General features: G+C 54.7%; 88 protein-coding genes, 2 pseudogenes and 1 riboswitch. Of the genes and pseudogenes, 35 read left to right on the forward strand and 55 right to left on the reverse strand.

Annotated elements, in window-relative coordinates; all coding sequences use genetic code 11:
• The 9 genes and pseudogenes from H6F46_RS19115 to H6F46_RS00040 form a co-directional block, all read right to left on the reverse strand.
• Positions 1-233, reverse strand: a pseudogene (locus H6F46_RS19115) (hypothetical protein); the annotation flags it as partial.
• On the reverse strand, positions 234-911 hold the full coding sequence (locus H6F46_RS00005; RefSeq protein ID WP_190354689.1) for a hypothetical protein: 678 nt from the start codon (positions 909-911) through the stop codon (positions 234-236).
• 100 nt (positions 912-1,011) lie between these two features.
• Complete coding sequence (locus H6F46_RS00010; protein ID WP_190354690.1) at positions 1,012-1,446, reverse strand: hypothetical protein; 435 nt, start codon at positions 1,444-1,446, stop codon at positions 1,012-1,014.
• The gene (metE, locus tag H6F46_RS00015; RefSeq protein WP_190354691.1) at positions 1,430-3,679 is read right to left on the reverse strand and encodes a 5-methyltetrahydropteroyltriglutamate--homocysteine S-methyltransferase; all 2,250 of its coding nucleotides are present in this window, start codon (positions 3,677-3,679) and stop codon (positions 1,430-1,432) included. Before metE ends, H6F46_RS00010 begins: the two co-directional genes overlap by 17 nt.
• Before the next feature lie 658 nt (positions 3,680-4,337).
• A riboswitch (cobalamin riboswitch) is annotated at positions 4,338-4,482 on the reverse strand.
• A gap of 82 nt (positions 4,483-4,564) precedes the next feature.
• Complete coding sequence (locus H6F46_RS00020) at positions 4,565-9,337, reverse strand: CHAT domain-containing protein (RefSeq protein ID WP_190354692.1); 4,773 nt, start codon at positions 9,335-9,337, stop codon at positions 4,565-4,567.
• 644 nt (positions 9,338-9,981) lie between these two features.
• On the reverse strand, positions 9,982-10,563 hold the full coding sequence (locus H6F46_RS00025) for a pentapeptide repeat-containing protein (RefSeq protein ID WP_190354693.1): 582 nt from the start codon (positions 10,561-10,563) through the stop codon (positions 9,982-9,984).
• Positions 10,564-10,793: 230 nt separating this feature from the next.
• Complete coding sequence (locus H6F46_RS00030) at positions 10,794-11,741, reverse strand: alpha/beta fold hydrolase (protein WP_190354694.1); 948 nt, start codon at positions 11,739-11,741, stop codon at positions 10,794-10,796.
• A 152-nt stretch (positions 11,742-11,893) separates the two neighbouring features.
• Positions 11,894-12,484, reverse strand: a complete 591-nt coding sequence (locus tag H6F46_RS00035; RefSeq protein WP_242027716.1) for a VOC family protein — start codon at positions 12,482-12,484, stop codon at positions 11,894-11,896.
• A 31-nt stretch (positions 12,485-12,515) separates the two neighbouring features.
• Positions 12,516-12,677 carry a hypothetical protein gene (locus tag H6F46_RS00040; protein ID WP_158234514.1) on the reverse strand — a complete coding sequence of 54 codons (162 nt, stop codon included), beginning with the start codon at positions 12,675-12,677 and terminating at the stop codon, positions 12,516-12,518.
• Between the two features lie 219 nt (positions 12,678-12,896).
• On the opposite strand from H6F46_RS00040, the gene H6F46_RS00045 reads away from it, so the two are divergent.
• From H6F46_RS00045 to H6F46_RS00055, 3 genes are all read left to right on the forward strand, one after another.
• Positions 12,897-13,364: a DUF3119 family protein gene (locus H6F46_RS00045; RefSeq protein WP_190354695.1), complete on the forward strand. Its 468-nt coding sequence runs from the start codon at positions 12,897-12,899 to the stop codon at positions 13,362-13,364.
• A gap of 218 nt (positions 13,365-13,582) precedes the next feature.
• The gene (locus tag H6F46_RS00050; protein ID WP_190354696.1) at positions 13,583-14,977 is read left to right on the forward strand and encodes a DUF3086 domain-containing protein; all 1,395 of its coding nucleotides are present in this window, start codon (positions 13,583-13,585) and stop codon (positions 14,975-14,977) included.
• A 246-nt stretch (positions 14,978-15,223) separates the two neighbouring features.
• A complete protein-coding gene (locus H6F46_RS00055; RefSeq protein ID WP_190354697.1) occupies positions 15,224-16,507 on the forward strand; it encodes a D-Ala-D-Ala carboxypeptidase family metallohydrolase in 1,284 nt (427 codons plus the stop codon).
• A gap of 301 nt (positions 16,508-16,808) precedes the next feature.
• Here the strand turns inward: H6F46_RS00055 and H6F46_RS00060 are convergent, their stop codons facing one another.
• The 3 genes from H6F46_RS00060 to prmC all read right to left on the reverse strand — a co-directional run bounded on the left by H6F46_RS00060 (position 16,809) and on the right by prmC (position 21,084).
• Positions 16,809-17,969 carry a histidinol-phosphate transaminase gene (locus H6F46_RS00060; RefSeq protein WP_099534619.1) on the reverse strand — a complete coding sequence of 387 codons (1,161 nt, stop codon included), beginning with the start codon at positions 17,967-17,969 and terminating at the stop codon, positions 16,809-16,811.
• 745 nt (positions 17,970-18,714) lie between these two features.
• Entirely contained in the window at positions 18,715-19,908 is a 1,194-nt protein-coding gene (gene purT / locus H6F46_RS00065) for a formate-dependent phosphoribosylglycinamide formyltransferase (RefSeq protein WP_190354698.1), read from the reverse strand.
• Between the two features lie 267 nt (positions 19,909-20,175).
• Positions 20,176-21,084: a peptide chain release factor N(5)-glutamine methyltransferase gene (prmC, locus tag H6F46_RS00070; protein ID WP_099534616.1), complete on the reverse strand. Its 909-nt coding sequence runs from the start codon at positions 21,082-21,084 to the stop codon at positions 20,176-20,178.
• 336 nt (positions 21,085-21,420) lie between these two features.
• Here prmC and H6F46_RS00075 point away from each other — a divergent pair, with 336 nt between their 5' ends.
• Positions 21,421-22,767, forward strand: a complete 1,347-nt coding sequence (locus H6F46_RS00075) for a DNA cytosine methyltransferase (protein WP_190354699.1) — start codon at positions 21,421-21,423, stop codon at positions 22,765-22,767.
• Position 22,768: 1 nt separating this feature from the next.
• On the opposite strand, the gene H6F46_RS00080 is transcribed toward H6F46_RS00075, so the two are convergent.
• On the reverse strand, positions 22,769-23,560 hold the full coding sequence (locus H6F46_RS00080; protein ID WP_190354700.1) for a hypothetical protein: 792 nt from the start codon (positions 23,558-23,560) through the stop codon (positions 22,769-22,771).
• 89 nt (positions 23,561-23,649) lie between these two features.
• On the reverse strand, positions 23,650-26,478 hold the full coding sequence (gene ileS, locus H6F46_RS00085) for an isoleucine--tRNA ligase (RefSeq protein WP_242027728.1): 2,829 nt from the start codon (positions 26,476-26,478) through the stop codon (positions 23,650-23,652).
• A 399-nt stretch (positions 26,479-26,877) separates the two neighbouring features.
• Between ileS and H6F46_RS00090 the strand changes: the two genes are divergently transcribed.
• A complete protein-coding gene (locus H6F46_RS00090; protein ID WP_190354702.1) occupies positions 26,878-27,654 on the forward strand; it encodes a hypothetical protein in 777 nt (258 codons plus the stop codon).
• An 86-nt stretch (positions 27,655-27,740) separates the two neighbouring features.
• On the opposite strand, the gene H6F46_RS00095 is transcribed toward H6F46_RS00090, so the two are convergent.
• From H6F46_RS00095 to H6F46_RS00135, 9 genes and pseudogenes are all read right to left on the reverse strand, one after another.
• Entirely contained in the window at positions 27,741-28,802 is a 1,062-nt protein-coding gene (locus tag H6F46_RS00095) for a ParA family protein (RefSeq protein WP_190354703.1), read from the reverse strand.
• A 261-nt stretch (positions 28,803-29,063) separates the two neighbouring features.
• Positions 29,064-29,672 (reverse strand): Uma2 family endonuclease, encoded by a 609-nt coding sequence (locus tag H6F46_RS00100; RefSeq protein ID WP_190354704.1) that lies wholly within the window; start codon positions 29,670-29,672, stop codon positions 29,064-29,066.
• A 76-nt stretch (positions 29,673-29,748) separates the two neighbouring features.
• Entirely contained in the window at positions 29,749-30,372 is a 624-nt protein-coding gene (locus H6F46_RS00105) for a type I restriction endonuclease (protein ID WP_190354705.1), read from the reverse strand.
• A gap of 141 nt (positions 30,373-30,513) precedes the next feature.
• Positions 30,514-30,879: a chemotaxis response regulator CheY gene (locus H6F46_RS00110; RefSeq protein ID WP_190354706.1), complete on the reverse strand. Its 366-nt coding sequence runs from the start codon at positions 30,877-30,879 to the stop codon at positions 30,514-30,516.
• Between the two features lie 409 nt (positions 30,880-31,288).
• A pseudogene (gene yidD / locus H6F46_RS19165) lies at positions 31,289-31,510 on the reverse strand (membrane protein insertion efficiency factor YidD); the annotation flags it as partial.
• Between the two features lie 83 nt (positions 31,511-31,593).
• Positions 31,594-31,863: a YciI family protein gene (locus H6F46_RS00120; RefSeq protein WP_099534605.1), complete on the reverse strand. Its 270-nt coding sequence runs from the start codon at positions 31,861-31,863 to the stop codon at positions 31,594-31,596.
• A 117-nt stretch (positions 31,864-31,980) separates the two neighbouring features.
• Positions 31,981-33,474, reverse strand: coding sequence for a carotenoid oxygenase family protein (locus tag H6F46_RS00125; protein WP_190354708.1), 1,494 nt, complete (start codon positions 33,472-33,474; stop codon positions 31,981-31,983).
• A gap of 265 nt (positions 33,475-33,739) precedes the next feature.
• On the reverse strand, positions 33,740-34,021 hold the full coding sequence (locus tag H6F46_RS00130) for a LuxR C-terminal-related transcriptional regulator (RefSeq protein ID WP_099534603.1): 282 nt from the start codon (positions 34,019-34,021) through the stop codon (positions 33,740-33,742).
• Positions 34,022-34,204: 183 nt separating this feature from the next.
• Positions 34,205-35,023, reverse strand: a complete 819-nt coding sequence (locus H6F46_RS00135) for a YdcF family protein (protein ID WP_190354834.1) — start codon at positions 35,021-35,023, stop codon at positions 34,205-34,207.
• 565 nt (positions 35,024-35,588) lie between these two features.
• Here H6F46_RS00135 and H6F46_RS00140 point away from each other — a divergent pair.
• From H6F46_RS00140 to H6F46_RS00155, 4 genes are all read left to right on the forward strand, one after another.
• Positions 35,589-36,176 carry a hypothetical protein gene (locus H6F46_RS00140; protein ID WP_190354709.1) on the forward strand — a complete coding sequence of 196 codons (588 nt, stop codon included), beginning with the start codon at positions 35,589-35,591 and terminating at the stop codon, positions 36,174-36,176.
• Positions 36,177-36,947: 771 nt separating this feature from the next.
• Positions 36,948-38,708: a glycosyltransferase family 39 protein gene (locus H6F46_RS00145; protein WP_190354710.1), complete on the forward strand. Its 1,761-nt coding sequence runs from the start codon at positions 36,948-36,950 to the stop codon at positions 38,706-38,708.
• Positions 38,709-39,598: 890 nt separating this feature from the next.
• Positions 39,599-43,561: a PAS domain-containing protein gene (locus tag H6F46_RS00150; protein ID WP_190354711.1), complete on the forward strand. Its 3,963-nt coding sequence runs from the start codon at positions 39,599-39,601 to the stop codon at positions 43,559-43,561.
• A 257-nt stretch (positions 43,562-43,818) separates the two neighbouring features.
• Positions 43,819-45,021 carry a glutathione S-transferase family protein gene (locus H6F46_RS00155; protein ID WP_190354712.1) on the forward strand — a complete coding sequence of 401 codons (1,203 nt, stop codon included), beginning with the start codon at positions 43,819-43,821 and terminating at the stop codon, positions 45,019-45,021.
• A gap of 28 nt (positions 45,022-45,049) precedes the next feature.
• Here H6F46_RS00155 and dacB read toward each other — a convergent pair whose 3' ends face one another.
• Positions 45,050-46,624: a D-alanyl-D-alanine carboxypeptidase/D-alanyl-D-alanine-endopeptidase gene (gene dacB / locus H6F46_RS00160; protein ID WP_190354713.1), complete on the reverse strand. Its 1,575-nt coding sequence runs from the start codon at positions 46,622-46,624 to the stop codon at positions 45,050-45,052.
• Between the two features lie 354 nt (positions 46,625-46,978).
• On the opposite strand from dacB, the gene hrcA reads away from it, so the two are divergent.
• The 7 genes from hrcA to H6F46_RS00195 all read left to right on the forward strand — a co-directional run bounded on the left by hrcA (position 46,979) and on the right by H6F46_RS00195 (position 56,719).
• Positions 46,979-48,109 carry a heat-inducible transcriptional repressor HrcA gene (hrcA, locus tag H6F46_RS00165; protein ID WP_099534280.1) on the forward strand — a complete coding sequence of 377 codons (1,131 nt, stop codon included), beginning with the start codon at positions 46,979-46,981 and terminating at the stop codon, positions 48,107-48,109.
• A 145-nt stretch (positions 48,110-48,254) separates the two neighbouring features.
• The gene (locus tag H6F46_RS00170; RefSeq protein ID WP_190354714.1) at positions 48,255-49,208 is read left to right on the forward strand and encodes a ribonuclease Z; all 954 of its coding nucleotides are present in this window, start codon (positions 48,255-48,257) and stop codon (positions 49,206-49,208) included.
• A 320-nt stretch (positions 49,209-49,528) separates the two neighbouring features.
• Positions 49,529-50,356, forward strand: coding sequence for a sulfotransferase (locus tag H6F46_RS00175; RefSeq protein ID WP_242027718.1), 828 nt, complete (start codon positions 49,529-49,531; stop codon positions 50,354-50,356).
• A gap of 90 nt (positions 50,357-50,446) precedes the next feature.
• Positions 50,447-54,157 carry a Calx-beta domain-containing protein gene (locus tag H6F46_RS00180; protein ID WP_190354716.1) on the forward strand — a complete coding sequence of 1,237 codons (3,711 nt, stop codon included), beginning with the start codon at positions 50,447-50,449 and terminating at the stop codon, positions 54,155-54,157.
• Between the two features lie 35 nt (positions 54,158-54,192).
• Positions 54,193-54,345 carry a hypothetical protein gene (locus tag H6F46_RS00185; RefSeq protein WP_190354717.1) on the forward strand — a complete coding sequence of 51 codons (153 nt, stop codon included), beginning with the start codon at positions 54,193-54,195 and terminating at the stop codon, positions 54,343-54,345.
• A gap of 79 nt (positions 54,346-54,424) precedes the next feature.
• Positions 54,425-55,849 (forward strand): NADP-dependent isocitrate dehydrogenase, encoded by a 1,425-nt coding sequence (locus H6F46_RS00190; RefSeq protein WP_190354718.1) that lies wholly within the window; start codon positions 54,425-54,427, stop codon positions 55,847-55,849.
• Positions 55,850-56,386: 537 nt separating this feature from the next.
• Complete coding sequence (locus H6F46_RS00195; protein ID WP_190354719.1) at positions 56,387-56,719, forward strand: rhodanese-like domain-containing protein; 333 nt, start codon at positions 56,387-56,389, stop codon at positions 56,717-56,719.
• A 211-nt stretch (positions 56,720-56,930) separates the two neighbouring features.
• Here H6F46_RS00195 and H6F46_RS00200 read toward each other — a convergent pair whose 3' ends face one another.
• The 3 genes from H6F46_RS00200 to H6F46_RS00210 form a co-directional block, all read right to left on the reverse strand.
• Positions 56,931-58,928, reverse strand: a complete 1,998-nt coding sequence (locus H6F46_RS00200; protein ID WP_099534283.1) for a diguanylate cyclase domain-containing protein — start codon at positions 58,926-58,928, stop codon at positions 56,931-56,933.
• 1,103 nt (positions 58,929-60,031) lie between these two features.
• Positions 60,032-60,472, reverse strand: coding sequence for a response regulator (locus H6F46_RS00205; protein ID WP_099534284.1), 441 nt, complete (start codon positions 60,470-60,472; stop codon positions 60,032-60,034).
• Positions 60,473-60,872: 400 nt separating this feature from the next.
• Entirely contained in the window at positions 60,873-64,709 is a 3,837-nt protein-coding gene (locus H6F46_RS00210; RefSeq protein WP_190354720.1) for a PAS domain-containing protein, read from the reverse strand.
• 260 nt (positions 64,710-64,969) lie between these two features.
• On the opposite strand from H6F46_RS00210, the gene H6F46_RS00215 reads away from it, so the two are divergent.
• On the forward strand, positions 64,970-65,176 hold the full coding sequence (locus H6F46_RS00215) for a hypothetical protein (RefSeq protein ID WP_099534287.1): 207 nt from the start codon (positions 64,970-64,972) through the stop codon (positions 65,174-65,176).
• 106 nt (positions 65,177-65,282) lie between these two features.
• Here H6F46_RS00215 and H6F46_RS19120 read toward each other — a convergent pair whose 3' ends face one another.
• The 3 genes from H6F46_RS19120 to H6F46_RS00225 all read right to left on the reverse strand — a co-directional run bounded on the left by H6F46_RS19120 (position 65,283) and on the right by H6F46_RS00225 (position 66,448).
• The gene (locus tag H6F46_RS19120) at positions 65,283-65,591 is read right to left on the reverse strand and encodes a hypothetical protein (protein ID WP_190354721.1); all 309 of its coding nucleotides are present in this window, start codon (positions 65,589-65,591) and stop codon (positions 65,283-65,285) included.
• A 229-nt stretch (positions 65,592-65,820) separates the two neighbouring features.
• Positions 65,821-66,021 carry a hypothetical protein gene (locus tag H6F46_RS00220; RefSeq protein WP_099534289.1) on the reverse strand — a complete coding sequence of 67 codons (201 nt, stop codon included), beginning with the start codon at positions 66,019-66,021 and terminating at the stop codon, positions 65,821-65,823.
• 262 nt (positions 66,022-66,283) lie between these two features.
• Positions 66,284-66,448 carry a hypothetical protein gene (locus tag H6F46_RS00225; protein ID WP_190354722.1) on the reverse strand — a complete coding sequence of 55 codons (165 nt, stop codon included), beginning with the start codon at positions 66,446-66,448 and terminating at the stop codon, positions 66,284-66,286.
• A gap of 319 nt (positions 66,449-66,767) precedes the next feature.
• Here H6F46_RS00225 and H6F46_RS00230 point away from each other — a divergent pair, with 319 nt between their 5' ends.
• Positions 66,768-68,201 (forward strand): circularly permuted type 2 ATP-grasp protein, encoded by a 1,434-nt coding sequence (locus H6F46_RS00230; protein ID WP_190354835.1) that lies wholly within the window; start codon positions 66,768-66,770, stop codon positions 68,199-68,201.
• Between the two features lie 144 nt (positions 68,202-68,345).
• Here the strand turns inward: H6F46_RS00230 and rpsD are convergent, their stop codons facing one another.
• Positions 68,346-68,954 (reverse strand): 30S ribosomal protein S4, encoded by a 609-nt coding sequence (gene rpsD, locus H6F46_RS00235; RefSeq protein WP_099534291.1) that lies wholly within the window; start codon positions 68,952-68,954, stop codon positions 68,346-68,348.
• A gap of 267 nt (positions 68,955-69,221) precedes the next feature.
• Here rpsD and H6F46_RS00240 point away from each other — a divergent pair, with 267 nt between their 5' ends.
• Together H6F46_RS00240 and H6F46_RS00245 are read left to right on the forward strand one after the other, a co-directional pair.
• Positions 69,222-69,464 (forward strand): hypothetical protein, encoded by a 243-nt coding sequence (locus tag H6F46_RS00240; RefSeq protein ID WP_190354723.1) that lies wholly within the window; start codon positions 69,222-69,224, stop codon positions 69,462-69,464.
• A 19-nt stretch (positions 69,465-69,483) separates the two neighbouring features.
• Positions 69,484-69,855: a DUF6464 family protein gene (locus tag H6F46_RS00245; RefSeq protein WP_099534293.1), complete on the forward strand. Its 372-nt coding sequence runs from the start codon at positions 69,484-69,486 to the stop codon at positions 69,853-69,855.
• A 180-nt stretch (positions 69,856-70,035) separates the two neighbouring features.
• Here the strand turns inward: H6F46_RS00245 and H6F46_RS00250 are convergent, their stop codons facing one another.
• The 5 genes from H6F46_RS00250 to psbE all read right to left on the reverse strand — a co-directional run bounded on the left by H6F46_RS00250 (position 70,036) and on the right by psbE (position 72,094).
• Positions 70,036-70,710, reverse strand: coding sequence for a DUF3318 domain-containing protein (locus H6F46_RS00250; protein ID WP_099534294.1), 675 nt, complete (start codon positions 70,708-70,710; stop codon positions 70,036-70,038).
• A gap of 510 nt (positions 70,711-71,220) precedes the next feature.
• Positions 71,221-71,340, reverse strand: a complete 120-nt coding sequence (locus H6F46_RS00255; RefSeq protein WP_099534295.1) for a photosystem II reaction center protein J — start codon at positions 71,338-71,340, stop codon at positions 71,221-71,223.
• A gap of 213 nt (positions 71,341-71,553) precedes the next feature.
• Positions 71,554-71,673, reverse strand: coding sequence for a photosystem II reaction center protein L (locus tag H6F46_RS00260; protein ID WP_099534296.1), 120 nt, complete (start codon positions 71,671-71,673; stop codon positions 71,554-71,556).
• Between the two features lie 12 nt (positions 71,674-71,685).
• Positions 71,686-71,820 carry a cytochrome b559 subunit beta gene (gene psbF / locus H6F46_RS00265; RefSeq protein ID WP_099534297.1) on the reverse strand — a complete coding sequence of 45 codons (135 nt, stop codon included), beginning with the start codon at positions 71,818-71,820 and terminating at the stop codon, positions 71,686-71,688.
• A gap of 22 nt (positions 71,821-71,842) precedes the next feature.
• Positions 71,843-72,094, reverse strand: coding sequence for a cytochrome b559 subunit alpha (gene psbE, locus H6F46_RS00270; RefSeq protein WP_099534298.1), 252 nt, complete (start codon positions 72,092-72,094; stop codon positions 71,843-71,845).
• 82 nt (positions 72,095-72,176) lie between these two features.
• Here psbE and H6F46_RS00275 point away from each other — a divergent pair, with 82 nt between their 5' ends.
• Positions 72,177-72,449: a hypothetical protein gene (locus H6F46_RS00275; RefSeq protein ID WP_190354724.1), complete on the forward strand. Its 273-nt coding sequence runs from the start codon at positions 72,177-72,179 to the stop codon at positions 72,447-72,449.
• On the opposite strand, the gene H6F46_RS00280 is transcribed toward H6F46_RS00275, so the two are convergent.
• Both H6F46_RS00280 and H6F46_RS00285 read right to left on the reverse strand, forming a co-directional pair.
• On the reverse strand, positions 72,446-73,477 hold the full coding sequence (locus H6F46_RS00280) for a photosynthesis system II assembly factor Ycf48 (protein ID WP_190354725.1): 1,032 nt from the start codon (positions 73,475-73,477) through the stop codon (positions 72,446-72,448). The two genes, H6F46_RS00275 and H6F46_RS00280, sit on opposite strands and share 4 nt — an antisense overlap.
• A 95-nt stretch (positions 73,478-73,572) precedes the next feature.
• Entirely contained in the window at positions 73,573-73,977 is a 405-nt protein-coding gene (locus H6F46_RS00285; RefSeq protein WP_099534301.1) for a rubredoxin, read from the reverse strand.
• 437 nt (positions 73,978-74,414) lie between these two features.
• Between H6F46_RS00285 and ndhC the strand changes: the two genes are divergently transcribed.
• From ndhC to H6F46_RS00300, 3 genes are read left to right on the forward strand one after another with little or no spacing between them, the layout of a single operon-like run.
• Positions 74,415-74,777 carry a photosynthetic/respiratory NAD(P)H-quinone oxidoreductase subunit C gene (gene ndhC / locus H6F46_RS00290; RefSeq protein ID WP_099534302.1) on the forward strand — a complete coding sequence of 121 codons (363 nt, stop codon included), beginning with the start codon at positions 74,415-74,417 and terminating at the stop codon, positions 74,775-74,777.
• Positions 74,768-75,475, forward strand: a complete 708-nt coding sequence (locus H6F46_RS00295; protein WP_099534303.1) for an NADH dehydrogenase subunit K — start codon at positions 74,768-74,770, stop codon at positions 75,473-75,475. Before ndhC ends, H6F46_RS00295 begins: the two co-directional genes overlap by 10 nt.
• A gap of 12 nt (positions 75,476-75,487) precedes the next feature.
• Positions 75,488-76,021, forward strand: a complete 534-nt coding sequence (locus H6F46_RS00300; protein ID WP_099534304.1) for an NAD(P)H-quinone oxidoreductase subunit J — start codon at positions 75,488-75,490, stop codon at positions 76,019-76,021.
• Positions 76,022-76,190: 169 nt separating this feature from the next.
• Here the strand turns inward: H6F46_RS00300 and H6F46_RS19670 are convergent, their stop codons facing one another.
• The 3 genes from H6F46_RS19670 to H6F46_RS00315 form a co-directional block, all read right to left on the reverse strand.
• Positions 76,191-77,408, reverse strand: coding sequence for a helix-turn-helix domain-containing protein (locus H6F46_RS19670; protein ID WP_190404958.1), 1,218 nt, complete (start codon positions 77,406-77,408; stop codon positions 76,191-76,193).
• A 339-nt stretch (positions 77,409-77,747) separates the two neighbouring features.
• Positions 77,748-78,536, reverse strand: coding sequence for a pseudouridine synthase (locus H6F46_RS00310; RefSeq protein WP_099534308.1), 789 nt, complete (start codon positions 78,534-78,536; stop codon positions 77,748-77,750).
• A gap of 92 nt (positions 78,537-78,628) precedes the next feature.
• Positions 78,629-78,961: a hypothetical protein gene (locus tag H6F46_RS00315; protein WP_190354727.1), complete on the reverse strand. Its 333-nt coding sequence runs from the start codon at positions 78,959-78,961 to the stop codon at positions 78,629-78,631.
• Between the two features lie 341 nt (positions 78,962-79,302).
• Between H6F46_RS00315 and prfC the strand changes: the two genes are divergently transcribed.
• From prfC to H6F46_RS00350, 7 genes are all read left to right on the forward strand, one after another.
• Positions 79,303-80,913 carry a peptide chain release factor 3 gene (prfC, locus tag H6F46_RS00320; protein WP_190354728.1) on the forward strand — a complete coding sequence of 537 codons (1,611 nt, stop codon included), beginning with the start codon at positions 79,303-79,305 and terminating at the stop codon, positions 80,911-80,913.
• Positions 80,913-81,539 carry a class I SAM-dependent methyltransferase gene (locus H6F46_RS00325; protein WP_190354729.1) on the forward strand — a complete coding sequence of 209 codons (627 nt, stop codon included), beginning with the start codon at positions 80,913-80,915 and terminating at the stop codon, positions 81,537-81,539. Before prfC ends, H6F46_RS00325 begins: the two co-directional genes overlap by 1 nt.
• Before the next feature lie 260 nt (positions 81,540-81,799).
• Positions 81,800-82,096: a hypothetical protein gene (locus H6F46_RS00330; protein ID WP_143473083.1), complete on the forward strand. Its 297-nt coding sequence runs from the start codon at positions 81,800-81,802 to the stop codon at positions 82,094-82,096.
• Positions 82,097-82,396: 300 nt separating this feature from the next.
• Positions 82,397-85,069, forward strand: coding sequence for an endonuclease MutS2 (locus tag H6F46_RS00335; protein ID WP_199291317.1), 2,673 nt, complete (start codon positions 82,397-82,399; stop codon positions 85,067-85,069).
• A 20-nt stretch (positions 85,070-85,089) separates the two neighbouring features.
• Entirely contained in the window at positions 85,090-87,015 is a 1,926-nt protein-coding gene (locus H6F46_RS00340; protein ID WP_190354730.1) for a hypothetical protein, read from the forward strand.
• Entirely contained in the window at positions 87,012-87,449 is a 438-nt protein-coding gene (locus tag H6F46_RS00345; protein ID WP_099534165.1) for an NUDIX hydrolase, read from the forward strand. Before H6F46_RS00340 ends, H6F46_RS00345 begins: the two co-directional genes overlap by 4 nt.
• Before the next feature lie 144 nt (positions 87,450-87,593).
• Complete coding sequence (locus H6F46_RS00350) at positions 87,594-87,983, forward strand: RidA family protein (protein WP_190354731.1); 390 nt, start codon at positions 87,594-87,596, stop codon at positions 87,981-87,983.
• Positions 87,984-88,115: 132 nt separating this feature from the next.
• Here the strand turns inward: H6F46_RS00350 and H6F46_RS00355 are convergent, their stop codons facing one another.
• Together H6F46_RS00355 and H6F46_RS00360 are read right to left on the reverse strand one after the other, a co-directional pair.
• Positions 88,116-91,139, reverse strand: a complete 3,024-nt coding sequence (locus H6F46_RS00355; RefSeq protein WP_190354732.1) for a glycerol-3-phosphate acyltransferase — start codon at positions 91,137-91,139, stop codon at positions 88,116-88,118.
• Positions 91,140-91,163: 24 nt separating this feature from the next.
• Positions 91,164-91,829 (reverse strand): SHOCT domain-containing protein, encoded by a 666-nt coding sequence (locus tag H6F46_RS00360; RefSeq protein ID WP_190354733.1) that lies wholly within the window; start codon positions 91,827-91,829, stop codon positions 91,164-91,166.
• 310 nt (positions 91,830-92,139) lie between these two features.
• Between H6F46_RS00360 and H6F46_RS00365 the strand changes: the two genes are divergently transcribed.
• Entirely contained in the window at positions 92,140-92,937 is a 798-nt protein-coding gene (locus H6F46_RS00365; RefSeq protein ID WP_199291328.1) for an ABC-2 family transporter protein, read from the forward strand.
• Between the two features lie 84 nt (positions 92,938-93,021).
• On the opposite strand, the gene H6F46_RS00370 is transcribed toward H6F46_RS00365, so the two are convergent.
• The gene (locus H6F46_RS00370; RefSeq protein ID WP_099534169.1) at positions 93,022-95,286 is read right to left on the reverse strand and encodes a bifunctional (p)ppGpp synthetase/guanosine-3',5'-bis(diphosphate) 3'-pyrophosphohydrolase; all 2,265 of its coding nucleotides are present in this window, start codon (positions 95,284-95,286) and stop codon (positions 93,022-93,024) included.
• An 823-nt stretch (positions 95,287-96,109) separates the two neighbouring features.
• Between H6F46_RS00370 and patD the strand changes: the two genes are divergently transcribed.
• Complete coding sequence (gene patD / locus H6F46_RS00375; protein ID WP_190354734.1) at positions 96,110-96,400, forward strand: heterocyst frequency control protein PatD; 291 nt, start codon at positions 96,110-96,112, stop codon at positions 96,398-96,400.
• A 48-nt stretch (positions 96,401-96,448) separates the two neighbouring features.
• On the opposite strand, the gene H6F46_RS00380 is transcribed toward patD, so the two are convergent.
• The 3 genes from H6F46_RS00380 to H6F46_RS00390 all read right to left on the reverse strand — a co-directional run bounded on the left by H6F46_RS00380 (position 96,449) and on the right by H6F46_RS00390 (position 102,552).
• Entirely contained in the window at positions 96,449-97,885 is a 1,437-nt protein-coding gene (locus H6F46_RS00380; protein WP_190354735.1) for an SPOR domain-containing protein, read from the reverse strand.
• 171 nt (positions 97,886-98,056) lie between these two features.
• Positions 98,057-99,949, reverse strand: a complete 1,893-nt coding sequence (locus H6F46_RS00385) for an ATP-binding protein (protein ID WP_143473085.1) — start codon at positions 99,947-99,949, stop codon at positions 98,057-98,059.
• Between the two features lie 656 nt (positions 99,950-100,605).
• On the reverse strand, positions 100,606-102,552 hold the full coding sequence (locus tag H6F46_RS00390) for a CHAT domain-containing tetratricopeptide repeat protein (protein ID WP_190354736.1): 1,947 nt from the start codon (positions 102,550-102,552) through the stop codon (positions 100,606-100,608).
• Between the two features lie 106 nt (positions 102,553-102,658).
• Between H6F46_RS00390 and H6F46_RS00395 the strand changes: the two genes are divergently transcribed.
• Positions 102,659-104,194 carry a DEAD/DEAH box helicase gene (locus H6F46_RS00395; RefSeq protein ID WP_190354737.1) on the forward strand — a complete coding sequence of 512 codons (1,536 nt, stop codon included), beginning with the start codon at positions 102,659-102,661 and terminating at the stop codon, positions 104,192-104,194.
• 122 nt (positions 104,195-104,316) lie between these two features.
• On the opposite strand, the gene H6F46_RS00400 is transcribed toward H6F46_RS00395, so the two are convergent.
• The 5 genes from H6F46_RS00400 to H6F46_RS00420 form a co-directional block, all read right to left on the reverse strand.
• On the reverse strand, positions 104,317-105,735 hold the full coding sequence (locus H6F46_RS00400) for a tetratricopeptide repeat protein (protein WP_190354738.1): 1,419 nt from the start codon (positions 105,733-105,735) through the stop codon (positions 104,317-104,319).
• A 20-nt stretch (positions 105,736-105,755) separates the two neighbouring features.
• The gene (locus H6F46_RS00405; RefSeq protein ID WP_099534564.1) at positions 105,756-106,214 is read right to left on the reverse strand and encodes a YbjN domain-containing protein; all 459 of its coding nucleotides are present in this window, start codon (positions 106,212-106,214) and stop codon (positions 105,756-105,758) included.
• A 350-nt stretch (positions 106,215-106,564) separates the two neighbouring features.
• Positions 106,565-108,010, reverse strand: a complete 1,446-nt coding sequence (locus tag H6F46_RS00410; RefSeq protein ID WP_190354739.1) for a YdiU family protein — start codon at positions 108,008-108,010, stop codon at positions 106,565-106,567.
• A gap of 431 nt (positions 108,011-108,441) precedes the next feature.
• On the reverse strand, positions 108,442-108,885 hold the full coding sequence (locus H6F46_RS00415; RefSeq protein WP_099532115.1) for an Rrf2 family transcriptional regulator: 444 nt from the start codon (positions 108,883-108,885) through the stop codon (positions 108,442-108,444).
• A gap of 317 nt (positions 108,886-109,202) precedes the next feature.
• Entirely contained in the window at positions 109,203-109,451 is a 249-nt protein-coding gene (locus H6F46_RS00420) for a hypothetical protein (RefSeq protein ID WP_190354740.1), read from the reverse strand.
• 39 nt (positions 109,452-109,490) lie between these two features.
• Here H6F46_RS00420 and H6F46_RS00425 point away from each other — a divergent pair, with 39 nt between their 5' ends.
• Positions 109,491-109,874 (forward strand): AbrB family transcriptional regulator, encoded by a 384-nt coding sequence (locus H6F46_RS00425; protein ID WP_099532113.1) that lies wholly within the window; start codon positions 109,491-109,493, stop codon positions 109,872-109,874.
• Between the two features lie 304 nt (positions 109,875-110,178).
• Here H6F46_RS00425 and H6F46_RS00430 read toward each other — a convergent pair whose 3' ends face one another.
• The 3 genes from H6F46_RS00430 to H6F46_RS00440 form a co-directional block, all read right to left on the reverse strand.
• A complete protein-coding gene (locus tag H6F46_RS00430) occupies positions 110,179-111,969 on the reverse strand; it encodes a hypothetical protein (protein ID WP_190354741.1) in 1,791 nt (596 codons plus the stop codon).
• Positions 111,970-112,221: 252 nt separating this feature from the next.
• Positions 112,222-113,805, reverse strand: a complete 1,584-nt coding sequence (locus H6F46_RS00435) for an NAD(P)H-quinone oxidoreductase subunit N (protein ID WP_099532111.1) — start codon at positions 113,803-113,805, stop codon at positions 112,222-112,224.
• A gap of 363 nt (positions 113,806-114,168) precedes the next feature.
• A complete protein-coding gene (locus H6F46_RS00440; protein WP_099532109.1) occupies positions 114,169-115,311 on the reverse strand; it encodes a PP2C family protein-serine/threonine phosphatase in 1,143 nt (380 codons plus the stop codon).
• Positions 115,312-115,343 lie beyond the last annotated feature (32 nt).

Genomic DNA, 115,343 nt, shown 5'->3' on the forward strand with positions numbered 1-115,343 from the left:
TTGAGCTTGAAAAATAGGTCTCTCATGCTCATCAAACCTTGATCAAGAATGAAGGTCAACCAGATCTCAAAAAATCTCCGACTGCTGAGCACTGGGTAATCATGCTCAGGTAAGCTTTTGAGAATAGGTTTGACGATTTGAGAGAATGAGCGTAACATTGGTGTATTACTTTTTGATTGTTTGGGGTAAGAATTACATCTTCTTACCCCTTTTTTATAACCTGAATCTGTCATTCAACACTTCTGCTTCATACCATGCTCGAAAGCATCAGGAATATCCTCAATGCAGCACATTCCCAAGTTGACATGCTGCAGCAAACAGGTTCCCCGTGACGGCAAGAAGATTTCATTGCAAACATTGCCATACAGCAAATTTCCCGCAGCATCAGTCCGAGCTTTAGAGAGCCACAAACTGCCGGATTGCATTTGCTCCATGATGTCATTCAGGTATGGCAATTGCAGCAAATCATCATGGACAATTAGCGTGCGTTTAGCCCAAGGCAGGCGATCAATTGGAATATTAATAAAGTCCTGAGCATCGGGGTGATGACTATCCAGATGCAAATTGACCGCTCCGTTTTTAAATCGGCCGCCCCGGCGGATCGTCTCATTCAGAACACTGTAAATGCGGGCAAAAGATGTGGGGCCAGAGGCCGTGACATTCGGCGAAACCGTACCAGCGGGCCGCAGCGCTGACAAGTTGATCGCGACACCGGCCCCATAGCGGAGGGCCTGGCTCGTGAAATGCCAACTGTCTTCGATGCCATCCGGGCCATCCATTCGATCCTGCACAGCCAGAACCGTGCAGCTCACGGGCAATCGCCCCGCAGGATCATGTAGCCAATGATCCACTCGCCCTGTCACTGCCACGGTGGGATGGTCTGCCAATGCCAAAATTGACTGCTTATTCATAAATGAAAGAGGACACAATGAACTAGCTCATTCATCGAGCTGATAGGCCGAATCAATCATCAACCTTGAAATTTTTGGTGTTAATTCAGCTCCTATCGAGTTAAGAAGCCAAATTAAACTCTGACCAGCGATCGCACACTTGGCGATAACACTCAGAAGGCGCAATTGCTAGGTTTTGCAGCCAGTCAATCTCAACCTCTTGACCGTGCTTGACCAAAATCAAAATTTCTCGATCGGGTGCATAGGTTTTGATCGTGTTCAACAAGCGATCGATTGAACTAACAGGCACAAGGCAGAGGTCAAGGTATAAAGCAGCAAGGTCAAACGGAATATATTGCACAGACCTTGCTGTTACATTCTCAATCCAGCCCAAGCGAGTAGTCACCGTTTCTTTCGCCACACAAGCCACGATTCCTCGTCCATGTTTGAGGTAGCCCTGCCATGCAACATAGCCGATATACAGGAAGTTTTCCTGAATAAAAGTAGGTGACTCAACAGTCAGGTCAGGCAACCTTGAACTAGTGGGATGAATCATGAATTTCTTCCCGTAGCTTTTGCGTGGCGAGCACCATATTTTTGAGCGCAGGAAGCACTTCTTCCCACTGGCGAGTTTTTAGCCCGCAGTCAGGATTAATCCAGGTTTGCTGAACAGGCAAAAGATCAGCACCAGTGCGCAACTGTTGGAGAATTTGCTCCACACTAGGAACGCTTGGGCTGTGGACATCATAGACCCCGTTCCCAACTTGATACTGATATCCAGCATCCGTAATTTCAAAGAGCGTTGCGTTGTTGCTGCGGCTATTTTCAATGGATAGAACATCAGCATCTAGGCGCTCAATGTGCTCAATAATGTCTCCAAACTCGGAATAGCACATGTGCGTGTGAATCTGGGTTTCAGCCTTCGCACCACCGGTGGCTAATCGGAACGAATCCACAGCCCAACTGAGGTACTCATTCCACCGGGCAGATTTCAAGGGCAACCCTTCCCGGAGAGCCGGTTCATCCACTTGCACCATGGCAGCTCCGGCGGCTTCCAAATCGGCAACCTCATCGCGTAAAGCCAGCGCAATCTGCATGGCCTGTTCACGGCGCGGGAGGTCAGCTCGGGGAAATGACCAATTGATCATTGTGACCGGGCCAGTGAGCATTCCCTTCACTGGCTTGTTTGTCAACGATTGTGCAACTCGGAATTCCCGAACGGTCATGGGTTGCAAGCGGGACACATCACCATAAATGATGGGTGGGCGCACACAACGACTGCCATAACTCTGCACCCATCCATCCGTTGTGAAGGCAAAGCCCTGGAGTTGCTGTCCAAAATACTCCACCATGTCAGTCCGCTCAAATTCACCGTGGACTAGCACATCTAGCCCAACTTCCTCTTGGCGCTTGATGCACTCTGCAATCTTGATATCGATCGCCTGGTGATAGTCTGTTTGGGAAATTTCTCCCTTTTTGTATCGGAGCCGCAGTTGTCGGATGTCTTGGGTTTGAGGAAAAGAACCGATCGTGGTGGTGGGCAAGGGGGGGAGTTTGGGCTGTCGATTCAGTCGTTGTTCATAGGGAAGGGAACGCTGAAAATCCTCTACTTTTAGGGTTTGCAACACGTCGCGCACCACCGGATTGGGCAAGTTAAAGCGCTTGAATGCCTGCCAACGCAACTCGATCGCCGCTTGCTCATGGGCAATGTCTTGTCCGTTGAGGCCCTTGGCCAGCAACACCACTTCCGTTAACTTTTGCTCCGCAAAGCTGAGGACATCGCGCAAGGGTTGGGGGAGTTGAGTTTCGCAGGTTGCATCATGGGGAACGAACTGGAGCGACGCAGAGGGCTGAACGCGCAAATTTGGCGTGATTGCCTGCAATTCCTGAAGCAGTTCCAGCAGGCCCTTGGGTCCAATTGCCCAAACGCTCCGCCCGTCCACAACACCAGCCCCAAGCACTTTGTCGCGAGGAATGCCATGGGCTTTCACTAAAGACAGATTGTTGCCTCGCGTGAAATCGAGGCTAACTCCAGCTACCGGGAGCTGCATCACCCAGCTATAGGCATCCCCCAGATCATCAAAGTAGGTCACCAGTTGAATCGGCAGCCCCGCAGTTGCTAGCTGATGGTAGGTATGTTTAATGGCAGTTTCTAAATCGCCGGCATGACTGGTCACCAAGGCTGGCTCATGGAATTGCACCTCGGTGATTCCCAGAGATTTCAACTGCCCCAGCAGGTCAAGGTAGAGAGGCAGCAACCGATCCAAATCTGAGTAGAGATCGTTGGAGCGCCGACTGAGGGTGAGCAGCGTGACCGGACTGAGGATCACGGGAGTCGCCCGATCGCGGAGAATGAGCTGTGCTCGCTTGACCGTTGCCAGAAAATCATCGAAATTGGCCGCGGGAGCAAGATCAGACTCAATTTCGGGCACGAGATAGTGATAGTTGGTATCAAACCATTTCGTCATTTCGAGAGCAGGAATCCCGTCTTTGCCCCTGGCCATAGCAAAGTACTGATCAATGCCTGTGAACTGCCGAAACCGAGCGGGAATTAACCCCAGACGCACCGACCAATCTAGAACGTGGTCGTAAAGAGTTTGGTCTCCGACGGCAATTCGATCGACCCCAGCCTTTAACTGGGTTGTCCAAGCGTGGGTTTCCACGGCTTCTACGACCGATCGCAAGGCGCTGATCTCACACTTGCCATGCCAAAAAGACTCTAGGGCCTTTTTGACTTCACGATTTTTACCCATGCGGGCATAGCCCAAGGTGGCGGTTTGAATAACCATGGGAATCGAGGCTCCTGAAATTTTGTGAAATTTTGTGAAATGTTGAGTGACGATGACACCGCCATTGAGGGGTGCTCTGTTCGATCGAACACCCGCTGATCGGCTAGGCAAGTCCGCGCGATGTCAAGGAATGAATGTTGAAACCAAGTCCTGAGCGACAAACAGACCTAATCCAGCCAAGATGCAGCGAGTGTGGGCATTACTCTGAGGTTGCCTAAGTCTCGCTTTGGGGGCTAGGTTCGCAAGATTGGCGGTTGTGCCCCTGTGCTGGAGTTTGTCACTGGTGAGAGCGACGAAGGTTGAGTTTATCGGTCTTTTTAGTCCCGCTGACACCAAGTCCCGCTGATTTTGACGGGGCGATCAGATTTCTCACAATCTGAAGAAATTCCAAATTGCAACTACCGATCGGGTAACCTGATAGTCAGTCCCCGGTCATCGTGGTTGGCCCTTGCCATTGGGTAGAAACTGAATTGCCCTAGCGATCAGCTCTTTGAGGGGATTAGGATCCACACCCGCCTGGACTTAGCAATTTGTCGGACAGGAAGGCACGGTCAAGGTGCTGAGCTGAAATGTTGCGCCGTAAGAGTTTGACGACCCAATTTTCTGGGGGTCGTCCGCAAAATGCTGTAGGTTCATCTGTACCTCGCAGATGTGTGGTGCTTTGTAGGATTGAATCGGCGGGCATTCTGACTCGGAGAAACGCTTCTCCTTCACAGCTGCGGGACAGTGCCGGATTTACACCGAACTTTCCCCGTTACCTCTAGCGGCTGCTCCCCGCTAGAACCGACTCGGTGCAGTATAGCATCGTTTCCCCAACTTTCAGCGCTGGTGAGATGGGAATTCATCAATGCTCACCTTCTGGGCAGGAGTCTATTGGAGACTGAACTATCGGGTGTCGCCAATCAGGGTGAAGGCGGCCCAGTCGATCGGGTCGGGATATTCCTGAATGGTTCTTAGGGTGGCTTGGCGCAGGGCCGCCGCCTTGTCCATTCCTTGCCCCAGGAATTGATAGAACTGGGTCATCAGGAAGGCGGTGGGTGCGTCGGGCACGGCCCATTGGGTAACGATCGCGCTGGGGGTTCCGGCCGCCAGGAGCGATCGGGATAGGCCCACAATCCCATCACCGGAAATTGCCCCCTGGCCAGTGTTGCAGGCGCTGAGAACGACTAACTGCGCCTTCAAGTCCAGGTTCAGCAGTTCTCGGGCGGTCAGCCAACCATCATCCCCTGGGCTGTTGCTGGGGGCCAGGGCGATCGCGCTGTCTAGGCCATGTTTCGCATCCAAAATTCCATGGGTGGCCAAGTGGATCAGGCTGGCTTGCTCCATTTGCCCGAGGACGGCGGCTTTGGTGGCTTGGGATCCCAACAGGGGCCGAGCGTTCAACATGTGGGCGATCGATTGGGCTTCGATTTCCGCATTGGGCAGCGGGGCCAATTGCGATCGGGTGTTGGTTCGGCTGCTGGGTAGGCGCGGCATGGTTGGATTACCCACGATCAAGGGGCGATCGGTCAGGGCTGTTCCTCCCTGGCGCAGGCGCTGGGCCTGGCGTTGGGTGCGATCAAGCACTTGAATTGAAGGAGCCATGGCCAAACTGTGGCGCTCGATGAGATATCGGCCTTGATCATCTTGCAGGGCAGAAAAGGGCACCAGGAACAGATCCTGCTGAGGCATCACAATCAATCGATCGCCCGGTTGGGTGGGTAACCATTCGGCGATCGGCTCAATCAACAGGCGATGGAGCTGGCGCAAACCGGGGGTGATCGATCGCCGGTTGCCGTTCACCGTGGACTGGGCCGATCGGCTGGCGGTGCGTGTTCCCAAAAACAACCGCAGCAGGGGAATTTGATCGCGTAGGGTTTGGCTGTTGGGCAAGGGCACTTGGCGAAAATGCACCTGTCCCGAAGGTTGCACCACCCAAATATTGATGGCTAAGTCGAGGAGCTGGCGTTGGCCCTCGTGGTCTCGGGTATCCCGCTCGATCGCGTAGGAAATCAGAGTGGCGGACTGCTCGCGGGCCACCCGCTGGATTTGCCCTAGGTCGATCGAGTCCGTCAATTCCGATGGATTGGGAGCTGGGGCCGATCGTGCGGTGGATCGATCGCCCCATTGGCTTTCTTCCGCCAGCAGTTTCAAGAGGGCTTGGGCCCGACCCCGTTCATTGGCCAGCAGGGCTTGTTCCGGTTTTTGGGCCGCAATCAACACCGTTTGCAAGGTGCTGTAGGTGGTTTCTTGGGTTTCAAAAATCGCCAGCCGGGCCCCATCGCTGGTCAGGTTTTCGCGCACCTGTTCCCAAGAGGCGATCGCCCGTTGCAGATAATCCGTGGCCGCGTCAAAGTCTTGGAGTCGATAGTATGTATCTCCCAGGTTAGACAGGGCTCGCGCCGTACCGTGGCGATCGCCCAAGGCCTGGGACAGGGACAGGGCCCTTTGTTGAACCGTGGCCGCAGTTCCATAGTCCCCTTGGGCATAGTAGGCCAAGCCCAAATTATCGAGGGTGCGGGCGATCGCCGGTTGATCGTTCGCCTGTTCCGCCAGGGCCAAACTGGCCTGATGGGCTTTCACGGCCGCCTCGTAGCGCGTGGCTTGGTAATCCAGCAGGCCAATTTGGGTGAGGGCGCGGGCTTGGTTGCTCAGATCCTGATGCTGCTGGGCGATCGCCAAGGACTGTGCAAAATAGGTGCGGGCTTGCTCCAGGTTTTGTTGATTGGTCGCCATTAGGCCCAAGTTATTCAGGATATTGCTCTCCAACGTGGGCGCAGGGTTCGATCGCAACAGGGCCAAGGCCTGCTCATAATGGGCGATCGCCTCTGGATATTGACCCAAAGCCCCATAACTACTGCCCAGGTCACTTTCCGCGATCGCGGCCAACAGGGGCTGATCCGTTGCCAAATCACGACTTTCACGATGGGCCAAAATCGCATCGCCATATTCACCCGCTTGGTAGTGGGCCCGACCCAACCGCTGCAAGGCCACCACGATCGCCTTGCGATCGCCACTGTTGCGGGCCCGCTCAAGGTCTTTGCGTTGGCAATCTAACCAAACGGTGTTGTCGCAAAGGGCCGCTTGCAGGGTTTCGGCCCGCAAGGCTTGCAGATTCAACACTTGCCCTGGATCGGTTACTGGGCCGTTGGCAGGGATTCCCGAGGAATTTGTGCTCTCCAAACCGGGCGATCGAGACCCCAGCAAAGCCGTTTGGTTAATCGCCTGGTTGGTTTGGGAATTCACCATGCCGGCCGAATGCGCCAGGTTCGAGCCACCCTCTCCAATTGCACCACTGTTGGGTAAGGGGTTACTACCCACCGGTAGCCCCGTTGCCAAGGTTCCCACCATCGAGTTGTTGGCCGCATCCGTTACCCCCGAGGGCGGAACCAAAGGTGCTGCATTAGGGGACTGGCCGGAAGAAGGCGCGATCGACAAATTCGTGGATGTGGGAACTGCACTGGTCACAGGGGCCGCATTGCCAGCAACACCGTTCACCGATGCCGGGTTCGCCGCAAAGGCAGCGGAGGACAGATTAGCCCGCTGCACGATCGAATCGGAACTAATGACCGCGCTTAGGTTATTGCCAATCAGGTTCGTATTCCCAGCATTGGCAGTTCCCGCCACTGGGCTACTCCCCCCCGCGCTCACCGGTTGTTCAGTGGTGTTGGCCAAGGTGGACTGCACTAACCCATCCACATTGGCAGCCCAAGGGGCCGAAATGGGTGCCTTGCCGGTAGAGAAATGGATTCCTTGATTGGTTGGTGTCAATAAGCCACCAAAGTTTGCTCCGTCAAGGCTGATGTTGACCGTAGCCACCGTGAATGAAGGGCCAGTGTTCCCGGTATTAGCGGTGTTGGAATTGTTGTTCACCACGATCGGCTTCACAGGCAAGAAAGCAGATCGATCGTCCTCATCCTCTGAATTGGTGGAATTGGTTGTGGTTGAGTCCACAGGGGCGATCGGGATCAAGCTAAAGGAAGTGTTCAGGCCGCTAACGGTGGTGTTGGTGGTGCTGGAATTGGAGCCAGTTTGCATGGGAGCCACCGGAATCAGCGACACTGAACTGCTCAGGGTTGGATTGGTACTGGGGGGATCGTTGGTTGTGCCGGGAATCAGGGTAATGGATCCGGGGTTGATCGTGCCTGTTGTCCCTGTGCTCGTGCCCGTTGTCCCCGTGCCCGTGGGGTTCAAAGGAACGACAGGGCGTAGGGTTGTGGAGCCAGTGCTGGTGCTGATGGAACTGGTGCTGCTGGGTGAGGGCGTAGTGGGTCTGGTGGTGGTGGTAGCAACCACGGGCGAGGAAATGAAGGGAGCGCGGTTGATGCGGGCGGGTGTGGAGCCGAAGGCGAGGGTGGTTTGACCATCGCGATCGCTGAAGATCGGTTCAAAGACCGTGCGAAACAGCACCCGATCGCCCGTCGGTTGCGTCACAAACAATTGACCACCCGTGCGCAGGGGCAAATTCCCGGCGATCGCCCCTGAACTCACTAAAAAAAGATTGTGATCACTGATGATGCTGCTGTCGGGGTGGTGCAAGCCGTATAGATCCACCTGCCGATCGCCCCAGAGGGTCAACTGTCCCCCGGCGCTCAACCGCAAAGGATTCGTGGGATTGTCACGCCCGATCGCCGCTTGTCCCGCCAGTAAATGTAAATCGCCCGTGGTGCTGAGCTGACTAGACAGCAGCAGCAAGTTATGGGCCGCCGACAGGGTGGCCGTTCCGGCCGTGGCTGACTGCACCGCCACATCACCCGCCGTCAAGAGGCCCTCAGAATGGCCGATCGAAACCGTGCCATCGGGCCGCACCGTCAAGGCATTGGCCGTGACCGGTTGCCCCGCCAGCAGTTCCGGAATTGTTTGCGGGGCGATCGGGCCCAACGCCAAATCCGCACCGGGCCGCCCCCCGATCGGCAAATCCAACGCCAGCACCGACCCTTCCGGCGTGAACCGCACAAAGCGATCGCCCGGAACCGCCGCCACCATCAACCGCCCCCCCGGAGCCGACAGGGTTCCCACGCTCAACACCGTGCCCCCCACCAAACTCAAGCTTTGGCCCGTTGGCACGGCCAGGGCCGCCCGGTTCAAAATTCCCGCCGGTTGCGACAGGGCAAACGCCAGCCCCGTTGGATCGCCCAACAAATTCGCGTATTGATTGGCTCCTGTCGCTTGGAACCAAAATTCCCCAGACTCACCAAAGCTCACACCCGTGGCCGTGGTGGCCGTGAAGGAAGCGGGCACATTCAGCCGAGCATTGGGCCCAAACACCAAACCCGCCGGATTCACCAAAAACAGATTGGGGTTACCACCGCTGACCTGAATGAGTCCATCAATTCGCGATGGATCGCCCCCCACCACACGCCCCAGAATGTTGCGCAAGTCCGGCGTGGCCAGGAAATTCGCAATTTCCTGGGTGTTGAGATTAAACCGTTCAAAGCTGTGGAACAGGTTGGCCCCATCGCTCGATCGACTACCACCGCTGATATCTAGGCGATCGCCCTGGGGAGTCACCACCGTGCCCGTGCCGTCGGCCGCCGGGGCGATCGACTGGGCCCAAACCGCCCCCGAGTCAGCACCCAGGCTCCCGATCGTCAAGAAACCCGCAATTCCCGCAATTAAACAGCCCCCAACACCTGCCCCCACGAAGGAGCAGCCACCTAAGTTCCGCAAGACATGCATGGTAAGGACAACAAGCAGTGAGTAGGAGTCAGATCCAGCGAGATCAAGACGCAAGCAAAATCAAGATGCCATCAAATCGCTGAAGTTTCTGGAGAGCTGCTCAACAAGCAACATACCCATTTTTCGCAAGAATTTGATCCCAGACGCTCCCTGGCCAGTCTAGAACATTCGTTTATGAAATTTAGAAACGATGCAGGCTGTTCAAGATCCGGTTCTGAATCCATTCAAAAACTGATGAAACCGTCAATTAAATTACTGACCAAGTTCTATTATTGATTTTTCTCATTACAGACAAAAACGCCGAATTTTTCATTCGTAATTCTTTAGCACAATGAATATCAGAACTAATGAAGATCAAGCGAATATCAGAATTAGACTTGAAACTTAGCCTCAAGTAACTGTGTGATCTTGTTGTGACTTTGCAATCAATTCTCAAATAAAAAAGATAAACCCTGATGACTGTCAGACTTTCTTGAGCATCCAAATAGGCATGGTGTCCAAAATTTCTGCCATTTTTGCAATTACTCGCAGCGCCAGAAATGATTGATCAATGCCATCGATCCTTTGGATTACAAGTTTATGGCCTGCTTTTTTCACTGATGTACAGAGCGAAAACCACACTCCCAAAAATCAGTCAAGCGCCTTTAGGCCGTTTCAGCACTCGTATCAGCGCTATGAATTCGATGGCGCTGATGTTGACGTAGTTTCAACATTAAATCGGGAGGCAACTTGGCAGACTTCCAATAGGCATCCTGGAAATTGGACTCGGCTAACTTTGCCATATGCAGGTCGGCCCCGGCAAAATTGGCTCCCAAAATATTTGCTTCTTGTAAGTTCACTCCCACCAACGATGCGCCCACAAAATCAGCTCCCAAAGCGCAGAGTCGATGAAGATTAGCGCCATCAAAGGTTGCCCCGGTGAAGACTGCCTCGATCGAGTTAGTCGCTGATAAGTTGGCTCCGGTAAAGTTGGCCCCGATCGCCCTGACCCAAGTGAGGCTAGCTCGACTGAGATTCACCCCAATCAAATCCACCCCAATCAAGTTTGCGCCGTTCAAATTGGCTTCACTCAAGTTGGCACGGGTTAGGTTAGCCAACACCAAATTGGCTTCGCTCAAATTAATTCCCGGTAGCTCAGCCGCAATCAGATTAACTTCACTGAGATCTGCGCCGCGAAAATTTCGTTCTCCTAAGCGATAGCGCCCCAACAGTTCATCTGCATCCATGACGTTATTCACCCCATTTACTTCAATTGGCTTGGGAATGAGCCAAATCGATCGCCCCTTGTCGTCACAAAGGGCTGTTACTGCTCAATATGACTGAATTATGACGAAGTATTGTCATCAATTCTGGGCAATCGACAATCTCACTGCTTCCCTCTATTCTGTTCAGAATAACGATGAGTAGAAACGAGTTGGCTTAATTATCGATTGATTTAGTTTTTATTCCCTTCCAGTCAATCTATCTTTACAAGCAATTTGAGGGTGAATTCTGAAACCGCATGGGTGAAAGCTGCGGTGGATTCATAGGGCAAAACATTCCGTCCTGGAAGTTTGTAGCCTTCACCTTGGGGAAGGTTTTCAAGGTAAAGATTGAGACGCTGATCGGGGCTTTCCTGCTTGCCGCTTTTGCTGATGCTAGAAGCGGTTTCCCCAAATAAGGCTAAGGTTGGGTAGGGGATTTTGCGAATTTTTTCGGCATAGCCCTTCTGCCAAAACCGAGCCAGAAACGCAAAAACCGCATGGCGACTGGCCGGATCCGCAGCCCCTTGATCCAGCATGGAAAGCCATTCTTCGTCAATGTCTGGCAAGGCAGCAAAAAGCTGTTTTGCCGAAAAAGAACTCAAAAATTGCCGCCGCTTCGCATATTGAAAAAAAGCAGCCCCGATCCAAGAGTCAAACAGCCCATTCCAGAGCAATTTCTGTTGCCACTTTGGCGCAGCTTCGGCCATCACTTGCCAAGCAGGCGGCCCCGAGAGAATCAGGCCGCGAATGTCGATCGCCCCGTTGGCATTGTTGGCATTGGTCGATCGCTCCACCATCTCGATCGCCACGGGAAACAACGCCCCTTGCACCACCAAAATCACCGGCCGCTGCACCACCGTTTGCACAAAATGCAGCAGTTGATCGGCCCAATCTTCTGGATAAAGGGCGTAACGAGGCTTGGCCGCATCCCCACAGCCCAACAAATCTGGATTAAAGATGGCTAAGGTACTGCCCGATCGCTCCCAAGCATTAATGAACCGCGTCCAAAAGTGTCGCGATAGGCCAACCCCAATCGGGTGAATTAATAACAAAACTGGCTGATTCGGCTGGGCTGTTCCCCACTGATCATAGCTACAGCGATAGCCTTGCCAATCATAAAATTGAGTGGTGCGATCAGTCGAATTTTGCAGATTAGTCATGGTAATTGCTCGCAAATAATGGCTAAATTCAGGTGTCTGTTTCGGCTTTGCAGATATCTTCCGAACTTGAGCTTTGAAATTGAGTTTTTAAATTGGGTTTTGAAATTGGGTTCAAAGATGGGGCGAAGGGTGAATGCAACAACGGTGATTTCCTAACTGGACTCCGAAGACTTTGGATCCGGATCACAGCGAATTTCTACCATGAATCCGTCAGGGTCGTAAAAGTAAACACCACGACCGGTGGGGCGAGTGACGGGCCCATGGGCGATCGCCACTTGGTGCTGCTGAAGGACGACAAGGGCGCGATCGAACGCTTCGGGAGCAATATCAAAGGCCAAATGATTGGCGCGGGTAAATTGCTGATCCGGATCCGGGTGCGGCGGCTGTAGGTCTGGCTCCCAAAACAAATCCAAAATCAAGCCATCGGGGAGCAAAAAGTTGGCAACCTTGCCCGCCGCCACCAGGGATTTGAGGGTGCTGGGAACCCGATCGCCCGTTAACTCCTCCAGACCCAACAGACCGCCATAAAAGCGACGGGCGGCCTCCATATCCTTGACGTTGAGGGCGATGTGGTGAACCTTGCGCAGGGTGGCTGGTTCCAATCCAACGGACGCTGACGGGGCGGATGTCAACCCACAAGGCAAAGGAGACAAAGATGGCGAATCAACTTCCGGGGTCACATCCGGGGTCATGTCCGGCGCGATCGCTTCAGGGTTCACCACTCGATCGACTGCTGTTTCCATCGCTCCATGCTTTCCCAACGCTTCGTGCCTTTCAGGTTAACAGGGCGATCGGGTGGGTGTCGTTGCCGTAAATTTGCGGAGAAAGGTGCTGAGAACCGGCGCATGAGTCACAGACCAGGGGTGAAGGGCAGGATCGATCGCGCCGTTCCAAACATCCTCTTAGAATGGGACAGCGACCGCTGCCCTTGGTCATCCAATCGCTGCGTTTTGCCGCGTTGAAATGTTTGCCGCGTTGAAATGACTGTGCTCAACGCCAAAGCGGTCTGGAGCAATCCCAGAGCCATACCCAGAGCCATACCCAGAGCTATTCCAGAGCTATTGCTGTATTTTTTTGATCTCAACTGATCCCAATTGATTTCAACATTGTTTTCAACTCGCGTCCCAATTGATTCCAACTCGCGATCGCCTAAGTATGTCTGAATCCAACGCAACCCCATCCGCTGTCCAGTCGCCCGATTTGTCCCCGATCACCCCTGGGGAAACTACCGCTGGCTCGCTGCCCGATTCGGAGGTGATCGAACTGCCGCCGGATTTTGTGTTGCCCACGGGTTTGGCGGCCATCTCAATTCTGTTTTTGGCTTGGAACTTGTTGGCGGCGTTGGCGCTGGCGGCGTTTTCGGCGTTTTTGACCCTGCAAGCGGCCACCCTGCGGCTGTTGTTCACGGCAACGGCTTTGGACATTTACCGGGGCGACAAGCTGATTCGGCGCTTTCCTTACCAGGATTGGGAAAACTGGGATATCTTTTGGTACTACCTACCGACCCTGTTCTATTTCAAGGAAGTGAAGAGCTTGCATTTCCTGCCCATTTTGTTTGACCCCAAGCTCTTGCGGGCCTGTTTGGAAGCGAAACAACTACCTAAGCGCCGCGCTTGGCAATAGGGCCGCTGGGGCACGATTGAGCGCTTGGGAAATTTCTGGGGGCGATCGAGCGGGAGCGATGGAATTGGCGAGATCGGTCACTTTCGGGAAACCCGACCGAAGATCGGGTGGGGCTACGAATCATAATTGTCCAAGGAACTGGGATGATGGCGGCCAAGGTTTAAACGCTCAGTGTTGTTCCGCTTGAGCGTTCCACTGTTTGCAATCTAGTGCTTGAAATGTCTGATATTGCTGATCTGTCCGAATCGATCGATCGCCCCTCGGAAACCAACTGGGACGATGAACCGTTGCCCACCCCTGCCCCATCGCCCCAGGTGGGAGAAGCGGCGACGGCCGGAACACCGGTCAGCTCGGTGGATCGATCGAGCACAGCAGCGCTGACAGCCACAGGGGAATCGGTCGCTGATTTGGCCCCCGAGGCTTCCCCCACCCCGGAACCGATAGCAACACCGGCAACGATCGACGCACCATCTCCGATCGACAGCTCCCCGGTGGCTCCGGCCCCGATCATCGCGGCCCCAGAGTCGGCAGCGCCTCCAGCGGATAACCCCGATCGAGCAACGCCAGCAGCCACTTCAAGTGCAGACCCAAATCCAAACCCAGATCCCGATCCAAGCGCACAGCCCAATCTCGACCCAGCGCCAACTTCCAATTCCCAAAATTCCCAATCAGCCGCCCAAGCCTTGGCCGATCGCGTGGCCGATCTCCAAGAGCAACGCGATCAACTGCTGGCGGAAATTGCCCAAGCCCGTCGCGACCTCAGCCGCATTCTCAGCTTGGGAACTGCCGAGCTGGAACAGCGCCGCCAAAACCTGACCGCCAGCATTGAGCAACTGGAGCGCCGTCAGGAACGAATTCGCCAGGAAATGAAAAGCACGTTTGCCGGTGCATCCCAAAACGTTGCCGCCAGGGTTCAGGGTTTCAAGGACTACCTGGTGGGCAGTTTGCAAGAGTTGGTGGCCGCCGCTGAGGAGTTATCCTTTGCGCCGCCGCCCGCCCCAACTCCGGCCCCGGCTCCGGAGCGATCGGCCCCCACGCCACCCACCGCGATCGAGGGACAATTTCAGGGCGATCGCCGCAAAATTGAGCAAATCTTAGAGCGATATCGCACCCGGCCGGACTATTACGGCCCCCCGTGGCGTTTGCGGCGCACCTTTGAGCAGGTTCACGCCGATCGGGTCAGTCAGTGGTTTTTTGACCTCAGCGGTCGAGGGGCCCTGCGCACCATGGGCAGCCGCCTACAAAACATCCTGGTGGTTTCCGCCACCATCTCCGTGCTGCGGGCCATCCATGGCGATCGACTCCGAACCCTGATCCTGATCGACAGTCCCGAGCGGCTGGGCGACTGGCGGCGCGGCCTGCAAGACTCCCTGGGCATTTCCCGCGCCGACTTTGGGGCCGAACAGGGCGTAATGCTATTTGAGTCCCCGGATCCCTTGGCGCAACGGGCCGATCGAATCCAGCGGGGCGGTGGCGTGCCGTTCATTGTGGTGGACGAGTCCGACGGCCGCATTAGCCTTTCGTTGTTGCAGTTCCCCCTATGGCTGGCGATCGCGCCGGATCCCCGGATTGCGCCCCCCAGCGGCCTCGGCGGCAGCAGCTATGACTACTAACGTTGAGCTAGCCGACACCAATGGTCAGTATCGAGTAGACACCGCGAATGAGTTGTTAGGGCCAGTTGTTAGGGCTAATCCAAGTGATCGAGGGCTGAAGCCCCATGGCGATCAGGCAACGAGAGTGGCAAAATTCGTAAAAATCCTTGAAGCTTCAAGCCATCCAACCTATTGATGGCTAGCATGTCCAAGTAACTGCAACCAGTTCAAGATCACTGGGCGCTGTATTTCGGTGTGGTGCAACCTATGGTGAAGCTGAAAATCGTTCAACCCACGATCTTCAAAAGCCGGCCAGTCTCGTCGAGTGAACTGCCAACCGCAGAAAAACTCTCGGTTGCCCCCCGCGAACTCACGGTACAGGCGGCCGTCTTGGAAGGAAGTCACTATCGGGTGACCCTGATCGAGCCGATCGGGAATCGCCAAGAGTGGTTCATCTTTAAGGATCATTTGGAAATTGCCGCCGTCCCCACCCTGGTTGTCAAGAGCGAAACCGTTTTTAAAACCCGTGTGGCCCTGTCTTCGGCCCTGAGCAGCGCGGAGAAGCTGAGCGTGGCCCGGGGTGAATTTCCCCTTGAAAGCTACGAAGAAGCGCCCGATTCCCACCTGAGCGTGGTGTTGATGCAGCCCCTGCGCGATCGCAAAAATTGGGTCGTGTTTAAGGGGCACATCGAGCTATTGAACGTGCCGCCCTACCCGCCGCCAAAGGACGCAACTAATTTTCCGCCCCTGCCCAAGATTCGGGTCAAAGTGCCCACCATCTTTAAGCAGCGCCCCGTCTCTTCCGCAGAACTCAAGGATGATGAAGAGGTGTCCGTATCGCCGGGCGATTTTCGGATTCGGGCCATCAGTCGATCGGGCAGCCACTATCAGGTGCAGCTCAGTGAACCGGTGGGCGATCGCCAAACTTGGTTTGTGTTTGCCGGCCATGTGGACTTAATTGATGCCGATCAGTTGCTTTCGGCCAGTCCGGCTCCTAGCCCTGCCCCGGCTCCCGCTCCTAGCCCCGCGCCCGCCCCGGCTCCGGCCCCAAGACCTGCCCCGGCTCCCGCGCCTGCGCCCGCGCCCGCCCCTGCGCCTAGCCCTAGCCCTAGCCCAGCGCCTTCCCGCGGCCCTGCCATTCGGATCCTTGGCTATGGTGTGGTGGGAACCCGTGATCCAATTGTGCCGAACGGTTCCTTTTTCTGGGGAGAAGCGACTAAGGACGGCACCAGGCTCCCTGAGTCGGAAGAAATTGCCCGCAACATTGTGCGGATGGCTCAACAGATGCAGCGAATTCGCACCAAATTGGGCGATCGCGCCATCACCATCACCAGTTGGTATCGACCGCCAGCGGTGAACCGGGCTGTGGGCGGCGCTTCCAACTCAACCCACATGCGAGGCCATGGGGTGGATTTTGTGGTGGAGGGTCTTTCGCCCCAAGCGGTGCAGCGGATTCTGGATCCTTGGTGGGAAGGGGGCCTGGGATATGGCTCCACCTTCACCCATGTGGATAACCGGGGGTATCGGGCTCGGTGGAATTACGGCAATTAATGCCTGAGACAGGTAATCCCATCTAGCGCCTAAGCGGGTGTCTGAGAAGTAACTTGAGAGGCCTGCAAAGCACGAGTCGTCGTGGAGCAAGGGGCTGAAGCCCCTTGTCTTTGTTGATCGATGAGACTCGCAAGGTGGCAGTGATGACTTTTCAGATATCCCCTAAAATTTCGCGAACTTCGCTGCTAAAATCTGGCTGCTAAAAAACGGCTTCCCCCCGATCGATCAGGGGGAAGCGCTTTTGTTGCAAATTTTTCAGCAAATTTTGGCAGCACGGTTCAGCAAATTACAGCCCGATCGCCTAGCGGGAGGCGACAGTTTGCGCCAAGGCCACCCGCATTCGATCGACAGTACGCGCATTTTCCGCCGGGCTGCCCACGGTAATACGCAATCCGCCTCCTGTGTGACGAATCAGGGTTCCCTGCTGCTTAAGCTGCTGAACCAAATGAGCCATGGCTTCGTCGGTGTTGGCGGCTCCCTTCAGGCGAGCGTAAAGAAAATTCGCTTGGCTGTCCCACAGTTCCAGTCCTGGCAGGGCCCGTAACTGCTGGAGCAATCGATCGCGCTCCGTCAAAATTTCTGGGACGATCGCCAACAGGTCTCGGCGGTGGGCCAATGCGGCGAGGGCGGCCGCTTGGGTAAAGCTGGGCAGGTTGTAGGGTAGGCGTACCTTTTCCAGAATGGCGGACAATTCGGGATTGGCGATCGCGTAACCCACCCGATGGGCCGCCAATCGAAACGCCTTCGAGAACGTCCGCAACACCACCCAGTTGGGCCGCGCTTGCAGTTCGCCCACCACGGTGCGACGACTGAATTCAAAATAGGCTTCGTCAATCACCACCAAAATATTGGGTGGCAGTCCCCGCAACCAGTTGAGTTCCGCCGTCGTCAGAGCGTTGGCGGTGGGGGAGTTGGGATGCACCATCCACACCACTCGCACGGGCGAGGGGGTCAGTTGCGCTTGGGCAATGACCTGACGCGCGGCATCCAGATCAATTTCAAAGGTTTTGGGCGATCGGCCCACTCGTTCCACCGGAATTCCCAGGGTTTGGGCCAAAATCCCATACATGCCAAAGGTGGGCTGGGCCACCAACACGCGACCACGACCGCCCACGCAGGTGGCAATCAAGATCGATCGAATTAATTCATCCGAGCCATTCCCCACGGAAATTTGCCCAGGGGCGATCGCCTCCGCCGTGCCGTTGGCAATGGCCGAGCAGGCTTCATTCACGTATTGGGCGATCGCCCGCTTCAGATCCGTATGATCGCCTCCCGGGTAGCGGTTAGTTTCAATCAGGTTCTGATAGGTTAAGCAGAGTTTTTCTTTCAGCGCTTCCGGCAACTGATAGGGACATTCATTGGTGTCCAGACGATCAATCTCAACGCCCGTGGGTAACTCTCCCCCCGGGTGAGCCTGATAGGCGACAAACTCAACCAAATCTGGACGCAAAAACTCCAACATGGTGCGGGCTACAAATGGCTGTTAGGGAGGTTGACCGGCTTTCCGTCTTCAAACAACGGAATGGGCTGCACAAAAAATCTGAAACAAACCCCAAAAATTCAATTTCAACTGCAATTAGATGGGCAACACCGATATTGATCTGCTGTTGATCTGTTATTGATCTGTAGTGGGTCTGTGATTTGGCTAGGATCCCCCCCTTGAATCGCGAACTGAATCACAGGTAGAACACAAACTTAATCTAGTTCAAGCAAGCCAGTCTAATCAAGCGAGTTTCATTGGGCTAATTTAGTCGGGCTAATTCGCTCAGGCTCATTCAATCAGACTAATTCAACCGGGCTGATGCAATGCATTGGATAAGTTGATTAGTTGGGGCTTCCATAGCATCGGGTTGAAAAGCCACCAGTTAACGCAAAAATGATCAGCATTGAAACAAGAATTGATTGGCGATTTAACCTAAAGATGACTTGAAGATGGCTTGACCTGAAGGTGGCTGGATGGGGCTGAAGGTTCTTCAAAAATGATCTAGTCCCAAAACCACAGCGGCCAACATTTTTTCAAGATTTTTGAGGATGCATTTGGACGATCGCCCTCATCATACCGAGATTCTCCTTGCAAAAACACTGGACTCCAGAAAACGCAATCGAAAACCGGTTGGGGCCTCCGCTCTGCCCGACCTTGGGGAGCGATCGTCGCTGGCCTCGGGGGCGATCGCTCCGGCAGCACATTCAGCGGCCCCATCGGCTCCCTATAGCCCCGTCAGGTTGACCTGAACCGATCGCGCCACTCGATTTGCCTTGGCCCGGGCCTGGTCGATCGAGTCAGCCCGCGCCAGGGCCACCCCCATCCGCCGATATTGACGGGTGCTGGGTTTGCCAAACAACCGCACATCCGTGCCCGGCTCCATCAGGGCTTCCGCCAACCCGTCATAGACCACCGACTCTGCGGGATCTGACTGGCGATTGGCCAAAATGGCAGCACTCGCAGCCGGTTCGTAAACCGTAATTTCTGGGATGGGCAACCCCAAAATGGCCCGCAGGTGCAACTCAAACTCGTTCAGGTTTTGGGAGATGAGAGTGACCATGCCCGTGTCGTGGGGGCGGGGCGACAGCTCAGAAAAAATGGCAGCGTCAGGCGTGATGAAAAATTCCACCCCAAAAATGCCCGCGCCGCCTAGGGCCTCCGTCACCCGTTGGGCGATCGATTGGGCCTGTTTCAACAGCTCCGGAGCGATCGGGGCCGGTTGCCAGGATTCTTGATAGTCACCGCGTTCTTGACGATGGCCGATCGGGGGGCAAAACAACGTTGGCCCCGCCCACTGCCGAATCGTCAGCAGCGTGATCTCCAGCTCAAAGTGAATAAATTCCTCAACAATCACCTTGGCTTGGTCACCGCGCCCCTGTTCGGTGGCGTATTGCCAAGCGGTGGTTAGCTCCTCGGGCGATCGCACCACGGATTGGCCCTTGCCCGACGAAGACATCACCGGCTTCACCACATTCGGAAAGCCAATCTCTGCCGCCACGGCCTGCAATTCCGCCAAGGTGGCCGCATAGCCATAGCGAGCCGTGCGCACCCCCAACTCGCCCGCCGCCAAGTCCCGGATTCGATCGCGGTTCATGGTGTAGTGGGTGGCGGCGGCCGTCGGAATGACGGTGATTCCGCGTGCTTCAAATTCCGCGAGCTTTTCGGTGCGAATTGCTTCAATTTCCGGAACGATGAAATCTGGGCGATGCTTCGTCACGATCGACTCCAGCGCATCCCCATCCAACATTGAGATGACCTCTGCCTCGTCGGCCACCTGCATCGCGGGCGCATTGGCATAGCGATCAACCGCAATCACCTGGTTGCCCAGACGCTTGGCCGCGATCGCAAACTCTTTGCCTAACTCGCCGGAGCCAAGCAGCAAAAAGGTTTTAGGCAAAGTAGAACCGGTGACGGACATGAACTTTCAACACACCATAGCTGAACGATCATCAACGCCGCAGCCCCAGACCAGAGGCCACGTTTTCCCTGAACATTTTTGCCTGAACGCTTTCCTGGATGCAGTCAACGCCACTGAACTGGATTCGGCTCTTTCTGGAGGCGGCACTGATTCCAGCGCAACCACCCGATCAAGCACCCATCCCAGTCCCGATCGCCATCCCGATCGCCCCTTAGAAATCGCTCAGGCAACCCAGGGCCAAAGCCCGTTCAGATAACCTTCCTATTATCACGCGGTGGGGGCGATTTCCACAGAGAGCGGGCGACGCAGCGGTTGGTATCTAGCCGAAACAAATCGATCAATCCCCGCCAAATCCCGATGGGCCGTAATCTCCTGATAAGACCCCTTGGCCCACAACAGTTCCATCACCGTCGGAGCCTGCCCAGCCATCACCTCCACCAACCAAACGCCACCCGGTCGGAGATAGGCCGGAGCTGTCTTCACCAAATGGCGCAAGCAATCGAGGCCATCGGATCCCCCATCGAGCGCCCCATGGGGTTCATGGTCAGCAACTTCCGGCTGCAACGCAGGCACTTCCGCACTCGGGATATAGGGCGGATTGGAAACCATCCCCGCCAGGTGGCCCGCCAGATCTGTCAGGGGTTCAAACCAGTTCCCCAACGCGAGGTGAATTCGGTGATCCAGCCCTGTGTGCATGGCGTTGAGATGGGCAATTTCCAGCGCCGCTGTCGATCGATCCACCGCCCAAATCGTTGCCTCCGGCATGGCTTCCGCCAGCGCCAGGGCGATCGCCCCGCTCCCCGTTCCCAAATCCGCCCAAACCCCCCGCCGCAAGAGGGCATTCGTCGCCGTCAGCTCCCAAGCCAAGTCCACAATTAACTCCGTCTCGGGCCGAGGAATCAGCACCCCGGGAGACACCTGCAGCCGAAAATTGCGCCAGCCCACCACCCCAGCCAGGTACTGCACCGGTACGCGATCGATCAATCGCCGTTGCCACAATTGATCCAGGCGTTCTAGGTCGATTCCCGAAGGCAAATCGCCCACCTGGAGCCGCAGCCGCAGCCGATCGACCCCGGCCCATTCAACCAAGAGCCAATCCAGTTCCCCAATGGGCACTTGCTGCTCCGATGCTTGGCGGCGCGCTTGCGCATACCAAGTCCAAAAATCCGCTGTCATGGATCACACCGCTCCGCAATTGCCACAAAGCCCCGAGTGAACAGTGCCCCGCTGCGATCGCTTTGTACCGCTTCATGGCCCTTCTCGCAATGACCGGGCCACAAATTGTGCCCATGGAACCCACCCAAAAATCAACGGCAACCATCGGCCCGAGCACCCACTCAGGCGATCGGCAATCCATTTCAGGGATGATTTCGGCTAAAACACACCCGCTAAGGCCGAAACGCAGCGATCGCCCCCCAGAGTGTCTCAGGTGCGGGGGGAATTTTTGAATTTCAACACTATTCCCAGATCTTTATCCTCAGATCTTTTGATTTTTGCAAGGAATTTCATATCATGGCAAAGTCAGAGATCTGGCAAGTGCAATGCCCAATCCTTAGTTATTATCAGCGAGTGCTGTTAGCCCAAATTCCTTACCGTCACCATCAATTAATAGCTGTTAATAGCTTTCATATGATTCAAGCTTTAAGTTTTTTTTCAGGGTGTATGGGCCTCGATTTAGGTCTCGAAAAAGCGGGTATTGAAGTGTTACTCGCATCAGAGATTGATCCAGCCGCTCGACAAACTATTCAACTGAACCGTCCCCACCTACCCCTATTGGGCGACGTGAGAGATTACACAGCCCCCGAAATTCGATCCCTAGCCAAGCTAAAAGCCAATCAGGATCTTGATTTAGTCGTTGGTGGGCCACCTTGCCAAGCTTTCAGCAGTGCTGGCAAACGGCAGAGCTTTAATGATGATCGCGGCAATGTTTTTTTATTATTTATTGATTTGGTGATTGAATTAAATCCTCGTTTTTTCGTCCTAGAAAACGTCCGAGGATTGCTATCAGCAACTCTCCAGCACCGCCCCATGCACCTGCGTGGCAAACATGCACCACCTCTGAATCCAGAGGAAAAACGCGGTAGTGCCCTAGTGCATATCATTCAAAAAATTAAATCTGCTGGCTATAGTGTTTCATTCAATCTATACAATGCTGCTAATTTTGGCTCTCCTCAACAACGAGAGCGGGTGGTAATTGCTTGCAGTCGTGATGGGCAGAAATTGCCCTATTTAACACCAACCCATTCTGAAACAGGGCTTTATAATTTGCCGCGCTGGCGCACGCTACAGGATGCCTTAGCGGGCTTACCCACCGAAGGTCATGAATTTGTGAAATTCCCTGAAAAGCGCTTGAAATATTATCGCCTGTTAAAAGCCGGACAATATTGGCGAGATTTACCACCAGAATTACACGCGGAGGCCCTTGGCGGTTCCTATCAAGCAGTGGGCGGAAAAACAGGTTTTTATCGCCGTCTGGCCTGGGATAAACCATCACCCACGATCGTGACTCATCCAGCGATGCCAGCTACCGATTTAGCGCATCCTGAGGAAGATCGTCCCTTAAGTGTTCAAGAGTATAAACGCTTACAGGAATTCCCAGATGATTGGACAATTGCCGGTGGATTGCTCGATCGCTATCGCCAAATTGGTAATGCGGTTCCCTGTTCGCTAGGGAAGGCGATCGGTCAAATGTTGCTGGACTATCTCGATGGTCAAACAGAAACCAAATATCCTGACTTTCCCTACTCTCGTTACTCTAAAACCGATGACGTGAGCTGGTGGGCCGACGTGGTTGGCAACTCAGAACAGCCTGAACATGATCATGACAAATCACAGCAGCTTTGCTTAGATATCTTTTGATCTATTGCTCACTTTGAAAAGCGAGATAAGCCACTTCAATATTCAAAATCATGGTTTTTACGCTGTCTTCAACTAGACCATACTCAATCCCAATCTTTGACCAAAACTCCTGACCGCAAGCCCGAGGAATTGTGGGACTAGAAAAGTTCCAAGTCCCTAAACAGAATGCAGCAGCAAATAAGGAAAATTCATGAATAGCTAACTCTTCCTGAGATCTGGGCTTTTGGCTACCGGTTAATGTGCCAGGTGTCGTTTTGAGTTGTGTGAAGATCGGGTTGGTGTGGCCCACCTCAAAAATAATGATGTCTATTCCTGTGATTTTGATCCCAAAGTCTTTTTCTGGGCTGATGGCATAAGGACTGATTTTAGCCAAATCTTCCCATAGTTGACCCATTTTGGTGCTTAAACTGCGAGAAATTGCATTACTAGCAGTAAAGAGTGTTGCACCACAGAGTTCATAGAGATTTCTGGGGTTTTCAGCGGCTTGGCGAGGCGATCGCACTAGGGACGGGATTGAGTCGATAAATTGCTGGGCAAATGCATGACATTTTTGGGCGATCGCCTCTGATTGGTTTTGGCGATCGAGTACAGAGTTGCCTTGCTGATCGGCTGTAATTTGTTCGCGGCAATAGTCCAGCAATAGCGGCTTGATGGCAGTTGCTCGCTGATAGGCCGTTTGCAAACTCGGCTTGATTTGTAGAGGAACTGTTATTGACTTGGTATAGGCATCAATTAACGCTGCCCGATCGCCCAAGGAGAGTAATCGCAAGTCATCTATTTTCAAATCATTCATAAAGTCCGGCCGAGATGATTAGCAGAGCAGAATCATTCAGCATATTCCAGGGAGGGGCGCACATCGGTGCGCCCGCAATTTCGCCAGCTTTAAAAAGTGCCCGCCAAGGCCGAAACGCAGCGATCGCAGGCCAAGGGATGTGCCTCAATCGTGCCGACCGAGGGCGAATAGTTCCAGCAGCGATCGCACTTGTGACCCTCGGCATCCACCACGCCCACGCCCAGCGGTTCCGATTCAAAACTGTATTTCAAGCCCTGGAGCCGATCGACTCCATCCAGCAATTCCACCTGGGAGGTGATGAACAAATAGCGCAATTCATCGACCCCGTTGGTGTCATCGCCCAGGGAAGAAGCCGGGTTGAATTTTGACAGTTGATCGCGCAGGGAATCATCGGCCACATAGAGCAGCAACTTGGCTTCCAGGCTCGCCCCGATCGCCCCGTCCTTGCGGGCCGCTTCCAAGACCTTGTTGGTTTCCATGCGGATTTGGCGCAGATTCTGCCACTTTTCTGCAAGGGCGGGTTGCGACCAGGCGGGATCGATCGCCGTCCAACCGGCCTGGAATACCGATTGATGGGATTTGGCGTAGGGAATCGCTTGCCAGATGTCTTCGGCCATGTGGCAGAGCACCGGGGCGATCGCCTTGGCCAGGTTTTCCAGGGCGATCGCCAAGACCGTTTGGCAACTGCGGCGACGGAAGGCGGCCGGAGCACTGATGTAGAGCCGATCTTTGGCGATATCCAGATAGAAATTCGACAGATCGACCACGCAGAAATTCTGCACCGTTTGGAAGAACTTGAAGAATTGGAAACTGTCGAAGGCTTCCGTAATTTCGCCAAACACTTCCGAGATTCGATGCAGCAAATAGCGATCGAGTTCCGGCAGTTGATCGTAGGGAACCGCATCCGTTGCCGGGTCGAAATCGTGCAGATTACCTAACAGGAACCGCGCCGTATTCCGAATCTTGCGGTACACATCGGCCATCTGTTTCAGGATCGTTTTTCCGATCGGCACATCGGAGGAATAGTCCACCGACGACACCCACAACCGCAGCACATCCGCGCCGTAGGGCGGGTTTTGTTTTTGGTCTTTGCCGCCGTTGATGATTTCCAGCGGGTCGATGATGTTGCCCAGGGATTTGCTCATTTTGCGGCCCTGTTCATCGAGCGTAAACCCGTGGGTCAACACGGTTTTATAGGGCGCATGGCCGGAGTTGGCGACGCTGGTGAGCAGGCTTGATTGGAACCAACCCCGGTGTTGGTCGGAGCCTTCCAGGTAGAGATCGACCGGGTAGCCCAGGCCGCGCTGTTTGGCCACCGCCGCCCAGGAGGAGCCGGAGTCGAACCACACATCCATCGTGTCCGTGCCCTTGGTGTAGGTGCGGCCGTTGCTGCGGTAGGGTTCCGGCAGCAGTTCCGCTACGGACAGTTCCCACCAGGCATCGGAGCCGCGCTGGGCGAAAATGTCGCGCACATGGGCGATCGTCTCGGCGTTCATCAGCACCTCGCCGGTTTCCGCGTCGAAGAACGCCGGAATCGGCACGCCCCAACTGCGCTGGCGGGAAATGCACCAGTCCGATCGCTCGCCCACCATCGACTCGATCCGGTTTTGGCCCGTGACCGGAATCCAACGCACCTCCCCGATCGCCGCCATGGCCGCCTCCCGGAAGCCATCCACCGAGGCAAACCACTGCTCCGTGGCCCGGAAGATCGTCGGCTTCTTCGTCCGCCAATCGTAGGGATATTTGTGAGCGTAGGGTTCCCGCTTCAGCAGCGATCCCGCCTCGGTCAGGGCGGCGATTACCGCGTCGTTGGCATCCTTCAGCACGTTCAACCCGGCGAAGGGGCCCGCTTCCTCGGTGAAATTCCCCCGATCGTCCACGGGCGACAGCACGCCCAACCCGTACTTTTGACCGGTAATGAAGTCCTCCTGACCATGGCCGGGAGCCGTATGCACCAGCCCTGTCCCCGATTCCGTGGTGATGTATTCGCCGCCGATCACCACGGGTGAAGTGCGATCGAACAGCGGATGCTTGTACTGGCAATGCTCCAACAGCGCACCCTTGAACGTAGCTCGCACCGTCAGGGCTGCCCCCAAGATGGTCGCCAGCGACTCCGCCAAGTCCTTGGCCACCACCAGATAGCGCGGCAGGCCCGCCAGTTCCCCGGTCGTATCCACCACCGCGTAATCCAAGGCCCCATTCACGGCCACGCCCAAGTTGCCGGGAATCGTCCAAGGGGTCGTGGTCCAAATCGCCACGCCCAAGTCCGCCGCAAACTCGCCCAGCACCGATTGAGCCGCCGCGCTCAGTTCCGTCACCCGAAACGCCGCATAAATCGACTGGGAAATGTGCCCCTCGGGATATTCCAACTCCGCTTCCGCCAAGGCCGTTTGGGAACTGGGACTCCAGTGCACCGGCTTCAGACCGCGATAGATGTAGCCCTTGGTGAACATTTCGCCAAAGACTTCCAGTTGCGCCGCCTCGTATTCTGGCTTCAGGGTTAGGTAGGGATTGTCCCAGTCGCCCCACACGCCCAGGCGCATGAATTGGGCTTTTTGGATCTCGACCTGTTCGAGGGCGTAGGCTTTGGCTTTTTGGCGCAGGGCGATCGGGGTGAGGCCGGCGCGTTCGTCTTTGCCCAGGGATTGCAGCACTTTCAGTTCGATCGGCAGGCCGTGGCAGTCCCAACCGGGGATGTAGCGCCCTTTGCGGCCGCGCAGCAGTTGGTAGCGGTTGATGATGTCCTTCAGGGTTTTGTTGAGGGCGTGGCCCATGTGCAGCGACCCGTTGGCGTAGGGTGGGCCGTCGTGCAGGGTGAAGGTTTCGCCGGGGTTGCCTGCTGCCAAGGTTTCGTAAATGTTGGCTTCTGCCCAAAAGGCCTGAATTTCCGGTTCGCGCTTGCTGGCGTTGGCCCGCATGTCGAAGGCGGTCTGGGGCAGGTTAACGGTGTCCTTATATTGGCTTTCGGCCTTGGCAGTTTTGTCGGCAGTCACGGCGGTGTCGCTTGCGTCATCAAAGGGTTGCAGTCCCTAAGATTCTACCGGCTGACGGCCGGGCTGGCGGGGTGGCTGAAATTCAGGATCGGTATAATGGTTTGTGAGGTTTTGTTGGCTGGGCGATCGGGGGTGGGGCGATGGATGCAATCAGCTACTCGGCGCTGCGGGCAAATTTGGCGGGCACGATGGATCGGGTTTGTGACGATCGCGAGCCAAATCATGAGCCACGTTGAGTCTATTAGTTTTCTTCACCTGAACGTACATCAGCACGCTTCGCTTTGCCTGAAAATCCACACTTGGAAATAATAATTAACTAGAAAGATGTTGATTACATTTGACTCTAATGTATGGCAACAAGTAGTTTCACCAGAAAAATCTCCTGAAGATCCGCAATTGAATCTATACAATAAAATCCACTCCCTGATAAGAAGTGGCTCCTTGAAAGGAAGGCTATCAGAAACAATCTTTACTTATGAAGCAATTAAGCGAAAAGACAGACCCTATTTCCTGAGTCAGGTCAAGCTTGGTCTTGAGTTGCTATCAGAAATAGAAGACGAGGAAACAATTACCTTCTCTTTTTTGATATTCTCCGATCCATCAGCTCATATTCGAAATAATGAGTATTTAAGACTTTATCTGGAAGATGCTCGGAATTTGGGATTTGAAATTATGGAATGCCCTCGAATCGGAAAAATTATAAATACAGATGTACCTCCTGATTTATATGCTCAACTAAACTTGACGGTAGATGAAGTATTTTCAAGTATCGTCAATGATTTAGAAGCTCGTGGTCTTGGCAGTTCCTGGGCTAGGGCAATAGGAGAAAAATATAAAGAAGAGAATCAAACATGGCTTAATGGCTTGGGGAATGCACCAGAGTCGGAACGTTCACGGATTATAAAAGCCGTTGCCGAATGGGCTGATGGAGATTCTGTTGCAGCTCATATAGCATTTGGAAATAACTTGTTTTGCACGCTAGATCAGGGAAAAGGTGCTGGTAGTGCATCCATCCTTTCTCCAAAGAACAAGCTCTGGTTGCAATCTAAATATCAAGTTAAATTTGTAACGCCACAAGAGCTTTGCAAATTGATGAGCTAGTAGGTTGGGTTGAGCCTTGTGAAACCCAACGCAACAATGCGAACCTCGCTGATGTTGGGTTTCGTGCCTCAACCCAACCTACACAGCTAAAGTCTTTCCACCAGACTTTCAATTACCTCCAAGCAACATTTTCGTTGGTCATCAGAAACGTGTATATCTTTTGCGCTGTAAACAGTGTACCGACGACAGTTTTGCATTTTACTTAAGGGAAGTCCTTGATTTGCAGAAACAACACCAGCACTATTAAAGTCTCGCAGCTCAATACTGTAAGTTTTCTCGAAGGCCTCATGACTTTTGAGAACATCTTCATGATTCAGAAATCTATTTGGATTTTCTGAAAATTCTTGAAACATGTGACGAACAGCTTCCTGGGATACAGCTTTGAATGCACGAGCAGCACCCGATCTTTGCGTAAATCTATTACCAACAAGAACAGCAATCTTGGGTCGGGTCAATCCATATTGGTCAACCTTGGATGCAAAAGTATACTTTCCATAAACGGGATGCTTCTTCTTACTCCCCCAAATCAAGCTAAAAAGTCCTGTGATTGCGTAAATTGAAGAGTCATCAGCATTGATAGGAACGATTAGCCTCTCGCCCCCTAGAATCGCCATCTGCGTATATATTGCAAAGCTAGGATTTGTGTCGATGAAAAATGTAGTCTTTCTATTAAAGAGAGGCTTCTGCGTTAGTTTTTTAATGATGGTATGCACCTCAATCCAAGGAGAGTCGTTACTAGATAAAGGCTCAATATTGGCACGCGTAGATAGCAGCGGAGCAATAAGCTCAAGGTTGCCATCCCCTGTCAGTAGGAACAAATTCTCGGAGATTTGATCATTTTCTGAATTTACATTAGATAGATAATTTTCTAAATTGATAGAATCTGATTTTATAAGAGTATCAGTGATGTAGCCAACAATTGTTTTAGGTGCTTCTAGTCCCATAAGGCTTTGCAATCTTGATTCTGCTTTTCGGCCTCCTCCTAAAAGCATCATCGATGAGTTTGCTTGAGGGCACATGTCTATAACTACAACGTTACGATCAGGATTCTTTTCAGCATATGTTGAAGCAATGTGAAAGGTAATCGTGCTTTTGCCAACTCCACCCTTGTTATTCCAGATGACGTAGCTTTTATTTTGTGATTGCATGAAATTTCACTCAAAAACTGCCATAATTATAACATTGTCAACTCTTAGGTGTCAAAATTCGACTGCTAATTTTTAGACGAGTTACCCACCTTATAACTGTTGTATATCGTTTCCAGGCTTTGCGTGGGAATGTGAGATGGACGCTCTGCGTCCCTTCGAGACCGTGGATAGATAATGAGACGCAGAGCGTCTGGGATGCATTCCCACGCAGAGCGCGGGAACGATGCGAACGATGCGAATCAACGTTGCTTCGGCTGAATATCACGCGATCAGGAAGTTTACCCGTCGGTAGATTTCAGCTAAGGGAATCGAGAGTTGCAGATTGCTTAACCAGAGAGCCGCATCGATTTCCCCGTAGCTGGTGAACGTCCAAGCCACCGCATCAGTTTTGCAATAGTGCTCGATGTAGGGTTCCTCAGCACTAATCAACAAGTAATCTTGGAAGCTGGGGAGCGATCGATATTTGCGGAATTTTTCGCCCCGATCGTACCGCTCCGTTGAAGGCGACAACACTTCCACAATCAAACTAGGATTCAGAATTTCATCATTGCGATCGCCGTGAAATTCTGGCTCCCCCCGTACCACCATCCCATCCGTATAAGTGCAGCAGCGATAGTCAGGAATCCAAACCCGCAAATCGCTGTTATACACCTGCCAATCCGTATCCCGCAGCGCAAAATGCAGAAACGCCACCAGGTTCACCGCGATTTTGCTATGGGCCTCTGATCCGCCCGCGATCGCCACTCGAATTCCATCGTGATATTCATGCCGTTGCTCGGCGATCGCTTCCTGTTGCCAATAATCAGCCAACGACAGGCGATCGGCCTGCGATGGTGGAAGGCTCGGAGCGGATGGGGTTGACGCAACCATAGCGAAACCCGAGGGAAACGGGAACTTTAGGTTAATGCTTAGTTTAGCAAGGCGATCGAGAGGCTGCCGGTCGGCATTATTGATTGCCGAGATTGCGCAGAATTTGAGTTGCGATCGCCAATTCCTCCAGGGAAGTTAGGGGCGAAAAAAGTCGCGAAAGATCGTAACAACGACGCGGTTGCTGTTGCAATTTCACGAAAAACATTTCATCCCCATTGGTGACAAAACCAAAGCTGGGGCGATCGGGATCAGGATTCGCTGCCAAATAAGCCAATGACTGGGGCAAAGCTGTCCACACCGAAAGAGCCGTTTTTTTGGACTCAATCACCACGATCCAAAGACGATCGCGCAAGACCAACACATCCAAACGACCTTGCAGGATTTCATCCCCATCCCCGATCGCCAATTCCACCGAGGGTTCCGCACAAATTTGAAACGGTGGATCGTAAAAACCCGCGATCGCCAACAGGGGCGAAGTGAGCAACAAATTCACCGTTCCTTCCAAAAGTTGCCCAGCCGATCGCTGATAGAGATATCGTCGTCGCAATTGCGCCAAGGCCGCGCGATCGCTCTCCGACAGTGGCGGTAAACGATCGCGCCATTCCGTGAAGAAATCGCCGCCCTCTTCCCAACGCGCCAACGCCAGGGTTTGTTCTGCAACCGCCAGACTTGTGATGGCATCAGTAACCGCGATCGGCATGAAATCAACCGTTAGGAATTGTTAGTGTGGCAGCATCGTTCTGGTAACCAAAGCCGATCGCCCAGATTTGGTTGAGTTTCACGAGCGATCGCCGGATGAATTGTCCCAATGACTAACCGTTAGGAGTTGACCGGGAGCAAACTAGCATCCCAAAACAGCCTGAATTTTTTGCTTCAGCGTCTCGGCATTGAAGGGCTTAACAATGTAGTTGTTAACACCGGCTTCCTTGGCAGCAATCACATTCTCCGTTTTGGATTCTGCCGTCACCATGATGAAAGGTGTGGTGCTTAGCTTGCTGTTAGCTCGCACTTCTTTCAACAGTTGCAGCCCCGTCATTGGCTCCATGTTCCAGTCTGCAATAATCAGCCCAAACTTGCTCTCTCGCAGCTTCTGAAGGGCGCTAACACCATCACCCGCTTCTTCAATATCGTCATAACCAATCTGCCTCAGCAAATTCCTGATGATTCGGCGCATGGTGGCGTAGTCATCAACGACTAGAACTTTCATCTTCTGTTGCTCCTATGGGTGAAGAGATGGTGAGCCATCAGGTTTATACTTGGGCGAAAAATGCAGCGCTTGGCAAATTTGACCGTGATGGCCGCGACAATGAATGAATCTTAATAGATTGGATTGGTTAATGCGGCTAAAAATATCGAGACTCAAAATTAGTTTATGTTTTTTAATTTTTTGGATATCAATCTTTTAGATTTCAATCTTTTGGCTGGATTGTTTCTGAATTTGCCACTTCCGAATTGGCTAAATTAACTGGTTCAATGCCCTCGGTTTCGATCGCCACAGAGGCGATCGACTGGTTGCCCGATCGCTGATATTTGGCCCAAAGGGGATGGGGCCGGCCGGCCATTGTATCGGAGTCGATCGCGCCGGGGCCCAGGGCCGCCCGCCAAGACCAGGTTTCCGGCAAGGGGTCATAGCCTCCCGGTTGGAAGGGATGGCAGCGCAGGATGCGGGCCAAGGCTAACCAGCCCCCGCGCCCCAGGCCAAATCGCTGAATCGCCCCGATCGCGTAGTGGGAGCAGGTGGGGTAATAGCGGCAGTTGGGGCCCAACAGGGGCGATAACAGGACTTGGTAAAGACGCACCAGCCCGATTGCCAGTCGGCCAGGGAGCGATCGCAACAGGGAAATATGGTTGGTAAAACCTGTTTGGTAAAACCCGTTTGGTAGCTGTTTAGGCTTTTGAGATATCCTCTCAGGCATCTTTTTTAGAAGGCTTGAATCCATTCTTTGATTTCGTATTCTGTCCAAATACCGTTTTCCCAATAGGGATCGGCTTCGATGAGCTGACGAACGATTTCTTCGCTGTCTGCTTCATAGATGCCAAATACTTTGCTGTTGTCTTTGGTGGGGCCTAGGGTGATCAAAATGCCTTCTGCTTTTTGTTTGGCTAAGCCGTCTAGGTGCGCCTGTCGATAGGGGGTGCGTTTTTCGAGAGCATCTTCACAGTAGCTGCCAAACAAAATGTATTTAGCCATGGTTCAAGAGTTGTGATGAATTAGGTTTTTTGGGGCTGCCGATTGCAGGGAAAAGCAAAAGCAAGCATGAAAGCGGTGGCTGAACGTGGCTCCTTTCAGCCACCGCCTTCAGGCAACTTAGGAAGTGGATTTGGGATGCCAAACTCCATGGAATCCGAGGTTAATCGGGTGGGGGAAGGCTAAGCGGGCGATCGGGACATCATCTAGCCGATCGCTCTGCCAGATGCGCAGGTCGCTGCAATCCCGGTTGCCATCATAGACCACGCTCAGGATCCAACCCGATCGCCCGTCGCCGGACGGGTCGGCCACAAACAACGGCTCCGAAGGATAGCACCCCGGTTCTAGGCTGGCATAGGTGATGTGATCGGTTTGGGCATCGTGGCGGGCGATCGTGCCGAATTGTTCCTGTTTGAAAGCGGCGGGGCGATCGAGGTCGGGTCGATGGGCCGAAAAGTAGCTGTAGCGGTTGGGGGAGCCAACTTCGCTGGGGGCCACGGTCGGAAAGTCCGAATGGCGATCGAACAGAATCCGTTGATCCAGCAATTGCCGCCGCTGGAGATCGAACCGCAATTCCACGTATTGGGATGTTGCAAGGGTGTTGATTTTGCCGCTGGCCGCTTCCTTCAGGTGTTGGTTGGTGGCAAAGTTTGGGTAACGCGCCATGGTCAGGCTGACGGAGCGATCGGGATTCTGCCAACCGTTGCCAAAGTGCCACTGAAACCAAGGTTCCGCTTCAATGGTGGCGGCGAGGGTCAGGGTTTCGCGATCAACAAACCAAACTTGCGTGGGCCGATCGCCCTGCCACTTCATCGCGTCACTGAAACATTTGAAGTTCAACAGCGCTGGCAACAGTTCCAAACTCAAGGGCGGAATGCAAAAGATCAGATAGGGCCCCGCCAACACACAATCATGGATTAAGGGCAGGGATTGCAGGGGCAGTTGGCGTTGGGCCAGGAGGCGACCGACGCGATCGAACCGCAGCAAGTTCAGCTTGGGACGGGGGCCCGGCAACACTCCAAAGTTATAGATTTCGCCCGTGGCTGGATCCACCTTGGGGTGAGCAGAGAAGGCCTGACCCGGCTTCAGCACCCCATCCAAGGAATCGGGGCCGATCGTGGTCAAGTTGTCTAAATCCAGCGCATGGGGCCAACCCCCTTCCCACAGGGCCAGGAGCCGATCGCCCAAGGGCAAAACGGAAGTATTGGCCGCATTTTTGAGATCGCGCCCCACCCGTTGCCACCAAGGTTTTGGAGCCAGTTGCCCGTAATTGGCAAACAACCATCGATCGGCCGCTTCTTCCTGCTCGTAGGCCGCCGTTTGCACCATCCGATAGGTGGCTCGGGCCTGGGGTGGGCCTTGGGGTTGATCGGGCGATCGGCCAAAATGCACCGCCAACACCGCCCCATCTCCATCAAACCAATGGCCCGTGGGCTGTCCCGATCGCACTATCCGGCCCGGCCCGTTGCGGTAAAGCGTGCCTTGCAAATTTTCGGGAATTGCCCCAGCGGTCACCGTCAAGGGCGTGAGCGGAAATTCGATCGCCGGTCGCTGCACGGCCGGCAACCATTGAGGATCGCGACTCGTCTGAGCTTGCTCTGTTGCTAAAACCATTAATTTCGCAATCTCCTGACGAATGATGGCCTGTGTTTCGCGGTTCAGCGCGGCCCTACGTCAATCTGGGATGACCTGGGGCGAGCTGACATGAACTGGCATGAATCTGAAGAGTCATCGTCGGCTGTTCCTAGGAGCTGTCATCAAATCCCCGAAACCCTGATTCTTGCGTTGCGAGATCGTGGGGAGCAAGGGGCTTAAGCCCCTTGTTTAGGGTGGTTGAGCTAGGAAAATTAGTCGTTCCAGCTTCATTTGATGACACGCCCTAGGAAGCCGTTGCGCGATCGTTTTCCACTTCCACGGGCGGCACGTTGGGCAATGTGCAGCAATTGACCTGATCTAGGCAAACCTTGCCCCACTGCAACGCCCAACGCACCAAAGCCACCCGATTTTCGGTTCTGGTTTTGGTCAAGATATTACTGATGTGGTTATCAACCGTTCGCTTGCTGATCTCTAACTGCTCCGCAATATCTTGGTTGGTTAAACCAGCAGCCACTAATTCAACAATTTGCAGTTCGCGATCGGACAGGGAGATCCAGTTATCCATGGGACGGTAAGACTTTCCGTTTGTTGAATCCGTATATTTACTTATTTTCCCCCAGTTGCTTGCGGCCTGGGGAAGCGACAACCGGGCCGAGCGCCCCGTTGCTTCAGCAACTCAGATCCCTATGAGTGTACTTGACGATTCTTAACATGCCTATGGGGCACGAGCCGATCGATCCCAGCGGCCCTAAATCCAGCCCCGCAACCAGTAAGCCACCATCCCCACATATTCTTTAATGGCCCGAGTGGTGGCCCGCAAATTATCCGCATCGGGCAAGAAATTCAACGCAATTCCCTCTGGAGAACTGCGCCGCTCACGCTCATCTTGATCACTAAAAAGAAAATCCGTGGGAGCCGCGATCGCCTCAATTCCCAACTTGCGGAAAATGGCGATCGAGCGCGGCATATGCATCGCTGAAGTCACCAACAACACCCGCCGCAACCGTTCCCGCTCCAAAATCTTCTTCACCTCTTCGGCATTTTGGCGCGTGTTCAAGGAGTTGGGATCCTGCAACATGTCCTCGCTCGGAACTCCCATTACTCCCGCCAACTCCGCCATGGCCGCCGACTCCGGCTGACTGCCCCCGCCCCGCCAAGCAATTCGACCGCCGCTAAAAATCAGCTTCGGAGCCTTGCGATCGCGATAGAGCTTCACCGCATAGAGGGTGCGATCGCCCTCATCAGCCAGATCAATCCAAGGGCGAGGTGGCTCCGTGGACTTAATGCCCCCACCCAAAACCACAATCGCATCGGCCCGGGGCAGGTCACCGGAGCCGCCCGTTTGTTGCTGAAGCACCAGGGCCCGCGACTCCAGCGATCGGGTCAGGGCCACCGCCACCCACCCATTCGCCGCCGTCCACAAAATCACCAGCGCCAAGGCCACCGCCCAAGCCGCCCAACGCCCGCGCCGCATTGACAACAACACCAACGCCGCCACCATCAGAGCGCAACTTAGCCCCAGGGGATAAAAAAACAGTGGCAACAACTTCGATAAAAACAAAAACATGGGCGGCGATGGCAAGGGCAAAACAAGGACGACAGCATAGTTCATCATTCATAATTCGCCTTTGCTTGTCAATTGCCATTTCAGTTCCCAAGCCAGCATAAGACAATGAAATCGATGAGTAATTTTTAAAGGTTTGGCACAAAGTTTAAAGCAATTCTTAAACAGGAATTCAACACAAAAATTACTGGAGCGAGTTGAATCTTGATTTTGGATTGATTTTCGGCAAAACTTAAGATTCAGATTAGATTTTCGGTTATCTATCATCAAAATTGTCAAAAATATTTAGGAAATCATTAATTAATTCAGCAAAAACCATTAAACATCAATCAGTTCATGATCGTATGGATCAAAGCACTTAATACGGGCTTAACCATTCATTGAATAGAAATTAAATGAAAACCAAGCCAGTCAACTCAGTAAAATTCAAGCTATAATTATTGCCGATTATTTTCGGCCAATCGCTTTTGATTGGTTTTAATCACGCTCAGAGTAATTAAGATTACCCTTTTAATTGGTTTTCAGAATTAGTCTGCTGAATTGGCTCAATGAATTGAAATGGGATCCTATGCAAACATCGATGACCTTGCCGGAACCGATAACCTTTGAAGCGGCGATCGAGCTAACGCAAGAATGGCTCGATCGCTGGGCTACTGGATCCTGGGCAACAACAGAATTCGCAACGGCGGCAGCTCAGTTAGTGGCCAATGTGGCTGGGGCCCGTGGATTTTTTGTGGTCTATTTGACCGATGAGCGATCGATTGTGGATCCTGCGCCGGAAGCCCTTGTGGTTACCCTTGCTCAATCGCCAGACCAAGTGTTGGAACTTTTGGTGAAAAATCTGGCCATGGCGGCGGCCATGGTGGTGATTCACGAGCGAGCGGGCGATGGGGCCATGGCTGACCAATCTCGCCGCACCAGCCGCCGATCGGGCAACCTGCTTCAGCAACTGGATCAGTATTTCGCCGCCCATCCGATCCTCCTGGCAAAAGCCGCCAGCCCTTCCATCACAGAGCTGCTGCACCAACTCCGAACCGCAGCCACCGAGCAAACCGGGCCCTTCGCTGACTTCCTGGAACGGTGGGGCTATGACGATTTGCAACGGCGGGCGATCGTGCGGGCGATCGAACATGTGGGTATGCAACCGGGTCGCTAGGGCAACGGCCAAGCGTTTTCGATCGAAAATCCGGCTAGCCACTCAACCGGCGGGGAAGTTTAGCCCCGATCGTCGCACTTGTCTGGGGGCGATCAATCCCGATCGCTCAAATCCTCAACCCTGCGGGAAAACCCCATTGAGGCAAGGGGCTTCAACCCCTTGTCTTCCCTAAATTTCAAGCGCTATTACCCATACTGATATCAACACTAAAACTGTGAGATTAATTTTTGAATTAATTTTGGGATTAATTTTTGAATTATTGTGCCCGTTGTTACCGGATTTGCCTTGTTTACGCTTGCTTGGGACTTCCGATGCAACTCCGTAAACTCGTTTGTCTTTTGGGTGCTTTTTTTAACTTAACACTTAGACCAATTAGTTTTTATTTTTTAATTGATTATCTAGAATAATCGATCCTCGAAATCCATGACAAGCTCCAAAAAATAATTCGATGGGTAACCGAAAGTTATAAGATGCAAGGCTACCGACGGTAAAACACAGCCTCCACAGTCAAAAATCATTTTGACAATCTCTATCCATACCTTGGTGAATATCTGCGATTCATCAGTCAACTCATTCACAAATCAACCTATTCACAAGTAAAGGCATCACAAGTCAGCTTAAAAAGCAATGGAGATCTCCCTGAAATTTCATCGGGCGATCGCCTGTTTGTGGTTTTTGCTTAACGAAAATTCAAAATCAATGACACAAGAAACGATCGTGACCCAAAGCAAACAACCTTGGGGTAATCGTTGGCTCGCGTGGATTCTAGCCATGCTGGTTGGTGTGGGGGTTGTTCTCCGATTTAGCCATCTCGAAACCAAAGTGTATTGGGGTGATGAAGTATTCACCTCCTTTCGGATTGCGGGCTACACCCTCGCGGAAGTCAACCGGGAACTACTGGATGAGCGCCCCCGCACCGTGGCTGAACTGCAAGCCACCTATCAGCAACCCCATGAGCAGCGATCAATGAATGACACCATTCGATCGCTCGCGGAAGATGACCCCCAACACCCCCCTTTTTTCTATGTATTCGCCAGGATTTGGGAACAAATTTTAGGCAGTGAATTGGGCACGAAACGCGCTTTTGCAGCCCTTTGCAGCCTATTGCTCATCCCAGCATCGGCCGGCATTGCTGTGGAATTATTTGGTAGTCAATTGGCTGGCTGGATTGCGGCGGCCATGGTTTCCCTGTCGCCATTTCACTTACTTTATGCCCAAGAAATGCGGGAGTATGGCCTTTGGGCTGCCATGATTGCTCTCACCGGTTGGCTGCTTTTGCGGGCACTCAGAACGGGTGGCGTTTGGGCTTGGGTTGGGTGGAGTTTATCGCTCACCCTGTTGCTCTATACCCATCTGTTTTCGGTCTTAATTGCTGGGGGATATTGCTTGGTTGCGGCCTATTGGCTCTGGCGATCGAGTCAGTCTGTTCCGGCTGATCAATCTACTCTCACTCGATCATCTTCTGCGGCTAATCAATCCGCAATAACTGAGCAAGTTGCTCCAGCAAATTCCCCCCCAGCGCCCCTGTCCAGGCAATGGCAATTCTTTGGAATCAGTACCCTCAGTGCTGGCATTTTATTTTTGCCTTGGATCATTGCCACTCTCCAAAACCTCAGCACCATTTCCCGCACTAACGGATTTACTGCCCAAGCCGTTCCTTTCAGCACATTGCTTTATAACTGGTGGCTGAATTTGGCCCGACCATTTGCAGATTGGGAGCCAACAGGACAGATTTTGAGCAACCCGATCGCGGCGCAGGGAATTGTCTTGGGTATTGCCATTTTGGTGGCCATTAGTTTTTGGAACTTGGCTTATCGTCAACCGCTATTGAGTCGGTTGTTGTTGTGGGCAATGATGGGATCGCAGGGCTTGGCATTGGTGATTTTAGACCTCAGCCAAGGAGGATTTCGATCAGCCATTATTCGCTACCTTGCACCTTGCTATTTGGGCTTGCAACTGACCATCACGGGTTATTTGTCAACGCTGTTGCTGCCAAATACCATTCCCGATCGCCTTGCTCAGCAAGCTCATCACTCATCCAAATTCTTGTTCATCAAGCAGAACATTGATCAGAACATTCATTACATTCATCGGCGGCTCATTGCCTATAGCCTTTTGGCTATCCTGTTGATCGCGGGCGGCAGTTCTTGCGCCATGATTTTGCCTGCCAATACTTGGTGGAACAAACAAGGGAGCTATGCAATTCCTCCCTTAGCTCAAGTCATTGAGCGCTATGAATCACCTTGGATTGTTGCTTACGACACCATGCCGCGCATGTTCTCCCTCAGCTATCACCTCAATTCTCGGGTCGTGATGCAATTTATACATGCTCAGTCACCTGTAAATGTGCCCCCAAATTATGATCTTCTGTTGTTTCGTAGTTCCCTTGAGGTGCGCGATCGACTGCGGCGTTCTGGCTGGCAGTTCGATCGCCAATTTCAAACCAGCACCATCTATCCCTATCTATCTCCCCTGGACAAACAGGCTCAACTTTGGCTGGATTCGGCGCAGCGCAATTCCCTGCTTCCTTGAACAGGCCTTCGATTGACCCAATCTCGATTGGGCGCAGTCAAACTCGATCAGTCTCAATGAATCTCGATCCATTCCGACTCATCCAGACAAGTCGAAATTCATTGGGATTGATCCAACCCAGCTGCGTCAGGTTAAGGGGGAATTTACCGGATTCGGTCTGTGTCGCCTGTCTAGTTAGTTATCAGGAATTTTGAAGGATAATTAGACTCAAGGGGGTGAATTAGTGCTAGAACAAATTTAGGTTGTTGCAGGAATCTTCCATGCGATCGACCATCGTCTAGCTCGTAATGGAGAAAGCACCAAGTTTGTTCTTCGTCTTTGCCGATTCGGATCACCCTCGAATTTAATTGCTTCGTAATGTATAAAAAAGCTCTTTGTTATCACGGAAATAACAGTTAAATGGAAATTAATAGGCATTTTGGCAAAATCATCAGTGAGAATTGATACAACTCCTTCGTTCTAAATTTGCAGCACCCTCGGGTCGTTCCAGTCAGCAGCAGCGGATCCAGTAAAAAATCGATGAAAAAGCTTGAACCCCCAATGACAGCGATCGGGTCATTTTCTTAAAGATAGTAAGGCACTGATAGTTGCATAATCTTTCAAGGAATTAAACCTCCCAGGAATTAGTAGTCATGAAGCCTATTCTTAGCTTGCTATTGTTTCAAGCCTCAGATGAGGATGTCTTATCGATTATTCGAGAACTTTATCATCATCACTTTAATTTGAGTTGGAAGTGGGTTAAAAACACCAAGCAATTACAAATCGCCCTGGCAAAACAGTCATGGGATTTAATTATCTCTAATCATCAAGATGCTGGATTAAATGCCTTTGATGTTCTCAAAATTCTACAATCATCCAAACGTGATATACCGCTGATTGTTATTTCAGAGGTGATCGAGGATAGTCTAGCCGTTGACCTCATGCAGGCGGGCGCGGTGGACTGTTTTGTTAAGGGCAATACCACCCGCCTCCCGGAAGTGATCCGTCGCGAAATTCGTGAGGCCCAAATTCGTAGAGAACAGCGCTTAGGGGCATCCCAATTAGAAGCAGTTCAAGAGCGGTTGCAATTGGCGATCGAAAGTTCTGGGTTGGGATTGTGGGATTGGTTTATCGATCGCGGCGAGGTCACCCTCAACGAACGTTGGGCTGACATGATTGGCTATACCCTCGAAGAACTAGCCCCCATTCAATTAGGAACCTGGCAAAAATACACCCATCCTGAAGATTGGCCGAAGGTAGTTTCGGCGCTGGATAGCCATTTTCAAAACCAAACCAGCGCCTATGAATGTGAATTGCGAATGCGCCATCGATCAGGGCACTGGGTTTGGGTGCTGGCAAGGGGCAAAGTTGTTGAGCGCGACGCAACGGGCCGCCCTTTGCGGATCACAGGGACACATCTAGATATCACAGAGCGCAAAGAATCTGAATCCTTGCTCAGCAAACGGGAGCGTTATCTAACCGCAATTGTTGAGATCCAAAAGCAGCTTTTATCCAACCACACGGATCAGAATATCTATCAAATAATTTTGGAAATTTTGGGCCCAATTGCCGGAGCCGATCGGATCTATGTGTTTGAAAAGCATCAGGATCGGTTTGGCAATTCTCTCATTAGCCAACATGGAGAATGGTGCCGCCCTGGTATCCAACCTCAGCTCAATAATCCCAAATTTCAGAACTTGCGTTGCAACCCTGAGTCAAGCCATTGCCTTTCTCGGCTGACTCAGGGGCAGTCAATTAACAGCTTAGTTTCTGATTTTTTGCAATCGGAATTGCAGTCTTTAATTGCACCAGAGGTGGCGGCGGTTTTGATGCTGCCCTTGATGGTGGATGGCCAATTTTTTGGATTTATTGGGTTCGATCGCGTCACTCCAGACCTGTGGGATGCGATCGAAATTAATCCCCTCAGTTCCGTTGCGGCTGCGATCGCCCTGTTCAAGGAACGAGAACTGGCAGTGCGGGCCTTGGCGCGCTTAAACCAAGAGCTAGAGGAGCGGGTGGAGCAGCGAACCGCCGCCTTGCAAGACAGCGAAGCGCGACTACAAGCAATTATTGATTTTGCCCCCGCTGTGATTTACGTTAAGGATCTCCAGGGTCGCCACACCTTGGTTAATCGATCGTTTTTGAAGTTTTTTAGCTGCACTAAGCGCGAAATTCTAGGCAAAACCAATCAAGAGCTTTTTGAGCCAGAGTTGGCTAAAATTCTCAGTGAAAACGACAATGAAGTTTATCGGCTCGGTCGTTTTCAGCAGTATGAAGAAGAGGCAGAAATTAATGGCAGATTCTACACGTTTTTGTCTAATAAATTTCTGTTGCTCGATCGAGACTGGCAGCCCTACGGTCTCTGTGGGATTTCGGTAAACATCACATCCCGCAAAGAAGCTGAGAAAGCCATTCAGCGACAACTGGCAATGATGGAAGCTGCCATTGATGGCATTGCCCTCATCGAAAATGGTCAGTTGACCTATGCAAACCAAGCCCATGCCAATTTGCTTGGGTTTGATCAGGTTGAAGAACTCATCGGTCAGCCTTGGCAACAGTTCTATGACCCCCTGGAAACTGAACGATTTGAGCAGCATATTTTGCCCCAGCTCCAGCGCGATCGCTCCTGGCAAGGAGAGGCGATCGCCCGGCGCAAAGATGGCAGCACATTCTATGAAGGGCTGTCCCTCACATTGTCCGAAGATGGCACTTTAATTTGCGTCTGTCGGGATATTAGTCATCAAAAACACACAGAGGCACAACTAACGAGTCTTTCTAATCGTTTAGCCTTGGCGTTGCAATCAGCAGCGATCGGGACATGGGAATGGAACTTTCAAGATGAAGTTCAATGGGATTCGCGCATTCGTGAAATTTATGGCTGGCATAACCCCGATCGCGATCCCACTTACCAAGATTGGCTGAACTGCTTACATCCAGAAGATGCCATGGCGATGGAAGCCTTCAGGGAATCGATCATGAATCATCAAGGGGAATTAAACCTGGAGCTGCGCATTAACCGCCCCAACGGGGAACAACGGTTTGTGCAATGTTTTGCGATCATTGAGCACGACACCAACCATCAACCTCTGCGCATGGTTGGGGTTAACTATGACATTACTGAGCATAAACAAGCAGAACATGAAAATCAGTCGCTGAAGGAACGATTGGAATTTGTTCTTTCGTCCAACCCAGCAATTATTTACACTTGTCAGCTAGGCGAAAATTATCGATTTACCTTCGTCAGCCGCAACATTGAATCAATTTTGGGCTATCCCAAAGAAGAATTTTTGCAGAATCATGCCTTTTGGCTAGAGCATATTCACCCAGAAGACTTAACCTATGTCCTTGACAGCCTGCATAATTTAAACGACCTGAAATATCATGTTCGCGAATATCGGTTTTTGAAGAGCAATGGCAGTTATTGTTGGCTGCATGACGAGTTTCGGGTGGTTTACGATACCCAAGGTAAACCCCTGGAACTGGTGGGTTACTTTGCCGATATCAGCGATCGCAAGGATACTGAAGAAGCCCTCAAGCAAACCAATGCGCAATTGGAACGGGCCACCAGGCTCAAGGATGAGTTTTTGGCCAGCATGAGCCATGAGCTAAGAACGCCTCTCAATGCCATTTTGGGCATGTCGGAAAGTTTGCAGGAGGATATTTTTGGGCCAATTACGCCAGAACAAACGAAGGCCGTTGCCACCATTGAAAAAAGTGGGCGGCACTTGCTGGAGCTGATTAACGACATTCTGGATTTATCGAAAATTGAAGCCAATCGCCTGGAATTAGATTTGGATTTGGTTTCGGTTTGGGATCTGTGCGAAAACAGCTTGGCTTTTGTGAAGCAGTTAGCTTCGCAGAAAAAAATTGCCCTGAAAGCCTCGATCGCTGAAAATCTGCGAGATTTGTCGATTCAAGTGGATGGGCGACGGATGCGGCAGGTTTTAATCAACTTGTTGAGCAATGCGGTTAAATTCACGCCGGATTCTGGGGCTGTTGAGCTGGTGGTGATGATGGAAGAAGCACCGCAAAAACCACCCTATGAACCACTCGATCGAGAACCGATCTCAACATCTATTTCAGCGCCGATCGAAGCTTCAAATTCCCAAGCTTCAGGTTCCCAAGCGTCAAGCTCCCAAAGTTCCTATTCAGATTTTCGACCGGCCCAAATTTGCTTCACTGTTCGCGACACAGGCATTGGCATCGCGCCAGAAAACCTATCAAAACTGTTCCAATCTTTCGTACAAATTGACAGCCGCCTCAGCCGCCAATATGCAGGCACAGGCCTAGGCTTGGCCCTGGTGAAGCGCATCACTGAATTGCATGGCGGTCGGGTCAGCGTCAGAAGCGAAGTGGGCCAGGGCAGTTGTTTTCAGGTGTATTTGCCCTGTTGGTCAAAGGGGCCAACGCGATCGCCCAGTGCTTCTGAAATAGCCCCGGGACTCCATAGCTCACTGCCTGCTTGCAACGGAACCCAATTGATTGACCTACAAGCGATTGAAACCGGTCAGCCATTAATTTTGTTGGCGGAAGATAACGAAGCCAACATCATGACCATTTCCAGCTATCTAAAGGCACAAAACTATCAGATTCTATCGGCCCAAAATGGCCGAGAAGCTATCGAAATGGTGCGATCGCACCAACCCGCTTTGGTGTTAATGGATATCCAAATGCCAGAAATGGACGGGCTGACGGCTATTGCCCAAATTCGCCAAGATCCCGACTTTCAATCCTTGCCGATCATTGCCTTGACGGCCCTCGCCATGGCAGGCGACCAGGAACGGTGCTTGCAAGCGGGAGCCACCGCCTACTTGAACAAACCCGTTAAGCTCAAGCAATTGGCGAATATGATCCAGGAGCTATTAAAGCAATAACCCAAAAATCTGGAGTTAAAGATCTGAAGCTAAAAATCTGGAGTTAAAAATCTGGAATCAAGCCCCTAGAGCAACACCAAGGGCCTACGGCAAAGGCTCAGTCACCAATACTTCAGCAGATATTGAAAAAGCCCAAAAAAGAAAAGCCCAAAAAAGCCCAAAACTAAATTTGGGTATGTTTCACGTTATCAAACCGGGCTGCATATCCTAATCTAGAACTGAATGAAACCTTGAATAGGCTTGCTACATCACCAACCATGACCCGCGACCCCCTATCTTGGACTGATTTAGCAGCGCTGACCCAATGGCAACCGAACTTAGTCCATGGGCCCACCAATTCCCAAGCAAAATTGCGACTCTTTGGGCAGCCAGACGCTGAACCCCGCGTCACGCTCTATCGCGATCACCACGCTTGGTGTCCCTATTGCCAAAAGGTTTGGCTTTGGCTAGAGGAAAAGCAAATTCCTTACCGCATCGAAAAGGTCACGATGTTTTGCTATGGCCAAAAGGAGCAATGGTATAAGCAAAAAGTGCCCTCGGGCATGTTGCCAGCCCTGGAACTAGATGGGTATTTGATCACAGAAAGTGATGATATTTTGCTGGCTTTGGAGCAGGCATTTGGGCCATTGATCTATGGCATGGAGTCGGCACTAGTGTTGCCTTTGCGCCGTTTGGAACGGTTTCTGTTTCGGGCTTGGTGTTCCTGGCTTTGCTATCCAACCTTGTCTGAGCAGCAAGAGGCTCGAAACCGGCGGCAATTTCTGGAGGTGGTGACCTCCGTTGAGGCGGCCTTGGCGGCAACGCCTGGGCCTTATTTTTTAGATCAATTCAGTACGGCAGATGTGATTTTCACGCCCTATGTGGAGCGGATGAATGCCAGCTTGTTTTACTACAAAGGCTATTCATTACGGGATGAAAATCCCCGTTTGAAAGATTGGTTTGCGGCGATGGAAACTCGATCGACCTATCGCGGAACCCAAAGCGATTTTCATACCCATGCCCATGATTTGCCGCCACAAATGGGCGGCTGTTGGGAAAACCAAGACCCACAAACTGCGATCAATCAAACTAAGGTGGATCATGGCCCTTGGTTGGGCTTGCCGGACGCAACCTATGAGGAGCCAGACACGGCCCGATCGGAGGCCCTATTTCGGATGGTGAAGCATCGGGCGAACTTAATTCGGGTGAATCCCAGTCACGATGAGCTGGTGGATCAGGCGTTGCGCTGTGCCCTGACTCGGATGATGACGGGTGAGGTTTGTGTGCCGCCGTCGGGGTCGGATGTGGCGTTGCGATATCTGCGCGATCGAATCAGCGTGCCTCGGGATATGTCGATTTATGCGGCGAAATATCTGCGTGAAGCCCTGGAGGCGACGGCGGCCTTGGCGGGCGATCGCCAGGGGCCACCGATTCCCACCAAGCACCGCCGCGATCAGGATCCAGCGAATTTCTTGCGCTGAGGATGAATCCAAGACGGCTGGGGATGGTCTAGTTGGCACACGATCGCGCCCCATACAGCCACAGCACCACCTGATCCAGCGCGGCCCGCAGGTCACGGGTGGGGGTGTTGGCGTGGTCAATCATCAAACTGAAGGCCACGGGCCCCCACTCAGGATGGTTCAGATAGCCAGACAGGGCCGCCACGCCGGTCAGCGTACCGGTTTTGGCGCGTAACTGGCCCGCTAGGGGAGTGTCCCGAAAGCGGTTGGCCAACGTGCCGGTTTCCCCCGCGATCGGCAGGGAATTTTCGTAAATCTGGGCATGGGGCGATCGAGCCATGATCGTCAGCAGTTGCACGATCGCCTCGGGGCTAACCAGGTTTTGGCGCGACAGGCCCGCACCGTCCACCAGCCGATAGGCCGTTGGATCCAAACCCAAATCAGTCAAAACGGTTGTGAGCCGCTCCATGGGGCGATCGGGATCTAACCAACGCAACAGGGCCTCCGCCCCCAAGTTATCGCTGGCTTGGTTCACCTGGCTGATCACCGCCGCCAGATTGGCGGATGCCAGTTCCGCCGTGGGCTGTCCCAAGGGCCCGGGCGGATTCCGCAGATTCACGATCGGGACAACGGGCGGATTCCGAAACCGATCGTAGGCAGGGGCAGGCAGGGGGGCCACTTCCAAGGGCGATCGCTGCCAATTCACGGTTGGCGGTGGCGGCGGGGCCGCCAACGGGCGCGATCGCACCTGGCGAAAAAATTGCTCCGACAGGCGATCGGCAATCAGCCAAGCGAATTGTTGGCCCGGTCGGGGATGGGCCACTTCCGCTTGGGCCGATGTGCCCATGGGCAGCCCCCCAGTGAACAGAATCAATCCCGTTTGTCGATCGCGCTGCAATTGCCAGGTGGGTTCCGCGTCGGCCGGCAAAGCTTGAAATCCCCGAGGCTGAAACCAATTCAACAACCCTTCCACTGGCTCTTGGGTTTGCACTTCCAAACTCGGCGCACCGTCCAAAAACTGAGGGCGAAAGGTCAAGGAAACGGCGTTGCGATCGACCATGGCCCGGTTCACCACGGGAGCGTAACCATAGGTCAAATCATCCCATTCCCAACTGGGTGGAGTTTCTGAGCGATCGAACACCACCACATCCAGCGCCTCCGTGGGCGGGTGCAAGGTCGCCAGGCGATCGGCCCAAGCCTGGAGCTGTTGGTGGGTGATGGTGGGGTCACCACCGGGCACAATCCACCAAGCGGGCCGGGGTTGGGTGGTGCTTTTGGGTCGCCAATAGGCCCGCGTGGGCGATCGAAACTCGGGGCCCAACGCCGCCAGGGCCGCCGCCGTGGAAAACAACTTGGCATTGGAGGCTGGCACAAAAAATTGTTGAGCTTGCCCCTGAATCAAGGTTTGGGGATTGGCAGGATCCAAGGTGCGGGCCAGGAATCCCCAGTGCGATCGGGCCCAGCGGGGATCCTGTTGCCATTGGGCGATCGCGGCGGGCAAATCCGCCAAGCAACGGGGTTGGGCTGGCTCCGTGGCCCCGGCAACTCCAGCCCCCAACAGCCCGATCGCCCCGATCGCCGCCAATCCTTGAGCAGCCCAGCGTCCCTTGATTCGATCGCCCATGACGATGTTTATTGACAAGATTGATTGGTAATGTTCGCTTGAAAACGCTCGTTAACCGTCCATTAGACTGCAATTCACTCACCGGGCTTCGGTTTCAACTCAGCTCTCACTCAACTCTTCGCCAAGTCCCAATCCAGATCCAATTCAGATCTAAGTTGCAGCCATGACAGATTGCTCCCGCCGCCGCCCCCTACAATAGGAGGCAGTCGAGCTTCTGAACCGCCTGCCCAGTGCTAGGCGATCGATCTGCCCAGTCTCATTGGTAGCCATTCTGCCAGGGCGATCGCCCCGATCGCGCCGCCCGTTTTCACTGCCCCATCCAAACTGATCGCCGTTTTCGATTTTTCCTAATTTATGGAGTTTCAGCTCACCGAACGCCAAGAGCGCATTTTGTTCGCCACCATCCGTCACTACATCTCCACGGCCGAGCCAGTGGGGTCAAAGGTGCTGGTGGAAGAATATCAACTGGATGCGAGTCCGGCGACGGTGCGAAATGCCATGGGGGCCTTGGAAAAGGCCGGCTTGCTCTACCAACCCCACACGTCAGCCGGGCGCGTCCCATCGGACTCGGGCTATCGGGTCTATGTCGATCGTTGCGCTGTCCCGTCCGATCGCACAGCCCAAAAGGTGAATCAACTCCTGAGTGATCGCCTGGATGCTTCGTCGCCCCACTTGGAAGTGTTGCTGAAGGGAGCGGCCCAGTTATTGGCTCGCCTCAGCGGTTGTATTGCGGCGATCGCCTTGCCCCAAACCCGCACGGTTCAAGTGCGCCATGTGCGACTGCTGCCCATGGAGGTCGATCGGGTGATGGTGTTGGTGGTGACGGATGATTACCAAAGCCACTCCGCGATCGTGCCCTTACCAAACACCGAAGAGGCTCCCCTGCCAGATCCGGAAACCCTGGAGCGGGAGTTGGTGATTTTGTCGAACTTTTTGGATGCTCGCCTGCGAGATCACTCTTTCTTGGCCGTGGCCCATTTGGATTGGGATGAGCTGGGCCGGGAGTTCGATCGCCGGGGCCAAGCCTTGCGGGAAGCCTTGATTCATTTGGCGCGCCGGGCCCAAACCCCGATCGCCACCCGAATTTTGATTAGCGGCGTGTCGGAGGTGTTGCGCCAACCGGAGTTTTCGGAGCTGCAACAGGTGCAAACCCTGATTCATCTGCTGGAGGCGGAACAGGATCAACTGTGGTCGCTGATTTTTGATGAGCCAGAAGATGAGCGCCGGGTGCGCATCCGCATTGGCATGGAAAACCCCTGGGAACCCATTCAGGGCTACACGCTCATTTCTTCCCTCTACGGTAACGGTCTATCGCCCCTTGGCAGTGTGGGCATTTTGGGCCCGACTCGGCTGGACTACGATCGGGCGATCGCCGCCGTGGGGGCCACCGCCGACTATCTATCCGAGGTGATGGGCGCGTCAGGATCGGAACTGCTAGCAGGTCGCTACCACCCGGCGATCGGCAACCCCGACAGCTCTGGTTAATTGCCCCCAAACCATGGGCATCAGCCCTTGAGACGCGAAATGGGCGTGGTTGCCAGACCCGATCGACCGGGGCGCTTCCAGGTGCAACGAACGGCCCCGCCCGTGGCAAGATAGGGGCGATCGATTCGCAGGAGCAGCGACCATCTTGGAAGTGACGTTTTTGGGCACGAGTTCTGGCGTACCGACCCGATCGCGCAACGTTTCCAGTTTGGTGTTGCGGTTGCCTCAGCGGGCCGAAGCTTGGTTATTTGACTGCGGCGAAGGCACGCAACATCAGCTTTTGCGCAGTGAAGTGCGATCGAGCCAAATCACCCGCATTTTCATCACCCACATGCATGGAGATCATATCTTTGGGTTGATGGGATTGTTGGCCAGTTCTGGCTTGGCGGGGCAACCTCACCCGATCGATCTCTACGGGCCGGCCGATTTATCGGGGTATTTAAAAGCCTGTCAGCGCTATTCCCAAACCCGGTTTTCTTTTCCCATCAAAGTCCACACCGTGGAACCGGGCAAAATCTTTGAAGACGACGAATTCACGGTGCATTGCCAACTGCTGGAGCACCGGGTTCCGGCCTATGGTTACGCGGTCACGGAAAAAGATCGCCCCGGCCGATTTGATATTGAAAAAGCTCGGGCCCTGGAAATTCCCGCCGGCCCGGTTTATGGCCGCCTGAAGCGCGGCGAAACCGTCACCCTGCCCGACGGCCGCACAATTGACGGCCAAACCCTCTGTGCGCCGCCGGAACCAGGACGCAAATGGGTTTATTGCACCGACACGGTGTTTTGTGAGCGATCGATCGAGCTAGCCCAGGATGCCGATGTGCTGATCCACGAGGCGACCTTTGCCCACGCGGATTCACAATTGGCCTTTGAGCGGCTCCATTCCACCACCACCATGGCCGCCCAAGTGGCCTTGGCGGCGCAGGTCAAAACCCTGATCATCACGCACTTCAGCCCCCGCTACGCCCCGGGCAACGCGATCGATTTTCACGATTTGCTGAATGAGGCCCGAATGATTTTTCCCAACACGGAAATGGCCAAGGACTTTTGGAGCTATGAAGTGCCCCGCCGCCGGGCGATCGACCTGGCCTCGGCTTAGTTAGCTGACAGACGATTGGTATGAGGTTGCCGCGCACTACGACTAGCGGACTAGGCACTTTTCGATCGCGACTGACTGAATTGCTAGGGCTATTAAACTTGCTTGTTGAAAAAACTTGGGAGCCAGAAACTCTGAATGATTTGGTAAAGGTGCAAGCTTAGAGTGGCTAATTTCGATGATGTGGTTTTTGATGGTTTGGTGAGGAATTAGCGATCGCCCTCAAAGCTCGCCCGATTTCCGGATTTTTGTCAGCTTTGGGTTATTACTTTTAAGGCTGTCCTATTTTTCGTCACCAAACTCCTTAGATGCGCCCAGACCAGTTGACTATCGATCGCGCTCTGGTCTGTGTGACTGGCTTGCCGCGTGCCGGTTCCACGCTGCTTTGCCAGCTTTTAGCGGAGCATCCCGAGATTGAGTGCGATCGCATGAGTTCACCGCTATTGGGTGCATTGCAAGCCCTGCGCGGTCACCTTAGCGACAGCGAGTTTTTGCTCTCCCGCCTTGATGGAGATTTTGACTCCACCTATCAACGACTGGCGCGATCGAGCCGGGCCTTTGCGGCCGCCTGGTGGAACACCGATCGCCCGATCGTGGTCGATAAACATCGCGGCTGGCTGAGTCAACTGGAATTAGCCCTTGAGCTAGATCCCCAAGCTCGGATGTTGGTGTGCGTGCGGGAACTGAGTCAGGTGCTCGGCTCGATCGAAGCCCAGCATCGCCGCACCGTCTGGCTCGACTTTCCCGATGATTTAGCAAATTTAGCGCCCTATGCCCGTGCGGAAGCTCTGTTTGCACCGGCTGGCGTGGTGGGCGGCCCCCTACGGGCCATCCAAGGGGTGCAGGATCGATCGCCCCAGGAGCAACAGCGACTGTTTTTCGTGGTGTTTGAGCATTTGATGCAGGAACCGGCGACGGTGATGGCGGAAATTTTCGCCTGGTTGGGCCTGCCGCCCCACGCGATCAACCCGCAAAACCTGACGGTGCAGCCCCACGAAGCCGATAGCTACTACCGCTTCAAATATCGCCATCAGACCTTTGGGGCGGTGCGATCGCCCCCGGTGCATCCCATTTCACCCCGGATCGCAGCGGAACTGCAAGACACCTATCGCTGGTTCTACGAGCTGTTCTATCCCGGATTACTGACCTGAGCCTCACGGACAAACCAGCCGATGACACTGCCTAGGGGGGCGCTGTCATCGGCTCCTCAAGCTTCCCTAATCCCACTACTCAAGGCAACCATGGCTGATTTTCTTGTTACCCAAGCAAACGATGACGGAACCGGCGCAACCGCCAACACATTCAGTTGGGCCATCCTGCAAGCCAACACGGCGGCGGGGGCCGATCGCATCATCCTGCAAACCGATGTCACCGTTACAGACGTGATGAAGCGGCTGCTGAACAGCGACATCACGATTACCGGCGACGACCCCGCCACCCCCGCGATCGAAACCCGCACCATCAGCGGTGGTGGCAGCTTCCGTCCCCTGTTTGTGAAGTCGGGAACCATCGCCCTGGACAACCTCACCCTCACCAACGGACGCGCCCGAGGGGGTAGCTCCCAACTAGGCGGCGGCGGTGCTGGTATGGGTGGAGCGCTGTTCATCTATGGCGGCGCAGTCACCGCGAGCAACATCACCTTCTCCAGCAACCAAGCCCAGGGTGGCAACGGCAATCAAGCAGGCTTGGGTACCGGCGGCGCGGGGATGTTTGGGAATGGTGGTGGCTTAGGCGGCGGCGGCCTGTTTGCCTCCAGCACCGGTTCTGCCGGAGCCGATGGTGGTTTGGGCAGCTATGGAACTGGCTTCGGCGGCGGCGGCGGCGGCTTCGACGGCGGCGAGGGCTTCAGCGGCTCCGGTGACTACGGTGGCTTCGGTGGCGGCGGCGGCGGCAGCAATGACTCCAGTGGCGGCGGCGGCGGCGGTGGCTTCGGCGGCGGCGGCGGCGGCGGCTCCATCAGCGGCGGCTTCGACGGCAACGGCGGCTACGGCGGCGGCGGCAGCAGCGGCTCTAACAGCGGCAGCGGCGGCTTCGGCGGCGGCAGCGGCTTCGGCGGCGGCAGCGGCAGCGGCGGCGGCGCAGGCATGGGGGGAGCTGTGTTCATCCGTACCGGCAGCCTAACCATTAGCAACAGCACCTTCACCAGCAATACGGCTACAGGGGGTACGGGCGCAAATCCTGGACAAGGACTCGGTGGCGCGATCTTCGCCATGAAATCCACCACAAATCCCAATAGCAACAACCAAGGGATGCCCGGTAGCAAACCTGCCGTCACCCTGAACAACGTGACCTTCACAGGCAGCAGCGCCGCCGATAACAGCGTCGCGGGTACGGCCCCGCTATCCATTACCTCCGGTACGGATCAAGACAACGAAGACCTCTTCGGCGACACGATCACCCGCAACTCCCAGCCCACGGTCAACCTCTCCGTTAGCAGCACCAGTGGTTCCGAAGCCGCCACCACTGCGATCACCGTCACCGCCACCGCCAGCGCTGCGGTCGTTGGCGCACAAACCGTCGCCCTCGCCGTGACCGGTACGGGCATTAACGCCGGAGACTACACCCTCAGCAACACCACGATCACCATCCCCAACGGGTCAACCACTGGCTCCGTCACCTTCACCGTGGCGGATGATGCCCTGGTGGAGGGCACTGAAACCGCCACCCTCGAGATTTCTACCCCCAGCAGCGGCATCGCCCTCGGCACAACCACCACCGCGAACGTCACCATTACCGACAACGACACCGCTGGAGTCACCCTCTCCAAATCCACCGTCGCCGTGGCTGAAGGCGGCGCAACGGATACCTACACGGCGGTGTTGACCAGCCAGCCCACGGGCGATGTGACGGTGAATTTGGCTCCCAATGCCCAGCTCACCACCTCCAGCCCAGCCCTGACCTTCACAACCGCCAACTGGAATACGCCCCAAACCGTCACCGTCACGGCGGTGAATGATGCCGTCGCTGAAGGTGCTCATACCGGGGCGATCGCCCACACCACCACCAGCGCCGACACCAACTACAACGCCATCACCGTTGGCAGCGTCACGGCCAACATCACCGACAACGACACCGCTGGAGTTACCCTCTCCAAATCCACCGTCGCAGTGGCTGAAGGCGGCGCAACCGACACCTACACTGTGGTGTTGAACACGCAGCCCACGGGCGATGTGACGGTGAATCTGGCTCCCAACGCCCAACTCACCACCTCCATCGCAGCCCTGACCTTCACAACGGCCAACTGGAATACGCCCCAAACCGTCACCGTCACGGCAGTGGATGATGCAGTCGCTGAAGGTGCTCACACCGGCTCGATCGCCCACACCACCACCAGCGCCGACACCAACTACAACGCGCTAACGATCGCTCCAGTCACGGCCAACATCACTGACAACGACACCGCCGGAGTCACCCTCTCCAAGTCCACTGTCGCGGTGGCCGAAGGCGGCGCAACCGACACCTATGCCGTGGTGCTGAACACTCCGCCCACGAGCAATGTAACGGTGAATCTGGCTCCCAACGCCCAAGTCAGCACATCGATTACAAATCTCACCTTCACACCGGCCAACTGGAATATATCCCAAACCGTCACCGTCACCGCCGTGGATGATGCGGTGTTTGAGGGGCCCCATACCGGGGCGATCGCCCACACCACCACCAGCGCCGACACCAACTACAACGCGATCGCCGTCGGTGGCATCACGGCCAACATCACCGACAACGATGTACCACCCGCCCCGCCTGCACCCGCACCGGGCCCGGCTCCTACCCCCACGCCTGCGCCCACGCCTGCGCCCAGCATCCCGATTGTGGCGGCTCCCCCGGCTCCGGCTTACTACTCCCTCAACCTCGGCAACAACGGCCCCACCCTGCTCAACGCCACGGATGTTCCCGTCCGCTTCGGGGCTAACCAAGATAGCGGCAATCCCTTCCGAACCCTGACGATCACCAGCCTCAGCCCCAATCCTCTGAAGTTGCTGGGCTTGGAGTTACCCGCCGGCTTCAGCTTGGTTGACCCCCTGCCGGAAGTGGTGCTGCCGGGTCAGGCGGTTCCCATCACCCTCAAGCTCAGTGGCAAAGCAGGCGACTACTCAGGACAGTTTGTTCTCAAAACTAACGGCGACCCCCAATCCTATCGCCTCCCGCTCGTTGGCAAACTGCTCGTCGATTCCACGCCGCTTTCGGATCGGACACTGCCCGTTTGTCCTTGCGATACGTTGACGGATCCCACCATTCCCCAGTCCATCTCTCCCAAAACTGGCTCTGAGGGCAATGACTCCTTGGCCGGAACTCCCAACAGTGACCATCTCTTGGGGCTGGCGGGCAATGACTTGATCAGCGGCCGACAGGGCACGGATTATCTCTTTGGTGGCGAAGGGGATGATTTCCTGTTTGGCGGTCGGGACTCCGATTGGCTCAATGGTGAGGCGGGTAATGATTTCCTCTCGGGCGACCTGGGCGCAGATACAGTGTTGGGCGGTGCGGGTAATGACGTGCTCTTTGGCGATCGCAGCACGCCTGGGGAAACGGCAGAGTCAGGCGCGGATCTGCTCTGTGGCGGTGACGGGAACGACACGCTCTTTGGTAACCAACAGGCGGATACCCTCTGCGGTGGAATGGGTAACGATCTGCTCTTTGGCGGTCGGGGGGCTGATTGGCTGTTTGGCAGCGATGGCGATGATCTGCTCAGCGGCGATCGGGGCGAAGACACCCTAATTGGCGGCGCGGGGAGCGATCGCTTTGTGATTAGCGAAGGCACTGAGACGATTCTTGATTTTGAAGATGGAATCGATCGCCTGGTCTTACCCGTAGGCGTGGCTTTCGAGTCGCTCTCACTCTCGGTTAGCAACGGCTTCTTGAACCTCAGCAACGGCACAACACTGCTCGCCAAAATCGCCAACCTCACGCCCAACCAACTGACCGCGGCCGATTTGGCTCCAGCTCCGTTCTAGGCGCGTGTCCTAGGCGCGTGTCCTAGGCACGATCAATGGTCGGTGGATGGCAAAACCAGGGTTTTGGGGATTGGACGACAAACCCTGAACCCCTGGCCTGTCATGCTTGCCAAGACTGCCCAGAGCGTCTGGCAGCCCAAGTGTTAGACCTGTTGCGCCCCCAGGGCGATCGGCTCCCATTGGGGTAGAGTCGCCAGTCTGTACGCCATGACCCGCCGAATTGCGAGTCGCACGGTATAGTTACCCCAATCCGTTTTTCGCGCAACCATGTACGACAAGATTACGCCCCCCACCGTCGGTGAAAAAATTCGCTTTGAAAACGGTCAACCGATCGTCCCCGACAACCCGATCGTTCCCTTCATTCGCGGCGATGGCACGGGCATTGACCTTTGGCCCGCCAGCCAGCGCGTGCTTGATGCGGCGATCGAACAAGCCTACGGTGGTCAGCGCAAAATCTCCTGGTTCAAGGTCTATGCGGGCGACGAAGCCTGTGAAGTCTACGGAACCTATCAATATCTCCCCGAAGACACCCTCACGGCCATTCGGGAATATGGCATGGCGATTAAAGGCCCCCTCACGACTCCCGTTGGCGGCGGCATTCGATCGCTCAACGTAGCCCTGCGGCAAATTTTTGATCTCTACGCCTGTGTTCGTCCCTGTAAGTATTACAACGGCACGCCTTCTCCCCACAAAAGCCCCGAAAAACTGGACGTGATTATCTATCGGGAAAACACCGAAGATATTTACCTGGGCATTGAGTGGAAACAGGGCACTCCTGGCTGCGATCAATTGATTGATTTTCTGAACAATCAACTGATTCCCGAAACTCCGGAACTGAAAAATAAACAGATTCGGTTAGATTCCGGCATCAGCATCAAACCCATCAGCATCACCGGTTCCCAGCGCCTAGTCCGTCGGGCGATTCAAAACGCCCTGCGGTTGCCCAAAAATAAACAGGCCGTGACCTTGGTTCACAAGGGCAACATCATGAAGTACACCGAAGGAGCCTTCCGGGATTGGGGCTATGCGGTGGCAACCGGTGAATTTCGTGCCGAATGTGTGACTGAGCGGGAATCGTGGATTCTGAGCAATAAAGAGAAGAATCCTGACCTGTCGATCGAGGACAACGCCAAGCTGATTGACCCCGGCTATGACAGCTACCCCGCCGAAAAGCGGGAAGCCATTTGCCAAGAAGTGCGCGAAGTTCTGGAAGCCATTTGGGACAGCCACGGCAACGGTCAATGGAAGGAAAAAGTGATGGTCAACGATCGGATCGCTGACAACATTTTCCAACAGATTCAAATTCGCCCCGATGAATATTCAATTCTGGCGACCATGAACCTGAATGGCGATTATTTGTCCGATGCGGCCGCCGCGATCGCAGGCGGTTTGGGCATGGCTCCGGGAGCTAACATTGGTGACAACGCAGCCATTTTTGAAGCCACCCACGGCACTGCGCCCAAGTATGCCGGATTGGATCAGGTCAACCCGGGATCGGTGATTTTGTCTGGCGTAATGATGTTGGAATTCATGGGCTGGCAAGAGGCGGCTGATCTGATTAAGACCGGTTTGGCCAAGTCGATCGAACAGCGAGAAGTGACCTACGATCTGGCTCGACAGATGGAGCCGCCTGTCAATCCGCCGCTGAAGTGCTCGGAATTTGCCAGCGCCATCATCAAAAACTTCGGTTAGGGCTTCATGGGCCAAGGGGCGAATCCGTTCCCAAAACAGTGGGTTCATCACCTGCTGTGCTGCGGAAGGACTGACCTTGGCCCCGCCTCGATCGGTTCCCGATCGATTTCCCTAATCAATTGCTGGTCAGTCATGGCCATGCCTGGCTGACCAATCCTGATCTCAATTTCCAATCCATCAATACTAATCAGCATGGAACCTGGAACCTCAAAGCGACTGGCTTTGATGGTGATTTTTAAGGGCGATTATTTAATGCTGATCGATGGTATAAACCATGACTTCATAGCCCAAATGGAATGAATTCCAAAGCGGCTTGCGGTTGGCAATTTTTTTGAAATTGACCGAAGCGTCTACAAAAAATGCTGTTAAGTTCTGGTTTATACAATTAGTCGCCTGTTTTTAAAAGTCGGGTTATGGTGATAAAGAATCCCTTCGCAGGGTTTTCTTCTCGGCCAATCTCGATCAAATTCAATTAATCGCAGTTTGCTGCGGTCTTTCGCCCCTTTTGAACAGAAGCGTGATTTGGAACGAATGCTAATGGATACCGTGACTGTGCAAGATTTGGCAGCCTATTTACGCGAACCGACCGGTCTGGTGCAACTGGTAGATGTGCGGGAACCTCAAGAATTGGCCTTGTCGCAACTCCCTGGATTTATTAATTTGCCCCTGAGTGAATACGAACAATGGAGCACCATGATCGAATCAATCCTGAACTTTAATCAGGAAACCTGGGTGATCTGTCACCACGGGTTGCGATCAGCTCAAATGTGTCAGTGGCTGGAAGGGAAGGGCTGTCAAATCGTGAAAAACATCACAGGCGGCATTCATGCCTATGCCCTAGAGATCGATCGCTCAGTGCCCCTTTACTAGGTTTTCCTTGGAGCTACTGAGGTCTTTCAACTAAACAAATCACAACTCGTTTGCTGATTGTTTGCTGAAATTCACTGAAGTTAATTGACGTGATCTGAAGTTGCTGAAATTGGCTGAAGTGAAGTGACTAAAGTTAACTGGTGTGATCTGAAAGTTGCTGAAATTGCTCAAGTTAACTGATGCGATCTGAGTTGATCCCACACCACAGAACTCAGTGGGACAACTCACCGCTTGGGCAAGCTCGGTTGCGACCACGGGTTTTCGCTTCAAACAGGGCCAAGTCAGCCGCGGCCACCAGCGCCGAGGGATCTAAATTGGCACGCGGAATCAGACTGGCGGCCCCCAAGCTGAGGGTCACGATCGAAGCCACGGGCGAATAGGCATGGGGAATTTGCAAATCGCGGATGGTTTCGAGAATGCCATGCGCCACCGTCATGGCTCCGTCGATGTGGGTTTCCGGCAAAATTACCGCGAATTCTTCCCCGCCATAGCGAAACGTGAGATCCGTTGATCGCTTTACGGCCTGGGCGATCGAGCGGGCCACCTGGCGCAGACAATCATCCCCCGCTAAATGGCCATAGCGATCGTTATAGGTTTTGAACGAGTCAATATCACCCACCAAGATTGCCAGGGGCGATTGTTGGCGCAAGGCCCTTTGCCACTCTCGGGCCAGGGCCTCATCAAAACTGCGGCGGTTGGAAATGCCCGTCAGGCCATCCAACGTAGCCAATCGCTCCAACTTTCGGTTGGCCAACTCCAACCGTCGATATAACTCCGCCTGTTGAATTGCGATCGCCAGTTGGCCGGCCAACTGCTTCAAAAACTCAATTTCCCAGGCTTGCCAACTGTGGGGTTCGTGCCACTGATACACCACCAACAGTCCCCACTGATCATCTCCAAGCGGATTAGGTGGATGTCCCGTGGTGGCCCCGCCCTCTGGGCGATCGTCCATTTTCAGCGGCAACACCGGCACCGCTTCCCCTCGCAAAATGGGCACGGCTAGGATGGCACGCACCCCCGCCTGGGCAATGGCATCCCGGTAAGCGGCCGGCCAGCGATCGTCCGCCAACACATCCTCCACCTCCCAAATCTCATGCTTCACGAGGTAGAGCAACCGCTCCAGGCCCGCCCCGTCGGTCACCGCCTCGCTGCCACAGACTGGAGGAGCGGCATCACGGCAATTCATCGCCGACAGCTCCAGTGCATGGGTGCTGGATGGGTCAGCGTCCGATCGACTCGCCATCCCCGCCGGAGTCAAGTGACGATAGATGGCCGTTTGATCCACCCCCAACACTTCGCGCACCGTTTGCACCGTCGTTTGCAGAATTTCCCCCAAATCTAGCGATCGGCGAATTTGCTGGGTCACTTGGCTCAGCAGTTGTTCCCGTTCCGCCTGTTGCCACAACAGGGCCTCCGCCTGTTGCCGTTCCGTAATATCCGTAATCACGCCCAGCAGTTGCCGTTGGGTTGAATTGGGCAACATCAAGGGCTTTTTAATGGTTTGAAACCAACGCACTTCGCCCGTTGAGCTGCGGCGTGGCTCCTGGGCAATATATTTTTCTTGCATGGTTTCAATAATCGATTCTTCCTCCCGCTGGCTATGTTGCACCTGGGCCGAGTTCCCGCCCAGTTCCGCTTCTGTTTTGCCCAGCATTCGCCCGGGCGTTGTGTTGTAAAACGTTGCCAAAGCTTCATTAACTAGGGTGAATCGCCCTCGTTCATCCTTCACAAAAATAAAGTTTGGGTTCGCGTCAACAATTGCCCGCAAAAACGACTCCTGCCGTTGCAATTCTTCGCGGTTGTGGCGCAGGTCATCCAAAATTTGTTGCCGCTCGATCGCATAGCGCATGGCCCGCGACAGCAAATTTGGCCGCAATTCATCTTTTAAAAGGTAGTCTTGGGCCCCTTCGCGCAAGGAAGCCAACCCGATCGCCTCGTCATCCAACCCCGTCAGCACCACGATCGGCACATCGGCCACGGCCGATCGCACCCGCCGAATCGTATCCAGCCCGTAGCTGTCCGGCAGGGCCAAATCCAACAGCACAATATCGTACCGCCGTTGATTCAACAGCGTCAGGGCATCGCTCAGGCGATCGACCCTTCGCCAACGAAACCCTTGGGTCGTCACCTTCGCCAAAATCATTTCCAATAATCGCGCATCCGTGGGATTGTCTTCCACGACCAGCACTTCAATCGCTGAGTCCCCCACCGCTGAATTAACCTCCTAGATCCTGTGGCCGCGCGATCGTGAGTGGCATAGCATGACTGACCTCAAATGACCTCGATCGTTGTCAACTTCAGCCTAACCACCCAAACCTCAACCCCCAAGGGGATTGATTGGCAAAATTGCCGCCACCGGTTTGCCTAATCATTTCCGCCCATGCGACTCCAGCAGTCCTCCCACCCAGAAAGCAATCAGACCTTGAGGGCGGTTGTCTAGCAGAATCCCAGTGATCCTACTCATTTAACCAACCCCATGACCAGAACTTTCCCAAAGGTAAAGGCAAAGTAAAGGCACAGCCGAACTTCCAAGGATGTTCGGCTCGTTAGGTCTATCTCATGCAAATTCCTGCCCTATACATCATGACCCATCTTTTTAAGACCAACCTTAAACTGGGAAGTCTTAGCAAGTGAGCTGATCAAACTCATGATTTTCGTCTAAGTATTAACGAGAGAAGCCTACCAATCAATATTCTTGGATTGTTTTTACGCTGTGATAGAAACATCACTGTCCTTGAATATTTTCAGGATCAATCATGCGCTCTCGATCGGTCAATTGTTCAGTATTAGCCCAAATCAACCCAAGCATGGTCAAGGAATGTCTGGGCAATGTGCGAAATGCTACCAGAGTGATTACAGATTCAAATACAGCTCTTACCTCGCTTACTACGCACAGTTATCTATAGTTATTTGTAGTTATCTGTAGGGTGGGTAATGCCCACCTAATGATTACTGCATGGCATCGGCGTACCGATCGTTCCGGGTAAAGGCTCTATATCAATTTTAGCTAACGATTCGATCGACAGTGGTCAAGTTTAGTTATGCAAGCGGCTCATCCAATCTGTTCGGTTTCTTTGCAGGTAACAACCATATTAAAATTAACTAACTCGTCAAAATAAATCATCAAGTAAATAATCAAAATCAAGAACAAGAATTTGTATGATCTTACATCATCATTTCAAGTTTCATGTTGTCAGCAGTGAAAAATTATCTATTTTATTTTCAGAGTTTATTTCTAAGCTTCATTTCCAGGCTTCATTTTCAGGTTTTATTTCTGGGTTTTATTTTCAAACAGTAAACCGATGATGGCTTTTAGAACTTTGGAGAGGGTAATTTCACAGAACGTAACCAAAACGCCTCGATCGCCAATAGCGTTTCTAAAAGACTATGTAAACTATCTGGCTTGGTAATGTAGGCATTGGCTTGCAATTCATAGCATCTGCGAATATCTTCCTCTTGATCAGAAGTGGTCATCACAATGACAGGAATAATTTTGAGTGATGGATGTTTTTTAATTGCTTCTAAGACTTCATAGCCACTGCGACGGGGTAAGTTCAAATCTAACAGAATTAAATCGGGCCAGTATTTTTCAGGAACTAATGCTGTTTTCTCTAAAAACTTGATTGCCTCTTCGCCATCTCGCACCAAGTGTAATCGATGGGGAATGTTCAGCCGCCCAAACAGCCTTTCTGTTAGCCTGGCATCAACTGCTGAGTCTTCAATGAGTAAAATTTCAATATTTTTTGCTGGCATTATAACGACATCCTAACAACCTGGTCACTGCCTGCTCATTTGCTGAAAGGGGTAATGATTCTGAAATTGGGGGTCATTATTAATGGAATTATATTCCTATTGACTCATCATTTCTATTCACTCACAAACTCACTCATTCACCAATCCTTCGATCGATCAACAAACCCTGCACAGCCCGATCGAGAACCCCTCAACTGAGAAATCCTGCTGTTGTCTGGCAATTACTCCATTAAACCCACTCAACCAATTCAGCCCCTTGCACTCATGGCACTCATTGGGCTGGCCCAACTCAAACGATTGGGCAATTTAATAACAATCATTGGCTTTAATGACACGGTCGAAAACCCATGGCACGGGCGATCGAGCGGAATTAAACATCAATCCTACAGGGTTGCGATCGCTAGCTGGGGCTAAAACTTAGCTCAGTGATGGGAATGGTTTCGGGCTGGTCGGGAATCGTAAACCAGAATGACGATCCTTGGCCGAGTTGAGATTGCACCCCGATCGAGCCACCGTGACGCTCAATAATTTTCCGACAGATGGCTAACCCAATGCCAGTCCCTTCATATTCTTCACGGTTATGGAGTCTTTGGAAAATATTAAAAATTCGCTCGCTATATTGTGGGTCAATTCCAATGCCATTATCAATGACCTGAAAACGCCAATGATGTTCTTCGTGATTAGCAGTAATGGTAATGACAGGATTGGATTTGCCCCGAAATTTTAGGGCATTGCCAATGAGATTTTGAAAAAGCTGTGCCAATTGCATGGAATCGGCCAAAACAATGGGTAAATTTTTAGCCTGAATAGTGGCCTGATTATCTTGAATTGCTAGTCGTAAATTATTAAGTACGATCTCAATAATCTGGCTGCAATCAACCGGTTCGAGGGTTCGGCCGCGAGTTTCCACTCTGGAATAGGCCAAAAGATCTCGAATCAATTGGCGCATTCGTTGGCCGCTGTCGATGATGAATTGCAAATATTCTTGGGCGTTTTGATCAAGTTGGGGGGCGCATTCTTCCGTGAGCATTTCTGAGAAGGCAATGATGCCACGCAGGGGTTCTTGCAAGTCATGGGAAGCGACGTAGGCAAATTGCTGGAGCTGTTCGTTGGAGCGCCGCAATCCTTCAATGGCTCTGGTGCGTTCTTCAAGGAGGTGGGCTTGGTAAAGGGCAATGCTCAGTTGTCCGGCCAGTTGTTGCAACAGGTCAATTTCAAAGGAAGTCCAATGCCTTGGCCCCTGACATTGCTGAAGGCACAGCAGCCCCAACAGAATGGTGGCCGGTTGTAGCCGATCGGTCAGCACTTCCGGGGGCACAAATCCAAGGGCACTGGGATTGAAGTGAACGGCGGCGATGGTGACGGGGACGATCACTTGGCTACGAATGCTGAGGCTGTCGATGCAACTGCGCTGCTCGGGGGACAGTTGCAGTTGGGTGAGGTCGTCTTCGCAGGAAATTTGCCCCTGCCAGTAGCGATCGAGGTTGGGGTGGGTGTTGTCTAGGTTGAGGGTGCAACACCAGGTGTGGCTGGGGTCGATCGCCCCGAAGGGCTGGGCGATGGCTTCGGCGGCGATCGATCCGTTGCCGTCCGCTTGGCAACGGTAGAACATCACGCGATCGGCTTTGAGGGTTTTTTGCAGTTCGCTGACCGTGCGCCCCAAGATCACTTGAATATCCAAAGATTGGCGAATTTTGAAGGCGATCGAGGCGAGCAGTTGCCGATAGCGGTTTTGGTTGTTGCGCTGGAGGGCGGCTTCTCGCTCTTGGGTAATGTCGCGGGCGCTGCCCAGGAGCTTAATCACGCGGTTCCAGGCATCGCGGATGGGAACTAAGCTGGTGTGCCAAATTCGCTGTTTACCCCGAATCATCAGCTCTTCTTCGCAACGGATGGTGTCCCGGCCGGCAACACAGGCTCGAAACCGAGCAATGATCGGCGTGGCACAACTGGGGGGAAACAGGTCTTGGGGCGATCGGCCGATGATGTGGGTGGCGCGGTGTTCCAAGGCCCGTTCAAAGGCGGGGTTCACGGTTTCGTAGGTGAACCGTCCGTCTGGGTGGACATTGACCAAAAAAATTCGTTCATCCGATCGCTCAAAAATACTGGAGTAGAGTGCTTCTGAGGCTCGCAGCCGATCCTGGGTGGCTTGGCGATCGTACCAGGCGTAGATGGTGTCCCCAATGGTTTGCAAAATTTGCAGGTCTTGGGCTAACCAGGAACGCGCTTGATGAACACAGAGCACCAAGGCTCCCCAGAGGGCATCCCGGCGATCGTGAATGGCGGCGATGAGCACGGAGTTGGCCCCCAAGCAGTTGAGCCACTCGGTTACGGCAGAATCTTCCGATTGCAGGGACTGTCGAGATTCAATCACGACGGCGCGATCGCGTCCTAACTGCTCTGTCCAAAGGGGCGGCAAATGGCCTCCAAGGCGGTTAAAGTCTCGTACCACGGGCATTTGATTCTCTTCATGCCACTCGCAGGCCAAGTTCAAAAGGGGTCGTTCCATGGGCCCATGGAGCAGCAAGACTCGATCGGCCAGCATGGCTCGCCCCACCGCTTCCAAGACAGACCCAAATCGCACATCATCATCAGCAGTGACCAACAGACGCGCCACATAGGCCACCACACTTTCCAGGCTGAGGCGATAGCGCAAGTCTGCCTCAACTCGCTTGCGATCGCTCACATCCCGAATGGCCACGGCATAGGCCGGTTCCCCCAACCACTCGATCGGGGACACATTCAAATCGCCCACGCCCACGGAACCATCGGGGTGCAGAATATCAATCTCTGTGGTCTTCTCGGAGCCGATCGGAATTCCAAGGTGTTCGCCCACCAACTGCTCCGGCGATCGCCCAAAAAGCTGACAGGCCGCCGGGTTGGCATAGTCAATTCGCCCCTCGCGGTTCACAATCACGATTCCATCGATTGTGTGATCCAACACCTGATCCAAGACCGCTAACCACGATTGGGATGCAGCTTGAGATCGATCGGCTGCTCCCAAGGCTGGCAGGCGATCGCCTTGAATGGCGGTAATTTCGCCTTCCGTGGGAACTATTTTCGGCCCGTTGCCCTCGGTACTTGGGACGGGCGGCATGGCAACCGCCTCGATCGAGTCTTCGGGGTTAATTTCAGGGTTAACTCCGGGGCTGGTGTCAATGTTAATTTCGGGGTTAATTCCGGAGCCAGAACTGGTTTCAGTCCTAATTCCAGGGCCAGTTAACAAACTCTCAGCGGCCATCCCAGCCCGATCGCTGTCAGGACTCGAAAAAACGCCCCCCAAGGCAATTCTCAAGCCGGGTAGCACAGTGGTTGACGGCACTCCGGGTCGCTTGGCAGGGTTGGCCGGTGGGGCTTGTGGTTGCCAGCCTATTGGTGTGGATGGCAACCCAATTGTCAATTCTGAATCGTCACCGGGCTGCAATCCTGATCCTGAACGAGCTGCCCAGTCCGCTGTCCATGGGGCGATCGGATGGGTGGAGTCATTGTCTTCCCGATCGCAACTGGCCGTGGCGAGCAGGGGTTGATCGATCGAAGGCAACCCCAAGGCACAATTGATGACTGCACCGGGGATAATGCCCGGAGTTGCCCCCGTCCTTGAGTGGAGAGCTGGGTTGATCGTCGAGTTTTCGATCGGGCTTGCGATCAAGCTGCTGGCAAATTGGATTCCTGAATTCGCTCCCTCCGCACTAGCACGCACAATCACCGCCGCTGAATCCGCGATTGCACCCATTTCTTCCGCAAAAGGAGCCGCCAACGCCAACTGCCGTTCCCAATTGGCCAAGACCCCTTGCACCAACCGCAACGATCGCCCCAACCGGATCAGTCCCCCCGTTGCCGCCAACGCCGACCACACCAAAGCATCTAGCGCACCCGCCTCAATGGCCGCCACCTCCGCAGCGGGCGAGTCCACCAACACCACCAACAAGCGGGCGATCGAAACCTGATATTGTTCATCAACCATCCCGGACAAGGGCATTGCAACCGGTGACCCAGAGGGGAGCAAACACCGCCACAACGGCTCTCCCTGCTCATTCACCACCGCCCCATCCACCACCAACAACCCCGTTGGCCACAGGGAACTATCATTCGCCAACCATTGCTGCTGGGCGATCGCCCCGTCAACGATCGAAGCGGCCTGGGCCCAGTGCGTATCCACCTGCGCCAGCCACTGCACCACCTGCTCTGCCCGATCGCGATCGGCACAGACTACCGTTGTTGGCAAAACCCGATATTCCATCTCCCAATGGTACGCAGAACCGCCAATCGCGTGCTGCAACCTCAAGCACCCAAATTAGACTTCAACCACACCGCAAATTTTGCCAACTATCAATCTTGGCAGCTATTGTTAACGACCATGCTCCCAAATGCTTTCAGTGGTTAAATGAACCATGAATGCCGATCAAGGGCTAGTGAAAGTCAGCAACTTTCCAGTTCTTGATGCGCCATTCCTCCGCTCTTGTGAACTTTCACTCTTCTTTAGACTTTCTCCTCAGAGCCATGGCCGAATCTCTCGCGCTGATTGACGATGACAACTGGGCTGCCAACTTAGAGCAAGTGATTCGTAATGCTCAAGATGGCGATACCATCATTGTTCCCAACTTCTCAGTTCAAGCCCTTGCTGAACGAGCCAAGGATGAATTATATCCTGATAAATTACTGCTCTTTGTGGTTCCAGAAACTGCCAACTCCGAAGCCAGCAATTAAGAGCAATTAATCTAACTTCATCAAACACTAATCAACAGTCCATGCAAAATCAATTCAGGAACTTACAGAAACTTAATTGCTCCAAAGCATTCATTTAAGTATCCAGTCAGTTATTGATCTGCTTGATTGTGTTGGATGACTTGATTATGTTTGATGACTTGATTGTGTTTGGTGATGCGTTGGGCTTAGGCCAGAACCAGAGCAACTGTGGCCAAATCGTTTGCAAAACCAAGGCGGTTCCCGATCGCCAGTGGTCGGGAGCCGCCTGTTGTTGTTTGAGGATTTGTAACCGGTGACTCAGCGATCGCCAGTAGGCGATCGAGAACCCCGCCAAATAGGTGGCCAAAATCAGACCCAAACCATGCTGAATGAAAAACTGGATGAGAAAACTTTCCCAGTGATGCCCAAGAATCATCGGAATAGCGACACGATTGCTAATAGTTACTCAATGAATTCAAAATCTTGAAGAAATTTTGAAAAAACTGAGCAAGCCCATTATATCGGAAGGCTAGATATCGTGAGGCCACATACTCCAGGGGCAGATGGTGCAGGGTCAGATATCCCGGGACGCAAGCAAGCTAGATATCCAAAAGCTCAGGAGCAAACTAATTGCTCAACCCATTATTGCTCAACCCATTACCGAACTAATTTGCGCAACTGAGCCAGCCACGGCGCACAGCGTGAACAATTCGATCGATTGCAGCCAAATCTTCGAGATCTAACGAGCAGCTCAACAGAGCACGGGACAGACCCCAGCGATCGCTCATGGTCAAGCACCGGGATTCCCAAACACGCGAAAACAGTTCTGCCAACATATCTTTGTAGAACCAGGTTGTTTGCGACATGTCTGTGAACCTCCCAGGGCATTTCAGAATTGGATTGCTAACAAAAAATTCGATGTTGATGTATCGGGTTTCAGTGCTCAGTGCCATGATCTTTGGAGTTGGTTAAGGGTTGGCGAAACAGGACAAAAGCCAGCTATGGGAGACAACTAATTTTTAAGAGTGATGAAGGCACTGGGCACTTGCGAATTAGTTATCTCGATGACATTAAATATGCCGTGATTTTGGCTTGAACGTTGTGATTCATCTGTAATTCAAGCCGTGATTATTTCCCCGCAATCGCGTGACGAAAGCCCATGATTGTGGGTGGTAATTTCACAGGCCAAGCGTGATCCACCGACAGAGGTGCTGTGATCCCGATCGCCCGGTGATCCCCCGCTGGGGCCCAACCCCTTGGGGCCGCCACCTCTTGCCCGCTGCCAGCCGCCATGGCCATCGCCCATCTGGGATGATTGAGAAGGCTCGTTTGGATTCCGAGATCACCAACGCCTTTCGCCGATTCCTTCAGCCTGGGTTCAGGCTTCACCGCGCGATCGCCCCGGAACAGTCACACCTTGGCTCAACTTCTATGCATTTCTGGGCAACCGCGATCGCGTCAAAACTTACAGAATCACGGCCAGCCCCTGCGTTATCACGGGCTAAGGGGCGATCGACTCCAACCCCCAAGCCTCGGCCAGCGATCGCCCAACCCGATTCACCCTTTATTGGCCCAACCCCGAAAGCCCATGACTCGGCCCACGCATCCGCCTATGAATGTGGACTCCTACGATCCAGGGGACTTTTACGATGAGATGTTTGCCGGCCCCGGTCAGCCCCGCCCCGAAGCCCAATTTTTGGTCGATCGCCTCCGATCGCTATCGGCCGCCGAGGTAAGCCAACGCCAAGAAGCAGCTCAAATTGCCCTCTTCCGGCAGGGGGTCACCTTCAATGTGTATGGAGCCAGCGAAGGTGTTGAGCGAGCCTTTCCCTTCGATATCATTCCGCGCATTATTAACGCCCAAGAATGGCAAACCCTCGAACAGGGTCTGAAACAGCGAATTCATGCCCTGAATTGCTTTTTACAGGATATCTATAGCGATCAAAAAATTATTGCAGATGGTATTTTGCCCCGCGATTTAATCGAATCAGCCAAGGGCTTTTTGCAGCCTTGCATGGGATTGCAGCCCCCCAAAGGCATTTGGTGCCACGTGACCGGAACCGACTTGGTGCGCGATCGCCAAGGGCAGTTTTATGTGCTCGAAGATAACCTGCGCTGCCCGTCGGGCATTTCCTACGTTTTGGAAAATCGGCGCGTGATGAAAAGCACCTTCCCCAAGGTCTTTGAAAACGCCAACATTCAGGCGGTGGATGAATATCCGTCGCGATTATTGGAAACGCTGCTGAACCTTACGCCCGATCGCCTGGCCAATCCCACCGTCGTTGTGCTCACGCCGGGAATCTACAATTCCGCCTATTTTGAGCATTCTTTCCTGGCTCAACAAATGGGCGTGGAGCTGGTGGAGGGGCGAGACCTGGTGGTAGCCGATGGCTATTTGCAAATGCAAACCACCAAAGGCCTGCAACGGGTGGATGCCATTTATCGACGGATTGACGACGACTTCATCGATCCTCAGGTGTTTCGCCCCGATTCTATGTTGGGCGTGCCTGGGCTAACGGATGTGTATCGATCGGGACGAGTGGCGATCGCCAATGCGCTGGGAACTGGCGTGGCCGACGACAAGGCGGTTTATGCCTACGTGCCCAAAATGATTCGCTACTACCTGAATGAAGAGGCCATGATCCCCAACGTGCCCACCTATCTTTGTTGGGAACCGGCGGACTTGACCTATGTGCTGGAACATTTGGATTCATTGGTGGTCAAGGCGGCCAACGAATCCGGGGGCTATGGCATGTTGATTGGCCCCCAATCCACCGCCGAGCAACAGGCCGATTTTGCCGATCGAATCCGGGCCAACCCCCGCAACTACATCGCCCAACCCACCCTCTGTCTGTCGCGGGTTCCCACCCTGCTCGATGGGGAGTTTGAGGGCTGCCATGTGGATTTGCGCCCCTATGTTCTCTACGGGGAGGATATCTATGTGCATCCCGGCGGTCTGACACGGGTGGCCCTGCGTCGGGGATCGCTGGTGGTCAACTCTTCCCAAGGGGGCGGCTCCAAGGACACTTGGGTGTTGATGGATTAGGCATTGCAATCGAAAAAAATCACCCAACCGATCGGGCTGGGTGACTCTTGAATTGCCTTTTTGGCACGGGATCCAGAAACCTGAATCCCAAATTTGCATAGAAGTGGGGAATCTGGCCCCAACGAACCTAAGCTTGGCGAGAACCTAAGCTTGGCGAGAGTAGTACTCAACCACCAGCAGTTCGTTGATTTGCAGCGCCACCCACTCGCGATCGATCACGCTGTTCACCTTGCCGGTCAACTTTTCCTTATCAAATTCCAGGTGGCTGGGCATGTTGGCCAAACCGGGGAATTGCAGGTTGTTTTCCACAATTTTGCGCGATTGATCTTTCGGCCGCACCGTAACCACGTCCCCAGGACGGCACTGGTAGCTAGCCACGTCCACGCGCCGGCCGTTGACCATGATGTGGCCATGGTTCACCAACTGACGAGCGGCAGGAATGGTGGGAGCCATGCCCAAACGGAACACGGTGTTATCTAGGCGCATTTCCAGCAGTTGCAACAGCACCGTTCCCGTGGAACCGGCTGCCCGACGAGCTTTCCGAACGTAGCGCAACATTTGGCGCTCGCTGACACCATAGTTAAACCGCAGCTTTTGCTTTTCTTCCAAGCGCACGGCATATTCCGAACGCTTTTTGCGGTTTTGGCCATGTTGTCCGGGCGGGTAGGCACGCTTGGCACTCTTGCGGGTCAAACCCGGCAGCTCGCCCAAACGACGCACAATGCGGAGACGCGGACCTCTGTATCGAGACATAACTAAGACTTTAGATTCCTTTCCTTGTTGCGGTTTTTGCGCCTAATCGACAACGGGAAGGACGGTTGGAGATCAAGCAACGCAAGCTTCTGAGCCAGAAAGCTTATGACAAACGTGCCAGCCGCGGCATACGTTTCCAGACTGACCAGTATACAGGTATTGGCGCGATCGCCCTAATGTTTTGCACAAAATTCCCGCGCATTTTTTGCGTGGCAACGGCGCAGTCATGCGGGCTGGATTTTTGGGGCCATTGCTTGGCGGACTTGGATGATTTTGTTGGCTGGGCCGATCGATCCAAAATCGCCCGGGCCGATCGGTGGTTTGGCCCTGGATCACGGATCCCTGTGCGATCGACCGGTGAGGTGGCCGCCGGATTCCGGTGAGTCTCGGGCTAGGATAGGACAATTGCGAATGCCGGGCGATCGCCCCTTGGGGCCAGGCCCCCGCGCCGATTTCCCATCATCCGGTTGCAAACTGCCCGATCGGGTCTGTCAACCAGGTTCCTTCTGAATCCCTTCCCCGCTTGCCCATGCAACAAGATCCACCCTCATTGCCCACGGAGGTGATTGTCACCCACCCTCGTGAGTCCCTCGGTGATGTGCAACTTGATTGGCATCCTCAGCCCGGCAGCTACTTAGACTTGGCCGGCAAGACCTACGCAGTCTTGGAACGACACCATCGCTATCAACTGCGATCGGGCCGCTACCATCTCTACAAGATTGCGTTGCATGTGCAGGCGACCCAGCGCCCCTCGGAGCAAAATTTCTTTGAAGGTCAATGGATCATTGGCGATCCGCGCTGTCGATTCAATGCGCGATCGGAACTGCTCCGTTGTGCCGTGAACCCGTCGGGCCCCTGCTTGGGCTGTCGCTCCTTTGAACTGATTCCTAAGCGGGCCTAATGATCCAGATGATCAAGCCCCATTCAGCCTAGCTGGGTTGAGCTGTCTGGGCCTAAATCATGGGGGGATCCCGCAGTTGGCGAGATCCCCCCAAAATGTTCAAGCGGCAGTTCAGGGCCCGGCCTCAAAGCACTAGCTTCAAAATGCCAGTTTTAAAACGCCAACTTTAAAACGCTACCCTTAAAACTCCAACTGCCGATCCCGATCGCGGTAGAAATTTGGCTCCGACTCTGGGCCACCTTGCATCCGAGCTTTGGCCTTGGCGGCACTGCGCTTCAGGGATTGCAGTCGCGATTCATACCGGCTGCGCAATTTCTTTTTAGGGGTTTGTTCCACCAGAGTTTTCAGGGCGCTGCCCAAACTTTTGTAGGCATTGGGCAAGGAATAGCCAAACCGAGCGGCTAAGGCGATCGCCTTTTCATCGGCCTCGATCGACTCTTTCAGTTGCCGATCGCTGTTGTTTTTCTGATAGAGCCGCCAGCCAGACACCCCACACAGCCCCAAGGCCAACAGCAGCAACAGGCCGTCTTGTACCCACAGTTCACCCACCGCACCGCCTAGCCCGATCGCCAGGGCCGCCATTTCCCAGCCGTCGCGCGGGATGGTGTCGTTTTGAATGCGGGCCACCTCGTGCCAAAACAGCAAATTGCGCTGATCCTTCGCGAATTGCTCCCAGGCCACCAAATCCACCTGAATTTCCACCTGATCCTTGCCGATTTCTTCGCAACGAATCAGGGGCGGATTCACGTCCATGGCCTTTTCAACGGTTACCCAGCTCTGTAGCTCAGGGGGCAACAGGCTTTTGAGTCGTCGAAGTTCGCTGAGATCCGATCGAGCTGTGGAAAACGAGGTCATTGCAACTGGTATCCAAACCGAAAAAGCACCGGAAACAACCCGAATCTAGCTGGGGAGAGCAACCCACCCCGGCATCCGTCGATCAACTGTTCTAAGGTTCTGGGCAAGGTTCTGGACAATGGCGATCGCACCCTGGGCTGGTGGCTCCGTTTAATGGGAATTAATGGAAACCAAGCCATCGATCGCTGGGGAACCTTGTCCGGCTCTGGCTGATCAGGGGCCCATGCCAACTTGCGGAACAGTGCTCGTTGATTGGTGATCTGATCGGGTATTTGCAGTATATCGCGCCCCGTTTCCGGCTCCCGGTCGCCAATCGCACATCTTCAGCGGTTGCCATGGGGTTCTGCCACGGTTCCACCACCATTGGCCAGGGTTCGATCGGGTGGGGGCCCTGGGCTGGATTGTGCCACTGGCAACCCTAACCGCTGATTCCCATTGACCAGACCCTAATCAGCAAAAACGCCCTTGTGCCAAGCGACAAGAGCGTTCCCAATCAACAGGCAGCCAAAATTACATCGACGAACCAAGACCGACGTAAGCGCCATAGAAAAACAAACCGACAACACCGATGACACCAATACCGGCGATCGTGCCGACAACCCACAGGGGAATTCGTCCGCCTCCAGACACAGCCGTGACCTCCTTAGTAAGGAAATAGGGTTTGATGAGGACGCGCCACTAGAGCGCATCACACTGACAGTTTCCCCAGCTCAGGGCTGGAGGATGTTGATCGTTCGTTGACCATTCAACGATCATTCAACGAATGCTTCATCAATTCAGCAGCCAATCAGCAGCCAAGGCTTAAACCGGAGCCTAAGTTCTTGAGCGGCTCAGTTGACCAGCCTAGTTGAAGAAGTAGCTGGACATCAAAATGCCAATCACGAAAATAAACAGCAGACCCAGATAGAGCGAAGTCCGGTTCAGCTCTACGGGTTGCTTGTTGGGGTTAGGGCTACGTTCCACAGTGACAATCTCCTAGCGCTGAATGAACTGCATGGCCGCGATCGCGCCCAGGAAGAACACCGTCGGTACTGCCAGTGCGTGAACTGACAACCAACGAACGGTAAAAATCGGGTAAACAACGGGCTGGTTGGGATTCTGCGTCGCCATGATTGTTAAAAACGCTCAATAACTACTTCTGCAAGAACTGATCAATCTGAGTCTTAGCGCCTTGACGGATTTGCACGATCGGCACTTCGGTGCGCGTCTCGGTGAAGTATGCGTTGGGGCGGGGCGTTCCGAATGCGTCGTAGGCCAAGCCCGTGCTGACAAACAACCAACCAGCGATAAACAGAGCCGGGATGGTGATGCTGTGGATGACCCAATAGCGGATGCTCGTTACGATGTCCGAAAACGGACGCTCACCAGTTGATCCAGATGACATAGTCTCTTTAGTCTTCTCTCAATGGAAAATTAAACAAGAGCTAGCGGCTTGCCCAATCATTCAACCCGGAAACCGCTGAGTTTTGGGAACTTCAGCGACGGCCGGAGAATGGGCAATTGCTGGTTTCCATGATACAGAACGAGGGAAAAACTCCACAAGCCAATCCTGGGCGATCGAGCTTTTTGCGAGGGGCGGCGGGGATCGGGCGATCGCTGGGGATGCGTCTCGCGATTATCACGAACCGGCACATGAACCGATGCAGAAACCGGCGACTAATCCACCAGCGATCGAGCACCAACAACGCTCCCGGCCGCAACTCACCGAAAATCGATGGACAAAGCCGCGATCGCCTTAGCTGGCAGCCGGAGCTGCGGTATTGAGCTTGGCTGTGCCATAGCGCAAGATTACGCCGTTTTGGCCCAGCACAAAGCCCTGATCCTGCCCAAAGAACAGAATTCGGTAGAAATTGGAGGGCACATCGCCGACGGCGCGATCCTTCTGCCAGGTTTTACCGCCGTCATAGCTGGCGAGCAAGTCGCCGCTCCCCCCGGTAATCCACAGCTCCTGATCATTGCGATAGGCCAAGTCCAGCAGCCCAAGGCTGTTGCGCAGTTCGGGGCTGGTGGTGGCGGCCCAGGTTTCCACATCGGTGGGGCTGCTGAATTGCACCTGGCCCCCGCGTGCGAGAGACCACAGGCGATCGTCAGGGCCAAAGCCCATGTTTTGCAGACGGCGCGAGCTGTTGCGGTTGTGTTGCTGCCAAGCTTCATCGCCAGGAGTCCAGGTGGAGTAGTAGCTCCCCCGCGAGGAAACGGAGACGTATTTACCGCTGCTCGATCGGGAAACGTTGCGCACCACCCCGATCGACTCTTGCACCATGGCTTTCCAGTTGCGGCCGCCGTCCGTGGTGCGGTAAATGGCTCCCAAGTCGGTCATCATTTCGGCCTGCTGGGATCCCAAAGCCACAATCAAGCGTGGATCGCCGGGCAGTTGGTTGCTGAGGGGAATTTCCGACCAGGTTTTACCCTCATCGGTGGTATGCAGCAGGATGGCGGGCTTACCGACAATCCAGCCCTCCTTGCCCGAGAAACTCACGGACTCCAAGTTATAGGGCGAGTCACCCAAATCCAGGGACTTATCGGCCCAGGTTTTACCACCGTCAGTGGTTTCCAGGATGGTGGCCCCTTTACCCACCATCCAGCCGTGGGGCCCCTTGCCCACCAGGGTCACATCCAACATGGTTTGTTCGGTGGGCAGGTTAATCACCTCCCAGGGGTTGGCCGCTACGGAGTCAATTTTGCGAGCGGTGCAGCCCACGCAAAGCAGGGCCGCAAACAGGACAGGCAATAATTTGGGGAATAGATTACGAAGCCAGTGGGTCATGGGATGAATGGGATGATGAGGTGACCGGAATCGAGAGTTTCGGTGCGGTCTGAAAGGGGTGCTCAGCGGGAATCAGCCAAGGGAACTGCCTTGGGCTAATTCAAACCATAAAAGCTCAGGAGCAACAGAATTCCCAGGCCCAAAACGCTGAAAATGAGGACGTTTTTTGCACCGGGAGTGAGGGTGTTAACCCCAATGCCGTAGCCGAGGTTTTCGTCAAATCCGGAGGCTTTGCCGGCGGGGCCGATGCTTTTGAATTGATATTTTTTCACGCCACAAACGGGACAGCGCCAATTTTCAGGCAGGGTCTCGAAGGGGGTGTTGGGGGCCACGTTCCGACGCTCATCCCCCTTGCCGGGTTCGTAGACATAGCCACAGGAGCGGCATTCATAGCGATCGGGCGGGGCGGGGGCGGCCGGTTCCGAGGAGGTGGCCTCGATCGCGCTGGAGTCGGCAGCCGCGATCGGTTCGATCGGTGAGTCCTCTGGTGGATGAGTCATGGGTTGCGACAGGAAGCGTGAAGATCGAAACGACGGGAATTCAACCGAGCCGATCGAGGTCAGGACTCGATCGGATTTAGCCCCATGGAGCCGGGCACAGGCCCATGCTCCGCCACCGTTAACCTGGGCTAGTTAACGTGGGCTAATTACTGGGATTAAAAGATTGTCTTAACGATTATCGCACAGGCGCGATCGCCCCTCTGGTCTAGGCTCTGGGGCGATCGACCCTGCGCAAAATCCCCGAAAAAGCCATCAAATCCCCAGCATCCAAAGTTTTCATCGATTCGTTCATGTCAGAATAATGAGCGCCAGCTTCCAGCAGCTTCCAGCAAGTGATGGCCAGCCCTTGGGTTGGCAAACCCTGGGTGAATCCGACCCCAGGTTGGGAAAAAAGGCGCTGATCCCCGCTTTAGAGTTCTCCAGCAGTACCCCCAGATATGTTTACGCTGAGTGGCTATGAATACTTTCTAGGCTTCCTGCTGCTTTGCGGCATTGTGCCTGTGCTTGCCCTAGGTGCTTCTGCCGTTGTGCGCCCCAAGCGTCCTGGCAAGGAACGGCGCACGACCTACGAATCAGGGATGGAGCCGATCGGCGGAGCTTGGATTCAGTTCAATATCCGTTACTACATGTTTGCACTGGTTTTCGTGGTCTTTGACGTGGAAACCGTGTTTCTATACCCCTGGGCGGTGGCTTTTAGCCGCTTGGGTCTGTTGGCTTTCATTGAGGCCCTGGTCTTCATTGCCATCCTGGTCATTGCCCTTGTTTATGCCTGGCGCAAAGGAGCGTTGGAATGGTCGTAACACCGAACCCTAACCCGATCGAGTCCGTGGGTCGTCCGCAGATCACGCAAGATCTGTCGGAAAACGTGATTTTGACCACGGTGGATGACCTCTACAACTGGGCGAAGTTGTCGAGTTTGTGGCCGATGCTCTATGGCACGGCCTGTTGCTTCATTGAATTTGCGGCCCTGATTGGCTCCCGTTTTGACTTTGACCGCTTTGGACTGGTGCCCCGCTCCAGCCCGCGCCAGGCAGATTTGTTGATCACCGCTGGAACGATCACCATGAAAATGGCTCCGGCCCTGGTGCGCTTGTATGAGCAAATGCCAGAGCCGAAATATGTGATCGCCATGGGCGCTTGCACGATCACGGGTGGCATGTTCAGCGTGGACTCACCTTCGGCCGTGCGCGGTGTGGATAAGTTGATTCCGGTGGATGTGTATCTGCCCGGTTGCCCGCCCCGTCCGGAAGCGATCGTGGATGCGATTATCAAGCTGCGCAAAAAGGTGGCTAATGAGTCACTGGCGGAGCGCGGAGCCACAGCTCAAACCAACCGCTACTACACGATCGACCACCAAATGAAGCCAACTTCGCCGATTTTGACCGGTCGCTATTTGCAAGAGCCGGGCCGACAAGCCCCGCCCAAGAGCCTGACCGACGCGATCGGGCTGCCCGTGCCGCCCGCGCTGTTGACCGATCGGGCCAAACAGGAAGCTTAGGAGACGCAACGCATGGCCGACGAAACCCAACCCACCGATCTCGCCACCAACGAAGCCGGTGCGATCGCCCTCAAAGGGGATATTTCCCAATGGCTGACCAGCAACGGCTTCGGTAACGAACTGCTGGAAATCGATGATTTGGGCGTGGAAGTGATCAAGGTCGATCGGGACAAATGGCTGCCGATCGCCACCGCCCTCTACGCCTACGGGTTTAATTACCTTCAATGTCAGTGTGCCTACGACCTGGGCCCCGGTGAAGACCTCGTGAGTCTTTATCACCTGGTGCAGGTGGCCGACAACGTGACCAAGCCCAAGGAAGTGCGTGTCAAGGTGTTCCTGCCGCGTGCCAACCCAACCGTAGCCTCGGTCTACTGGATCTGGAAAGGCGCTGACTGGCAAGAACGCGAAGCCTACGACATGTACGGCATTGTCTACGAAGGTCACCCGAGCCTGAAGCGGATTCTGATGCCAGAAGATTGGGTGGGCTGGCCCTTGCGCAAGGACTATATCTCGCCGGACTTCTACGAACTTCAGGATGCCTATTAGGCCGTCCCAATCAACGATACTCAAAGCCCTCGGATCGCGATTTGATCGATCCGAGGGCTTTGCAGCCTATGGGGAATCATCAAAAGGTTGAAAAGTCAAAAGGTTGAAAGGTTGAAAGGTTGAAAACACTCGCTGATCGGCTACACAAGAGCCACGCAAATATAACCGGCTAGTTGGGTAAGCTATTGCGATTTGCGCCGTCCCGCGCCTGATTTTGGTTATTTGCCGGAGTGCCGCCACGCTGGTTGTTAGGGCGATTGTTCGATCGCCCCGGAGCCTGGCCAGCACCGGGTGTGCCAAAGCGAGCCGACTGCACCGCTCCTGTATTACCCAGTTTCCGTTCTGTGCCCTCGTTGTAGCTCAGGAATGTCCCTCCCGCATTGCCCGTCACCACCACCACATTGCGCTGACCCGTCACCAAACGCTGGGTTCCTTCGGGCAAGACCCCTTCATAGGTCACCTTGCCATCGGTCAGAATTCGCACCCAAGAACGGGCCGTGAGCCGCACATTCACCCGCACTGGGGCGATCGGGGCCAGGTTGAGCCGCTGTGGAAAGCGAATTTGGCTAGCAATTCCCTGAGCCACCAACACCCCGTCACCCCCACTGGCTAGGGCTGGAACGGGCGATCGCGCAGGACTGCTGGTCGCAGCAGGGCGGGGCGACTGGGCCGCCGTGCGCCTCGGCGAAGGCGTGGGGGTCGTGGCACGAGGACTCGGACTCGTGGTGGGCTTCGGTGTGGCAGAAGCCGTAGGAGTCGGGCTGGGCGAAGGGCTAGGTGATGGACTGGGGCTAGGAGTCGGTGAAGGGCTGGGGCTAGGGGTAGGAGTCGGTGAAGGGCTAGGCGAAGGCGTGGGGCTAGGTGAAGGGCTAGCGGCCGCCGTCGGGCGAGCTGGGGTACTGGGGCTGGCGGTCGATCGGGGAGTCGGCGTAACCGCCGGGCTGGGTGAAGCAACCGGCGGCTGCACAATCACCGTGCTGGGGGCCGGCTGGCTTTGGCGCAACAGGGCCGACAGACCCAACACCGACGCAATCAGGACACCGATATACAGCATCACCAAATGGGCCGGCTTGAGCTGGGGAGCAGGAATCACCGACAGCACCCGTTGGGAGCGCACGGGGACTATGCCATTTTGCAGCGGATATTCCTGGGCAATTTCGGAACCATCCAACCCCAAAGCCGTGGCGTACTTGGCAATAAACCCGCGCACATAAACCGGCTCGGGCAGCGAGGACGAGTCGGCCGCCTCAAGTGCTTGCAGGATACGACGTTGAATTTTGGTGGTTGCCGCGACGGACTCGATCGTTAAGCCTTGGCTTTCGCGACATTCCCGCAGTCGAGCGCCGATTTCAACAAGGCGCTCAACTTGGGGCGAGTCAGCAGGCATCGTGCTGTCGTTCATATCCTTGTGGCTGCTGCGGTGCGTGATGCGGCGGAACGGGGAGGAGTTGGAAGATTGTACCGAGAGTTGGGGAGACGAAGACTCGTGACTATCCTAGCGACCGAGAGGCCATCTTGCGAAGGTTTAGACAACCACCATCAGAATTTTGAGGTCAGATTTTTGAGGTCAGAATCTTGAGGATGGTATTTGGGTCTGAGATTAGGATTGTCCCATGGGCTGGGTCTTGACCGATACCGCTCGCGACGCTTTTGGGAATTCAAGGGGAATTCCGGCAAGCATGATGATCAATCATGATCAATCGACGGGGGATGAGTCGGACTGGGATTAATGGGCTGATCCTAAGCCGGACTGGCGGCGCAACTGCTGAATTTCAGCGGCTGTCAGATGCCGATGCGTGCCGATCGGCAGCTCTTGACCCTGCTTTGATTTCAGGGTGAGCGAACCAATAGCAATACGGTGCAACTTTATCACCGGATGACCGAATAATTCGGCCATGCGTCGAATTTGCCGATTTCGACCTTCCACCAAAGTGATTTCCAGTTCCGTGCGATCGCCCTGAGGGTGATGCCCGCGCCCTTGCACCTCGCGGACTTGGGCCGGCAGCGTTGGGCGGCCATCCAATAAAATGCCCTGTCGCCATTGCGCCAACACTTGGGCGCTGGGCTGTCCCTGCACCCACACGCGATAGGTTTTGGGTTGGTGAAACCGAGGATGGGTGAGGGCGTGGGTCAGTTCCCCATCGTTGGTTAACAACAAGGCCCCAGTGGAATCCCAATCTAAGCGGCCCACGGGGTGCAGTCCCGTTTGCTCAACGAGCGATCGGGGAAGTAAATCCAACACGGTTCGCCGCTGTCGATCGTCTGCACAAGCCGACAGCACCCGAGCAGGCTTATTCAACAGTAGATAGATCAGTGTGGGGCGATCGGCTGGATGAACGGGCCGACCATCAACCTCAATTTGATCCACTGCGGGATTGACCACACAGCCCAATTGCGCCACCTGACCGTTGACCCGCACTCGCCCTTCCGTAATCCAAACTTCCGCATGGCGACGGGAAGCCAAGCCCCATTGGGACAATACCTTTTGCAACCGTTGCCCAGCTTGGGGCGCGATCGCGTGGGGGGCTGCCGTTGCCACTGGGGCGATCGGCTGGGTCAAGTCAGAGGCGGACGATCGGGCAGGGACAGTAGGACGGCGGCGACGACTCACGGGCGGGATGCTGAGGTTGGGGTAGGTGATGGGGTTGGGGTGGGTGATGGGGGCGGTTCGCAGCCTATCGTATGGCCCCGCAGCCAATCCAGCGCCCCTTGAGGACTGGGAATGGTATTAGTTTCCAGGGTGGCGATCGTCCAAGGATCATCAAGCTGCTGCTGCGATTGCCCCAAGGAAACCCCAAACCAGCGCCCGGAAACCGCCGCCTGGGTGCAAGCTGTTGTTTGGGGAATTTTGGCCGTGGTGCTCGATCGCGGTAGCAACAGAAGCTGCAAACCAACCACGGTCATTAGGGTGGTGATCGCAAGGCTGAGATTGTTTCGCATGTCGATCGCACCTCAAAACGCAGGACTCCAACGCGGCCCAGCCGCTGGGTAATCGTCGGTCAGCCTAAGGCCGCCAGATGTCAGGGGGTTGTCAATGGCATGTCAGACGGCATTTCAATCCATTAGCTTTCAGCAACTTTCGGATTTCAGCCAATTCTGACTGCCATTGAAAACCGGATTCTGATCCTCAGAAGATACAGGGATTGATTCGGTTCCCGTGCGATCGATTTAACAGGATGGTTGCGATCGAGATCGGTTGCGTCGGCTGCAATCGATCGGGACCCAGCCGCCCACACCGGCCCAAGCCCCTATAATCTGAAAGCCAATCCTTCCGTTGAACCATGGTCGTTGAATTCGCCGACTCCGCCAAACTGGCTGTGGAAGTTAACCGCCGCCGCAACTTTGCCATCATTTCCCACCCGGACGCGGGGAAAACCACCCTCACGGAAAAGTTGCTCCTGTATGGCGGTGCAATTCACGAAGCCGGTTCCGTGCGGGCCCGTCGCGACCAGCGCCAGGCCACCTCAGACTGGATGGAATTGGAAAAGCAACGGGGCATTTCCATCACCTCCACGGTGTTGCAGTTTGAATATCGTGACTGCCAAATTAATTTGTTGGATACGCCCGGTCACCAAGATTTCAGCGAAGACACTTACCGCACCCTGGCCGCTGCGGATAATGCGGTGATGTTGATTGATGCGGCTAAAGGGTTGGAGCCACAAACGCGCAAACTTTTTGAGGTTTGCCGGTTGCGGAAATTGCCGATTTTTACCTTTGCCAACAAGCTCGATCGCCCCTCTCAAGAACCGCTGAATCTATTAGATGAAATTGAAAAAGAACTAAAACTCGCCACCTATCCAGTGAACTGGCCGATCGGGACGGGCGATCGCTTCAAAGGAGTGTTCGATCGCCGCACTCGGAAAGTGCATCTGTTCCAGCGATCGCGCCACGGCAGCAAAATGGCCGGCGAAACCACCCTGGACTTGGACGCACCGGAACTGCTGGAACTGGTGGAACCGGATGTTTATCAAGCCTTTAGGGATGAACTGGAACTGATTGAAGAAGTGGGTTCTGAGTTGGATCTCGAAGCGGTTTTGGCCGGCGAACTCACCCCCGTTTTCTTCGGTAGTGCCATGACCAATTTTGGGGTGCAACTGTTTCTCGATGCCTTCTTGGACTATGCGGCCAAGCCAGGCCCCCGCACCGCCCGAACTGGATCCGTTGACCCAACCCATGAGCATTTTTCGGGCTTTGTCTTCAAGTTGCAGGCCAACATGGATCCGAAACACCGCGATCGGGTGGCCTTTGTGCGGGTTTGCTCCGGCAAATTCGAGAAAGACATGGTGGTGACCCATGCGCGATCGGGCAAAAGCTTACGATTGGCTCGGCCGCAAAAACTCTTTGCCCAGGATCGCGAATCCGTTGAGGAAGCCTATGCGGGCGATGTCATTGGCTTAAACAATCCTGGAGCCTTCTCGATCGGGGACACCATTTACATCGGCCCCAAAATTGAATACGAAGGCATTCCTTGTTTTTCACCGGAACTCTTTGCCTATTTGCGAAACCCTAACCCCTCTAAATTCAAACAATTTCAGAAGGGAATTTCGGAACTTCGCGAAGAAGGAGCCGTCCAAATCATGTATTCCACCGACGAAGCCAAGCGCGATCCAATTCTGGCGGCCGTGGGGCAACTGCAATTTGAAGTGGTGCAATTCCGCTTGCAAAGTGAATACGGTGTGGAATCACGGGTTGAGCTGCTGCCCTACTCCGTGGCCCGTTGGGTCACTGCCGGTTGGGATGAGCTAGCCAAAGTGGGCCGGTTGTTTAATGCCATGACCGTCAAAGATATGTGGGATCGTCCCGTTTTGTTGTTCAAAAACGAGTGGAATTGTCAACAGGTGGAGGGAGATCACCCCAGCCTACAACTCCAATCGATCGCACCCTTAACCTAATGACTTCACGATCTGCGACATTTGGCTATTTTGGGGGCTGGTTTGACCAACGCTTTGGGTCAGCCCCCCAAGCCCGCTATCCAACGTTCAAGTCAGCGATCGGGCTGTTTTTGCAACACTTGGGCGATCGGCGGGATGGGGTGATTGTGGAAACCGGCACTCAGCGACTACCCGACGACTGGGGAGCTGGCTGCTCAACCACCATCTTTGGTGAAACCCTAGAAACCTTTGATGGCGGTCGTCTTTGGACGGTGGATCTGTCGCCGGAAAATCTGACCACTTCCCAGCACTGCACCCAGCATGTGGCTCAGCGAATTGAGTATGTTTGCAGTGATTCGGTGACCTTCCTCAAACAGTTCGATCGCCCGATCGACTTGCTGTATTTGGATAGTTTGGATTGGTGGGACGATCCTCAAATTCAACAACAATCTCAGGCCCATCAACTGGCAGAAATTGAAGCCGCCTGGGATAAATTACGCCAAGGTTGCATCATTTTGCTCGATGACAATGGGTTGCCGGGCGGTGGCAAAGCCCGACTCACAAAGGAATTCTTAAGCCAGCAGGGTTGGAGCTGCATCCTCGACTATCAACAGAGTCTTTGGATTTCCGAGAAAGTCATGTTTTAAGTACATGTTCTAAGCTTGTGTTCTAAGCTTGTGTTCTAAATTTATGTTTTAGATACATGTTTTAGATGCATGTTTTAGATACAGGTCTTAAATTCATGCTTCAAAGTGCTGTTTGCAGGACTTTGATGGGATCACTGAAAAATTGAGACTGGAATTCTGTCACCATTTGAGGTAAACCTGCAATTAGAGTGTCTTGATGATGGGTGATGGGGCACTTCCCCGCGTTCCTTTGCTTGTTTCCTTCACCTTGGTTCTGCCCTGTGCCATACTCATCCACCCGATCGCGTGCCTTGTCTAAACGGTCTCAGCCGCCCGAGACCGACTATGCAGACTACCTGGAACTGCCGCCAGAGGGGCCAGAGCTGGACTTGTTGCGAGCAGCCCGAGCCATCTATGAGGCCTACTGCGTGATTATGGTCGATCGCGCTCGGCGGCCCTATGGAATTGTGGTGAATCGGCACACCTTTCGCGGGCGACCGATTTTTCAAGATCGAGTGATTCTTTTGCCTGACGAACGCTTCATTTCGATTCGGCAAATTGAATTGCAAATGTATTAGATCAATCAAGTTGGATCAGTCAAGTTAGATCAATCAAAAATTGGAGCCGTCAGCGATCAGACGATCGATGCAGCCAGCCAGCGCAATGGCAGAAAATGCAATCAGGATCAACACAGTTAGACCCAAAAATATAGCCAGATTAATCCTTGAATCAAAATCAGGTCTGAATTAGAAAATTTAATCAAGGACAAAGCAGGACAAGATCAGCAATTTCTGAAATTTCCTAGATCTGTCTTTTGAGCTTGACCTTTACAATAGAAGAACCGCGCCGTTTTTCATCGCAATAACGTTAGGTTGCCTGTGTCTCCGTTGCCATCATCACTGATTGCCAATCAAGCTGAGTCGATCCAGATTGAAACCCTGGAATTGTTGGAATGGCCGCGCCTTTGCCAGCATCTGGCAACCTTTACGGCAACCAAGCTGGGGGCGATCGTGGCCCGACAGTTACCGATTCCGGGCGATCGCCGCACGAGTGAAACCCTGTTGGCCCAAACCCGCGAGGCTTGGGAACTGGAACGCAGCGCCACGGGGGGCCTGAATTTTGGCGGGATTGCCGATATTGGCTCAGCGCTCGATCGGGCGACGCGGGGCGGTGTGCTGGCCGGCGAGGAGCTGTTGGAAGTGGCCACCACCCTATCCGGGGCGCGGAACCTGCGCCGGGCGATCGACCAGCGGGAAGATTTGCCGGCTCTGGCGGCCCTGGTCGAGGAGCTGCGGACTTATCCCGAGCTGGAGCAGGAAATTCACTACTGCATCGACGATCGGGGCGATGTGACCGATCGTGCCAGCCCCAAGTTGGCGGAAGTCCGCGAAAAGCTGCGGGCCGGCCGCGATTGGATTTACCAAAAGCTGCACAACATCATGCAGCAGCATTCCAACGCGATTCAGGAACCGAACATTAGTCAACGGGGCGATCGCTTCGTAATTCCCGTGAAGGCCAGCCACAAGGATGTGATTCGCGGCATTGTCCACGACACCTCCTCCACGGGCGCGACCCTCTACGTGGAACCCCACACGATCACGGAGCAAAACAACCGCCTGCGCCAATGGCAACGGCAGGAGGCGATCGAGTCGGAAATCGTCCGGCGGCGGTTGAGCGAGCAGATTGCCGAGGTGGCTCCGGATCTGGAGCGGCTGTTGGCGGTGGCCACGGAGCTGGACTTGGCCGCCGCTCGGGCCCGCTATTCCTTTTGGATTGAGGGCAATGCGCCGCGTTTTATTGAGGCCGGTGAAACCCTGACCCTGCGGCAGTTACGCCACCCGCTGCTGATTTGGCAACAGAAGCACGAGCAAGGGCGGGACGTAATCCCGATCGATGTGCGGGTCGATCCAACGATTCGGGTGGTGGCGATTACGGGGCCGAACACGGGGGGCAAAACCGTCACCCTGAAAACCCTGGGCTTGGCGGCCCTGATGGCGAAGGCGGGGCTGTTTGTGCCCGCGCGGGAGCCGGTGGAGTTGCCGTGGTTTAGCCAGGTGTTGGCGGATATCGGTGATGAACAGTCGATCGAGCAGAATTTGTCCACCTTCTCGGGTCACATCCGCCGGATCGTCCGTATCCTGGATGCCCTGGAGCCTGATCGCCCTGCCGCCAACGACGGATTGGGTGCGATCGCCATGGAGAGGGCGCACGGCGGTGCGCCCCTACCCGAGGGTGATTTCGACGATGCCAACAATCCAGAATCCAATGAAAACGAAACCGTAGGGGCGCAAGGCCTTGCGCCCTCCGCCGATCGCCCCGCCACCAACGAGGATTCGGACGATCAAAACGGGTTGGGTGCGATCGCCCCGGAAAGGGCGCACGGCGGTGCGCCCCTACGGGAACGTGGTCTGGAATCATTGGTGTTGTTGGACGAGGTGGGCGCGGGAACTGACCCGGCCGAGGGCAGCGCCCTGGCCGCGGCCCTGTTGGAAGCCCTAGCCGATCGCGCCCGCTTGACCGTGGCGACGACGCACTTTGGGGAACTGAAAACCCTGAAATATCGTGATAGCCGGTTCGAGAATGCCTCGGTGGAATTTGATGACCAAACCCTCAGCCCCACCTATCGGTTGCTGTGGGGGATTCCGGGGCGATCGAACGCCTTGAGCATTGCCCGCCGGTTGGGGTTGGATGAAGCAGTGGTCACGGCCGCGGGCGATCGGGTTGGCGGCCAATCAGAAGACATCAACCGGACGATCGCCGGCCTAGAAGCCGAACGCCGCCGCCAGGAAGCCAAGGCCAACGAGGTGGCGCACCTGTTGCAGCGGGCCGAGTTTTTGCATGAACAAATCGATCGCAAGGCCCAAACCCTGAAGGAGCGCGAAGAACAGCTCAAACAAACCCAAGAAGCCGCCGTCCAAAAGGAAATTGAGCGGGCCCGCAGCGAAATCGCCCAGGTGATCCGGCAGTTGCAGCGGGGCACACCCACGGGCCAGCAAGCCCAGCAAGCCACGGCCCAGGTGGGCGAAATTGCCCAAAAATTCCTGCCCTCCCAGCAGCCGAAACCGAAACCCAAGGGCTACAAACCCCAGGTGGGCGAACGGGTGCGCGTACCCAAGCTCGGCGGCGCGGCGGAGGTGTTGGAGATCGATGAGGCCGACGAGGAAATCACGATTCGGATGGGGCTGATTAAGGCAACCCTCAGTTTTGCCGATGTGGAATCCCTCGATGGCAAAAAAATCGAGGTGCAAAAACCGGAGCCGAAACCCGCGCCGCCGCCGAAAACCAAGGAGCGATCGATCCTCCGCACCAGCAGCAACACCCTGGACATTCGCGGGGCCCGGGTGGCCGACGCGGAAATCGAGGTGGAACAGGCGATCGATCGGGCGATTTCCGCCGACTTTGGTTGCCTGTGGATCTTGCATGGCAAGGGAACCGGTAAACTGCGAGACGGCGTGCGCGCCCACCTCAAAACCCATCGACTGGTGGAACGGTTTGAGGATGCCCCCCGCGAGGATGGCGGCACGGGCGTGACGATCGCCTATTTGCGTTAGGTTCTGGTCAGGAGTGGTGTGTGTTGAATGCCGTTCGATCGAAGGGCTGGCCGTGGCTGGCGGTTTGGGTGCTGCCCGCGCTGCTGCTGGCGGCCTTGATGGTGCGTTATGGCGTAAACCTGCCGACCTACGACCAGTGGGACACGCCGGGGGTGTTGTTCGTGAAGTTGGCGGAGCAACAACCCCTGACCTTCGCGGATTTTATTTCCCAACATAATGAAAGCCGAAAAGTCTTTCCCCGCCTGATCTTTTTGGGATTGGCTTATCTGACCGGCTGGGATATTCGGGCAGAGTTGGCGGTAATTTTTGCCCTGGTTTGTGGGGCGGCGGGGGCGATTTTTGCCTTGGGGCGATCGACTATTTTGGATCGCCGATTCCAGGCGATCGCCTTTGCCTTAGCCAGTTGCTTACTGTTCAGTCCGTCCCAATGGGAAAACTGGGTTTATAGCATTCAAATTGTTGTTTTTCTACCAATTTTTTGCATCACCACGAGCTTGTGGTTGGCGCAATCTTCGCTGAAGTTTTGGCAGAAAATTGCGATCAGTATTGTGTTGGCCACAATCAGCACCTATTCCAGCGCCAGTGGGATGTTTTGCTGGTTTCTGTCGTTTCCGGCGCTGTTCTTAAAGGATTGGATCGTTGGGTTAGGTCGGCAAGATGCTGGTGGGCGCACGGCGGTGCGGGATGTTGGTGAAATTGGATCGTTAGGTGACGAAGATGGTAGAGGGCGCACGGCGGTGCGCCCCTACGGGATTGTTGGGGATTTGGGGCGATCGATTCAAGCGTTGGGGGCGACGGCTCGCCAATCCTGGATCGGCCTTGGGGTGTGGCTGGCGGCAATGGCGGCGAATTTGCTGCTCTATTTTTGGGATTATTACAAACCCCCCAGCCACCCGAGTTTTGCAGGGCCGCTGCAACAACCGATCGAGGGGTTGAAATATTGGTTTGCCTTGATGGGGGCAATCCTGGGGTTTGATGATTTAGGGCTGAGTCAACTGCTGGGTGCTTTGGGATTGCTGGGCTTTTTGGGGTTAGTAATCCTGGCTTGGCGGGGCGATCGGGTGCGATCGTTTGAGTGGGTGATCTTTGGGTGCTACGCGATTGGAACGGATGCGATCGTCACCCTCGGGCGATTTGGATTTGGGCCCGATTCTGCCCTGACTTCCCGTTACCAAACCTTTTCGCTTTATCTGTGGATTGCGATTATTCATCTGTCTGCGATTTTGCTGCCCCAATTCACTCAGCGCCGCCTACCCAAACCTTGGCGAAAAGGGCTAGTTATTTTTGGGTTAACCCTATTTTTAGTGTTGCATTACGCCAGCTTTGCGATCGGGTCGCGCAACTTGGCGAACTTCAGTCGCGATCGCCATCAGGGCAAAGCTTGCTTAACGTTTATTGGCAGTTTTCAAGATGAGCGCTGCTTCACCGAGTGGATTTATCCCGAACTGAATGATCATGTTTTAAAGACGATCAGGGATGTGGATCGCCTCGGATTTATCAAGCCGCCCTTAGCTTTGCCGATGCCGATTAAGAATGATTTGAAAATTATGGCGAAGGGCCAGCCGATCGCCGGAAACTTCCAAACCCTCACGATCCAAAAAAATGATGAGATCTGGGAATATGTGGCCGGCGGGGATCTGACTTTGGGTGGCGGTTGCCAGCCTACGCGATCGGTTTTATTGGCTTACGAAAAAGACGGCGCAACAATTCCGTTCACAGCGGTAAAAGTAGGTAAAAACTATCGCGGCATGGGACAAATTCTCAGTGATTTTGTTTGTCCTAATAATCGCTGGAGCAAGAGCTTTGAGCTAGAAAAACTGGTGTCTAATCCCCAAAAGCGGCTAGAGATTGTGCGATCGCCTAAAATCACTGCTTGGGCCTTTGACACCGATCGCGGCACGGTCTATCCCCTCGCTGGTTCCTATTCTTTCCCGCAAAAATCATGAGTGAGCCAACCTACCGTAATCCAGCCCCCACGGTGGATTTGATTATTGAATTGGTCGATCGCCCTCACCGCCCGATCGTGTTGATTGAGCGGAAATACGATCCGCTGGGTTGGGCAATTCCCGGCGGCTTTGTGGATTATGGCGAGTCCGTGGAGGATGCGGCTCGGCGGGAAGCTCTCGAAGAAACCTGCTTGGCGGTGAACTTGGTCGAGCAATTCTATGTCTATTCCGACCCGCTGCGGGATGCACGCAAACACACCATGAGCGTGGTGTTTATTGCCACGGCTACGGGCAATCCCCAAGCAGCCGATGATGCCCAAAACTTGGCAATTTTCAATCCTTGGGAACTCCCCAAAAATCTTTGCTTTGATCACGATCGTATTCTCGAAGATTACCTCCGTTACCGCTATTATGGACAGCGACCTCGCCCCTAAATCGTGGTCTATTTTGTCAACTTTCACCACCGATAATCGCCCCAGGCAAGGGGCTTAAGCCCCTTGTTACCGATCAATGATCGAGCTTTTTGCTCTTGGCGATTTTGCTAACTTTCTATCACTTGCACCACTCTGAAACCAATCATGCCTAAACAAGTTATTCAAACCGACAAAGCACCTAACCCCGTTGGGCCCTATAACCAAGCGATCGTTGCGAATGGAATGCTGTTTGCTTCGGGTCAAATCTCCATCGATCCGGCCACCAATCAACTCGTCCATGAAGGCGATGTGGTGGCCCAAACGGAACGGGTGCTGCAAAATCTGGAAGCAGTTTTGGAAGCCGGAGGAACCAGTTTTGCCAATGTGGTGAAAACCACGATTTTCTTGGCGAATATGGATGATTTCACCATGGTAAATATGGTTTATGCCAAATACTTTTCTGAGGTAACAGCTCCGGCGCGGGCAACTGTGGAAGTGGCTCGTTTGCCCAAGAATGTATTGGTGGAAATTGACTGCACCGCCATTGTTGATTAACCGAACTCACCAGATCACAGCTCGATCGAGTCAAAGCCCGATCAAGCTGTGATGAATGGGCTGTTCATGCGGATTAACAGAGCGGTATTTTCCAGCCGATCAACCGGACGATCGAGCCGGCCCCAAGGTCAATCAATCTAAGATCTCGATCGTGCCGGTTGTGCCATCCAGCCGCAACAGTTGCCCCGTGCGGAGTCGTTGGGTGGCGTTGGGAATGTCCATCACCGCTGGGATTCGATATTCCCGCGCCACGATCGCTCCGTGGGACAAGCGCCCCCCCGCCTCGCAAATGAGGCCGCCAGCCCGCACCAAAAGGGGCCCCCAAGCCGCATCCGCATGGGGAATCACCAAAATGGATCGTTGATCGATCGCCGGAGCCAGGGTCAGTTCACTCAGCGATCGAATCACAATCACACGCCCCTCCACCCGGCCGGGACTGCCGCCCAACCCACGGAGGGTCGATCGCGCCGCCGCCGCACTCCACTCCAGCGCACAAAGGGGCGGCTCTTGGCCATAAACCAACGGAGCGGCCGGCGTTTCGCACCAATCGGCAAAGGCTTGGCGGCGTTGGGCAATCCGAGCGGTCAGAATCCGTTGCAGGTTTTGGTTTTGGGGGTGGGCCACCCATTGCCGAATTTCGGCTAATTCCAAATAGAAAATGTCGCCTTCCTGCTGCAACAGGCCGATCGCCTGCCACTGCTGCTCTAGGGCCACAAAAGTCCATCGCAGTTGCGCCAACAGCTTGTTGTAGAGTTCGGCCACCTGTCCTTTCAAATCAAGACGGCGCTGGGCGATCGAGGTTTGACGGCGAGGGTTGCTGGGCTGGGTAATTGGGGTTTTGGCTAACTGCAACAGCATGGTCTGTGGAATTTCCACCGCCTCGCGCCAGGTGGGCACGGCCACATCGGTTCCCACTTCGCTCAAATAGCCATAGGTGTCCAGAAACACTTGAAAGCTGGCGAGAATTTCCCGCCCTTCTGGTGACTCCGCCAAGGCGGCCCAAACGGCCGGGGCCTGATCCAAGGCGCGAATTCGCTCCAAGGACAAAACCGCTTGCATCCGTTGAGCCAAATTCTGGAGCCAGCGGGTGGCGGCCACTTCCGGATGGCGGCTGGGATCCAGTTGCTCCGGTTTGCGACGGCCGATCGCCTGGCGCAGGGCCGCACTCAGGGGGGCCAAAATGCTGTACTCGGTGGCGCGATCGAGCAGCCCCATAATCTGTTCTGCCCGTACTAGAAGGCGTTCTGGCTCTGAAAACTGTTCTGCTGGCAGGGTTTCCAGGTTTTGGAGTCCGGGTTCAAACCACTGTTCCCAGTCGCGCTGAAACGATCGATCCAAATTCCACTCCCGACCCAACAGCCGCCACAGCCCCGGCAAGTTACGCAGGGTGGCCGTGAGGGGTGGCCGGCTCATTTTGCCCCCGTGGGTGAGGGCTTCCAAGCTCTCGGGCGGCAAGCCCATCCGCCGAAACAAATCCGCCAACAGGGTGACGTTGAAATAGGCGCGGCCGTGGAACAGGGTGGCCGTTTCCAAAAAATCCAATCCCGCTGCCCGATCGCCCAAAACCAGCGTGAACAGTCGCCCCCAAGCCCCACAGGTCATGGGCCGGTTAATGGACCAAGTGAGGGGCCGAATTACGCCGGGAATGGCTTCCGCGGCCATCCGCCGCGTCCAAATGGGTAGCAGGGTGGTGATGGGGCGAGCCTGCAAAATCCACAGGTGCTGGCCGTCAAATGTCCATTCCACATCCTGGGGAACGCCATCAAAGTGAGATTCCAAATCCCGCGTCAACAGGGCCACTTCCCGCACCAACCAGCCGGGCACATCGCCGGTTCCGGTTTCGGCGGCCAGGGGGCGCGTGCTGGTGGCGAGGGCGCGCAATTCTGACTCGATCGACTGGGGCGGATTGGCCGGGCCCGGAAAGGCAACCGATCGGGACTCCCGCCAGGCCGTCACATCCAATTCACTCAAATCAATCCGGTACGATTCGGGGGTGATGCGCCCGGAAACCACTTGGGCAGCGGAACCGGGCAGGGCTTCCACCAAAACCGCTTCGCCCTGTTGCGTCACGGGATCGCGGCTGAAGGCCACTCCCGAAAAGGCTCCGGCAATTTGTGGTTGCACCAGCACGGCCATGCTGGCATCGGGCAGGTTGCGATCGCGCCGATACTCGATCGCCTCCGGTGCGTCATAGGACACAAAAACCACCGCCGCCGCTTCCACCAACTCCAAGGGGGTACGCACATCACTGACGGTGCAATACAAGCCAGCGGCAGCCGAGCGATCGCCGTCCTCCCCGATCGCGGACGAGCGCACAATCAAGGGCGGATCAAAAATGGCTTGGGCCACCCCTTCAGTTAACTCGCCCTGGCCCGCCAAGCGGTTGGCCAACAGCACGGGATCATCTCCCGGCAGCAAAATCCAACCGGGCAAAACCGGATAGCCCCAAGCCTTCAAGCGGGACAGGGTGGCGGCCTTCGTGCCGGCCCGTTGTGGATCCAGTGGTTGATCGAGAGAGAGCATTGAATCTGCCTTGCCTTGAAAAAAGCCCATGGCCCCTTGAGAACCGGCGGCCGCTCCCGATCGCCCCAAGGCCAGATCCTCGGGCATGGTTTGGCAAATCCAGGCCAGCAAAGCCGCCACCAACACAGATCCCACCACCCGATCGACCCCATTGGGATTCAGCAACCCCAACATCAGCGGATAGAGCGCCAGGGCCAGCAACCGACTGGTTTGGCGATCGCGCGTGAAGGCAAACCCGGACACCGACAGCAGCCCCGTCAGCAACGCCGCACTGGGTTCATGGGCGATCGCCCCCCAAGTGGCGTTGGTCATGCCCGCGCCTCGGCCCACCCAATAGCGCCCCAACACGACACCCCCGATCGTCAGCCATTCCCAGCCCGACTCGATCGGGAAAAACTGCCGAGCCAACCACACCGCGCCCAATCCCTTCAGGGCCTCCCCCGACACGGCCAACAGGCCCCACCAAGGCCCCGCATGGTAAAAAGCCGCCGAGACGCTGACATTTCCCGTGCCCAACCGTCGCAACCGTTTGCCCGTGCCCCAACGCACAATCCAGTCCGTGAGCGGCAAAGCTCCCAAAGCCGGACAAAGGGTTAGCAACAGTAGAAGGCCCAAAGTCTGTTCGCTGGTCATGGATGGCAACGGTCGAGGCAATGCTCAAACTAACTGTGGGAACTGACGAACCGCCACCTGTCCCCGGGAACTGAAACAAATCAGCCCCTGGCTTTCCGTCGTTTGTTGTTGGCTGAATCCCGTAATCTGATAACCCGTGGTGTCATAAAAGGTCACCATTCCACCCTGTCGCAGGGCCAGGCGATTGAACGGCGCAAAATAAGCATAATCCAGATGGTTTTGGCGGCCTTGGATTGAGGGCTGGCCCCAGTCCCTTGGCCACCAGCAATCGACCGCTCCGAAATCCATGGGCGGCATGGGGTTCCAGGGAAACGGCGACTGGCCAGGGGTTGCTTGACTGGGGGGCTGGCGAGGTGGCTGACTGGATGGGGCGATCGGGGCGCTTTGGTATTGCACCTGAGTTGAGTGGGCAACACCTGGAGTGGTTGGCAATTCTGTCGCCCAGGTCTGGCACAAGTCCTGGTACAAGTCTTGGCACAGGTTAGCCACCCGAGCTTTCAGGGACTGATTAAACAGATCCCCAATCATCATCATCCCTCCCTGCATCCATTGGCCCGCCCCGCCCAACTCCGGGTGATTAAACTGGGCCATGGTTCCGCGTCCCGATCGAATCTTGTCGGCCAAATGGCTGACCGCTGCCACCGAGAACCCGTGGCGATCGGCGATCGACTGTAGCCTTTGAATATCCATGCCCCTACCTCAGTCCCTGACGATTGGATTTACGGTTTTTGATTTACTTTCGATTTACTTTCGATCTACCTTTTTTGACTATGCTTTTCTGATCGTTCTTCTCGATTTCTCTTCTTAATTTTTCTGTTTGATGGCTCTCTGATTACAATTGGATCACTATTTGATCTACGTTGTGATTGATTGACAGTTGAATCACCGAAAATTCATCTATCAAAAATTCATCCATTGAGAACTGCTCAATTAGAAATTCATCATCACTGCGCCCATGCAATCTACTCCTCAAGCCCCTAAATCCTCCCCTAAGCCCTTAATGGCACAAATTCGGCGATCGGGAGCCATCTTCCGCGCCCTAAGCACCACCTATTACGCCTATATGTTGGAATATCGGGCGGAATTATTGCTTTGGGCCCTTTCGGGGGCCGTGCCGTTCATTTTGATGGGTGCTTGGGTCAAAGCGGCGGAAACGGGGCAATTCGGGCTGTCTTCCATCCAATTTGCTCAATATTACCTAGCCGCATTCATTGCTCGGCAAATGAACGTGGTTTGGGTGGTTTGGGAATTTGAAAAAGAAGTGAACCAAGGTCTCCTTTCGCCCAAGCTTTTACAGCCGATCGACCCAGTTTGGCATCACCTGGTTTCCCACCTCACGGAGCGATTTGTGCGATTGCCGATCATTGGGTTGCTCGTGATCTTATTTTTTGTGCTCTATCCCCAATCATTTTGGCTGCCCAGCGCCACAAATCTCTTGGGGTTTATGATCATTACGCTTTTGGCCTTTGGCCTGCGATTTTTAATTCAATACACCTTTGCCATGGGGGCATTTTGGATGGAAAAAGCGGCCGCCCTGGAACAGGCTTGGTTTTTTATTTATCTGCTGGGTTCAGGAATTTTGGCTCCGTTGGAAGTGTTTCCGCCCCTGGTGCGATCGATTGTGAAATGGACTCCGTTTCCTTATCTGATCCACTTTCCCGCTGCGTTGTTGATGGGTTTACCGGTGGATTGGGGTAAGGGACTCTTGGCGATCGGGCTGTGGAGTGGCTTTTTTTATGGCTTGAATCGTTGGCTCTGGCGGCGGGGTCTGCGGCAATATTCCGGCATGGGAGCCTAAGCAGCAGGCCTCAGCAACAAAAGCGCCCAAGTAGGAGCGTACGGGTATACGACCGTGCGCCCCCACCAGCATTTCCGTTGATCGCTATTCCGCGTTTTGGAAAACCCGCCGCAGATCAATCACGTCGCTCATCTTGCGAATGTGGGTAAAGACCCGATCGAGCTGGGTTCGATCGCAGATGTCAATGCCCAAGGTGATCATGGCCGTTTCACCCGGCTTGGTTTTCACGGCGGCCCGGTTCACGTTCACATTCGAGTCCGCCAGTCGGGTCAGGATATCCTTGAGCACCCCCACCCGATCGATTGTTTCCACCCGAATTTCCACGGGATAGGTGGGCTGGCGACCCACATTGGTCACCTCGGGGTTCCAACTCACCGGAACCAGGCGATCGCCCGGCACATTGGCCAAATTGCTGCAATCTTGGCGGTGAATGGCCAAGCCCCGGCTGCTGCGGGTCACCACCCCCACGATCGGCTCACCCGGCACCGCGTGACAACAGCCCGCCATGTGATGCAACAGCCCTTCCACCCCCAAAATGGGCGACAGGCGATGGCGATTTGACCCCGAATCCCCGTGGGGGCGCGGGCTGGACGACGGCATAATCACCGCCTCGGCCACCGGTTGCGCGGTTTTCACCACCTCACGAATCCGCCCCAGCAGCATATTCAACGTAATTTCCCCGTAGCCCAACGCGGCCAGGGTGTCATCCACGCTGTGGTAGTTGCAGCGCTCCGCCACCGCCTGCATGGGTGCGGACTTCAGAAAACTTTCAAACCCCTGCTTACCCAGTTCCTTTTCCAGCAGTTCGCGGCCGCGGCTGATGTTTTCTTCCCGGCGCGATCGCTTGTACCACAGCCGGATCCGGTTGCGGGCCGTGGCTGTCACCACAAAGTTCAGCCAGTCGAGGCTGGGGTGCGCATTTTTCTGGGTGATGATTTCAATGATGTCGCCGTTTTGCAGGCCCGTGTCCAGGGTCACCATCCGGCGATTCACCAGGGCCCCCGCGCAATGGTTGCCCACCTCCGTATGAATCCGGTAGGCAAAATCCACCGGGGTTGCATGGTTGCTGAGGGCAATCACATCGCCCTTGGGTGTAAAGACATAAATCTCATCCTCAAAGAGATTTTTCTTAACATTTTCCAGATACTCATGCGCATCCTTCAGATCGCTCTGCCATTCCAGCAATTGCCGCAGCCAAATAAACTTTTCATCGTCGGTGCTAGCGGCCAAGTGGCTACCACCCGTTTCCTTATATTTCCAGTGGGCTGCAATCCCGTATTCCGCCACCCGATGCATTTCTTCGGTGCGAATTTGCACCTCTAAGGGCCGTCCCGTCAAGCCAATTACTGAGGTATGAAGCGATTGATAGCGGTTGGGTTTGGGCAGACCAATGTAATCCTTGAACCGGCCAGGGATGGGGCGAAATTCATCATGAACCACGGCTAAAGCGCGGTAACATTCATCAACCGATTGGACAATGACGCGCACGGCAGCAATGTCATAAATTTCCCAGAAGCTTTTATTCTGGCGCTGCATCTTTTGGTAAATGCCATAGAGATGCTTGGGCCGGCCGCTGGTTTCGGCGCTTTGAATACCCAGTTGGTTGAGCCGATCGCGCAGAATTTGCAACACCCGATCGAGCCGGGCCTCGCGATCGGTGCGTTTTTCCGCCACCAGTTCTTGAATTTCCCGATAGGCATCCGGTTGAAGATATTTAAACGACAGATCTTCCAGTTCCCACTTAAAGCGCCCAATGCCCAGACGATTGGCCAAGGGCGCGAAAATATCCATGGTTTCTTGGGAAATCCGGCGTTGTTTTTCCGGAGCCAAATGCTCCAAAGTTCGCATATTGTGCAGGCGATCGGCCAGTTTCACCACAATCACACGAATGTCCTTGGCCATCGCCAAAAACATTCGCCTGAAATTTTCCGCCTGCTGCTCTTTTTTACTAGAGAAATTAAACTTAGAAAGCTTCGTGACCCCTTCCACCAAAAATCGCACTTCTGCACCAAACTTGGCTTCCAAATCTTCCGGGGTTGTAGCCGTGTCTTCCACAATATCGTGTAGAAAACCCGCTGCAATCATCTCGGGGCTGCCCCCCAATTCTCGCAGCAAACCAGCCACGGCCACCGGATGGGCAATGTAGGGTTCACCGGAAGCCCGATATTGATCTTGATGCAGATCATAGGCAAATTGAAAGGCTCGACAAATCAAGCTGTTGCCTAGGGGGCGTTCTGTGCCTTGGGGATGATGAAAATCCTCCATTAAACATTGGCTGAGCCAGGTGGGCAACGACAGGCTGGGATATTCATCAATGGGCGAGTAATGGTGGGAAACGGCGACAACCATAGGATTTTTGAGGGAAAAAAGTTAGGGTCTGGGATGGGGGGTGAGGAGCGATCGAACGAGTGAGGGTCATTCCACTGGCCAATTCCCATTGATGAGAATGATCCCCAGCCTGAAGGGTATGCAATTAAGCCCAATCTGCGCAAAGGGCGATTGGAAACGGCGATTCTTCAGGGCTGGAGCTGAACCAATGGCCAACCAATGACCAACCAAAGTGAATGCTTAGACGGGGAAAAGGCTGGCTGAAATGGGGCCAAGTGATGACCCCAGGCTGAGGGAACATCACACATCAACTCAGCAATTCAAAACAAAGAGCCTGAAAGCAAAATGACCTGCGAAAACGACAAGAAGAGCCTCAAACTGCTAGGGTGCTGTTAACCCCCTGGCCCTGGCTGGAACATAGCGGCTGAGGCTGTTATCGCTAAAAGGAGTTTTAAATTTAGAGAACGCTGTAATTAGGTCTAACTTAGAAAGCTGGTTTCTGTCATGCTTCAACCAAATTTTCTAAGCATCCCTGACCCTTGGACTGTGGTTTGTGAACGGCCCGAAGGTTGGAGGAAATTTTTATGAAATGCAATAGATTCTACTAAATTCTCTTCGGTTTCACGCAATTGGGAATGATGTTTTTTGGATTACACCCGATCGCCCTGATCCCCGCCCCTTCATTACAACCGATCGCCCTATGCAATCTCCCGATTCGATCAGTGAAAATGTGTCAAATTTCGAAAAGGCAGCGCTTGGCTCGCTTGAACCAGCCGATAATGGCAGTTTATCGGATCAAGGCTACGAAAAACTACGATTAGCGCTCGAATGCTTTGAATTGCGCTTGCAAGCGGCAACCCAGCCTCCGGCGGATCTGAATGAAGTGCTGGCTGATCTGCGGATGGCGGTGACGGGGCTGGCGGAGGGCAGCGGCCTGGAGCAATCACTGCAAGTGGAAATTTACAAACAGTTACGTTTGCTGGAAACGGATTGGGCATTTTTGCGAATGGCTCGCCAACCAGCGACCTTTGCCCAGCGGCGATCGACCATGCAAGAGCGGCTCAAGCTGTTGCAGAGCTATTGCGCCCATGGCCAAACCCTGGCGGCGGGCGAAGGGGCGATCGCGCCAGATTAGGGGCAATAAACGCGGAGGTGACCGCCTTAGAGATGCCTTAGGGATGCCTTAGGGATTATTGCCGTCGATGATCCAACCGTTTTGCATCAGCTCGGTGGTTAGGTTGGCCGCCCCAAGACGCGATCGCCACTGTTGGGCCATGGATTGGTCGGCAAAGGGGCCAATGCGCAGACCGCCGGTTTCGTTGGGGAAGACGCTGGAAGCCGGAACCCCCAGTTCACTGAGCCGGTTAATCAGTTGCGCGAGGGGCGATCGCCCGTTGGTCACCACCACAAAATAGGCCGGGTCATTGGTTGCCGTGGAGTTGGCGGCGGCCAGGGTGCTGGGGAACTGATTGCTCGATCGAGGCAAAGGCGCAAGGCGGCTGGGGGCTGGCGCAAAGATTGGTTCCGAGTCCGGCAGGCTGGCCATGGGTTCCGGTGGTGGCTCGGGCAAACTGCGCGATCGGCTGGTGTTCCCCAAGGGGGGCAACCGGCGGCCCGCCATCGGGAGCGGAGCCGTGTTGCTGGGAGGTTGCCATTGGGGATCACGGCCAACGGGTTCAAAATTGGCAAAAAGGGCGCTGGGATCCGGTTCATTCTGATTGGGGCCCCGTGTTGGCGACCACCCGGCCGCGCCCGATCGAGCGGGCAGGGGCGATCGAACCGGTTGCACCCGATTGAAGGAATTGACGCTGGCATTAACGGTGGCATCGGATCCAGAAACCGCCGATCCGGAAGCTGCCGATTCACTCAATTCGCCAATTTCAGCGGTGATCCCCCGTTGAGCCAGTTCTCGTACCCGGGCAGTGGCATCGATCGATCGCTCAAATAGCCCAGCCCGCACGGCCGTTTGCCCCCGATAGGTGACAAAAGCCGCCGTGGGAGACAGTTGTTTAACCTGCTCGAAAAGCCCCAAACTATCGCCGAGGGCATAGACCACATAACGGCCTTGACTGGGAACCACCGGCTCAAAGAAGTTGCGATCGGTTGGGTTGGTTGGGGCGATCGCGCTGGAGGTGGTTGGAGGTTCCTGCACCATGGTCACCCCCGAGCCAGCTCCCTCTTCCACCACCCAGCCGGTTTCTTCCGTAGTCGTTGGGTTCGCGATCGGGCTGGGACGCGGCGCTTCCAACACTTCCACCTCGATGGGTGAGCGCGGTGGGGGATCAGCAGTGGGCCTTTCAACCTCGGGGATCGGCGCGGCCGGCGCACCGGGCAAGGGCGCACCAAAGGGAAGCGTGTCATTGGCCGAAGCTACGGGGGCGATCGCTCCCAGGCCGCAGCAGGTCAGCGCCATTGCCCCCAACCAACGCCCCCAGCTTTGGCCCATTGGGTTCTGGGGATGTTGACTCGGCTGATTCTGGCCCCGCTGGCGATGTTTCAGAGGATGGGTGGGATGGGGTGCGCTCTTAATATCACCGTGGATATCCATAGAAACTTGAGAAACTTTGACCGCTTCGGGTTCCATATCCATTTCCATATCCATCGCCATCTTGATCTGCATGGAATTGACCGTTGATTAGCCCACGACTAGCCCGCCGGTATCGGCTACGCACCCATCATCATCGCCGCCTATCATCATAGCCACGCGACCACCGCAGCATCACCCATCCAATCCGCGATCCCAGGTGTTCATGATCCCGGATGCTCATGGTAGGGGGCAAGTTTTGTGCCCCTAGGTCAGCGGATCCGGTTGAATCGGCAACTCCACCCGAAATTCCGTTCCTTGCCCGATCGCCGTGCTGAATTCAATGAGTCCGCCATGGGACTTCACAATTCTTTCGCTCACGGACAAGCCCAAACCCGTTCCCCGGCCCACCGGCTTAGTGGTGAAAAAGGGATTAAAAAGCTGATCTCGTGCCGATTCAGGAATCCCCATCCCGTTATCCCGCACCAACACCCGCACCCGATCGCCCAAATTGACCAGGGACACAGCCAACATGGGTTGCCAGTTCGGGTCTTGGCGCTGTCGGTCTTGGCGAATTGCCTCCTCGATCGCATCCAGCGCATTGGTCAGTAAATGCAACAAAACCTGATTAATTTGGTCGGGATAGCACAACACTGGCGACACCGCCTCATAGCGCGTTTCGAGATTGACACTTAATCCCGTCTTTTTGGCCATGGAATCGTTGCCCGTCAGCCGATGATTCAGAATCAACAAAGCGTGCTTAATGCTCGACTGCAAATTCAGGGGCTTCATTCCCTCCTCATCCAGACCCGAAAAAGAGCGCAAAGCCAAGACGATCGAGTTAATTCGCAGCACACCATTCTGCATGGAGTCCATCAGCTTCAGAAAGTCGTCTTGGATGAACGGTAGATCTAATTCCGCCTCCAAGTCCTGTAGGTGCTCCGGGCGATCGGGATAGGTTTCCTGATAGGCTCGCACCACATCAATTAAATCCTTGGTGTAGTTTTTGGCATACAGCAAATTGCCCCGAATAAAACTAACAGGATTGTTAATTTCATGGGCAATGCCAGCCACCAACTGGCCCAAGCCGGACATTTTTTCCGCATGGATGAGCTGGCTTTGGGTGTTGCGCAAATCCAACAACACTTGATTGAGAACTGCGGCTCGATCGCTCGATAAACGCTCCAATTCAGTGAGAGACTCATTGGCCCGTCGCAAATCCCCGATCGCCACCGTTCGCTCCCGATTTACCTGCACATAGCTCAAGCAAAGCCCACTGAAGGGAACCAAATAAGCCACGATTTTCAGAAAATGGGCAATATTAAACCCCGAATCAAACAGGGCCATTGACCCAAATACCATGTGGAGCTGAGTGGCCACCTGGGGAATCATGCTGACCCAAAGGGCCAAAGAAAAATAGCTGGGATATTTTTCATAAAACCGAGGCAATCCCCACAAACCCAAAAGGGCAAACAGCACCAACGGCCCCAAATCCCAAGGACGGGTTACGATCGCATCGGGAAACAAGGTGGGTGGCAGTTTCTGACTGGTTAAGCACAGCCAAATGGTTAAATAGGCGAGCACACCTAACCCTAAGGATGCGAAACCAATTAATGCTGAACTACCCAGCCAAGACCGGCCCACCCATTGCCAGCGATCGGGCAAAAGATGGCTGTTGGTGTTCGTAATCGCAACCAATCCCAGGGTCAAAATAGTGCCAGAAAATAACCGGCAGAGCACCCAAGTGAAAGGAATTAAATCCACCGAGCTATCGACAGAATCAATCAGGCGATCGGCGGCCAGGGTGTGAAACGCATCCATACAACCGGCATAAAACAACACCAACCCAATCAGCGGGGTGACCAAATCTCGATGCAACGTAAAGTGCAAAAAGGCCAACACCGCCGTTAGGGTAGCGGCGGCAAAGGCGCTCCATTCCAAAATGGTGTGAATGAAACTACCCGCCAGCATGTGGTGCAACCCATCCACCAATTCCGGATCCTGCACAAAGCGAGGATCCGTCATCGCAGGAATGACCGTCGGATCCAAAGGCTGAATCACCGTGGAAAAAGACACCCCTGCCAACTCAAACAGTGACGGCAGAATGGTGATTACCAAAACAGCCCCAACCCAAACTTGAATGGTGCGTGGTTGAATCATGGGGTCGCGATCAAAACTCTCAGGCAAACTTTCCAGCAAACTCTCAAGCTAATTCTCAAGCTAATTCTCCAAATCAGTTCTCACGCCAATTCTCAAGCCAGTTCACCAGTCAAGTCCGAAGCCCATTCCTCGGTCAGTCCCTCGGTCAATTTCTTTCTCAGAGGATGTCTGAAAAGTATTTTGGATGAGTTACCAAGCACCAACAGGGCGCAGAAGATCAACTATTTCGGCATCACCCCGCACAATGACGACACCCCCCAAGCCCCTGGTTTGCGTCGATCGATGAGGCCAGCAAGTCGTAGCTGTGGCTTTTCAGACATCCTCTAAGCGAGTCTTTGAGGTCATTGTCAGGAGCATCCCCAACTCAACCTCTAGGTAAATTTTTGGGCAAATTCCTGGAAAAGAACAGTCTTGATGGCCAGTTTTGACTCCCAAGGGCGTTGGTGGCCCAACGGTTTCCAAGGGAGCTAACTGTCCATAAAGTACCCATCAGGCAAACCAGAAAAAATCCGGGAAGGGCAATCGAAATCATCCAGAAAATTGAAGCATCAATGGTCGCCCTTGAATAGCGATCGCTCGGGACAGGCAACGATCATAGGGTTACTCATGACGGTTCAACGAGCCGAATTTTGAAAGGGTTTGATTGATTTTTCGCCCTAAGGGGCCCCAACGGTGATAAAAGCAGACCAGTCCCGAGGATTTGGATGCTGTTTGATGGTTTCCAGCATGGCGCTACGCAGGGCGACAGCGGTATCGGGATTGCGCTGAAGTGCTTGATAAAAGGCAATCATCAGCGTTTTAGTGGGGTTGTCGGGCACTTTCCAAAGGGAAGCCACCACCGTGGGCACGCCGGCCACTAGGAACGATCGCGCCAGACCCATCACCCCATCACCCGTAATGCGACCCCGACCAGTATTACAAGCACTCAACACCACGAGCTGGGCTTGCAAGCGCATGGTGGCGATTTCTGCGGCTCGTAACAGACCATCATCCCCTCGGGAGGGAGCCAGGGCCAAGAGGCCCGGCACGGCCGGCTGCACCACGCCTTCTCCCGCTAAGGCGAGGTTGGCATTGTTGCCATTGACCGTTACGTTGCCACCAATGATCACAGAGCCAGGGCTGACAATTACGCCGCCCCGGCGAGCTTTGGGGGCGTTGGGATCGCGCGGGCGGCCAAACTCGTTCAAATTGGCATCCAGATCCAAGACCCCGTGGGTAGCAAAATGCAGGATCCGTTGATTGGGCATTTCAGCCACGATCGCGCTTTTGGTGGCCTGATCGGTCAGCAGCGGTTGCACGCCCAACATTTGAGCCACTGCTTGGGCTTCGGTTTCGGCTCCGGGCAAAGGAGCCAGCCGCTCCCGTTGGCCATCCGGGCCGGCGGGTACTTCCGGCATTAAAACCGGGTTACCCACCACCAGGCCGGGCTGGGCCGCAGGCGTTTGCGTTTTACGGCGTTGTTCGGCGATGGCTAACACCTGAAGGGATGGCGTTGTGGCGATCGTCTGGGTTTGCACAAGGTAATCGCCGTTGGGATTCTGGAGAGCCGCAAAGGGAACCAGGTTAGTGGCCCCTTGCACCACAAATACCAAGCGCTGGTTTGGATCGCGGGGCAATTGAGGGGCGATCGGGGCAATCAATAATTGGTAGAGCCGTTTTAGCTCGGTGGTGGCGCTGCCAGCGGTGGGCAACACAGCAGTCATGGCTCCCCGAGCCGCCAACACCAATTCCGTGAGGGATTTGGCGGACACTTGGGCGAGATCCACCTCCTTGAAGGCGATCGACCCATTGGGTTGCACGGCCCAAATGGCGACGATCGAGTCATCTTCCAATTCATCACCAATAATCTTTGGGGTCTTGCCCAAAACCGCATAGGTGACGAGGGTCGCGTTGAGCTGTTTGGCCAGTTGACGAATTTGCCCGATCGACAGGGACTCGGCCGTGGGCTGGCGGGCGGCCTGTTGCATCAACACCTCGACCAGGGCCCGGGCCCGGCCCCGTTCCGCCCACTCCAGGGCCGCCTCGGTTTTGCCTTGGGCAATCAGCGTTCGCAGCAGTTGGCGATAGGCGTAGCTTTGCTGCTCCAGCAGCGTCACCCGTTGAATATCGTTTAAGTCGCCGCTGGCTCGTTTGGTTTCCCAAGACTGAATCGCCATCAACAGATGCCTTTCGGCGGCCGCATAGTCGCGGGTGCGATATTCCGCAATGGCCAACCGACTCAGCCAAGTTTCGTTGCCCGGGTTTCCGTTGGCAAAACGCCGCAACAGGGGAATGGCCTCCGCATCCCGCCCCAACAGCATCAGACATTGGGCCAGGGGGCCAACAGCTTCGGGCCGATTCACGCCCCCTTGGTCGATCGCCTGTTGGTACAACCGGGCAGCTTCGGCGTATCGATCTTGGCGATAGAACAATTCATCGGCTTGTTGAATGAGGCGATCGACCTCGGGACTTTGGGCCCGGTGGGGGAGCAGGGGGCGGGACTGGGGCAGTTGATCGTTGGGGATCAAACGCCCGGCCGCCGTCACGGGCCCGCCGAAGCTGACCGATCCCCCCAGGAGCGAAATCGTCACCATTGCTAACCAGTGCCATCGCCAAGCCACCATAGGGCGCTCTCCGTTGATTAACCCAAACCGGGCTACCATTACTGCAATTTCATTTCTGTTCTATCAGATTCATCAGATCTATCAGATCCATCCGATTGCGCTGCCCATGGCTCGGTTGCCCCGCTTAAGTTTCGATCGCGGCACTCTGATTTTGCATCCACCGCCCAAGGGCCGCAGTTGGATTGAATGGGCCGTTTGGGACGATCGCATCGAAAAGTTTCGGATTCCGGCGCATCAATACCGATCGCTGGTGGAACGATTGCGGGCCGAGGCGATCGAGTTTCAGGACGAGGCCAAGGAATTTGCCCCCTTGGAACTGCAACCTCGGTTGCAAATGGAACCCTATCCCCATCAGCAAGAGGCCCTGGCGGCCTGGAAGCAGGCGGGTCGCCAAGGGGTGGTGGTGTTGCCAACGGCGGCGGGCAAAACCTACTTGGCCCAAATGGCCATGGTGGCTACGCCGCGCAGCACCTTGGTGATTGTGCCCACGCTGGATTTGATGCATCAGTGGTATGCCCATTGGTCGGCGGCGTTTCCCGATGTGGCGGTGGGGTTGTTGGGGGGTGGCTCGCGCGATCGAACGCCCCTGTTGGTGGCCACCTACGACAGCGCCGCCATCCATGCCGAAACCCTGGGCAATCAGTATGGCCTGTTGATTTTTGATGAATGTCATCACTTGCCCAGCCAGTTTTATCGGGCGATCGCCGACTGTTCGATCGCCCCATACCGCTTGGGACTGACGGCCACGCCCGATCGGGCGGATGGTCGCCATGTGGACTTGGATGAGTTGATTGGGCCCGAGGTCTATCGCAAAGCGCCGGAGGACTTGTCGGGCCAAGCCTTGGCCGATCACGAGGTGGTGCAAATTCGGGTGAACTTGGCCGATCGGGAGCGGGCCCGCTACGAGACCTTGATCCAAACCCGGAATCAATTTTTACGATCGCAGAAAATTAGCTTTGGCTCCTTGGATGGGTGGCAGCGGTTTATCCAGGTTTCTGCCCGATCGGCCGAAGGCCGCCGGGCCCTGTTGGCACACCACGAGGCCAAGGCGATCGCCCTCGGCACTGACGGCAAATTGCGCCTGCTGGCGGATTTATTGGCTCAACATCACCCCGATCGAGTGTTGATTTTCACCAATGACAACGCCACGGTCTATCGAATTTCCCAGGAATTCTTGATCCCCGCCATCACCCACCAAACGCCGGTTAAGGAGCGCCACGAAATTCTACAAAAGTTCAAACAGGGGGACTATTGCACGATCGTTGTGGCCAATGTGTTGGATGAAGGGGTGGATGTACCCGATGCCAAGGTGGCGATTTTCCTGGCGGGCAGCGGTTCCACTCGACAGTTCATTCAGCGGTTGGGACGAATTTTGCGCAAGGGCAGTGAACCGGGCAAACGGGCCATCCTTTACGAGGTGGTGGCGGCGGACACGGTGGAGGAACGCACGAGCGATCGCCGCCGCCCCGCTGCCCAGTCGGCGGCCTCACCCGATCGCGCCAAGGGTCAACTCACCTTGCTGCCCAGTCCATCTTCCGGGCGATCGCCTCTGAAGGCCGCTGAGGCCAAACCTCGTTATGGATCTCGCCAGCCGCCGGAAACGCCTGCGCTCGATCCCAATCCTGAAGAAGCTGAAAACTAACGGAGGGGACTTGCAAAGCACCGATCGTCCTCGGGACAAACAGAGGGGATCTGCAAAGCGCCGATCACCGTCGGGGCAAGGGGCCGAAGCCCCTTGTCTTTGTTTCGAGCTTGGTGTGGAATTTAGAGCGCGTTCCGCAATTCCCGCAATTGTTGCAAACCGGCTTGATCCTGCCGATCGCGGTAGATCACTTCCGCAGCCTGGAGATCGGCCCGCGCGGCCACCCGATCGCCCAAGGAACGATGGGCCCTGGCTCGATTCAACAGGGCGTTGGCATAGGCGGGCTGTAACCGCAAGGCCTCGGAATAATCCGCGATCGCCCCGAGCCAATCGCGCATCCCGGCCCGAGCCAACCCCCTGGCGTGGAACGCTTCCGCATAGTCCACATTCACCCGCAGGGCCGCTGAATAGTCCGCGATCGCGGCTTCAAAGTTGCGCCGTTGATGATAAACCATCCCTCGGTTGACGTAGGCATTGGCATAGAGCGGATCGAGTTCGATCGCCCGATTCAAGTCCGCCAGGGCCTCCCGAATTTGTCCCATTTGGAAATAGCCTAACCCGCGCAAATTATAGGCTTCGGCCACCTGGGGATCCACCGCGATCGCCTGGCCGTAGTCAGCCATGGCCCGGTTGCGATCGCCCGCAATGTGGCGCAACAGGCCGCGCTTCACCCAGCCGCTGGCCTGTTGGGGCCGCAGGGTCACCACCCGATCCAAATCTGCCGCCGCACCCAGCCGATCGCCCCGATCAAACCGCAACACACCGCGATTAAACAGGGCTTCCGCCGATTGGGGATTCCGGTCGATCGCCGCGTCAAAATCCGCTAAGGCCGCGGCCCCATCGCCCCGTTGGCGGTGAACCGTTCCCCGGTTAATGTAAGCATTCACGTAGTTGGGATCGAGGGCGATCGCCCGATCGTAATCCGTCAAAGCCGCGGCCCAATTTTGCTGATCGCGATAGGCATTGCCCCGGTTGTAGTGAATGGTTGGGTCATCCTCTTTTTGACTCAGGGCCGATGAATAGTCCGCGATCGCCCCGGCCAGATCACCCCGGGCCCGCCGCACCACCCCCCGATTCACCAGGGCGTTGGTCAACTGTGGATCCAAACGCAGGGCTTCGGTATAGTCCGCGATCGCCGCTTCCGCCGCCTGCAAGTTCCATTGGGCATTACCCCGGTTGTAATAGAGCCGAGCCAGTTGGGCGGGGGGCAGTTGACCCGCCGGTTGCAGTTCGATCGCCTTGGAGAAATCCGCCACCGCCCCGGCGAAGTCGCGATTACGGAGCCGTTCTTGGGCTCGGTTGGCAAAAAAGTCCGCAGATTCCTGACCGATCGCCCCTTCGGAGTTAGGGGTTTGGGCCACCCAGTGATCGGCGGCCGGAGTCAAGTTGGGTTGTGGCAGCGACGGCGCGATCGCCCTGGCCGTTGTGGCTAAGCACAAACTCGCAACGGAACCGCTGATTAGGATGATCCCTTTACGCCATTGCCCTTTACGCCACCATTCTTTGCGCCATTGTTCTTCGCGCCACTGTTCTTGTCTCATCAATTTGGTCTCTCAAGCCGTTAGGTCAAACTGGGCACGCGATCGACCGCCCGTTGACCGCCCCAGCGCGAGACGATCGCATCGTCATATTCATCTGCCAAGGACAAAACCGCCTGCACCGATGCTTCCAATTCCGGGCGATCGCACTCAGAACCCACGATCGCATGGTTTAGGAAAATATCACCATCGGCATCGATTCCAAAAGCCCCAAACAGCAACCGATCATTCTCACGTAACAGATAGTGCATCAGCTCCGGCGACAAATCCACATTGGTCACCACATAGGAGCGCGTGTTCACCACCGCATCATCATCCCCCCAGGGCAACACCTCCACCAACACACAGGCAGAACCGGCGGTGATGTAAGCCGTGGGATGGGGCGCTTCCATATCAATCACCACATCAGACCAAATCCCTTGGAGCCAGGGAAAGATTTTCTCGTAGCAGCTTTTTTGGGCTTCGGTTTTAAATGTCGCCATGCGGATCACCCCAAACCTATGTTGAAAAACAATCTCCTCAGCGGCAGATGATCCGCCAGCGACTCCAGCAACTGTCCTGAATCACCAGGGTGGGAGCTTGCTGAATTGGGCCGGCTCGATCGGGCTGCAATATTGCCGTTTTAACAAAAATCCGGAACCGCCGTCCTGATGTGGCCAATCATTACAGCTTTTACCGGCTTGCGAGCCTACTAGCATGACAGGCTTAATACATTGGGTCAAAGTTGCGGAACCAGTCGTGATAACAAGGGGCTTAAGCCCCTTGCTGCTTAACGATCAGGTGACGATAACAGCCATGTCATTTAACCCAGCGAATTAAGGCAGCCACGCTACTACGAACCGATCGCTTGCAGCAGTTCCGCGAAGGGTTGCCAATCGTCGGCCTGGTCGATCGCCTCCCAAACGCGCTCAATCTCTGGCCGGACGATCGTGATCAACGGGTTGGCTCGCTGGAGTTGGTCGGCCAAGGTAGCCAACTCCTGATCCGATTGTTGTTGCAAAATTCGCCCATAAACTTCACACCATTTTCCCCAATAGGCCAGGGTTTCCCCTTGGGGGTTGCTGTCAGCAGGGCCCACCCAAAAGGGGCGATCGCTGGCATAGTCTTCCGGGCGATCGCGCCAACTGGGGGAAAAATGGCTGCGCAGTTTGGCAAAGAAAGCGTGATAGGGCGTTTGGGAAACGGCTAAAAATTGCACCGTTGCCTCCACCAAATCATCCGCCTCCGCTTCTGCCAAATGCTCAAACCCCAGCCGGGCCGCCATTAACCGGCGATATTCTTGGGCATATTGCGCTGGGAATCGCTCCAGTCCGGCTTCCAGATCCGCCACCGGCATCACCATCCCTAACGGCCGTTGCAATAGCTCTAAATTCAGGCGACAAATGGTGGGCTGATTGCCATAGGCATAGCGGCCGTAATAGTCAAAATAGGCCGCCGTAAATCGCAAATCGTAAGTGGGAATGAAAGCATAGGGGCCATAGTCAAAACTCTGGCCCGTGATCAGCATATTGTCCGTGTTCAAAACCGCATGGCAGAACCCCGCCACCATCCATTGGGCACAAAGCCGCGCCACCCGCTCCACCAATTCGGCATAGAGCTTGGCTTTCCAATCCCGATCGCCCACCCAATGGCCATAGTAGGTTTCCAGCACATGGGCCAACAGGCGATCGATTAAATCAGGCCGCTTCAGATAGTGCAGTCGCTCAAATGTGCCAAATCGAATGTGGCTTGCTCCCATCCGCACAATCACGGACGATCGCGTGGGCGAGGGTTCATCACCTCGCCACAGTTTTTCGCCCGTTTCAATCAGTGACAAGGTGCGTGATGTGTTGACCCCCAACTGATCGAGCATCTCCGTTGCCAACACTTCCCGCACGCCACCCTTGAGGGTTAAGCGCCCATCGCCGTTGCGGGAATAGGGGGTTTGGCCAGATCCTTTCGTAGCCAAATCATAAAGAACGCCGTCTTGGCCTCGCACTTGGCCATATAAAAAACCCCGTCCATCGCCCAATCGTGGGTTATATTCCCCAAACTGATAGCCGTGGTAACGCATGGCCAGCAGCGGTTCCCGCCCGACAAATTGCCCAAAGACCGCCACAAAATCATCGTCACGAACCGCCGCAGGATCTAGCCCCAGCTTCGGCAGCAGGTGATCGTTCCGAAAGCGCAGTTGATGCATCGGAAATTCAGCGGCCGCCACCGGGTCAAAATAATCGTCCCCCAGTGACTGAAAAGCGGGTTCGTAATCCAAACGCAGAAATGGATTGGTGGGGGTCATGGTTACCAATGGGAATCGGTTGGGAATAATTTAGAAAACTAATTTAAAAAATTAAATCGTAACTGTTTGGATCGATCTGGTGGATGATTCACACATTTGCGGTATTCTGGGGTGCGATTATTTGCGGAGTAGCCGCGCGAAGCCTGTTCGCAAGGCACGGTTTTGGGTGCTCACTGCGGGACGATTGACAACTCAAACAACCGCTGCGATTTTCCCAAAGCAGGGCAGGATTCACGAAAAAATCTTGCCATCTGGGGCCCCCAATTGCGGTGAGTTCAGGCCCAGCGCGATCGCCCATCTGGGCCAAGGCAACGGCCCGCAAAAGATCCTTCGATCGGGGCCAAGGGCGATCGCCACGCTGTTGAATTCTACAGTGGGAATGGGCTGGGATCGATCGAGCCGGCCAAGGAGTCTGGCAACCTTGAATCTTCCTAAATAATGAAATTACTGTCTTGGCCTTTAGCCGCCTGCCAACTGCGGGCATCAAAGTAAAGATCCTCTAGGGAAATTCGATCGAGCGCGTCACCAATTTTCTGAGCCAGCCGCTTCCAGAGCGATCGCATTACCCAATCTTCTGCCAAATCTGCACCCATCTCTTGCCCCAGCGCAGCGGTGAATGATTCGCCCACCGCCCGCAGAATTTCTCCCAAAAAAATTTCCTTAGGGTCGCGGGCCAGTTGATAGCCACCTCGAGTGCCCCGCAGCGACTCCACCAGCCCCGCCCGCCGCAGCTCAATGAGCAATTTTTCCAGATAGGGCATTGGAATATTTTGGCGCTGGGCAATGGCGCGGACAGGACAAGGGCCAAGACCGCGTTGCAAGGCGAGATCCAGCATCGCCTTGATGCTGTAGCGTCCGCGAGCGGTTAGCTTCATGGCTGGAACCATGACTCCCGATCGCACCGTTTTGCTCCCAGAACCGGTGCTAAATCGCCCCCAGTGCGCCGTTCTTGTGCCGCGAAGATTATCAAGATCATTCCTCAAGTTTGCTGCCGACCACGGTGCTTCGATGGTGCAAGAACGCCAGCATCGCCATCTGATCTTGCAAAATTCTGATGGTTAATCCCTCCTCAGACGAGAATAGGGATGTTTGGAGATCCTGTCAGCAGATCCACTGAATCAGACAATCATTGATTTTTTGAAAAAACCACTAGCGATTTAACACAAATCGTGTACCATGATGGAGCCTGATGCTAGCATGAAATTACCTTCTTGAAGTTTAAAAACACCGCTCGGCTTGGTTGGTGGAACTCATCTCCCCAATCTTCCGATTCAAGCAACTTGTCCCAGGGAATCTTTTGGGAATCGCTGGGATGTTCAAAGGCGTTTGCTGGCAAGAAGGAAGCTGTGGATCGGAACAATTCCGATTTGCAGCCATTGCCGCGATCATCTTCGCCTTTCGCCTGAGATCCGGCAAACGCTGTATCAGTGAATTCATTCATTACTCTCTAGATTGACCAGCCTGTTGGATTAAAACAGCAATGAGCAAGCGCAAAAAGACCGACCCGCAACCCCTGACCGGTGCCCAACTACTGGAAAAGGTCAAGGAACTGGAAAACGCCAGCAAGGAAGAAAAGGCGCGGGCCTGTGGTTACTACACCACGACCAAGGATGGCGTTGATCGCGTCAACATGATGAAGTTCTATAACGCGTTGATTGACGCGGAAGGGATTGAACTCGATAACAAAGCAAAGCCCAATGGTCGGGGTGGCCGCAGTGCAAGTTATCGGATTACGGTGCAGTCGAATGGCAATTTGTTGATTGGCTCGGCTTACACCAAGCAAATGGATCTGAAGCCGGGTGATGAGTTTGAAATTACCCTGGGCCGTAAGCATATTCACCTGAAACAGGTGGAAGGCAACTAAGCTCAAATCTGGTGGTTTCGGCTCATCGTGATCGTGACGATTTCCATTGAGCATTGCGTGATCATGCAGTGCGCACGATCTGATTGCATGGTCAATGGGTGACCAATCAGTGATCAATCGGTAATCAGGAATGCTGACTGACAAGGGGCCTTGGCCCCTTGTTTTGTTTTGCGGGTGTTTGGCTGTGGAGCGATCGGGTTTTGAAGTTGGTAGCTGGTGACGGATTGGCTCTTTCGTTTCTCACATCGCTTGAACCAGGCGTGCGGCTCTGTGCCCACTGGCAGATCCGATGGCGTGGCAATGGCTAGGTTCCAGCTTGGGCGATCGGGCAGGGGGTGCATTCCTGTTGGCAACGCTGCACGGCGGACTCATAGAAGGTTTCCAGGGCCCGCACACCGTGAATTTGGTTAAATATGCGGGCCGATCGCTGGGCGATTTCTAAGCGAAGATTTTGCCGCCAAGCCCGATCGCACCCTAACCCGATCGCCAAATCACAGTAGTCTTCGGGGGTTTGGGCAATGGTTTCCGTCAGTCCCAATTCCGTGAGGATGGCGGCGGCATGGCGACCGCGCATCAAGGCTCCGGGAAGGGTGACGACAGGGAGACCAGCGGCGATCGCCTCCAGGGCGCTGTTGCAACCGGACCAGTCGATCGAGTCGAGGAACACATCGGCCAGTTGGTTCAGTTGCCAAAATTGCGTTTGGGATTGGGGCGGCAGGATTGTGCAGTGGTCGGCAAAAGCGAGGCCGGCGGCCGCAAAGGCGGCCGCGAGGCGCTGGGCAAAGGGCGGGGCCGCTTCTGGAAAAGGGCTGGCCAGGAAAACGAGGCGCGATCGGGGAACCGCTTGGGCAATTTCCACCCAGAGCCGATCGGCTTGAGGCAAATATTTATATAACGATTGGCAACAGAGATAAACCACTTCGTCGTCAGCCAGGCCCAATTGGACCCGATCGAGCTGAGGCTGGGGGGCGATCGGGGGGCGATCGTAGGCAATGCCCAATCCCGGTAAACAGATCAGGGTTTCGCTGTAGTGGGTTTCGGCTTGGGGCGGCTCCATCCGATCGCTTGAGAGGTAATAGTCCACCGTGGGCAGGCCGGTGGTGACCGGATGGCCCCAGGTAGCACATTGAACAGGTGCAAACCGCCAACCCCCAATCAGATACATCACCGAATCCATACCCACATCCAGCATCACCGCCACATCGAGCTGATCTTGCCAGGCGGCCCGACAAAAGGCGGCATAGCGCTGGGGATTGAAGTCGTTGCCCGTTTCCCAAAAGGCAAATCGATCGCTCAGGCGGCGGGCTTCGTCTGTGGTGGCATCCCAGCGATTACCGGCATAGTAGCTATAGATTTCCAGTCGATCGCGATCGGCATGGCGCAACCAACCCAGGTGGGTTTTCATCACGGAATGGTGATAAAAATGGCTGCTGAAATAGCCAATCCGCAATCGATCGCCCGAGGATCGCTCACGGGGCCGGCGGGGTTGCAAGGGGGCTAAATCAGGAAAAACGGTGGCTAAGGTTTGGCACACCCAAGCGCCATATTGTTCTTGCAAGGCCCGATCATTCTGGCCCTGGTAATTCAAATAGAACGGAACCCGCAGGGCGATCGCCTGGAGTGCCAACTGCATGAGGGCTGGATGTGATCGCGTGAGGCCGATCAGCCGATCCAATCCTTGGGCATAGTTCGATCTCGCCTGCCAGAGGGCGGCCTCGGTTTCATAAATCGATGGCAGCTTTAGCCACCCATCAAAGGCCGCCAGGGCCCCCGCATACCAAGTTTCTCGTTGGGGTTCCAGGGCCAAGGCTTTGCACCAGGCCTCGATCGCCCCGCCCACCTGGCCCGACTGCCGCAACAGTTCTCCCAAGGCCGCGTAGGGTTCGGCGGCCATCGGATTGGTCAAAATTTGCGATCGCCAATGGGCCCGATCGACCCCCATGGATCCTGGAGTAGCCGACGGATCAAGATTGGACGGTGGGGATGGGGTGGGCGAATCCATAACCATCAACGGGAACCAAAGGGGCGATCGCTGCAAAACAACCATGCCCCGATCGGGCGGCGGGCGCAATAGGCGTTCTGGGTCATGGCCCAAGATTTCAGCCCAATCAGCCTCAACCCAATACCGAAGAAATTGCCCAAATCATCACCCAGAAAACACATCACCCAGAAAACACCCAAAAATCATCAAAACATCGTCAAAAAAACCGCCAGATGTCTAGCATCCGGCGGCTTGTCGTTTGAAGTGCCATTAATCGGGAAAAACCATTGCCCGATTTGGGTTCCTCAATGTTGTCCAGTAATGTCGTCCAGAATTAATGTTGTCCAGAATGTTACCCAGGCTGACCTAGGGTTCAAGGGTCGGAGCCAAGGAAACCGCCCGATCGACCACCGGAGCCTTAGCCGTTGCCGCCGGTAACTTCAGCGAAGCTTGCAGCATCGGCGATTGGGTCACGGCATCATTGGCGATCGCAAACAGCGGATTCGACAAAATCCCCGCCAACGATGTGGCAATCACCGACAACACCAAGCCCACTTGCAAAGGACGCATCCCCGGGAGTTTCCAGCTAATGGCCGGGTAGTTCTTCACCGAATCGGACATTTCGTGCGGTTCCTTCACCACCATCATCTTCACCACACGAATGTAGTAGTAGATGGAAACCACGCTGGTGACCAAGCCCAACAGCACCAGGGTATACAGGCCCGCTTGCCAGCCCACCCAAAACAGGTAGATCTTGCCGAAGAAGCCAGCCAGGGGCGGAATGCCACCCAGGGACAGCAGCGACACACTCAGACCCAAGGTCAACAGGGGATCTTTTTGGTAAAGCCCCGAGTATTCGCTGATCTCATCCGTGCCCGTGCGCAGGGAGAACAGAATCACGCAGGCGAAACCGCCCAGGTTCATGAACAGATAAACCAACAGGTAAAACACCATGCTGGCGTAGCCGTCGGCGGTGTTGGCCAACAGCCCGATCGTCACGAAGCCGGCCTGCCCGATCGAGGAATAAGCCAGCATCCGCTTCATGCTGGTTTGGGCCAGGGCCACCACGTTCCCCAGCACCATACTCAGAATGGCCAGGGCCGTGAACACAAAGTGCCATTGTTCCGACACCAGCGGGAACGCCGTCACCAACAGGCGAATGGCCAGGGCGAACCCAGCCGCCTTGGAACCCACGGACAAAAAGGCCACCACCGGAGTGGGCGAGCCTTCATACACGTCGGGAGTCCATTGGTGGAAGGGCACAGCCGAAATCTTGAAGGCAATCCCCGCGATCGCGAAGACCAGCGCCACCACAATCCCAATTTGGGGCGTGGTGGGGTTGCTGGCAATTCCGGCAGCGATTTCGCCCAAGCGGGTGTGGCCGCCCGAGAGGCCATAGAGCAACGAAGCGCCGTAGAGGAAGATGGCAGAGCTAGAAGCCCCAATCAGCAAATATTTGAGAGCCGCTTCGTTGGAGCGCGGATCCCGCTTCATGTATCCCGTCAACAAGTAGGACGCGATACTGAGGGTTTCCAACGCCACAAAAATCATCACCAACTCGTCAGCGCCCGACAGGAACATCCCGCCAACCGTTGCCGTGAGCAAAATGACGATGAATTCGCCCAGGGCCGTGCCGGTGGATTCCACATAGGCGATCGACATCAAGATTGTGATTGCCGACGACAGGGCGACGATTCCCCGGAAAACACTGCCCAGGGTGTCGTTGCTGAAGCCGCCCAGGAAGGAAACCGGGTCTTCCGGGTTCCACTGGAGCCACAGGGCCACCACGGATCCCAACAGACCGGCCACGGCCACATAAGGAGTCCAGCGCGATGCGGCCCGCCCGGACACGAGATCGATTAACAAGACTGCCAGGAGGGTCAAAATGACAATACCTTCTGGCAGGATTGCCCAAGCGTTGAGCTGTGAGGCAACGGTTGAGAAGTCCATAGGGAATTAAATCCGTTGAGCGCTTGAAACAATTGCCATTTCTAGGTTGCAGGGAAATGCGGCCTGCGTTCGGTTAACCATTTTAGGGGTTGGCGTGTGGATCGCTACGCGATCGCGCTGGATAGGCGATAACAATCCCCAAATGCCCCGATAACTAGCCAGTAATCGATCGCCCTTGGAGCATCACCCGATCGCCACCCGATCGCCCGGTTCGTGCATCTGAAAAACCGCCTTGGGTAGCCTCAAATGGCTTCAAGGGCTGCTGAAATTGCCTCAAGTGGCCAAAGCCGCTCCGCAATCTCCCCGCCATATCTCCACAAAAATCCCCAAAACTGCTCCCTACCTTCAGCATCTTCCCAGTCTTTAAGCAAATTGCAGCCGTAATAAGGAGAGGTCATCCTCAAAATAGCTGCGGCCACTATTAAAGTCCTGCACCCGATTCACGATTTGCTCCACGGCTCCCCGCTCAGGAACCGCCCAACATTCCCGCAGCACTTCCACGAAGGGATCCAGCCCCCAAACAGTACCATCGGGCATTCCCAGTTCGTAAATGCCATCGCTGAAGATGTAGAGCGTGCTGCCGGGGGGAACTTCGCAAAAGGCCTCGCTATATTTCGCTTCCGCAAACATGCCAACGGGCAGCCCCACCGTTCGGAGGCGTTGGGCCGTTGGTAACGATTCTTTGCTGGGCGAGAGCAAAATTCCGGGCGGATGGCCAGCGCTGGCATAGGCCAGGCTCCGGGTGCGGCGGCTGTAGACTCCATACCAAGCGGTGAAGTATTTGTCGTTGCGATCGTTCATTTGAAACGCGCCATTCAGGGCCCGCAACACCTCGCTGGGGCTGCCATAGTCTTGGATCGGGAGCGATCGGGAGCGCAGCAAATTCAACACTGACAACGAGGGCAGCGCCGCCTTCAGGCCATGGCCCGCCGCATCCACCAGATAAACCACGAGTCGATCGTCATCGAGCCAATAAAAATCGAAACAGTCACCCCCCAAGCGGCTGGATGGTTCAAATTTGGCCGAAATACCCACCGCGCCGTCCATGGGTGCGGGTAGCAGGGTTTTGACGTAATCGGCCGCTTCGGCCATTTCCTCTTCTAACAGCCGCTTTTGTTCCTTCAAGTCCTGATTCAGTTGATGTAGCCGCAGGCCCGCTCGCACCCGGGCCTTCAGTTCGTTCATCTCGATCGGCTTGGACAGGAAGTCATCGGCTCCGGCATCCAACCCCCTGACCCGATCGTCCACGGAGCCAAGGGAGGTCAACAAAATGAAGAACGTGGAGGATAAATTGGCCTCCAGCTTGACCCGCCGACAAACCTCAATGCCGTCCATCTTCGGCATCATCCAATCGCAAATGATCAGAGCGGGCTGCTGACTACAGGCCAACTCCAAACCAGCAACACCATCTTCTGCAACCAACACCTCATAGCCCTGTTTGGTCAGGGTGCGCTCTAGCAGGCGGCGGATGGTGGGATCGTCATCGATAATCAGCAGACGGAACATAGGTCAAGGCAGTGGTGGCAAGATGGAACAAG

The sequence above is a fragment of the Limnothrix sp. FACHB-1083 genome (assembly GCF_014696485.1).
In the GTDB taxonomy this organism is placed as follows: Bacteria; Cyanobacteriota; Cyanobacteriia; order CACIAM-69d; family CACIAM-69d; genus CACIAM-69d.

Bases quoted from the DNA above. Each gene is read 5' to 3' on its own strand.
- H6F46_RS00005 (WP_190354689.1), bottom strand. From the start codon at position 911: ATGAATAAGCAGTCAATTTTGGCATTGGCAGACCATCCCACCGTGGCA.
- H6F46_RS00010 (WP_190354690.1), bottom strand. From the start codon at position 1,446: ATGATTCATCCCACTAGTTCAAGGTTGCCTGACCTGACTGTTGAGTCA.
- metE (WP_190354691.1), bottom strand. From the start codon at position 3,679: ATGGTTATTCAAACCGCCACCTTGGGCTATGCCCGCATGGGTAAAAAT.
- H6F46_RS00020 (WP_190354692.1), bottom strand. From the start codon at position 9,337: ATGCATGTCTTGCGGAACTTAGGTGGCTGCTCCTTCGTGGGGGCAGGT.
- H6F46_RS00025 (WP_190354693.1), bottom strand. From the start codon at position 10,563: ATGGATGCAGATGAACTGTTGGGGCGCTATCGCTTAGGAGAACGAAAT.
- H6F46_RS00030 (WP_190354694.1), bottom strand. From the start codon at position 11,741: ATGACTAATCTGCAAAATTCGACTGATCGCACCACTCAATTTTATGAT.
- H6F46_RS00035 (WP_242027716.1), bottom strand. From the start codon at position 12,484: ATGGAAACAGCAGTCGATCGAGTGGTGAACCCTGAAGCGATCGCGCCG.
- H6F46_RS00040 (WP_158234514.1), bottom strand. From the start codon at position 12,677: ATGACCAAGGGCAGCGGTCGCTGTCCCATTCTAAGAGGATGTTTGGAA.
- H6F46_RS00045 (WP_190354695.1), top strand. From the start codon at position 12,897: ATGTCTGAATCCAACGCAACCCCATCCGCTGTCCAGTCGCCCGATTTG.
- H6F46_RS00050 (WP_190354696.1), top strand. From the start codon at position 13,583: ATGTCTGATATTGCTGATCTGTCCGAATCGATCGATCGCCCCTCGGAA.
- H6F46_RS00055 (WP_190354697.1), top strand. From the start codon at position 15,224: ATGGTGAAGCTGAAAATCGTTCAACCCACGATCTTCAAAAGCCGGCCA.
- H6F46_RS00060 (WP_099534619.1), bottom strand. From the start codon at position 17,969: ATGTTGGAGTTTTTGCGTCCAGATTTGGTTGAGTTTGTCGCCTATCAG.
- purT (WP_190354698.1), bottom strand. From the start codon at position 19,908: ATGTCCGTCACCGGTTCTACTTTGCCTAAAACCTTTTTGCTGCTTGGC.
- prmC (WP_099534616.1), bottom strand. From the start codon at position 21,084: ATGACAGCGGATTTTTGGACTTGGTATGCGCAAGCGCGCCGCCAAGCA.
- H6F46_RS00075 (WP_190354699.1), top strand. From the start codon at position 21,421: ATGGCAAAGTCAGAGATCTGGCAAGTGCAATGCCCAATCCTTAGTTAT.
- H6F46_RS00080 (WP_190354700.1), bottom strand. From the start codon at position 23,560: ATGAATGATTTGAAAATAGATGACTTGCGATTACTCTCCTTGGGCGAT.
- ileS (WP_242027728.1), bottom strand. From the start codon at position 26,478: ATGCGGGCCAACGCCAGCAAGCGCGAACCGGAAATTCAGGCCTTTTGG.
- H6F46_RS00090 (WP_190354702.1), top strand. From the start codon at position 26,878: ATGTTGATTACATTTGACTCTAATGTATGGCAACAAGTAGTTTCACCA.
- H6F46_RS00095 (WP_190354703.1), bottom strand. From the start codon at position 28,802: ATGCAATCACAAAATAAAAGCTACGTCATCTGGAATAACAAGGGTGGA.
- H6F46_RS00100 (WP_190354704.1), bottom strand. From the start codon at position 29,672: ATGGTTGCGTCAACCCCATCCGCTCCGAGCCTTCCACCATCGCAGGCC.
- H6F46_RS00105 (WP_190354705.1), bottom strand. From the start codon at position 30,372: ATGCCGATCGCGGTTACTGATGCCATCACAAGTCTGGCGGTTGCAGAA.
- H6F46_RS00110 (WP_190354706.1), bottom strand. From the start codon at position 30,879: ATGAAAGTTCTAGTCGTTGATGACTACGCCACCATGCGCCGAATCATC.
- H6F46_RS00120 (WP_099534605.1), bottom strand. From the start codon at position 31,863: ATGGCTAAATACATTTTGTTTGGCAGCTACTGTGAAGATGCTCTCGAA.
- H6F46_RS00125 (WP_190354708.1), bottom strand. From the start codon at position 33,474: ATGGTTTTAGCAACAGAGCAAGCTCAGACGAGTCGCGATCCTCAATGG.
- H6F46_RS00130 (WP_099534603.1), bottom strand. From the start codon at position 34,021: ATGGATAACTGGATCTCCCTGTCCGATCGCGAACTGCAAATTGTTGAA.
- H6F46_RS00135 (WP_190354834.1), bottom strand. From the start codon at position 35,023: ATGTTTTTGTTTTTATCGAAGTTGTTGCCACTGTTTTTTTATCCCCTG.
- H6F46_RS00140 (WP_190354709.1), top strand. From the start codon at position 35,589: ATGCAAACATCGATGACCTTGCCGGAACCGATAACCTTTGAAGCGGCG.
- H6F46_RS00145 (WP_190354710.1), top strand. From the start codon at position 36,948: ATGCTGGTTGGTGTGGGGGTTGTTCTCCGATTTAGCCATCTCGAAACC.
- H6F46_RS00155 (WP_190354712.1), top strand. From the start codon at position 43,819: ATGACCCGCGACCCCCTATCTTGGACTGATTTAGCAGCGCTGACCCAA.
- dacB (WP_190354713.1), bottom strand. From the start codon at position 46,624: ATGGGCGATCGAATCAAGGGACGCTGGGCTGCTCAAGGATTGGCGGCG.
- hrcA (WP_099534280.1), top strand. From the start codon at position 46,979: ATGGAGTTTCAGCTCACCGAACGCCAAGAGCGCATTTTGTTCGCCACC.
- H6F46_RS00180 (WP_190354716.1), top strand. From the start codon at position 50,447: ATGGCTGATTTTCTTGTTACCCAAGCAAACGATGACGGAACCGGCGCA.
- H6F46_RS00185 (WP_190354717.1), top strand. From the start codon at position 54,193: ATGGTCGGTGGATGGCAAAACCAGGGTTTTGGGGATTGGACGACAAAC.
- H6F46_RS00190 (WP_190354718.1), top strand. From the start codon at position 54,425: ATGTACGACAAGATTACGCCCCCCACCGTCGGTGAAAAAATTCGCTTT.
- H6F46_RS00195 (WP_190354719.1), top strand. From the start codon at position 56,387: ATGGATACCGTGACTGTGCAAGATTTGGCAGCCTATTTACGCGAACCG.
- H6F46_RS00205 (WP_099534284.1), bottom strand. From the start codon at position 60,472: ATGCCAGCAAAAAATATTGAAATTTTACTCATTGAAGACTCAGCAGTT.
- H6F46_RS00210 (WP_190354720.1), bottom strand. From the start codon at position 64,709: ATGGAATATCGGGTTTTGCCAACAACGGTAGTCTGTGCCGATCGCGAT.
- H6F46_RS00215 (WP_099534287.1), top strand. From the start codon at position 64,970: ATGGCCGAATCTCTCGCGCTGATTGACGATGACAACTGGGCTGCCAAC.
- H6F46_RS19120 (WP_190354721.1), bottom strand. From the start codon at position 65,591: ATGATTCTTGGGCATCACTGGGAAAGTTTTCTCATCCAGTTTTTCATT.
- H6F46_RS00220 (WP_099534289.1), bottom strand. From the start codon at position 66,021: ATGTCGCAAACAACCTGGTTCTACAAAGATATGTTGGCAGAACTGTTT.
- H6F46_RS00225 (WP_190354722.1), bottom strand. From the start codon at position 66,448: ATGGCGGCTGGCAGCGGGCAAGAGGTGGCGGCCCCAAGGGGTTGGGCC.
- H6F46_RS00230 (WP_190354835.1), top strand. From the start codon at position 66,768: ATGAATGTGGACTCCTACGATCCAGGGGACTTTTACGATGAGATGTTT.
- rpsD (WP_099534291.1), bottom strand. From the start codon at position 68,954: ATGTCTCGATACAGAGGTCCGCGTCTCCGCATTGTGCGTCGTTTGGGC.
- H6F46_RS00240 (WP_190354723.1), top strand. From the start codon at position 69,222: ATGATTTTGTTGGCTGGGCCGATCGATCCAAAATCGCCCGGGCCGATC.
- H6F46_RS00245 (WP_099534293.1), top strand. From the start codon at position 69,484: ATGCAACAAGATCCACCCTCATTGCCCACGGAGGTGATTGTCACCCAC.
- H6F46_RS00250 (WP_099534294.1), bottom strand. From the start codon at position 70,710: ATGACCTCGTTTTCCACAGCTCGATCGGATCTCAGCGAACTTCGACGA.
- psbF (WP_099534297.1), bottom strand. From the start codon at position 71,820: ATGGCGACGCAGAATCCCAACCAGCCCGTTGTTTACCCGATTTTTACC.
- psbE (WP_099534298.1), bottom strand. From the start codon at position 72,094: ATGTCATCTGGATCAACTGGTGAGCGTCCGTTTTCGGACATCGTAACG.
- H6F46_RS00280 (WP_190354725.1), bottom strand. From the start codon at position 73,477: ATGACCCACTGGCTTCGTAATCTATTCCCCAAATTATTGCCTGTCCTG.
- H6F46_RS00285 (WP_099534301.1), bottom strand. From the start codon at position 73,977: ATGACTCATCCACCAGAGGACTCACCGATCGAACCGATCGCGGCTGCC.
- ndhC (WP_099534302.1), top strand. From the start codon at position 74,415: ATGTTTACGCTGAGTGGCTATGAATACTTTCTAGGCTTCCTGCTGCTT.
- H6F46_RS00295 (WP_099534303.1), top strand. From the start codon at position 74,768: ATGGTCGTAACACCGAACCCTAACCCGATCGAGTCCGTGGGTCGTCCG.
- H6F46_RS00300 (WP_099534304.1), top strand. From the start codon at position 75,488: ATGGCCGACGAAACCCAACCCACCGATCTCGCCACCAACGAAGCCGGT.
- H6F46_RS19670 (WP_190404958.1), bottom strand. From the start codon at position 77,408: ATGCCTGCTGACTCGCCCCAAGTTGAGCGCCTTGTTGAAATCGGCGCT.
- H6F46_RS00315 (WP_190354727.1), bottom strand. From the start codon at position 78,961: ATGCGAAACAATCTCAGCCTTGCGATCACCACCCTAATGACCGTGGTT.
- prfC (WP_190354728.1), top strand. From the start codon at position 79,303: ATGGTCGTTGAATTCGCCGACTCCGCCAAACTGGCTGTGGAAGTTAAC.
- H6F46_RS00325 (WP_190354729.1), top strand. From the start codon at position 80,913: ATGACTTCACGATCTGCGACATTTGGCTATTTTGGGGGCTGGTTTGAC.
- H6F46_RS00345 (WP_099534165.1), top strand. From the start codon at position 87,012: ATGAGTGAGCCAACCTACCGTAATCCAGCCCCCACGGTGGATTTGATT.
- H6F46_RS00350 (WP_190354731.1), top strand. From the start codon at position 87,594: ATGCCTAAACAAGTTATTCAAACCGACAAAGCACCTAACCCCGTTGGG.
- H6F46_RS00355 (WP_190354732.1), bottom strand. From the start codon at position 91,139: ATGACCAGCGAACAGACTTTGGGCCTTCTACTGTTGCTAACCCTTTGT.
- H6F46_RS00360 (WP_190354733.1), bottom strand. From the start codon at position 91,829: ATGGATATTCAAAGGCTACAGTCGATCGCCGATCGCCACGGGTTCTCG.
- H6F46_RS00365 (WP_199291328.1), top strand. From the start codon at position 92,140: ATGGCACAAATTCGGCGATCGGGAGCCATCTTCCGCGCCCTAAGCACC.
- H6F46_RS00370 (WP_099534169.1), bottom strand. From the start codon at position 95,286: ATGGTTGTCGCCGTTTCCCACCATTACTCGCCCATTGATGAATATCCC.
- H6F46_RS00380 (WP_190354735.1), bottom strand. From the start codon at position 97,885: ATGCAGATCAAGATGGCGATGGATATGGAAATGGATATGGAACCCGAA.
- H6F46_RS00385 (WP_143473085.1), bottom strand. From the start codon at position 99,949: ATGATTCAACCACGCACCATTCAAGTTTGGGTTGGGGCTGTTTTGGTA.
- H6F46_RS00390 (WP_190354736.1), bottom strand. From the start codon at position 102,552: ATGGTGGCTTGGCGATGGCACTGGTTAGCAATGGTGACGATTTCGCTC.
- H6F46_RS00395 (WP_190354737.1), top strand. From the start codon at position 102,659: ATGGCTCGGTTGCCCCGCTTAAGTTTCGATCGCGGCACTCTGATTTTG.
- H6F46_RS00400 (WP_190354738.1), bottom strand. From the start codon at position 105,735: ATGAGACAAGAACAGTGGCGCGAAGAACAATGGCGCAAAGAATGGTGG.
- H6F46_RS00405 (WP_099534564.1), bottom strand. From the start codon at position 106,214: ATGGCGACATTTAAAACCGAAGCCCAAAAAAGCTGCTACGAGAAAATC.
- H6F46_RS00410 (WP_190354739.1), bottom strand. From the start codon at position 108,010: ATGACCCCCACCAATCCATTTCTGCGTTTGGATTACGAACCCGCTTTT.
- H6F46_RS00415 (WP_099532115.1), bottom strand. From the start codon at position 108,885: ATGAAGCTAACCGCTCGCGGACGCTACAGCATCAAGGCGATGCTGGAT.
- H6F46_RS00420 (WP_190354740.1), bottom strand. From the start codon at position 109,451: ATGAATGAATTCACTGATACAGCGTTTGCCGGATCTCAGGCGAAAGGC.
- H6F46_RS00425 (WP_099532113.1), top strand. From the start codon at position 109,491: ATGAGCAAGCGCAAAAAGACCGACCCGCAACCCCTGACCGGTGCCCAA.
- H6F46_RS00435 (WP_099532111.1), bottom strand. From the start codon at position 113,805: ATGGACTTCTCAACCGTTGCCTCACAGCTCAACGCTTGGGCAATCCTG.
- H6F46_RS00440 (WP_099532109.1), bottom strand. From the start codon at position 115,311: ATGTTCCGTCTGCTGATTATCGATGACGATCCCACCATCCGCCGCCTG.